This window comes from Massilia sp. 2TAF26, from assembly GCF_052115005.1.
Lineage (GTDB): Bacteria > Pseudomonadota > Gammaproteobacteria > Burkholderiales > Burkholderiaceae_D > Telluria.
Window position 1 is genome coordinate 1 of sequence record NZ_JBFRFV010000012.1, and the last position, 115343, is coordinate 115343.

A 115343-nucleotide genomic window follows, 5' to 3' on the forward strand; every position below is an offset into this window, starting at 1 on the left:
GTCCGGTGTTGCGGCGGTCCGGTGTTGCGGCGCGGCGGCCATCGGCGCCGGCCGCGGCGCCGGCCGCGGTAGCGCCGGTAGATCTGGCGTCGTCACCGGACTGCGCGCCCGGCGGCTGCGCGGCCTGCACCGCCTGCGCCACCTGGACCGGGGTCAGGGGCATCAGCGGCATCGCCATCGCGGCCAGCAGCGCGCCGTCCTGCGGCGGCTRCGCGGCGCCGGCGCCGTCGTCGGCGGCCTTGTCCGGCGTGGCGGCAGCGGCGTCGCCCGCCTGGGTCGTGGCGTCCGGGGCCGCGCCGTCGGCCGGGAGGCTGGCCTGGACCGTCAGTGCGGCGCCCTGCGACTGTTCGCCGAGCCAGGCCGCGAAGGGCTGGATGGCCGCGACCAGCTGGGCGGCGTCAGGCTGCGCAGCGTTGGGCTGCGCGGCAGTCGGCTGGGCGGCGCCCGTTGCGTCGGACGCGGCCTGGGCCGGCTGGGCCGGGCCGGCATTCCTGGCAGCGGCGCCGGCGGATTGGTTGACGGTATTCAGCATCATCATGGTCAAGCCTGGCTCGAGGCAGGTTCGGTTGCGTCGTGCATGGCGTAGGCCATCCAGCCATCCTTGTTGGCGCGCATGTCGTCCATGCGGTCCTTCAGGGTCCGGGCGGCGGCGGCGACGGCGTCGGCGGCGTGATCGTGGGCTTCGCGCAGGCGCTGCAGGGCCGCGCGTTCGGCGCCGCTCAGCGGACCTGCGGCGGCGAGCGCGTCGAGCTGCGGGGCCAGTGCGCGCGTCATCTGCGCCACCTGTTCCCAGGCGGCGCCGTCTGCCGCGCGGCGCAGCGACTCGGCGGTACGGAGGAGGGCGGCCGATTTATCCATTGCGCGCCTGCACGCCGGCCCAACCCTGGCGAATGGTGGTGAGGACCTTCACGACTTCGTCGACCATCTGCGGGTCCTGCTTGACCCCGGCGGCATGCAGGTGCTGGGTGCAGAAATCGTAGAGGTTCGCCAGGTTGGCGACGACCTGTCCACCGCCGTCGAAATCGAGGGAGCTGGAGAGACCGTTGATGATGTCGTTGCACTTGTTGATGCTGGCGGCGCGCTGTTCGTAGCGCTTGGCGACGATGTGGGCGCGGGCGCGGGCCAGCTCTTCGAGCAGGCCGTCGGTAAGCAGCAGCACCAGCTCGATCGGCGAGGCGCGCGAGGTCTGCGCCTCCAGGTTGACGGCGTGGTAGCTGCCGTAGGCTTCTTGATAAGACATCGGAATATCTCTTAGTTTGACTTAGCGTTGCCGAAGAGTGCGTCGAACATCGACACGTTGCTGTTCATCCTGGCCTGCAGGGTCTGCAAGTCGGTGAACTGTTTCAGGTAGCGGTCGTAAGCGGCGTTGTACTGGGCATCCAGGTCGGACTGGCGTTTGGTCAGCGAGGTTTGCAGCTTGGTGATCGAATCGTTGCGCTGGGTGATCTGGCCGGTGGTGCTGTTGCTCCACTGGTTCAGGTAGGTGTTCAGGGAGCCGGCGATGCCCGTCGGGCTGCCGATGCTGGCCGATCCGATCAGCTTGTCCAGGCTGGTCGGATCGAGCGCCAGCTGCTTGGTCAGGCGCGCCGTATCGAGGCTCAGGGTGCCGTCGCGTGCGGCGGTGATGCCGTACGAGGCCAGCGACGGGTTGCCGGTTGCGCGCAGCATGCTGACCAGCCTGCCTTGCAGGGCGCGGACACCGGCGTCGTGTGCGAATGCGCCGGGGCTGGCGCCGGACGACGGATCGCCCGGATCGACCAGGCCGTCGATGACGGACTTGAGCTTGTTGTAGGCGTCGACGAAAGCCTGCACATTCGATTGCGTGGCGCTGGCGCTGCTGCCCACGGTCAGGGTGAACGGGCTTTCGGCCGCTGTCTGGGCACGGGTCACGGTCAGCGACACCCCATCGATGTTCGTGAAGGTGTTCGAGGCCTGCGTGATCGGGGTGCCGGTGGTGGAACTGGTGGCGCCGTACAGGAGAATCGCATCCGTGGCTGCGGCGGTCACCGTGCGCTTGTTGAGCGCCAGGCTGCCGGCGAGCGTGGGGCCGGCGGCGCTCGGGTCGAGCCAGACATTGTTGGCTACGCCGGTGTTCGCCGAGGTCAGCACGAGTTGCGGCACGCCGGCAATCGTGACCACGCCAGCCGACACCCGGCCGGCGTTGGTCGGCTCGCTGTTGATCGCGGCGGCGATCTCGCGTGCGCTCAGGCTGCCGTCGCCATCGGTATCGGCGGCGGCGCTCAGCTGCACGGTGAATTGTCCGGTCTGCGTGGCCGATGGCGAAGGCGGGGTCGCCGCTGGCGTCGCTGGCGGCGCCAGCGTGAGCGTCAACTTGCCGCCGATTTCGCCGTTCTGAGGGACCTGGTAGGAGGCCTGTCCCGCGGTCGCCACCTGCTGGACGAACAGGTTGTAGGTACCCGCCGCGGCGGTCGACTTCGCGGTCGCGCTGCCGACCGTGGTGTTGGACAGGGTCGCGCTCTGGGCCAGCATCGACTTGCCGATGCCGGTCAGGGAGCCCAAGCTGGTCTGGAAGGCGGAGATCGCCGAGCCCAGTTTCGACAGCGCGGTCGAGGTGGCGCTGGCGGTCTTGGTCTGGCTGGTCAGCATTTCCTGCGCGCTCGCGGTCAGCTTCTGTGCCATCGCCTGCGCGGTGCTGGTCGGATCGTAGGTTGGGGCGTTAATACTGGACATGCTTGCTCCTTATTGATTTGCCAGCCACGACTGCGTGGCGATGTCGTCTTCCTGTTTGCGCTGGGCGCGGTCCTGCTCGCGCGCGAACGCGGCTTCGTGCTGGGCCAGCACCTTGCCGAGCAGCTCGCGCCTGGTCCAGGCCTGGGCCAGGTTGCGCTGCGAGACCGCCATGTTCGCGTCAATCAGGTGCAGGTCGGTGCGCTGGGTGTCGGCAAGCGCGAACACGGCCTGCTTGTAGTTGCCGCAATTGGCCGCCAGGGCCGGCGACAGCTTGGCCCCGGGCTGCGCCGACGGGCCGCTGCCGACCGCGAGGTCGGTCAGGCGCTCGACGGCGGCCTGGTAGCGCGCGCGCGTCGCTTCCTGCCTGGCCAGGTCGGCCTGCAGGCGTTCGACTTCGGTGCTGCGCAGGCGCACCAGGGTGCCGAGGCTCGTGATCGTGTCGCTTTTGTTCATCCGGTTGCTCATGCCATGATTGCCAACAGCTGGTCGACGCAGGGGCCGAAGGGCGCGTCTTCGCGCGTGCCCTGGCACAGAAAGGCTTCGATGTGCGGATGCAGCTTCACCGCGCGGTCGGTTTCCGGATCGGCACCCGGCTGGTAGGCGCCGAGCGGGATCAGGTCGCGCACCCGCGCATGCTTCGCCATCGCCGCCTTCAGCCTGCGTGCTGCCTGAGCATGGTCCGGCGTGACCACCTGGGCCATGCAGCGGCTGATCGACTGGGCGACGTCGATCGCCGGGTAGTGGCCGCGCTCGGCCAGCTCGCGGGTCAGCACGATGTGGCCGTCGAGGATGGCGCGCGCGCTGTCGACCACCGGGTCCTGCTGGTCGTCGCCTTCCGCCAGCACGGTGTAGATGGCGCTCATGCTGCCGTCCGGGTTCTCGCCGTTGCCGGCCGATTCGCACAGCTGTGGCAGATTCGAGAATACCGACGGCGGATAGCCGCGCGTCGCCGGCGGTTCGCCCAGCGACAGCGCCACTTCGCGCAGCGCCATCGCGTAGCGGGTCAGGGAATCGCACAGCAGCAGCACGTTCTGGCCGCGGTCGCGGAAGTGGGCCGCGATCGCGTGGCACAGTTCGGTCGCCATCACCCGCATCAGGGGGCTTTCGTCGGCCGGCGCCACCACCAGCACAGCTCGACGCAAACCCTCCACGCCGAGCGACTTCTCGACGAATTCGCGCACCTCGCGGTTACGTTCGCCGATCAAACCGACCACGATCACGTCGGCCACGGTCTGGCGCGTGATCAGGCCGAGCAGCACCGATTTGCCGACGCCGGAGCCGGCCATCAGGCCGACGCGCTGGCCCTTGCCGAGTGTGAGCATCGAATTGATCGCGCGCACGCCGACGTCCAGCGGCTCGTCTACCGGCGCCTTGCGCAAGGGATTGACCCTGGGCGGCGTGGTGGACAGGGTCTGGTCGCCGCCGAGGCGGCCCAGGCCGTCGATCGGCTCGCCCAGGCCGTTCACCATGCGGCCCATCCACGAAGGACCGATCTGGATGCTGGACGGGCCGCTGGCGGGCAGCACGCGGGCGCCGGTCACCAGGCCGTCGGCCTTCTTGAACGGCATCAGGTAAGTCACCTTGTCGCGAAAGCCGACCGCCTGCGCGTCCAGCCAGTCGCCGTCGACCAGTTCGACGCGGCAGCGCTGGCCGGTGTGCAGCTTCACGCCGACGCTCTCGAGCAGCAGGCCCTGCACCGCGACCAGGCGCCCGGTGGGCGTGGCCACCGGCACCGCGCCGATGTCGAGCGAACGCAGGGTCTGGGCCAGTGCGCTCACGCTTCCTCCGCCTCTTCGGCAGCCAGGCCTTCACGCACCTGCTCCATGCAGGCCGCGAGACGGCCCTGGCAGCCGGCGTCGACTTCGTGGTCGCCGGCCTTGACGCGGCATTCGCCCGGTTCCAGGCTCGGGTCGGCCAGCAGGTTCCATTTCTTGGCCCGCTTCGGATCCAGCTCCTGGATGCGCTTGAGCTCTTCGGGGTTGAGCAGCACCTCGACCTCGTCGCGGGTCGGCGGCATCGCCGCCAGCGCCTCGTCCACCAGCGCCAGCATCTGCACCGGCTGCAGCGCCAGTTCGGCGCGGATCACCTGGCGGGCGATCTTGCCGACCAGGTCCACCACTTCCTTGCGCTGGGCATTCTTGAATTCGGTATTGAGCTTCTTCAGGGCGCGCAGCATGGCGTCGACCGGCTCGGACATCGCTTCCAGCTCGGCGAGCGCCTGCTGGCGGCCTTCCTCGATGCCGCGCGCCAGGCCTTCGACGTGGCCGGCATCGAAGCCGTCGCTGCGGCCCTGCTCGACGCCGACGTCGTAGCCGTCCTGCTGGCCCTGGCGAAAGCCGTCGGCCATCGCGCCCTGCCAGTCCTGTTCCGCGGTGGCCGAGATTGATGCGGGCGAGGTGCTGCCGCTGGCGGCCAGGAATTGGGCCAGGGGCGGGAAGTGATAAGGCCGGAACTGCTTCATTCGGCGGTCGCCTCGGCGAACAGCTGGACTTCGATTTCACCGTTGTCGGCCAGGTCCTTCACGGCAGCCATGATCTCGCGGCGGGTCTGCTCGATGCGCGACATCGGCACCGGTCCGGAGCGGCGCATCAGGTCTTCGAAGCTCTGTGCCTGGCGCTTCGGCATCGCGCCCAGGATCGCATCGCGCAGGGCCGGCTCGGCGCCCTTGAGGGCGACGGCCCACTGCTCCAGCGGGATTTCGTCCAGCAGGCGCGTGATGGTCTGTTCGGTCTGTTTAGACAGGATGAAGAAGTCGTACATCGACATCTCGATCTGCGACACGACTTCCGGATCGTGGGCGCGCAACAGCTCGACCATGGTGGCGCGGTTGTTCGGCAGGCGGTTCAGGATATCGGCCGCCTGGCGTACGCCTTCCACGGTGGCGCTCTGGGTATCGAGCGCGGACAGGCAGCGCTGCACCAGCTCTTCCAGTTCGGCCAGCAGCTCGCGGTCGATCTCTTCCAGGCGCGCCAGGTTCAGCAGCACCAGTTCGCGGCCTTCTTCCGGCAGCGCGTCGATGATCTGGCCGGCCAGCGCGGGCGGCAGGAAGGCCAGGAAGACGGCCTGCATCTGCACGTGCTCGGCGGCGATGTAGTCGGCCAGCCACTTCGGCGAGGCGTACTGCAGGCGCGCCATCATCGGACGGATGGCGTCGCCGTAGATCGTATTGAGAACGCTGTTGGCGATCTCGCTGCCCAGCGCCAGGTCGAGCGAGCGCTTCAGGTAGTTGCGCGAGGCGCCGTGCAGGCCGCTCTGCTGGCGGTAGTCGTCGAAGAACTTCTGGATCGAGTTCTTCACGGCGTCGACCTTGATGCCGCTCATCCGGCTCATCACCTGGGTCAGCTCGATCAATTCCTCGCGCTCGAGGCAGCGCAGCACGGCGGCCGCCGGTTCCTCGCCGATCGACAGCAGCACGATCGCGGCCTGTTCGACCGGGGTCAGCGCCACTTCCTGCACGTCGTTATTGTTCAGATCCGCCATTTTTCTTCTGTACCCATTGTTTGACCACTTCCGCCACCCGCTCCGGCTCCTTGCCTGCCAGGACCCGCAGATGGTCGACCATCACGTCCACGGCCGAACCGGCCGGTGGCAAATCATAGTTTTCCAGCAGCGGCTGGACCGGCATCGCGTTGCCCAGAGAAGGCGTGCCCGCCGCCGGCAGCGCTGCCGCCGCGCTGCCCGCCAGTGCCGGCGCGCCCGGTGCGGCCAGTGCGCCGGCGGCGCCGTTCAGGGCCGCCGCACCGCCGCCCGGCAGCTGGGCCAGGGCGGGAGCTTGCGCCGCCTGCGGATTGCCGCGCCGGGTCAGCATGCGCATGAGCGGGCGCAGGATCGCGAACCAGGCGAACAGGGCGCCGACGATCCAGGCCGCCCAGCCGGTCATGTCGACCACATTGTCGCGCTGCTGGTACCACGGCTCGGCGGGAGCCGGGGCAGGGAAGCTCAGCGAGGACACCGCCAGCACGTCGCCGCGGTTGGCGTCGATGCCCAGGCCGCCGCGCAGGATCTTGTCGATGTTGGCGATCTCGTTCGCGCTCCAGCCGGTCTTCGGCGAGGCCGCCTTGGCGTTGTTCAGCACCACCGCCACCGACAGCTTCTTGAGGCGGCCGCGCGAGCGCTTGATCTGGGTGATCGCGCGGTCGTAGGCGTACTGGCGGGTGGTCGCATTCTTGCGTGCGCTGCCGTCGTCGCCCTTGGCGTTGGGATCGGCGGCGCCGTTGGCGGCCGCGTTCGGGTCGGACGGAGGCGCCGAGACCGGAGGACGGTTCGACAGCGTGCCCGGCACACCCAGCGCCACGCGGCTCTTCTCCAGTTCTTCGCGCATCGCTTCGCTGGTGACCTTCGGCGCTTCGCCGTACTTTTCCTGGGTTTCCTCGATCTTGTCGTTGTCGACGTCGGCGGTCACGCTGACCTTGAAGTTGTCGGCGCCGAGGACTGGTCCGAGCAGCTCGTTGACGTTGGCGCGCACTTCGTCCTGGAAGCGCTTGGCGGCGGTGTCGCCCTGGGCGGCGCCGTCGAAGCCGTCGGCCAGGTCGACGCGCGAGGACAGGTAGTTGCCGTTCTGGTCGACCAGCGAGACCCGATTCGGCGCCAGGCTGGCGACGCTGCCCGAGACCAGGTTGACGATCGCGGCGATCTGTTCGTTGGAGAGGGTGTGGCCAGGCTTGACCGCGACCACCACCGAAGCCGAGGATTTGTCGCCGTCGCTGGCGACGAAGGAGGTCGACTTGGCGATCGCCAGGTGCACGCGGGCCGAGGCGATCGCGTCGATCGTCAGGATCGACTGCGCCAGTTCGCCTTCCAGGCCGCGGCGGAAGCGCACGTCCTGCACGAATTGCGACACGCCCAGCGGGTCGCTCTTGTCCATCAGTTCCAGGCCGGCCGGCAGCTGCGCCGTCACGCCTTTCGCGGCCAGCAGCATGCGCACCTTGCCCAGCTGGTTGGAGGGCACCAGCACCTGGCCGCTGTCCGGGTGCACGCGGTAGGGCACGTGCTCCGCCTCGAGCACGCTCATCATGTCGGATGCGGCGACTTTTTCGCGCGCGCCGAAGAGCGGTTTGTAGTCGGCCTGGTCCTTCCACATATACAGGGTGACCGCGGCGGTGATGGCGATCGCCAGCACCAGCATCGGGGTCAGGTTCTTCGACAGCGCGGGCGGCAGCGCCGGCAGGCGTTTTCCGCCGATGGCGGACTTGAGAGCGGCAATCACAGTGAGCTTCTTCCTGATCAGACGGGGAGCTTGAGCAGTTCGTCGACGGCGCCCATGACCTTGTTACGCACTTGCATGAGCATCGAGAAGGACAGGTTGGCCTGCTGCGAGGACAGCATGGCGCCGACCAGGTCGTCGCTCTTGCCGCTGTCGACGGCGGCCATCTTGTCGCTCGCCGCGCGCTGCTCGCCGTCGACGCTGGCCAGCGCATCCTTCATGCTTTGCGCGAAGGAGAAGCCGCCGGTCGCGCTGTTCTGGGTCGGCTGCCCGATGTCGATCGACGGGGCCACGGCAAGGCGGCTGGCGTCATTGGTCAGGGCGGCGAGATCGGCGCGGATCAGACCAGCAAGTTCAGTTCCCATCGTGTTTCCTGCTCCCATGCGTAGATTTCGTGTGTGAAGGTTGGTAGCGAATTGACAGTGTTTCCTAGTGTCAATGTGTCGAAATTTCGATTGCGCTTTGGAAATTGTTAAATTTTTAGGTTCTTGAAGAAGCTTGGTTTCTGTCGCGGAACCAGGGGAAATATCAGCTTCGTCTATCGTCGCCCTGTATGAATTTCCTCAATTCAGCGCTGAACACCAGCATATTACCGTACGGCAATGACGAATTCAAAGAGGAATCTCAAGCGTTGCGACACAATTTAACAGGTATAATAGTTGCCTTGGGGAATGAAAAGAAAGCATTCCTGCTTATTTAAATGTTAATTTGAACATGCCGATCGCAAGCCCTGACCCTACCTCGCAGCACCAAGTGCTCGACCCCTGCCTGCTGGGGCGTCCGGTGCATCTGCTGCCCCAGTTTGCGGGACGTCTGCTGGATGACATCGACGCTGCAATGCAAGGTGCCGCGCGCCGTTACTGGGGTGGCTGGCGTCTCGACAGTGTCGTATTCGGACGCGTGCCGCAGGACACCGGACTGCGTTGGATGGCCGCAACGGGTGCCTTGGGCACGGTTTCGGTGGCATTTGAACGTGGTTTATTGCTGACACTGTTGGAGCGGCGCTACGGTGGCCGTAGCGCCGCCGCAATGCCGCGCGATCCCGGAACGGAACGCGTGACGGCGACCGAAGAGCGCCTCATCGTCGTGTTGACGCAACAGATGGTCGACCTGTTGTATGCACGCGTCGCTGTAAGCGCAGCAATGGAAGTGGCGCCGAGGCCGGTGCCGGCCGGCGCCGTGGCCGGATCGACCATGCCGGGCAAGAGCGCCTGGACGATCTGCGCCACGGTGCGCGATGCCAACGGTGCAACGAGCCGGTTCTGGATCGCCCCGGACCAGTCGCTGATGGCTGCGATCCTGGGCAGCCTGCGCCCGGATCACCCGCACGCCCATGCGGTGCGCGGACCGAGCGAACCGCTGTCGTCGAAGCTGCAGGTCAAGCTCGACGGCCGCCTGATCAGCAAGGAGATCACGCTGGGCGCGCTGTTCGACCTGAAAGTCGGGGACGTGATACCGGTCAACGTGGGCCGGGCCGACGTCCTGCTCGACGAAGCGTGCCTGTTTACGGCCGCCGTCGCTGAGCACAAGGGAAAGCTGTGTTTAACCTCTTTTGAAGATGCCGAGTAAATGGACATGAACCTGAATGAGCAAATCGCCGGCGGCGACATCATCATCGACGACCTGGAAGGCGGCGATGCCCCGGTCGCCGCAAGCAGTGGGGCGGCCAAGTCGGCCCGCCTGCCGCAGATGATGCGCCGCATCCCGGTGACCCTGACGCTGGAAGTGGGCTCGGCCCGCATCTCGCTGCAGGAGCTGATGGAGATCGGCCCGTCCTCCGTGCTGCCGCTCGACGCGCTGGCCGGCGAGCCGCTGGTCATCAAGGTCAACGGCGCCGCCATCGGCCGCGCCGAAGTGGTGGTCGCGGGCGAGCAGTACGGCTTGAAGGTGATCGATCTCGACGGCCTCAACCTGGACCTGATCGCACCATGAGCTTGAAGCTGGACGGCGCGAAGCCGCGTCGAGCTTTGCGCCGCTACGCGCCGGCCTTCGCCGGCGTTTCTCTTTTGCTGATCGCGGGCGCGGCATCGGCTGCGCCGCAGCATCCCGACCTCCTGCCCGGGATCATCCCCGGCACCGGCAGCGGCCTCACCGTGAAGTCGCAGATCCTGGTGCTGATGACCGTCCTCGGGCTGCTGCCCGTGATGGTCATGATGATGACCAGCTTCACGCGCTTCGTGATCGTGCTGTCGCTGCTGCGCCAGGCGCTGGGCCTGCAAACGGGCCTGCCGAACCGGATCATCACCGGCGTCGCGCTGATTCTCACGCTGCTGGTGATGCGCCCGGTCGGCGAGCAGGTCTGGAACGAAGCCTTCGTCCCCTACGACAAGGACAAGATCACGCTCGAGCAGGCGCTCAGGACCGCCGAGGTGCCGCTGTCGCGCTTCATGCTGGCCCAGACCAGCAAGGCCGCGCTGGCCCAGGTCGCGCACCTGGCCGGCGAGCCGCCCGAGATGGCGCCGATGCAGCGCGGCTTCACCGTCAAGCTGGCGGCCTTCGTGCTGTCCGAGCTGAAAAGCGCCTTCCAGATCGGCTGCATGCTGTTCATTCCCTTCCTGATCATCGACCTGGTGGTGTCGTCGGTGCTGATGGCGATGGGCATGATGATGCTGTCGCCGCTCGTGATCTCGCTGCCTTTCAAGCTGCTGCTGTTCGTGCTGGTCGACGGCTGGACCCTGACCGTGAACACCCTGGTCGGCAGCATCCACGGATACTGAGTAAATAAAGATATGACTCCCGATATCGCCGTCGACTTCGTGGCCGAGGCGCTGCGGCTGGTGATGCTGCTGGCGGCCGTGCTGGTGCTTCCCGGCCTGGTGACCGGCGTGATCGTCGCGCTGTTCCAGGCCGCCACCTCGATCAACGAGCAGACCCTGAGCTTTCTGCCGCGCCTGCTGGTGACCCTGATGGCGCTGATCCTGGCCGGGCACTGGATGACCGGCAAACTGATGGACTACTGCGTGGCCGTGTTCCAGCGCGCCGCCCAGCTGGTCGGATAGGCCGGCGCGCACGATGCTCGAAGTCGCCGGTTTCCTGCTGCCCCTGATCAGCGCGCTGTGGTGGCCGTTCGCACGCTGCATGGCGATGCTGGCGACCGCGCCGGTGCTGGGAGAGTCCTATGTGCCGCTGGCGGTGCGCGCGCTGCTGTCGGTGGTGCTGGCCTTCATGATGCTGCCGATGACGCAGGGCCGCGCGATGCCCGATCCGTTCTCGCTGGCGGGCGTGGTGGCGATGGTCGAGCAGGCCGTGATCGGCGGCGTGATCGGCCTGGCGCTGCAGCTGACGATGGCGGTGGTGTCGACGCTGGGCTTCCTGGTGTCGAGCCAGATCGGCTTTTCGATGGCGCAGATGAACGACCCGGTCAACGGCCAGCAGTCGGACGTGGTGTCGGGCCTGCTCGGGCTGGTGGCGATCCTGGTGTTCTTCGCGATCGACGGCCACCTGGTGCTGGTCGGCGTGCTGGGCCAGAGCTTCCGCGCCTGGCCCGTCGGCGGCGGCTATGCTCCGCTGCTGCTGCAGACAGTGGCCCTGAACGTGGGCTGGGTGTTCGCGGCCGCGATCCTGCTGGCGCTGCCGATCGTCTTTTCGACCCTCGTGGTGCAGATCGGTCTCGGCTTCCTGAACCGGGTGGCGCCGTCGCTGAACCTGTTCTCGCTGGGCTTTTCGCTGGTGACGCTGTTCGGCCTGATGATGCTGGCGCAGGTCGTGCGCTTCATCCCCGAGCATTACGTGCAGATGACTAACCAGGTGCTGGAGATGCTCCAGCAGCAGATGAGGGCGGCCCATGGCTGAAGGCAGCGGCGGCGACAAGACAGAAAAGGCGTCAGGCCAGAAACTGAGAAAGGCGCGCGAGCAGGGGCAGGTGGTCCGCTCTAAGGACCTGGCCACCGCGGTCGGCATCCTGGCCAGCCTGAAGCTGCTGGTGTTCCTGATGCCGGACTACCTCGAATCCTTCCGCGCGCTGTTCCGCATGGTGTTCGTGCCGCTCGGCGAAGCCGGGGCGATCGAGAACGCGCTGTCGATCGTGTTCGGCAATGCGGCCATCCTGCTGATCAAGATGCTGCTGCCGCTGTTCGGCGTGACCCTGGCGGTGCTGCTGTCGAGCCTCGTGCCTGGCGGCTGGAACTTCTCGACCGCCAGCCTGGCGCCGAATTTCAGCCGCTTCTCGCCGGTCGCGAACCTGGGCAACCTGGCCTCGGCCAAGCACTGGAGCACCTTCGGGATCTCGGTCGCCAAGGCGCTCGTGCTGGCGACCGTGCTGTGGTACGTGGCGCGCTCCGGCGCGGCATCCTGGCTCGACCTGCAGCGCCTGCCGCTGTCGGACGCCATCCTGCGCGGCGTGTCGCAGCTGTTCGACGCCCTGATGGCGCTGATCTCGGTGTTCCTGCTGTTCGCCCTGGTCGACGTGCCGCTGCAGTCCTTCCTGTTCGCGCGCAGCCAGCGCATGAGCAAGCAGGAAGTGAAGGAGGAATTCAAGAGCACCGAGGGCAAGCCCGAAGTGAAGGCGCGCATTCGCCAGATCCAGCAGCAGCTGGCGCGGCGCAACGTGAACAAGACCGTGCCGACCGCCGACGTGGTGATCGTCAACCCCGAACACTACGCGGTCGCGCTGAAGTACGACACTAGCCGCGCCGAGGCGCCTTTCGTGGTCGCCAAGGGCATCGACGAGATGGCCCTGTACATCAAGGCGGTGGCGGCGAAACACAGGATCGAGACGGTCGCGCTGCCGCCGCTGGCGCGCGCGATCTACAACACCAGCCAGGTCCAGCAGCAGATCCCGGCGCAGCTCTACCAGGCGGTATCGCAGGTGTTGAACTATGTGCTGCAACTGAACGCATTCCGTGACGGCCGGCGCCAGGCGCCCCCACGGTTCCCGAACGAAGTCGTCGTTCCCAGTCATTTGAGTGAGGTATCCGCAACATGAACATGATTAACGGCTTGATGGCCGAGCTGCGCCGCCAGAAGTTCGCCACCCCGGCGTTCCTGCTGGCGCTCCTGGCGATGATCATGCTGCCGCTGCCGCCGGTGCTGCTGGACGTGATGTTCACCTTCAACATCGTGCTGGCGCTGATCGTGATCCTGGTGTCCGTGTCGGCCAAGCGTCCGCTGGACTTCTCGGTGTTCCCGACCGTGATCCTCGGCACCACGCTGATGCGCCTGGCCCTGAACGTGGCCTCGACCCGCGTGGTGCTGCTGCGCGGCCACGAGGGCAACGCCGCGGCCGGCCATGTGATCGAGGCCTTCGGCAACGTCGTCATCGGCGGTAACTTCGTGGTCGGCATCGTGGTGTTCGTGATCCTCATGATCATCAACTTCATCGTCGTCACCAAGGGCGCGGAGCGGATCTCCGAGGTCTCGGCGCGCTTCACGCTGGATGCGCTGCCCGGCAAGCAGATGGCGATCGACGCCGACCTGAACGCGGGCCTGATCAACCAGGAACAGGCGCAGCAGCGCCGCAAGGACGTCGCCAACGAAGCCGACTTCTACGGCGCCATGGACGGCGCCTCGAAGTTCGTGCGCGGCGACGCCATCGCCTCGATCCTGATCCTACTGATCAACCTGATCGGCGGCGTCGCAATCGGCGCGCTGATGCACGGCCTGTCGATGGGCGATGCCTTCCGCCAGTACGCGCTGCTGACCATCGGCGACGGCCTGGTCGCGCAGATTCCGGCGCTGCTGCTGTCGGCGGCGGCGGCGATCCTGGTGACCCGCGTCAGCGATTCCGGCGACCTCGAAGAGCAGGTCGGCGGCCAGCTGCTGGCCCAGCCGAGCGTGCTGTTCTCGGCCGCCGGCGTGATGATCATCCTGGCCCTGGTGCCTGGCATGCCGTGGTTCTTCTTCATGATCTTCGCCGGCGTGCTGGCTTATGTGGGCTGGCGCCAGACCGGCCAGGTCAAGGCGCCGTCGCAGGACAGCGTGGCCGCCATTGAGGCCGCGCTGCGCGACGACCGCGTGCCCGACCTCGACTGGCAGCAGCTGCCGGTGGTGCAGCCGATCTCGGTGGCCGTCGGCTATAAGCTCGTGCACCTGGTCGACAAGGCGCAGGGCGAGGCCCTGACCAAGCGCATCAAGGGCGTGCGCCAGAGCCTGTCCGAGCAAATGGGCCTGCTGCTGCCCGCCATCGGCGTGCGCGACGACCTTACCCTGCGTCCGAACCAGTATGCGATTTCGCTGAACGGCACCGTGGTCGCGGAAGGGGAGGTGGTGGCCGAGGCGCTGATGGCGATCCCGTCGCCGACCGTGTACGGGCAGCTGGACGGCATCCCCGGCATCGAGCCGGCTTTCGGCATGGCCGTCACCTGGATCGACCCGGAGCAGAAGGCGCACGCGCTGGGCCAGGGCTACCAGGTGGTCGAGGTGGCAAGCGCGATCGCGACCCACGCCTCGAAGATCGCCAAGGATTACCTGTCGGAGCTGTTCCGCCACGAAGACGTGCCGGCGATGATGGACCGCCTGACGGCGCTGTCGCCCAAGCTCGCGTCGGCGCTGGACAAGGCGCTGACCCACACCCAACTGCTGCGCGTGTTCCGCGTGCTCCTCGCCGAGAGCGTCTCGCTGAAGGACATCGTGGTGATCGCCACCACGCTGCTGGACAGCTCGGAGTCGACCAAGGATCCGATCCTGCTGGCGGCCGAGGTGCGCTGCGCGCTGCGGCGCCAGATCGTGTCCGGCCTGTACGGCAAGAAGAGGGACATGCCGGCGTTTAACCTGTCCGGCGACCTGGAGAACATGCTGCTCGGTTCCCTGAACCAGGCGCGCCAGAACAATGGCGGCAAGATCGCACTCGACAATTATCCGATCGATCCGCAGCTGCTGTCCCAGCTGCAGCTGAACATGCCGGTCGCGCGCGAGCAGATGAAGCAGCAGCACACGCCGCCGCTCCTGCTGGTGCTGCCGCAGATCCGTCCGCTGCTGGCCCGTTATGCGCGCCTGTTCGCGCCGGGGCTGCACGTGCTGTCGTATAACGAGATTCCGGAGAACCGCGAGGTCTCCATTATTGGTTCGGTGGGCTGACCATCGTGGGCACGGAGTGCCCACGCAAACCTTTATTGAAGAACGGGAAGCATCAGCGCCAATTCCGCCATCGCACGAAACACCGGCAGGCTGAGCGCCGACGCCGCGTCCGTCGAAGGCAGGCGGATGTGGGCAGGCCCCATCGGCAGGCTGGCGCGGTACTTCCATCCCAGCACGCGCAATCCGGCGCGTGCCACCGCTTTCTCGAGTTTCGGCTCCAGCGCGCGCAGGCGCGCGAGCGAGGCTTCGTCCGGCGCGCACAACTCCAGGCGCACGCCGTCGGCCAGGGGTTCGGCCTGCACGGTCACCACGGTGCCATCAATCAGCACCAGTTCCAGGCGCAGGGCGGCGCGGGCACGGCGCCTTTTTTGCTGCTGTTGCGCTTCGTGTTCTTCCTGCACCACGCGCAGGTGCTGGTCCTGCGGGCTGCCCGCATGCACCGTGAAGCGCCAGGCGTCGAGAGGAGAGGTCTGGTCGCCCTGGCGCAGCACGCGCGGATCCTGGCCCGCCAGCAGCATCGCCGTCGGCAGCTGGCCGGGGCGCGCCTGCAGTTCGCGGTTCACGAGCTGGGTGCCATAGCTGCGCACCATGCTGCGCCATGAACTGGCGAGCGTCCCGGCCTCTTGAGTGGGCCAGCTCAGCTGGCGCGCCATCAATACCTGGTCCGGCCGCATCGCGGCGCCTTCCGCCATGCCGTCGCCGCCCGGTGCGGATTTCGCCTGCGCCTGTTGCGCGCCGGGCAGGGGCAGCGGCAGGAAATCCATCTCGGCCAGCAGCGCGGCCGGGGCGACGGCGGCGACCGCACCGACCGGCAGCGGCCCGGCGGCGGGTGCAGCGGGCAAGGCCGGCGCAAGGAGCGGGGGGAAGGACAGGGAGGCCATGATAAAGGCAGAGTAACAAGTAAAAAGGCCAACCGCAAGGCTGGCCTTTGGGGGCTCCCGGCTGGTCTAGCCCGGGAAGGCGGCCGATGCCGGCCCTGCGATTACTGCAGCAGGGACATGACCATCGACGACATGCTGTTGGTCTGCTTCAGCATGGCGGTCGAGGCTTGCAGCAGCATCTGGTTCGAGGTCATGTTCGAGCTTTCAGCTGCGAAGTCGACATCCATGATGCGGCCGGTTGCGGCTGCGGTGTTGGTCGAGACGTTCGACAGGTTGTTGTAGACGTGGTCCAGGCGGTTCGATGCGGCGCCCAGCTTCGAACGCAGGCCGCTGACGGCGTCGATCGCGTCCGACAGGGTCTTGATGCTGCCGTTGGCTGCCGTGCTCGAAGCGATTTCGGTGCCGACGGCGGTGACGGTCGAGCTGGCGGTCGAGCTGAAGGCGCCCGAGGTGCTGCTGATGTCGGTAGCCATGGTCGACAGGTCGGTCGAGAAGTCGGCGGTCATCTTCTCGGTTTTGTCCGAGCCGATCTGGAAGTCGATGGAGCTCTTCAGCTTGCCGGTCGAGGTGTTCAGCAGCTCGGTGCCGCCGAACTTGGTGTTCGACACGATGTTGCTCAGTTCCTTGCCCAGCGAGTCATACTCGGTCTGCATCGCGGTACGGTCGGTATCCGACGACGAACCATCGGCTGCCTGGGTTGCCAGGTCCTTCATGCGGACCAGGATGTTGTTCACTTCGCTCAGCGAACCTTCGGCGGTCTGCAGCATCGAGATCGAGTTCTGGGTGTTGCGCATTGCAACTGCCATGCCGCTGCTCTGGGCTTTCAGGCGGGTGGCGATCTGCAGGCCGGCTGCGTCGTCCATTGCCGAATTGATGCGGTAGCCGGTCGACAGGCGGGTCATCGAGGTCGACAGGCTGGTCTGGGTCTTGCTGATCGAGTTTTGTGCGGACAGCGAAGCGGCGTTGGTGTGAAGGCTCAGCATTTTCAAGCTCCTGAATATCGGTTTGGTCTGTTCGGAGCAGCCTTTCTGGCGCTCTCACAAGTACAAGACGACCGTTTCCACACATCCATTAAATTCCACGCGGAAATTTTTTTAAAAATTCTGCGGTCTCGCGTAAGCCCTTGATTTCATGGGTAGGGCGCGATTGCCTGACTATCCGCTCCTTGTTCAATCATCAAGAACGGCCCGGGCACGCCCTCGTGTCGGGAAAGCGCCACGATCCTACGCCGGTCGCAAGGCATCCAGCGATTATGTTGCCCTACGAAAACTCTTTCCTCTATATTCCACGCGGAAATTTTTTTAAAAATTTTGCGGTCGCGCGTAAGCCCTTGATTTCATGGCTAGGGCGCGATTGCCTGACTATCCGCTCCTTGTTCAATCATCAAGAACGGCCCGGGCACGCCCTCGTGTCGGGAAAGCGCCACGATCCTGCGCCAGTCGCAAGGCATCCAGCGATTATGTTGCCCTACGAAAACTCTTTCCTCTATAATCACGAAGACTTTCCTTCGCCGGCATACCGTTGCTCTCTCGCCGGGCGAACCCATCCTATCTATCGCGTTCCCCCACATGGCATATAGTAATAGTTCCGTTCCCGGCCATTCCGGCACCCAGGACCAGGCTCAGGCCAATCAGCTGTTCAACCACGGCCTGCAGCTCCACAGCCAGGGCCAGGTCAATGAAGCGATGCTGTCGTATGAACAGGCGCTCAAGCTCGCACCCCGGCATTTCCAGGCCTTGCACCATGTCGGCATCGGCGCTTTCCAGTTGGGCGACCCTGGCCTGGCGGAACATTTCATCCGCTACGCGCTGGCGGTCAACGCGAACGTGGCGGAAGCGCACGGCAACCTGGGCAATGCGCTGAAAGAACAGCAGCGCTTCGACGAGGCGCTGGACAGCTACGACGCGGCATTGGCGCTGCAGGCCGGCGATGCGGATACTTATTACAACCGCGGCATCGTTCTGCAGGGGCTGCGGCGGCAGGAAGAGGCGCTGGACAGCTACGACCGTGCGCTCGCGCTCAACGCCGACGACGCACAGGCCTGGAACAACCGTGCCGTGGCGCTCAAGGACCTGGGCCGCTTCGAGGCCGCCCTGGAGAGTGTCGGCCGCGCGCTGGCGCTGAACGCGCACAATGTCGAGGCCCACAATAATCGCGGCAACATCCTGAACGATAGCGGCGAGGCCGAAGCCGCGATGCAGGCCTATGACCTGGCGATCGAGCTGTTTCCCGGCTATGCGGACGCCTGGTATAACCGGGGCCGCGCACTGCAGGCGCTGGAGCGCACCAAGGAGGCCGTGGAAAGCTACAGCAAGGCGATCGCCCTGAACCCGCAGCTGGTGCAGGCCTACAATAACCGGGCGACGGTGCTGCGCAAGCTCAGGCGCCTCAAGGAGGCGCTGGCCGACTGCGAGCAGGCGATCGAGCTACAGCGCGGCTACGTCGAGGCCTATCGCACCCAGGGGCAGATCCTGCGCGACATGGGACGCCCGGACATGGCGGCCCTCAGCTACGAGGCGGTTACCGTCCTGGACAAGAGCGACGCCCTGGCGATGCAGCATCGCGCGCTGGCACTGAAGGATAGCGGGCAGTACGAAGCTGCGCTCGAAAGCGTCGGCCGCGCCATTGCCCTCGAGCCGGACAACGCCGACCTCTACCTGACGCGTGGCGTCATCCAGCGCGAAACCAGGGACCACGACGCGGCGATCGCCAGCTGCCACAAGGTGATCGAACTTTGGCCGCACCATCCGTCGGGCTATACCAACCTGGGCCGCGTAATGGAAGAGCTGGGGCGCAGTGAAGAAGCGATGGCCTGTTATGAGCAGGCGCTCGCGGCCGATCCCGCCTGCTCGCTGGCCCGCTTCAACCGTGGCCTGCTTCAGCTGCAGCAGGGTAACTACGCGGAAGGCTGGCGCAGCTACGAGTCGCGCTGGACGGCGCAAGAGCTTTCCCTGTCCAGGGACAGGCGCGAATACGAGCAGCCGCTCTGGACCGGCGTAGAGTCCCTGGCGGGCAAGACCATCCTGCTCTGGGGGGAGCAGGGCCTGGGCGACACGCTGCAGTTCTGCCGCTACGCAAGCATGGCCGCTCAGCGCGGCGCCACCGTCATCCTCGAAGTGAAGCCCGAACTGGTCAGCCTGACAAGCAGCCTCGATGGCGTGTCGCGCGTCATCGCCAAGGGCGATCCGGCCCCGGCCTTCGACCTCCATTGCCCGCTGATGAGTCTTCCGCTGGCGTTCGGCACCCTTGTCGAGACCATCCCGGCCGGCGTGCCTTACCTGGCCGCCGATCCCGCCAAGGTCGTGCACTGGGCCGGCACGCTGGGCGAGCAGACCCGTCCGCGTGTGGGCGTGGTCTGGAACGGCAATCCCAAGTACCAGAACGACGCCATCCGCAGCATCACGCTGGAGCAGTTCGCGCCGCTGTTCGGCGAGGAATGCGACTTCGTCGTGCTGCAAAAGGAGGTGCGGACGGCCGACAAGGCGGTGCTGGGCCTGCAGCCCAAGGTGCGCCAGTTCGCTGCGGCGATCCGGGATTTCAGCGACACGGCGGCGCTGTGCGAACTGATGGACGTGATCGTCACCGTCGATACCAGTGTGGCGCACCTGGCTGGCGCACTCGGCAAGCCCGTGCGGGTGCTGCTGCCCCGCCGTCCCGACTGGCGCTGGCTGCTCGAGCGGGAAGACAGCCCGTGGTATCCGAACGCGAAACTGTACCGCCAGCCCTCCGAGGGAAATTGGAGCGCGGTCATCGACAAGGTACGTGCGGACCTGCGCTCGCGACATGCGAACTGAATGACGAACGAATCGCTTTTTGACGGCTTGTTAACGAGAACCTTCGGCTCTGATGCGGCTTTCCAACGAAGCCTTGCATGTCGCCATCAATACGGTGGCGGCGGCTTGTTTGCTTGAGCGCATTCATGATATTGTCTGACGCCAACAAAGTAAAAAATGTCTCCTGGCCAAGTCTCAAACAGCGCCTCTTTTCTTTCCCTATCCTGATCGAAGTCTAAATGAGCTTTATCAATCAAATCATGGCGCTGCAAGAGATTGCGGTCACGCCTGACAATGCGGCCGCCATGATGACGGTATGTGCGAACCTCGAGCAGGAAAATCCCTACATTCCATCCGATTTCAAATGGATACTGGACTACAAGCGTTTCGAGATCGAGCGCTTGCGCGGCGCCGCGGGTCCGGCACTCGGCTACCTCAAGGCTGCCATTGCACTCGCCCCGTACCGCGAGAACCTGCAGCAGCTTTACAAGGGACTCGTCGCGAAGACGCCGGCGAAAGCGTCGCTGGCCTTGATCATCAGCTGCCGCCGCTATCAGGACAACGCGCTGCGCCTGGCCCAGCAGTTCGACGCGGCACAATTTCCGTACCTGATCGTGACCGGTTCGGATACCGCCCCGATCGAGCATCCGCGCGCAATCCAGGTCAACGCCCCCGACAATTATGAGAGCCTGCCTCGCAAGGTGACGGCAGCCTTGCACTGGGTGTATGAGAACGTCGATTCCCAGGTGGGTATCCTGAAGGTGGACGATGACCAGACCCTGGTCGATCCGGAAAGGCTCAAGGATGCGGTTTACCTGCTCAAGCAGGAGGACGTCTATGCCGGTTTCCCGGTGACCAGCCTGAGTCACGACCGTTGCTGGCACTGGAATAAATGCGAGGATCCGGTACTGAACCGGCGCGCATACGGCAAGCCCTTCCACCGTCCATGGGCACGTGGCGGCGCCTATTACCTCGGCAGCGGTCCGCTGGAAAAGTTTGTCATGGCTACCATTCGTTTCCCCGGCCTGCTGGAAGGCGAATATTACGAAGACAAACTGGTCGGCGACGTGATGGCACTCGAAGGCGTACCGCTTGGACAATTGGAGTCCGAGCGCGACTTCGGCCTGAGCCTGGACCATCAACATCGTTTCGTCGCCGCCTGAGCGGGCGGCACTGCCTATCACTAGGACATCATGAAAATACTGTTACTGAACGACGAGTTCTACACCACCGGCGCCAGCACGGCGATCCTGCGCCTGGCCGAACATCTCCGCGAACAACACGAGGTTTCCGTGATGCCGCGTATCGATGGGGAAGGCGACATCAAGACCAAGCTCAAGGCTCTGGACATTCCGATCGTCTCGAACGCTTCCGACGTCGACCTCGTCGTCGCCAACACCATGATGGGGGGTGAATTCGTGGCAAAGTTCGGCGCCCAATGCCCGATGATCTGGTGGATTCATGAGTCTGATATTGGCCGTCAATTTATCCTGAGGAACCCGGCGCTGGCCGAAGGTTTCCGCCAGGCTGCGGCAATCGTTTTCCAGACGACCTACCAGAAGATGGTGTACAGCAGCTTTACCTTCGATTCCCCTGCCGAGGTACACGTTCTGCCTTTCTGGAACGACGCCATCTACACGCAAGCGATCGAACCGGCACCCAAGGACAAACTTCGCATCGTGTCGATCGGAACAGTCGAGCCGCGCAAGCGCATGCAGGACACGATCAATGCGGTCGAGCTGCTCAGCGACAGCATGAAGCGCGAAATCGAATGTGTCTTCATCGGCAAATTCATTCATCTCCCGGAGAGGGAACAGGCAATCGTCAAGGCGCACCCGGAGCGTTACCACTTCCTGGGCGAGCAGCCGAATGAAATCGCGTTGCGATACCTGGCTTCCGCCGACTGCTTCGTATTGGCCAGCTCGAGCGAGTCGCAACCGTTGTCGATCTGGGAATCGTTCGAACTGGAAGTGCCAATCTGCGTCTCCGACCTGGATACCTATCGGCACATCGGCCTGAAACACGGCGTCAATGCGCTCGTGCACCCGGTCGGCAATACGGACATTCTCGCGGAAAACCTGAGAACGATCCTGAGTAATCAATCGGTACGCGCGAGCCTTCCGAAGGCGGCAAAGAGTCTGCTGCTCCGGACCCTGGCAAAAGACTGGCGCAGCGGTTTCGACGGCATCATCCGGGACGTCACCACGCGCCGGGAAATCAGCAAGCTGGGATATTGAACCGGCTCCGCCGCGCAAGGCCTTCTGCTGAAGCAGCCGGAGACCGGTGGTCGGTCTGGTGCAAATTTGGAGTAGCAGAACTTTGCAAGGTTCGCCGAATTCGCATGTTGAGGCTGGCGCCAACGCGTGAGGTTCTCAATGCCTGTGTACCGCCTTCCAGGCTGCGTATTCGGACGGTCGCAAACCATAGCGCGCCAGTACGCCCTCATGTAAGCGCTTGAGTTCTTCAACGATGAGCGCCTGCACGCTGGGCTGCTCATGCTCTGGGACATGGCGCGCCACGGATCGCTGGATGCTGGCGAGTGGCTCGTTTTCAGTGTGAATGACGATCTCGCGAATGGTCTGCTTGATCAGGTCACGCCAGGCCAGGCGCAGCGGATCGGGTTCGGTCAGATTCTGCTTCAGGGCGAGATATTCCTGTGTCGAGCGTTCATAGGCCCAGACGTACAGGTCACGCAGCAGCTCGACGCGCGTCAGCTCGTATACGCCGAGAGTGGCACGGCTGTAGGCTTGCTCGGGTACGTCCAGAAACGTGAGTGGGCACAGATTGGCGAGAAACAGCGGCAGATTCGCGGCCAGCCGCGAAGTGCGTTTATTGATGTCGGCAAATGGCTGCAAGTAAGGCAAATGCACCATCATGAAGAACGACTGCTCGAACGGATCACTGATCTGGTTTGCCTTGTTCAGCAGCGCGTCCAGGGCGTCCTCGAGCTGCTGGGACGTGAACAGGGGACGATAGACGTTTTTGCCGATGTCGACCGCATGCAGCCGGATTCTCCCTTCGTCCGCGGGGTTGGGCAGCAAGTTTTCCGCCAGGGCGCTGTGCAGGTTCATCAGCGTGTAGCGGTTGAACTCCGCCTCGCTGATGTTTTCGACAAGAAGTTCGATGGCCGTCTTGTGATTCAGAATCATCTGCGTTTCGATAGCGGCCTTGCCACGGGCCGCTTTCCCGTGCTCGATGAGTTCGCGCGTATCAAGGCGTGAATAGGTATTGCCTTCCAAATGGCTCGACGCCCACGACAGATCGATCAGCAAGCGATTCAGGATGGCCCGGCTGTAGGTGCCTGCAGGCGCCCCGACATCGGCGGTGATGCCCATTTTTCGTAGTTGGCGACGCAATGACTCGGACAGGTACCAAGTCTCGTTTGGGCGGTAGGCGTCCAGAAATTCGCGCTGGTAGCCCACTGGCTTGCGTGCTTCCACGGGCTGGTCGACATGGGCAAGAATGTCCTGGCTGTCCGCGGAGAGCGGGATAAAGCTGGGGAAAGCGTCCGTACCGGCATTTTTTACGCTCGTGTCAGTGCGGGTACCAACGCTGAAATAGCGGCGAGCTCGACCTTCACCTACCGCAGTGACTTGGCTCCGTGCGATCAGTTGTGCGATTGAGCGCTGAGCCGTACGCCGGGCAACATCGGGATGTTGACTAAGAAGTTCAGCCAGTGTCAGACCGGTGTCGGACATTCGGATACTGTTCAGCAAGTCAGCGGCGGTCGGCATGATTGATTGGCGCAGTCAAGAAATAGATGGCGCAATTGTGGCGCAGTTCTCTGAACTGCGCCAGCTTATATGCCAAATATGGCGCGGTTTAAGCTGGGTTTGTTTGACGCTACTGAAAGCTGAGTTCGCCAATAAGTGCTTTGGTATGGATATGAGGCTGGCGTTTTCTCTGCCCGAGCTTCGACCCCAAGCGTAGGCCCGACGCGCAGGCATGGTCTAGACGTGATCATTGTCGACTATCTCAGCTCGATACCGGGGAAGGCGACAAGCGAAACGAGCAGATTGGCTCGTACTCGCGTGGCGTGACGGCCCTGTCCAAGAAACTCCTATGATGGACAAAAGCCCAGCGACCGCGTGATATCCGACGGATGAGCAATATCCATTCGAAGGTCAAAACAAATGCTCATGCTCGAAATTCCTCGTTGTCTTTTGGGGAAGCGGCCTTACTGGTCCGCCAGGCAACGGCACGAAGTTCTCATCCATGCGCTGCCCAGGCGCTCTTGTAGTGCACATATGGCGATCCAAACCTACCCATACAGATCTATCGCCTTGGCGCCCGAGCCCATGGACCGGGCAATCCTTTCAAGACGACTCTTCGATTTCAGAAGGAGCAATTGGAGTTCTCGATCCACAAAGATTTTCTTTGATAAAGAGAATGAATAGTATGACTCATTGGCAACATCAGACGGAAAATTGCATGTTAGCGGTATGGCTGTGCGGACCCTTATTGGTCGGCGCGGATATCGTCACAACAAAACGATCATTGAGAACATATGGCCCTCTACGACGCTTTCGCTATAAACTATTGGGTTGCGCCAGACGCTGGACATATCGAATCAAAGAAAACATGAAATACCGCAAACGACTTCTAAGTACTGCGCCAATGATGGACTGGACCGACCGCCACTGCCGCGTGTTCCACCGTCAGATCACCCGCCACACCTGGATGTATACCGAGATGGTGACCACCGGTGCGCTGGTCTACGGCGACGTCGAGCGCCACCTGCGCTACGACGAGGTTGAGCACCCGATCGCCTTGCAACTCGGCGGCAGCGAGCCGGCCGACCTGGCGAAAAGCGCGAAGCTGGGCGAGCAATGGGGCTATGACGAGATCAACCTGAACTGCGGCTGCCCCTCGGAGCGCGTGCAGAAGGGGGCGTTCGGTGCCTGCCTGATGAACGAGCCGCAACTGGTGGCCGACTGCGTGAAGGCGATGCGCGACGCGGTCTCGATCGACGTCACCGTCAAGCACCGCATCGGCATCGACTACAACGAGGACTACGGCTTCGTGCGCGACTTCATCGGCACCATCGCCGATGCCGGTTGCCGCACGTTCATCGTCCACGCCCGCAATGCCGTGCTGAAAGGGCTGTCGCCGAAGGAAAATCGCGAGATTCCGCCGCTGCGCTACCACGTCGCCTACGAGCTCAAGAAAGAGTTCCCGGAGCTGGAGATCATCATCAACGGCGGCATCAAGACCAACGACGAGATCGAAAGCCACCTGCGGCACGTCGACGGCGTCATGATCGGGCGCGAGGCCTATCACAACCCTTGGCTGATGGCCGAGTGGGACGCCCGCTTCTACGGCGACGGGACGAGCGCGCCGGGCTCGCGCGAGCAGGTACTGGAAGCGATGATTCCGTATATCCGCGAGCAGCTCGAGCGCTACGGCCCGCTGGGCATGCGCCTGAACAGCATCACCCGCCACATGCTGGGCCTGATGGCCGGACTGCCGGGCGCGCGAGGCTTCCGCCAGCTGCTGTCCGATTCCCGCCGCCTGGCCGAAGGCAATCCGGAACTCCTGCTGGAAGCTGCCGGCCGCCTGCGCAAGGCAGCGTGAGAATTTAACATTCTATCAATACGGTCAAATCCTGGCCGTTTTTCCTGTTCACAATTCACCACACCGGCGCATGTAAATACGTGCGCCGCGTCTCTTTTCCTTGCTCAACAGCAAGAATAGACCCATAATTCGGGCTCTTCTCCCCGTACGGCCCTTGATATTGTTGTAGTAGCGAAACAGTATTGAGTAGAGTCATGTTTACTCGCTGCAACTGTCGAGTTTTGATTTATCCTGACGGAAATACACAAAAGTTCACGGAGAAGTTGAACTTTTAGTAATAAAAAGGGGCGCGCGGCGCAGAAGTTCCGGGCGGATCCAATCATCTGAAGAACAGGGAAGACAGTAAATGAATTTATCCAACATGAAGGTCGGCATGCGCCTGGCGCTGGGCTTCGCTCTCGTGCTCGTGCTGATGGTCATCCTGACCGTCGTCGGCATCGTTCGCACCGGACAGATCCAGAGCAGGCTCGATCACGTGATCGGCGTCAGCAACGTCGTCACCCGTCTTGTCGTCGACATGCGCAACAACGTCAGCGAACGCGTCACCTCGCTGCGTACCCTGACCCTGATGACCGATCCGGCCGACATGGAACCGGAACTCAAGCGCTTCAAGGAGCAGACCGCCAAGTACGATGCGCTGCAGCAGAAGCTGAGCGAGAAGTTCGCACTGGAGGCCTCGGCCGAAGAAAAGGCGCTGCTGGCCCAGGTCAAGGAAGCGGAAGGCGTCGCCATGCCGGCCATCGCCAAGGCATCGGAACTCTATCTGGCGAATAACGCCATGGACGCGACCCGCGTGATGGTCAAGGAAATCCGCCCGGCGCAGAAGAAATGGCTGGAAGCGCTGGACCAGCTGGCCGACCGCGAAGACAAGCAGAACGCCCAGACCCAGGCCGACGCCGGCGCCCAGTATGAAAGCGCGCGTAACTTCATGCTGCTGACCTTGCTGGCCGCCGTCGCGATCGGCGTGGCGGCTGCCTATGTGATCACCCGCGGCCTGCTGAAGCAGCTTGGCGGCGAACCGAGCTACACCTCGAAGATCGCCACCAGCATCGCCGAAGGCGACCTGTCGATCTCGATCGACACCAAGTCGTCGGACAAAGGCAGCCTGCTGAGCGAAATGAAACAGATGCGCAACAGCCTGGTCGACATCGTCAGCCAGGTCCGTCGCGGCACCCATACCATCACCACTGCCTCGCGTGAAATCGCCGCCGGCAACGTCGACCTGTCCTCGCGTACCGAACTGCAGGCCAGCTCGCTGGAGAAGACCGCCTCGGCCATGGAAGAGCTGACTTCGACCGTGAAGCAGAACGCCGACAACGCCCGTGAAGCCAACCAGCTGGCCGCCACCGCATCGGATGTGGCGCGCAAGGGCGGTGAAGTGGTGTCGCAAGTGGTCGGCACGATGGGTGAGATCAACAGCTCGGCCGGCAAGATTGCCGACATCATCGGCGTGATCGATGGCATCGCCTTCCAGACCAACATCCTGGCGCTGAACGCTGCGGTGGAAGCCGCCCGTGCCGGCGAACAGGGCCGCGGTTTCGCGGTCGTGGCATCCGAAGTGCGTAACCTGGCCCAGCGTTCGGCCGCTGCGGCAAAAGAGATCAAAACCCTGATCGGCGACTCCGTCGAGAAGATCGGTCGCGGTTCCAAGCTGGTCGGCCAGGCCGGCGTGACCATGGAAGAAGTGGTCGACAGCGTCAAGCGCGTGACCGACATCATGAGCGACATCGCCGCCGCCAGCGCCGAGCAGAGCGCCGGCATCGAGCAGGTCAACCTGTCGATCATCGAGATGGACGGCATGACCCAGCAGAACGCCGCCCTGGTCGAGGAGGCTGCCGCCGCCTTCCAGAGCCTGCAGGACCAGGCTGCCGAGCTGCAGCGCGTGGTCAGCATCTTCAAGCTGGCCGAAGGCGAAGAAGCCGCCGCCTTTGACGCAGCCGCACCGGTTTCGGCCTCGACCGCGGTGGCAACCCGCGCCGTGGTGGCCCGTCCGGCACGTCGGCCAGCCGCATCTCCTCAGCTGAAAAAGCCGGCTGCCGCCCGCAAGCCGGCCGCCAAGGCCGAGGAAGCGCAGGCGCCGGAAGCCGGCGGCGCATCGTCGACCTCGAAGAAGGTCGCAGCGGCTGCCGCCAGCGACGACTGGGAAGAATTCTGAGCCAGGACGGCTCGTCAAATCGGCCGGTGAACAAACCGGCCATTAAAAAAAACTTTGTTATTTAGGGGAAATAAAAATGTCCAACAAGAAATTTGCCGCAGTCCTGTTTGCCAGTATGTTCGTTACCGGTTTCGCCGCCGCCGCCGAAACCCCGGCCAGCTTCGATCCGTCGAAGTGCAAGGTCGAATACCCGAAAGCCTCGCTGATGAATGAAGAGCAGGGCGTGACCTCGATGTCCTTCCTGGTCAATGCCGACGGTTCGGTGGCAGATTCGAAGCTGGAAAAGTCGAGCGGCTTCAAAGGCCTGGACAAGGCAGCCCTGAAAGGCCTGTCGTCCTGCAAATTCAAGCCGGGCACCAAGGATGGCGCACCGGCCCAGACCTGGACCAAGGTCGACTACGCCTGGAAGCTGGACTGATCCGCTTCCCGTCCGTAGTGAGGAAACCGGCCCGCGCGGCCGGTTTGTCGTTTACTGCTTGCCCTTGTTACACATCTGTCGCTTCATGTTTCGGTTGTAAGCACTTGCATCAGAATCACTGTTTCGCGCTTCGGCTCGCTATAGTGGTCTCACACCAACCGAAAGGAGAAGCATCATGAAACGAATCCTCTGTGCCGCTGCCGCAGCCCTGATCAGCACCGCCGCTTTTGTCCCGGCGCAGGCCTTCGCGAAAGGTGACGTGGTGGTCGTCCGCACCGCACCGCCGGCGCCGCGCCACGAAGTCGTGCCGCATGCACGCCACGGCTACGAATGGGCGCCCGGCTACTGGAACTGGAACGGCCATCGCTACGTGTGGGCCAAGGGCCACTACGAGAAAGTCCGCAGGGGCTATACCTACCGCCGTCCGGAATGGCGCCAGGGCGACAACGGCTGGCAGTTGGAGCGTGGCGGCTGGCGCCGCGGCGACCGTGACGGCGACGGCGTCCCGAACCGCTTCGACGCCCGCCCGAACAATCCGAACCGTTCGTAATCCGTCATCGCTGAAGCAAAAAGCCAGTCCGAGCGACTGGCTTTTTGTTTTTGCGGGTGAGGGCGCGCAAGCCGGCGGCATGCGGGATGCCTAGCATGGAGAATCCAATGATGACAAAAGATTACCATGCGATGCATTTCCAGGAAGAACATCACCTTCGCTGCGCTGCTGCTCGGCTGCTGCCTGGCGCACGCTGCCCCGCTCGAGTGCCCCATCAGTCCGCCTGCCGACTGGAAGCTGCCGAAAGCCCGGCTGGACCGGGCACGGATCCTCGGCTACCTGCCCGCCACCCGCGCCGATGAAAGAGGTCTGGCGGAAGGCATGCCGGAGAAGGAATGGCAGATGGGCGGGATCCTGTTCCAGTCCTGGAACATGAGGACGGGTTCGCGCTCGATGATCTACCAGGTCGACTGCCTGTATGCGGGAACGCCGCGCGTCCTGCGCCTGAATGTCCGGAATGTGGGCCGCTGCATGGCCCGGCGGCGGGTGAGGGGCGATGCGCTGATGGCGGGGTCGATGGAGTTCCGGTGCTGGTGAGGAGCGCGGAAAAACAAAAAGCCCGGGTCTTGCGAACCGGACTTCTCATCGAATTCTTTGGGGTGGCTGATGGGACTCGAACCCACGACAACAGGAATCACAATCCTGGACTCTACCAACTGAGCTACAGCCACCACTGTCTTACTTACTGTCTCGTTGTTGCCGAGACAGAACGAGATTATAGCGGCACCTTCCCCATCTGGCAAATCTAAATGTGCCCGGCAGTGCCAGGCAGGTCGAAGCCGGTCTCTTCCACCTGCGGATCGATGCCGATCAGGCTGTTGAACGCCGCCGACAGGGCGGTCGCGCTGGCGCTCGTATAGGCTTGCAGGCGGGCCGGCGCAGTCGCATCGGGGGAGCGCAGCAGGCCGCCGGTTTCCAGCAGGCGTCCCAGCTGGCGGGCGACTGCTTCGCCGGTATCGATGATGGTCACGCCGCGCACGCCTTCTTCCTCGATCACCCGTTCGATCGACGCCTGTACCAGCGGGTAGTGGGTGCAGCCGAGCACCAGGGTGTCGGCGCCTTGCGCCAGCAGCGGTGCGATGTAACGCCGCAGCATGCCGGAGGTTTCCTGCGCATCGAGTTCGCCGAATTCGATCTGGTCGGCCAGGCCCTTGCAGGGCTGCAGCAGGAACTCGGCGCCGGTGGCTTGCGCGATCTCGTCGCGCAGCGTCAGGAACTTGGCGCCGGCCAGGGCCCGCTCGGTGGCCAGTACGCCGATCTTGCCGTTGCGGCTGGCCGCAGCCGCCGGTTTCAGGCCAGGCTCGACGCCGACGATCGGCATCTCCGGAAAGCGGGCGCGCAGCAGCTTCACGGCGGCGATGGTCGCCGTGTTGCAGGCCACCACCAGGGCCTTGGCGCCGTGGGCGGCAAGGAAGCGGGCGATGGCCAGCGAACGTTCGGCCACCACCTGTTCGGGCTTGTCGCCGTAGGGTGCGAAGCCGGAGTCGGCCACGTAGATCAGGTGTTCGTGGGGCAGCTGGGCGCGGATATGGCGCAGGATCGAGAGTCCACCGACGCCGGAATCGAAGATGCCGACCGGGGCGTCGCTGGGCAGGTAGGGCAGATTCATGCGGAGATGGTAGCACGCGGCGGGCCCACCATGCCTGGGGGGAGGCGGCGGCGCGCTTCGCTGCTATATTTTCTGCACCCGAATAATGGAGAAGCCATGCCTCGAGCAATCGGAAACGCCATCGCCGGCCTGGCGCTGGCCAGCATCGCGGCCGCGCCGGCCCACGCCGACCGGGTCGACGACTACATCCGCAAGCAGATGGCGCTGAATCATGTGCCGGGCGCCGCGGTCGCCATCGTCAGGGACGGCAAGATCGCCAAGCTGCAGACCTATGGTTTGGCGAACCTGGAATGGCAGCAGCGCGTGACGCCGGACACCGTGTTCCAGCTCGCCTCGTCCACCAAGCCCTTCACTGGCATGCTGTTGATGCGCCTGCAGGAGGCGGGCAAGCTGTCGCTGGATGCGAGCATCGCCCGCTACCTGCCGAACGCCCCCGAGGCCTGGAAAGCGGTCACGGTGCGCCACCTGGCGGACCACTCGTCGGGCATCCCCGATAACGTCAAGGTCAAGCCGGACGCCACGCTGGACGACTACGTCGCCGCGGCCGCCGCCATGCCGCTCACGCACGCGCCGGGCGCATCGAGCGAATACGGCATCGGCGGCTACACCGTGCTGGCGAAAGTGATCGAGGCGGCGGCCGGCATGCCCTATACGCAGGCGCTCAAGCGGTACGTGACGGGTCCGCTCGGGTTGCGCGCCGATTTCGAATACAGCAGCGGCGAGCCGGACATGCGCAGCACCGAGGTGGTGCCGAAGCGGGCCGGCGTCTACGGCTGGAGCGACGGCCGCCATAAGAACTCCAGTTTCCATTTCGGGCCGCTCAGCTACGATGCCGGCGGCCTGCTGGCCTCCGTCTCCGATCTTGCGAAGGTGGCGGTGGCGCTCGACAAGGGGACTTTCCTTCGCAGGGAGGCCATGCAGGCGATGTGGACGCCGGCGCAGCTCGGGAACGGCACGGTCAACGGCTTCGGCATCGGCTGGGTGGTCGGCGAATTCAATGGCCGCAAGACGGTCGGCCATTCCGGCGGTCCGGCGCTGTCGGACATCCTGCGCTTGCCGCAGGAGCGCGCGACCTTCATCGTGCTGACCAATGGCCAGAAGCTGTATCCCTACCTGGCAAAGGGCGTGTCGGAGCTGTTCTATCCGCCGCCGAAGCTGGCGATGCCGGAGGGGATCGCGGATGCCCGTCCGGCGCTGAGCGCGGCGCTGCGCCAGGTCCTCGTCGACGGCGCCGCCGGCAAGGTCGACGACAGCCGCTTCACCGAGGACGCGCGCAAGCAGTTCGTCCCGGCCTTCAGGGACTTCCTGGTGCCCTTCCTGCGCTCGATCCCGCCCGCGGAGGAAATCGTGCTGGTATCGGAAAAGGAGACGGACAAGGGCATCGACCGCGTCTACCGCGTCCGCCATGGCGCCAAGGCCCAGAGCTGGGGCTTCGATCTCGACAGGGACGGCAGGATCCGCGGCTTCGGCCCGAAATAGGGACGTAAAAAAACCGCCGCGGCAGGGCCGGGGCGGTTTTTCGGGATCGCGCGTGGATTACGCGACGCTGACCGGAATACCCTTCAGCGATTCGATCTTCGCAGCCCATTCCTTCGGGCCGGTCTGGTGCACCGAGGTACCGGTGGAGTCCACGGCCACGGTCACCGGCATGTCCTTCACTTCGAACTCGTAGATCGCTTCCATGCCCAGGTCTTCGAAGCCGACCACCTTGGCCGACTTGATCGCCTTCGACACCAGGTAGGCCGAACCGCCGACCGCCATCAGGTAGGCCGACTTGTGGTTCTTGATCGATTCGATCGCCGCCGGGCCGCGCTCGGCCTTGCCGATCATCGCGATCAGGCCGGTCTGCTCGAGCATCATGTCGGTGAACTTGTCCATGCGGGTCGCGGTGGTCGGGCCTGCCGGGCCGACCACTTCGTCGCGCACCGGATCGACCGGGCCGACGTAGTAGATCACGCGGTTGGTGAAGTCCACCGGCAGCTGCTCGCCCTTGGCCAGCATGTCCTGGATGCGCTTGTGGGCGGCATCGCGGCCGGTCAGCATCTTGCCGTTCAGGAGCAGGGTCTGGCCCGGCTGCCAGGACGCGACTTCTTCCTTGGTCAGGGTGTCCAGGTTCACGCTCTTCGACTTCTGGGTGTCCGGGGTCCAGTGCACTTCCGGCCAGGTCGACAGCGCCGGCGGTTCGATGTAGGACGGGCCCGAGCCGTCCAGCACGAAGTGGGCGTGGCGGGTGGCGGCGCAGTTCGGGATCATCGCCACCGGCTTCGATGCCGCGTGGGTCGGGTACATATTGATCTTCACGTCGAGCACGGTGGTCAGGCCGCCCAGGCCCTGGGCGCCGATGCCCAGCGCGTTGATCTTGTCGCACAGTTCGATACGCAGCTCTTCCAGCTTGTTCTGCGGGCCGCGCTGCTTCAGTTCGTACATGTCGATGTCTTCCATCAGCGACTCTTTCGCCATCAGCATCGCCTTCTCGGCCGAACCGCCGATACCGATGCCCAGCATGCCCGGCGGGCACCAGCCGGCGCCCATCAGCGGCACGGTCTTCAGCACCCAGTCGACCAGCGAGTCGGACGGGTTCAGCATCACGAACTTGGTCTTGTTCTCCGAGCCGCCGCCTTTCGCGGCGACCATGACGTCGACGGTATTACCGGGCACCAGTTCCATGTGCACCACGGCCGGGGTGTTGTCCTTGGTGTTCTTGCGCTCGAAGTGCGGGTCGGCGACGATCGAGGCGCGCAGCTTGTTGTCGGCGAAGTTGTACGCGTGGCGCACGCCTTCGTTGACGGCGTCGGTGATCGAGCCGCTGCCGAAGCCTTCGAAGCGCACGTTCATGCCGATCTTCAGGAACACGTTGACGATGCCGGTGTCCTGGCAGATCGGGCGCTTGCCTTCGGCGCACATGCGCGAGTTGGTCAGGATCTGGGCGATCGCATCCTTGGCGGCCGGGCTCTGCTCGGCTTCGTACGCGCGCGCCAGGTGCTGGATGTAGTCGGCAGGGTGGTAATAGCTGATGTACTGGAGTGCGGCGGCGACGGATTCGATCAGGTCGTCCTGTTTGATGACAGTCATTTCGTTCTCGTTCAGGGTTAGTGTTTGGTGGTGCTTGCGGTGTTGGTCATGATGCGGTCGGTGTAGGCGATCGCCATTGCCGACAGCAGGAAAGTGATGTGGATGGCAGTCTGCGCGATCAGGACCTTCTCGTGGTACGAGCCTGCATTGATGAAGGTCTTCAGCAGGTGGATCGAGGAGATGCCGATGATCGCCATCGCCAGCTTGGTCTTCAGTACCGACGCGTTCACGTGCGACAGCCATTCCGGCTGGTCCGGATGGCCCTCGAGATACATGCGCGACACGAAGGTCTCGTAGCCGCCGACGATCACCATGATCAAGAGGTTCGAGATCATCACCACGTCGATCAGGCCCAGCACCACCAGCATGATGGTGGTTTCGTTCAGCTTGTCCGGAAGCGGCGCGCCGGGTACGGCCACGGCCTGGAAGATGTGCTGCAGGGCGTCCTCGTTGCCCATCGCGGCGAACACCAGGTCCTTCAGTTCGACCCAGAAATGGAACACGTAGACGCACTGCGCCAGGATCAGGCCGAGATAGAGGGGAAGCTGCAGCCAGCGGCTGGCGAACATGAAACTGGCGAGGGCGGAACGCCTGCGCGCGTCGGAAGGAGATTGCAAATCGGGCATCTGCGTTGAAAGCCGGTGAGCGGCCATGGTCAAGACAGCTCAACATTCTACACCCGTAACGGATGGCTGGCTTGGCCTTCGATGTTCCGGAAAGGTTGGTAGAATAATCTTGGGATGCCGGAAGGCGTGCCGCGGAGCTGTTATGGCAAAGGCTGGTCTGTAAGGGCTCAGTAAGCGAGCACGCATATGGTATGTGGCAAAACTACTACTGTGGAGACTAGTATGGCTGAGAACGAGACCAATCAAGATCAGGAGCAGGGCGCATTGCACGAGCATCGCGTATTCAACCCGCCCGCCGATTTCGCCGCCAACGCAACCATCTCCGGAATGGATGCATACCGCAAGCTGTGCGACGAAGCCGCCAGCGACTACGAAGGCTTCTGGGCCCGCCTGGCCCGCGAGAACCTCGACTGGCAGAAGCCTTTCACCCAGACCCTCGACGAATCGAACGCGCCGTTCTACAAGTGGTTCGCGGACGGCCAGCTGAACGCGTCGTACAACTGCCTCGACCGCAACCTCACCAACGGCAACGCGGATAAAACCGCGATCATCTTCGAAGCCGACGACGGCCAGGTGACCCGCGCCACTTACCGCGAGCTGTACGAGCGCGTCTGCAAATTCGCCAACGGCCTGAAGGCCCGCGGCATCAAGAAGGGCGACCGCGTCATCATCTACATGTCGATGTCGATCGAAGGCGTGGCCGCGATGCAGGCCTGCGCCCGCATCGGCGCGACCCACTCGGTGGTGTTCGGCGGCTTCTCGGCGAAATCGCTGCAGGAACGCATCATCGACGCCGGCGCGGTGGCCATCATCACTGCCGACGAGCAGATGCGCGGCGGCAAGTCACTGCCGCTGAAAGCCATCGTCGACGAAGCGCTGGCGATGGGCGGCTGCGACACCATCAAGGACGTGATCGTCTACAAGCGTACCGGCGGCAACATCAACTTCCAGCAAGGCCGCGACCTGTGGCTGCACGATGTCGTCGACGGCCAGCCGGCCGAGTGCGAGCCGGAATGGGTCGATGCCGAACACCCGCTGTTCATCCTCTACACCTCCGGCTCGACCGGCACCCCGAAGGGCGTCCAGCACAGCACCGGCGGCTACCTGCTGTGGGCCGCGCTGACGATGAAGTGGACCTTCGACATCAAGCCGCAGGACGTCTACTGGTGCACCGCCGACATCGGCTGGGTCACCGGCCACACCTATATCTGCTACGGCCCGACCGCCGTCGGCGCCACCCAGGTCATCTTCGAAGGCGTGCCGACCTTCCCGCACGCCGGCCGCTTCTGGGAAACCGTCGCCAAGCACAAGGTCTCGATCTTCTACACCGCGCCGACCGCGATCCGTTCGCTGATCAAGATGTCGAACGCCGACGAGAAAGTGCATCCGAAGAGCTTCGACCTGTCCAGCCTGCGCCTGCTGGGCACCGTGGGCGAGCCGATCAATCCGGAAGCCTGGATGTGGTACTACAGGAACGTCGGCAACGAGCGCTGCCCGATCGTCGACACCTTCTGGCAGACCGAGACCGGCGGCCACATGATCACCCCGCTGCCGGGCGCGACCCCGATGGTGCCGGGCTCCTGCACGCTGCCGCTGCCGGGCATCATGGCCGCGATCGTGGACGAAGCCGGCGCCGACGTGCCGAATGGCCAGGGCGGCATCCTGGTCGTCAAGCGTCCGTGGCCGTCGATGATCCGCACCATCTGGAACAATCCCGACCGCTTCCGCAGCGCCTACTATCCGGACGAACTGGGCGGCAAATACTACCTGGCCGGCGACGGCGCGATCCGCAACAAGGACACCGGCTACTTCACCATCACCGGCCGCATCGACGACGTGCTGAACGTCTCGGGCCACCGCATGGGCACGATGGAGATCGAATCGGCGCTGGTGGCGCACCCGATGGTGGCGGAAGCCGCCGTGGTCGGCAAGCCGGACGAGACCACCGGCGAAGCCGTGTGCGCCTTCGTGGTGCTGAAACAGGCCCGCCCGACCGGCGACGAAGCCAAGGCCCTGGCGGCCGAGCTGCGCAACTGGGTCGGCAAGGAGATCGGCCCGATCGCCAAGCCGAAGGAAATCCGCTTCGGCGACAACCTGCCGAAGACGCGAAGCGGCAAGATCATGCGCCGCCTGCTGCGCGTGCTGGCCAAGGGCGAGAGCATCACCCAGGACGTGTCGACCCTGGAAAACCCGGCCATCCTGGAGCAGTTGAAGGAATCGGCTTAAGGATTTATAGTGGTCGACAGCAGAGTTGACGCCGCACCGTGAAAATGGTGCGGCGTTTTTTTATTCTTCCCCGGGCTGCTTGAACAGCGCATCGAGCTCGGACCGCTGGCTGCCAACCGCCGCGCGCCCGCGCTTGCCGGCGAACTCTTCCTCGATATTGTCGCGGTAAAAACTCCAGGCTACGCCCGAGGTCGAGAACCTTCTCCAGACCTCGCTGCCGACGCCGGAATAGTCGATGGCGCTGCCGTCGTCGAATTCGACGCGCAGGATGCGCTCTTTCGGGTCGTAGCCGATGGCGCGGAGTTTGCCGGCGTTGATTCTCTTCATTTCCATGATCGTCATTCCCAATTCCGTCGTGGCAAGCGTTACAGTTTTTCCAACTGCTGTTTAGCATACCCCGCTCCACTCCCCCCAGGCGCCAGTTCCAGATAGGTCTTGTACGCAGACCTGGCTCTCTCGAGCTGGCCAGCCCGCGCATACGCATCGCCCAGGTTCATATAGGCGATCGCGCGCGACGGATCCATCCTGATCGCATTCTCGAACCAGCGCGCCGCCTCCGCATACTTGTCCTGCTTGTAGAACACGAAGCCGAGATTGTTGGCCGCCAGCGCGAAATTCGGCCGCAGCTTCAAGGCTTCCGTGAATTGCGCTTCGGCTTGGGCGTACTGCTTTTCCTTGTACAGCTGCAGGCCGTGGTCGTTGGCGCGCTGGGCCTGCTGGCGGCCCGATACCGGCACCGCGGCAGGCGCGGTAATTGTCGCGGTGCCGCCCTGCAGGTCCTTCACGACCACTGTTGAAGAAGGCGCCGAGGCTTTGGCATCCAGCTTCGTGTTCAGCGCGATCGCGTCGTTCGACAGCTGGGCCGTGTGCGTATTCAGGAACTCGGTCTCTTCCGGCAGTTCGAACACGAAGTCGCCGCCCTCCGAACCCGGCAGGCTGCCGAAGGCCGGCGTCTGCCGCGACACGCTCGACACCGCCGGCGCCACATAGGCCGCCAGCTCGGTAGCCGTGATCAGGCCGTCGCCATTCAGGTCGGCCTTGCCGCCCAGCCCCTGCAGCAGGGTCCAGGTGAAGATGGAGTGGCCGTTCGGACCGCCGTCGGACACCAGCTGGTCGGTGCCGCCGGCGGTCAGCATCTGGCGGCCCAGGCGGCGTCCGTTCTCGCGCAGGAAGGACGCATTGGCGCCGCCGCGTGTCAGCCCAAGGCCGCTGTAGCAGGCATCCATCACGAACAGCTCGTGCTTGGCCGGAAGGCTCTCGGCGATGTTCTGGATTTCCGTCATCGGGATCGCATCGGTTGCCAGGTTATCCGGATCGGCATCATAGGGAACGATGTAGCCGAGGTCGCGGCCCGAGCTGAGCTTGCGCGTGGCGCCGTGGCCGGCAAAGAACACGAAGACGCGGTCGTTCGGCTGCAGCCCGCCCTCACTCTTGCCACGCTCGAGCAGATCGTGGAAGGCGCCGAGGATGCCGGCGCGCGTCGCCTGTTCGTTCTTCAGCGTGAGCACGCGTCCGGGGGCAAAGCCGAACTTCTGCACCAGCACCTGGCCGACGCCCTCGGCATCGCGCACCGCGTACTGCAGGCGCGGCCACTTCTTGTAGTCGTCGATGCCGACCAGGATCGCCCATGAATTCGCATAGCCGGTGGCGGCCGCGCGCGGCACGGGGGCGGGTGCCGCGTTGCCGCTGGCCGGAGCACCGGCCGCCTTGAACGTCTTGCCATCCCAGCCGGCGAACTGGTAGCCCTCGGCCGCGAGTTTCTCCAGCACCAGCGGCAGGGCCTTGACGGTGCGCTCATGGATGTCGTGGAAGAGGATGATGCCGCGGCCTTCCTTCTCGACCGAGCGCAGCACGCGGTCGGCGATCGAGGACGGCACCGGATCGGCCCAGTCGAGCGAATCGATATTCCACATCACCGATTTCAGGTGCGCATCTGCCAGCATGTGCATGCCTTCCTTGTTGCGCGCACCGTAGGGGAAGCGGAACAGGCTCGATCGCTGCGGGTCGACCGCCTTCAGCAGCGTATCGGTGCCGAGGATCTCGACCTTCAAGCCATCGCCGCTCTGCTTGGACAGCTGCGCATGCGTGAGGCTGTGATTCGCCAGCACATAACCCGCCGCCTTCAGCTTGCGGCTGACGTCCGCGCCGGCATTGAGGTGGGCCGCGCCGTTCGCATCCAGCGAACCGAGGTTGCGGCCGACGCTGAAGAACACGGCGGGCGCATCGTACTGCTTGAGGATGGCGGCGATCTCTTCGCTGTAGCGGCGATGGGGGCCGTCGTCGAAGGTCAGCACGACGGTTTTCTTCGGCAGCGCCTTGCCGAAGATCTCGTCTTCCTCCTTCTGCGGCTGTTGCGCCTGCGGCGGGCCGGGTTCCGCCGGTTCAGGCTTGGACGGGTAGGGCAGGACCACGCCGTAATCCTTGAGGATGCGGTCACGCTGGTACAGCGTCTTCAGGTAGGCGACGTAGCTGTCCCACTTCTCGCGCCTGAGGGCGATCGAGCGCGACTCGTAGCGCTCGAACACCGCGCTGATCTCTTTCTCGTAGTTGCGCTCGATCTCGGCCAGCGCGTCGAGGTCTTCCGAGATGCGCTTGTGCAGCTTGATGGCGGGCAGCGACGATTCCTTGGCGACGTAAGCCTGCAGCGACTGCATCAGCTCGCGGAAGGCGAGGCGGTCGGCGTCGTACAGACCCTGGTTCGACTCGACGTAATCGAGCAGGCTGCCGACGGCGTCGAAGCGGCGCGGATCGCCGGAGGCCAGCAGCCTGGCCAGCGCCTCGTCGAGCTTGGCCGTACGTTCCTGGTTCTCGTGGAAGAGCTGCTGGCCGACTGCGTGTGTCTGGGCCTTTGCCGCTCCCGGCAGGGCGTCCTCGTCGAGCGTCAGCACGATCATCTTGCGGTAGGCTTCCAGCACGCGGCCCAGGTCGGCCGAGATGGCGCTGACATTCATGGCCGGCCCAGCGGCTTGCGGCGCCGGCGTGCCGGCCTTGCGGGAAGCGAGCCAGGTGCCGGAGCCCGCTCCAGCGGCGGCGACGGCGAAGATGACGAGATAAAGGGCTTTGCGTTTCACGGCCAGGTGCTAGAAATTATAACTTGGCAACAATAGCACCACTCGCCCGATCTGGAACAGGAAAAAGCGCGAGCGCGGACTAGGCGCGGCGCTTGCGCAGCAGGGCCAGCGATCCCAGGCCCAGCAGCACGATGGCTGCGCTCGACGGCTCGGGCAGGTCGATCGGCAGGCCTGCCTGATCCGACGGGGATGGCGAGATTCCGCTATTCAGCAGGGTGAGGGAGTTATCGTCGATGAAGGAGTCCAGGTCGATGCCGAAGTGACGGGTGAAGAACATCGTGTAGTCCACCGACCAGGCCCACAGCGGCACGTCGAAGACGCCCTGGTACTGCTGCCACACGCCGTCGTGGGAATCGATGTTGGGCGTGGACACGGTCGAGATGACGCTGCCGTCCTTCCCGCGATAGGTCAGCGCGACGTGGGCGCTGTCGCTGGGGATGTCCTGGTCCAGGCCCTGTTCCCAGAACGACACTGCGACCTGGCGAGACTGCCCGAAGAACGGCAGCACCACGTTCTGCGTCAGCGTGCCCCACAGGCCACGGTTGCCACTGAACATATAGTTGCCGCTGTGCGGATCGATGCCCGGATCGAAGCTGCCGTCGTCGACGCGCGGATTGGAGACGCCCCCGACGGTCCAGCCGAGCAAGGTACCGGTTTCCGCGCCGCCATTCGTCAGCAGGGTGGCATGGCTGGACATGGAAACCATCAGGGAAGCGAGGGCGATAGCAAGCTTGAGGCGCATGGGAACTCCGATAAATAGTTGCGAAATAGCGATATGGGAAAACGCCGTCTGGCACGCATGACGCAAGCTGTCTGTCGGTATTCGATAGAAGAGGACGTTCTGGTCCTGGACCCGATAACGGTGTACGCGTGTCGACGACGGTTACCGGCAGGGATGGGGCCGATGAGATGGTGGAGCGGACATCCGGCTCGCTGGCGTGGAGAGGATGTGATACGGCTCTGCTCGGCAGTGTAGCACGGAGCAGAGCTTTGGAGACTTTACAGGCAGCTACGCATGTCCTGAATACAACAGATCAGGAAGAAGACAGCACAAAGGTATTCCCGTCAGGATCCCGGAACTTGGCAAACGAACCCCAGGGCTGCGAAGTAGGCGGCTCGATAAACTCGACACCCCGCGCGCTGAGCTGGCGATAAGTCGCCTCCACGTTATCGCAAGCAAAGGAACCATTGAAGAAAGTACCGATGCGATCTTCATGTCCATCCGGCGTGAACAGCACGACGCGGGTGCTCGAATGCGCCACGCGCAGCTCGATCCAGCGCTTGCCCGGACCCATCGGCTGGTCGGTGGAGATTTCGAAGCCGAGTTTTTCGGTGTAGAAGGCGAGGGCGCGGTCCTGGTCGGACACGGGGATGCCGACGAATTTGAGTTGGGTAATCATGGGGAGGCTTTCTGTTTTTGCTTGTAATGATCGGCATTATCGTGGCAGCATCATCGGCTGTGTGCTTTTAACTACTATAGTTTTTATGACTACCCGCCAGTCCTCGCTCGATGCCTACGTGTTCGACGTCCTCATGCCCGACCTGGTCGGCCACGACCGGCGCCCGGCCGCCTTCGTGGTCTACCTGTTCCTGCTGCACAGCGCCCAGGCGCTCGGCCGCGACCAGGTGCCGGCCAGCCTGCAGACGATTGCGGTGAAAACGGGGCTGTCGAAGTCGGCGGTACAGGTGGCCTTGCGGCACCTGAAGCGGCGCGGGTTGATCGCTGCGGAGGAGGCCGGTTCGCAGGTGAATCCGGTGCGGCAGGTGCTGCGGCCATGGCGCCGCCGGCTGGAGGCTGCGTGACGCCTGGATCGTCCCTCTTGTACTGCTGGGAATCCTTGCTATAATAGGCGGCTTCGCAGCCATGCGAAAACCCATCAGGAGAGATGGATGAGTGGTTTAAGTCGCACGCCTGGAAAGCGTGTATAGGTTCATAGCCTATCGGGGGTTCGAATCCCCCTCTCTCCGCCAAGAACACGTACTAAGCAGTTTCAGAAGGTCCACCGAGCCCGCGACTCTCATAGTGAGAACGCGGGTTTTTCGTTTGAAAGCGTTCGATAACGTTTCTAGACAGCCACAGCCTTTAGGGGCATGATTGGGGGCACCGTGCAACGCGGTCCGAAAGGATGCCCCCATGCCCAAGATTGTCACCCCTCTCACAGATACCCAGGTCAAGAACGCGAAGTCGAAGGAGAAGCCATACAAGCTGTTCGATGGAGGCGGGCTGTATCTTGAGGTAACAACCTCTGGCGGCAAGCTGTGGCGGATGAAGTATCGCAAGCTAGACGGCAAGGAAAACCGTCTTGCCTTCGGTGCCTATCCAGAGGTGACACTCAGCGATGCGCGAACCAAACGAGCAGAAGCACGTAAGCTGATAAGCGATGGTATCGACCCGAGCCAAGACAGGAAAGATAAAAACCTCTCAAACCGCCAAGCAGCAGCCAACACGTTCGAGAAATTGGCTCGCGAATGGCACACTAACAAGCTCGGAAGCTGGCGCGAATCAACTGCTCGTGACACGTTGCGCCGTCTGGAGTTAGACATTTTTCCCGAAATCGGAAGCTTCCCGATTGGCAGCATCACGCATCAGCAGATGATCGCAGCGCTACGCAAGATCGAGGCACGAGGCGCGCATGAGGTAGCGCATCGCGTTAAGGCTACGTGCGCTCGTGTGTTCACCTATGCGAATCAGCAAGGCATTGAAAACCGGAACCCTGCGGCAGATATGCGTGATGTGCTCAAGCCATCTAAAGCAGGTCATTTTGCCGCAATTACAGCAGACGAGCTACCGGCGTTTTTGGCTGCAATGGAGACGAACGATGCCCGTCTCTTCAAGCCGACAAGAATCGCGATTCGGCTTATGCTACTCATCTTTTTGCGGACTTCAGAATTGATCGAAACTCCGTGGGACGAGATCGACCTCGAAAAAGGAGAGTGGGTCGTGCCTTGGCACCGTATGAAACGGGGAAAGCTAACGATCAACCCCGATACATCAGACCATCATGTTTGCCTGTCTCGTCAAGCGCTTGAGTTGCTTCGAGAATTGCATTCATTGACTGGAGGGAGTGGATTCGTTTTCCCTAACCAACGTGACGCAAGAAAACCGATGAGCAACGGTGCAATTTTGATGGCGTTGAAAAGAATGGGTTATCAAAACAAGATGACAGGCCACGGATTTCGAGCGCTAGCGATGAGTACAATTAAAGAGCGGTTAGGCTATCGTCATGAGGTCGTGGATCGACAATTAGCCCATGCTCAAAAAGACAAGGTTGTAAGCGCTTACGATAGGGCTCAGTTTCTGATGGAGAGAAAAACGATGATGCAAGACTGGGCCGATTATATTGATGAAATAAGAAGGAGTGAGTAAATATGGAATTGAACGAATTCTTGCTTGAGAAGCTGTTCGAGGCGAGGCAATATATTGTTAATCAAGCGAAAAATGGCTCGATCAATGAAAAGGAATGGGCGGATTCTTGGCTTGAAGGGCACATTGACCCCCCTTCAATCCTCGATTTTCTTTTGCCTAATGATGATGGTGCTGGCTCCTATCAAGAGCGTATAAATAAAGTAGGTCAAGCATATCTCTCTGCTCCCGCTTGGGTTGCTTTTCTAACTTTGTATTCTGGATTTTTGCAGAGCTATAAAGAAGAGGGTTATGGTAAGGCACTTAATCAAGCCTTTTTTATTCAGTTTCAGCTTGGCAAGGCCGCTGGAAAACTTGAAGAGCAACGCAAATCAATTCAAGCTAGCGCAGACAAAAAAACACAACCAGCGAGAGATGCGGCATTTAATTATTATAAAAAATATTCTCTGGAAAATTTGAAAGCCCCCGCTGCTGCCGATATACTTTTGGAGCACGCGGGCACGGGACGTCAATATGATACGCTTTATGACTATGTGCTTTTTTATCGTAAGAGAATCAAGTTGATAAAGGCAGCCATGCCGAAATATCGAGAATCTTTGCTATCTACATTTGGTGCCGATAAGGACGAGACAGGTTCTATAGCAAAGATGGTTGAGGAAGAAGTTTTACGTTTCCAAACCGCAGAAATAAACTCCTTGCGTTTCCTTACACCGAAGCCCTCCAAGCGTGCAACACCCGCCATGCCCTCTAAGCCTTCCGAGTCCGTCAAGCCCTCGAAAAGCTAAAATGGAGTCTGCTGCACACGCCTATTTTCCGGTGCAGTGAAGTTCCATACTGTGCGCACTCCTTCATTCCGAGGGAGGCACACAGAAAGGAACTTTTAATGACTTCATCAACCATCCTCCGCTTGCCCGACGTTATCCAACGGACAGGCCTCTCCCGCTCCACCATCTATGCCCGCATCAAGTCGGGGCGCTTGATCCCGCCCATCAAACTCGGTCCAAGGGCTGTGGGCTGGCTCTCGTCAGACATCGATAAGTTCATCGACTCGCTTGTCACTACCTCGCGGGAGGTTAGCTGATGGCACACTTCACCTATCAACTAATCGTTCACCTTCTTCGGTTGAAGCCTCGCAATACGTACGAGTTCCGCACCCTGGGGGTTGCCAATCCTGCTCCGCGTATCCGTGAACTCATTGCTAAGGGCTACGTAATCCACAGGCGACGAATCGACATCGTTGAAGCAAATGGCGTTAAGCGAAAAAACGTAACTCTCTACTCTCTTTTGGCTGAGCCTTCTAGGAAGCGGAAGAGCAGCGCATCGGAGTAATCTAGAGGTCAGACGTCAGGGCTGTCAGGCGTGCTCTGTGCTGGCTTCATAAGCCCGCGTGCGCGCAGTGGCTACCCTTGACGGTCGGTTGAACAACGAAGCCCCTTTTAACGCGGCTGGCGGCCCCTAAATCGCCTTTTTCTAGATGGGTAAGGGATTGGGCACGTCGACGCGATGTAAGCGCTTTGTGCGGATTTTACGCACTCCGAAGCGGATTGATTTGTTTCTGTCTGTCGTGGACGACCGCCATGCCTATCTCATTTAAATGACATTAAGCATTTAAGCTCAAAATTGGCGAGTTAGAAACACTGTTTTGCGGGATAGGGGCGCTTTCTGCTTTTCATGATCGCTTTTCTGAGTGACGCCGCCAATGATTCGTACATCTCTGGACATTATCGGATGCACGGACCTCAGGGCGCAGAGAGCCTAAGGTGATTTGTTATTAAGTAGTATTGTATGGGTAAGGATAAGTAGTCTCTATCAGAGGGATAGATAACGAGAGGAGGGCAGGATTGAAGTATCAAACATTGATTACTGAATGCAATGAGGGCAACCATGCACCACAGCATACGCGTCAAGCGTGGACATGGATAGACGAATGCACGACTGAGTACAAGAGTCCTCGTCTATACCATCTTTGCTTCACTGGCGCAGAGTACCAAGCTCATARAAGTATGCTCAAAGATGTGGTACAACGACTGCGTCGTAAGCGCATCCGATGCAGTTGGAGAGCAGCGAGGGAGGTTGACGAGAGCAGGGGCGATCATCTTCACGTTTTCCTATGCTGTGAAGCATCACTGAATAATCCATGCCACATTCTAAATCGCAAGAATAAGGGATGGCTTGCGACGTACGGAAGAAAGCGGGGAATACATGCTTTCATTAACCCCCCGCTGGACCCCATGCATTCCGGTGAGAATTACGTGAGTCTTCCGTGTTCTAAGCAGGAGAAAATAGACGATGCGAAGCTATGGATTAGCTACATCTATAAAGAGCGCTCTAAGCCTTGCAGTGGCGAGGTCTATAGTTCTAGCAGACGTAAAAGCCTTAATCGGCGAGAATAGCCTCGTATGCCGTAAGCTACTTTCCTCCCGCTTGCTTAAGATTCGCCAACGACTTTTCAGTTTCACATGCTTCCATATGCCCGGTTCGGCACAAAGCAGCCTGACGCTCAATTTCGTCATTGATGTAGTCGATACTTGAACTTGAACTTGAACTGGCTTGACTCCTACCAATCGACTCAGAAATTCCGGCGATTATAGCCGTACCGAAAAATAGGATTATCGGAATGCCAATGATTAGCGAGACGTAGAAAAAAACCCCGTTTTTCTTGCTGGACGATCGCCCAAGACCACTTCCTCCGGATATCGGATTCCCACATTTTGGGCAAGCTGGAGCATGTGAACTGACTTCAGCGTGACATTCGTCGCAGTCGATTAACGCCATGTGACCCTCACTGAGGTTGATAAAAATTTAATTCTACTGGAAGAAACCCGTTTCTGTCATTGCTATCAAAAGGGCTTGCCCTAATGGTAGAGCTCATGCGGATTCGGAAATGCTATCAAATTCCTTGTTATCTCTAGATTCTAATGATAATATCTCTGCATCTAGAGTCCAATGATAAAAAGGAGGGGTGATGACTATTTGGGGATACGCGAGAACGTCAACGGTCGAGCAAGTTGCTGGCTTGGAGGATCAGGTAGCGAAGTTAAAAGAAGCTGGATGCACCGATCAGACGATCTACCGGGAGCAAGTAAGCTCGGTCAAAATGACTGATCGCACCGAGTTTGCGAAGGTGCTGGGTAAGCTTAAAAACGGTGATGTTCTCGTGTTCACGAGCTTGTCTAGGGTAGCGCGCTCAATGATCCATATGATGGAGATTGAGGCTCAGGTTGCGGCAGCAGGGGCGACTATTCGCATCTTGGACATGAACGTAGATACCGCAACACCCCAAGGCCGCTTGACGTTTGGATTGTTCTCTGCAATCAGTCAGTTTGAACGAGAAAACATGTTAGAGCGTCAGAAGGTAGGTATAGCAGTAGCAAAGGAAAAAGGGCTTTACAAAGGACGCGCTCCGAAGGCACGAGCGAAGACAGCTAAAGTGTTAGAGCTTGCGGCTAAAGGACTCTCGAAGCAAGAGATTGCTAATGCTGTAGATGTCGGGGTTGCATCGGTTTACCGAATCCTTGCCGACGCAAAGAAGGCCACTCAAAAAAGCATCTGAGCCCGTTGATATTTGGCTTAGCATTTGGGGGCAGTCGTTTAGCTCCCGCTGTGGGGGATTAGCAACGCGACCAATCGTCATCAAATACCCAGCAAAAAGCAAGAAATGCGATATTTATGGGCTATTTAGCTGATTTGCACGTGGGTAACTGCAATCCATCAATATTTTTTGGGGGCACTTTTGGGGGCATTGAGGCATATATCTTGGATAAATGTCTTTAAATTTCAATGACTTAAGTAGCTAATTATAGTTCCCCTCTCCGCCAAGAACATAGACACAGAGCGGCCTCCGGGCCGCTTTGTCGTTTCTACCCACAATTCGACCCCCAATCGAATTCGGTCGAGCTGGCCTACAGCTTTTCGATCTGCCGGTCGATCGCCTTGCGCGCCCGCTCATTGCGCTCACTGTAACGATCGTTCAGGTAGTCGGCGCGGCCGCGCAGTAGCAGAGTGAACTTGAACAGCTCCTCCATCACGTCGACCACGCGGTCGTAGTAGGCAGACGGGCGCATGCGGCCTGCCTCGTCGAATTCTTTGTAGGCCATCGGCACCGACGACTGGTTCGGGATCGTGAACATGCGCATCCAGCGGCCCAGCAGGCGCAGGGTGTTGACCACGTTGAAGGATTGCGAGCCGCCGCACACCTGCATCACCGCCAGCGTACGGCCCTGGCTTGGCCGGACGGCACCCTGTTCCAGCGGAATCCAGTCGATCTGGTTCTTCATCACGGCCGTGATCGCCCCGTGGCGTTCGGGGCTGCACCACACCTGGCCCTCGGACCACAGGCACAGCTCGCGCAGCTCGGCCACCTTCGGATGCGTCTCGGGCACGCTGCCGACCATCGGCAGCTCCATCGGGTCGAAGATCTTCACCTCGGCGCCGAAGTGCTCGAGGATGCGCGCCGCCTCCCAGGTCAGGAAGCGGCTGAAGGAGCGTTCGCGCAAGGAGCCGTAGAGCATCAGGATACGTGGCGGATGGTTCATGTCGCCGGCCGGTTCGAGCCTCCCGATCGTCGGCATGTCCAGCAGCTCGGGCTTGATGTTGGGGAGGTTTTGCAGTCGCTCAGCCATGCTTGACCTCCTGCGGTTGTCCGGCGTTGGCGAAGTCGCTTTGCGCCACCGTGCCGGCCACCGACGCCTCGCGGTGCGCCGCCGGATACAGCCAGCAGAACAGCGGCGTCGCGGCTGCGGCACCCAGCAGCTGCGCCACGATGAAGCCGAATGCGTCGGCGGGACGGATGCCGGCGAAGGTGTCGGTGGCGCTGCGCGCCAGGGTCACCGCCGGGTTGGCGAACGAGGTCGAGGAAGTGAACCAGTAGGCGGCCGTGATGTAGGCCGCGACGGCGAACGGCGTCACGCTGGGCCGGCTGCGCGAGCACCCGATGATGACGGCGATCAGGCCGAAGGTGGCGACGAATTCGCTCCACCATTGCGCGGCGCCGGTGCGCACGTGTTCGGACGCGACGAACAGGGGGACGTCGAACATCAGGTGCGCAGCAGCCACGCCGGCAAAGGCGCCGGCAAGCTGCGCGGCGATGTAGGGGATCACCTCGGAGGCCGGCATATTCTTCTGCCACGCTTCCGACAGCGTGACGACCGGGTTGAAGTGCGCGCCCGAGATCGTCCCGAACATCAGGACCAAGGCCAGCAGGCCGGCGCCGGTCGCTATCGCGTTGGCCAGCAGGGCGATGGCCACGTTGCCGCCGGCCAGCCGCTCGGCCATGATGCCCGAACCCACGACCACGGCCAGCAGGAGTGCCGTGCCGAGGCCCTCGGCAACGATTCGTCTGGAAAATGTCATTGTGCAAGTCCTCCGTTCACGTCAGTCCGCGACCGGCTGCAGGGTCCCGATGCGGTCCAGCTCCGCCTTCAGGCGCGCCTTGTCGTTCTTCAACTGGTCCAGTGGGAGAGCCAGGAAAGCTTCGATGCGGGCGCGCAGGATCGCGTAGGCGGTCTCGAAGGCGGCGTTGATTTCCGCCTCGGTGCCGACCACATGGCTCGGGTCTTCCACGCCCCAGTGGGTGCGCAGCACCGGGCCGAGATAGGCCGGGCAGGTTTCACCGGCGGCGCTGGCGCAGACAGTCACCACGATGTCCGGCGTCACAGGCAGGTCGTCCCAGGACTTGCTGTAATAGCCCTCGGTAGGGATCTCCTTGCTGGCCAGCAGTGCGAGCGCCTTCTCGTTCAGCTTGCCGGTAGGCTGGCTGCCGGCGCTGATGGCGTGCCAGCCAGCTGGCGCCAGATGGTTAAAGACGGCTTCGCTGATGAGCGAGCGGCAGGAGTTGCCGGTGCAGAGGAAAAGTACGTTCACAGTAGACCTTTGGTTAGCGGTAAGGAATCAGGCGCTTGCGCCGGCCGTGCTGGGTTCGCAGCTTGAACCGCTGGCCGGCGTGCAGGGATTGCCGCCACAGCAGTTCTCGGACAAGAAGCCCAGCAGCTGGTTCATCGTCTCGAAGTTCGCGGCGTAGTAGATGAAGCGTCCGTCGTGCTTCGGCGTCACCAGGTTCGCGTGGGCCAGCTCCTTCAGGTGGAACGAAAGCGAGGACGGCGCCACGTTCAGGGTTTCGGCGATCTTTGTCGCCGACAGGCCGGCAGGGCCAGCCTGCACGAGCAAGCGGTAAGTTGCCAGCCGCGATTCCTGGGCCAGGGCGGCGAGGGCGGCGAGAGCCGGTTTGGTTTCCATGAGGTCATCCATTATTTGATAATTCTAGTATAGTGGAATTAATCTCTCGGTAGCAAGCGACCGCTTGTGACAATACGACGCTTCCAAATGTATCGAAATAATTTGACAGGTTGATGAAAAGTTAATATTCTTCGTTCGTCGAATTACTAATAAGCATTATGTCGAGATGCATTGGTCGAGATGTGTCGCGCGTCTTCGGCGCCGATCTCTCCGGTGAACTTCTCAACGCGACGCGCCTTGTCGCACCCCTGGCGCAAGATATCGGTCTCGCCAATTCGAAACGGGATGCCGATGAATTTTGCTGACTGCCTGGGCCGTGGTTTGCCGGGGAATGCCCATGACGTTTGACAAGCACGTCCGGCTTGTCGTCGGAGCCGAACTGGGCGCGGTACTGCAGCGCGGATTCACGGAAGCGATCGACGCGACCGCAGTCCCGCCGCCACTGCTATACGTCCTCGCAAACGGCCAGGAAGTGCGCGACGCGGTCGAGGATGGTAGCTGGCCAGCACCCGACAGCCGCTTTTCCGGCGAGGCCGCGCTGGACGCCTATGCCTTGCCCTTGCTGCGCTGCTTCATCGACGAGCGGCGCAGCCGTGTATCGGATACGCCGGAATATCGTTTCGGGAATGCGCTCGCGCGCGACCTGCATCCTGTCGGCCATTACTTCGACCGCTATGTCGTGCGCTTGTTTGATGGCGCGGACGCGCCACTGGGCCGAAGCGGAGAGTGTCGGCCATATGCGCTCGGCCTGCGCACCGCCGAGCTTGACATCGCTCCGGCGAAGGGGGCGAAGAAGCGGAGGTTCGAAATCGGCCGTGTCATTTACGACCTCGACACCCAGCGTGCCATCATGGACGCGATTTTTACCGCGTTCGAAACCTACTACGTGCAGGCGAGCGGGCGCTTCGGACAAGGGAACGCCGAACAGGTGCTGGACTCATGCTGGGACGCGTTTCGCCAGGCCGTCGGCGCCGTGCTGCCGCGTTTCCGTTCGCCGCGCCTGGATGCCGAGCGGGAATGGATTGCGACTGCACGATGGCAGAGCCCGGCCCGGTTCCAGCTTGCCGGCGACCTGCTGGTGCCCGCGCTGTCATTGCGCGGCCGGTCCCCTGGCGCGCGTCGCTTGCCGGTCGAGCGCACGGTCGTGCACGATGCCTTGCCCCATGCGCTTGCCGCTGACAGCCTGCGCCAGTTCTACCGTTTTCACACGGTGCCGAGCCTCGTCGTGCGCCGGGTGGCCGAAGTGGAAGCCGCATCCGTTTCGGAGCACGCAGATGACGATGGACTGCGGTGAATCGGGAACGGTCTGGAAGGGATTGCCGGAATGACCGGTCGGTAGTGCCGCGCCGGATTGACGCTGCGAGATTCGCCGCCGCCCTGTCCAGAGACAGGGCTTGGCTGCCGTTAAGGTATTCTGAAGATGATCAGATGGCGGGAGAAGATGGACCGCAATAATTATTGCGCACGCTTTTTCTCTTCCTTCTTTACTTTCTTGTCCGCCTTCTTTTCTTTGGCCGTCTTTGCAGGCTCTTTTTTGGTGGATTTTTTTGCGTCCTGGCTTTTACTCATTTATATTCTCCAATTGAAATTCTGCACCGGTCACTGATTTTCACCCGGCGTCAATGAACCGAGTATCCGCGCAATGTGGGCAGCGGCTGCATGGCCACGGCGACATCGCCTTCTGGATCTTCCTCGGTTTTCCACTGAACCCAGCCGAGCACTTCTTCGATACTGGCAAGACCGCTATACAAGGCCGTACGGGCCTCGACAAGATTAGCCATTTGATGCCTCTCCTGAAGCGCCACGGCGGCAAGAGAAGGATCCAAAGCGCTGATACGCGCTTCCAGTTCTTCGAGATCGTCGGCGAGTGCCGAGTGCAGGGCATGCAAAGCCGCTACCGCATCATCTGTATCGTAGGGCTCTCTATCATTCATGGTAATTTCTGTTTTCAGCCTCATGGTTGTCGCGTCACGCGTCCACAAGATACAGCAATTGTGGAAATGCTGCCGCCGATTCGAGAATTGCACTCCGGATACCGAGTCGGATGGCGGATCGATAACAATTGCCTTTTTCATGCAAGACTGATTTGTGTGAAAGCCTTTTTTTTGTACAATAGCGCGAAATGATTAGGTGAAAAGCCGAAGCCCCTGTATATTGGACCTCGCACTACATCAAGTCGTCGTTATTGTTGGTCTTTCTCTCCCGTCTCGCCTTCTGGCGGTCCTGTTTGATTTCCTCCGCTACACCCTCTTGGTCGAATGTGCGTTTCGGGCGATTTGCCCATGCATCTTAAAGGACTAAAAATGACTACTCAAACCGGCACCGTAAAATGGTTCAACGACTCCAAAGGCTTCGGCTTCATCACGCCTGATGCAGGCGGCGGCGATCTGTTTGCCCATTTCCAGGATATCCAATCGGAAGGTTTCAAGAGCCTTGCCGAAAACCAGCGCGTCTCGTTCGTGCGCTCGACCGGCCCGAAAGGCGAAAAAGCCGGTAATATCCGCGCCATCTAAGCGGCCAGCCCTGGCGACGCGTGCGACGCGGATAGCGTTGCCGTGCCCGGCGGGCCCGGATTTCAGCTGACTCCGGCCACCCAGCGACTGGGCCTGGATCGGCAGGAAAAAACGGATTTACGTTCATCGTAAATCCGTTTTTTTATGGGCGCGCCTCGAGCGCTTCACATCGCAGTTTGCTAGCGGCGACTAAACAAGTCCGCTAAACAGGTCCATCGATAGACTTGCCTAGAAGCGACTGCTAGCATGCCACATCGACAACCATCGAGGTGCCTCGGCATGGAATTGAGCGCAAGTCCCCAGGAACAGCAGACCAGCAACGCGACCCGCGACGTGGTCGTCGGCATGCTCTTTGTCGGCCTCCTGTTCTTCATCCTCGGTTTCGTCACCTGGCTGAACGGTTCGCTGATTCCCTTCCTGAAGGTGGTCTGCAAGCTGACCAACTTCCAGGCCCTGCTGGTCACCTTCGCCTTCTACATCGCCTACACCGTGATGGCGCTGCCGTCGGCCGCGGTACTCAAGCGCACCGGCTACAAGAAGGGGATGACCCTCGGCCTGGGCATCATGGGCATCGGCGCCTTGCTCTTCATTCCCGCCGCGCAGAGCCGGCACTACGAGCTGTTCCTGGCCGGGCTGTTCACGCTGGCGACCGGCATGACCCTGATGCAGACCGCCATCAATCCCTACATCGTCTGTCTCGGGCCGCGCGAGAGCGCCGCCATGCGGATCAGCATCATGGGCCTTTTCAACAAGGGCGCCGGCATCGTCGTGCCGCTCATCTTCACCAGCCTGATGCTGAAGAATATCGATACCGCGTCCGAGGCCGTGCTGGCGCAGCGGCTGGTCTTCCCCTATGCCTGCATGGCGGCGGCGCTGTTCGTGATCATGGCCTTCATCCATTTTTCGAAGCTGCGCGAGATTCCGCCCGAGGCCGACGGTGCCGATGCCCGGGTCGACGCCACCTCGGTCCTGCAGTTCCCGCAGCTGGTGCTGGGCGCGGTGGCGCTGTTCGCTTATGTGGGCGTGGAGGTGATCGCCGGGGACACCATCGGCCTGTATGGCCACGAGCTGAAGGTCGCCAATTTCGGTGTGCTGACGTCCTACACCATGGTGTGCATGGTGATCGGTTACCTGGTCGGCGTGGTGGCGATCCCGCGCTTCATGTCGCAGCAGCGGGCGCTGGTGCTGTCGGGCCTCGTCGGCGTCCTGCTGACGGTCGGCGTGACCACCGGTTCGACCACGGACACCGCGCTGTCGCAGGCGCTGCTCGGCTGGAGCGGTGCGCCGCTGGTGCCGGACAGCGTGATGTTCCTGGCGCTGCTCGGCCTGGCCAATGCCATGGTGTGGCCTGCGATCTGGCCGCTGGCCCTGCAGGGACTCGGGCGGCATACCGCCAGCGGCTCGGCGGTGCTGGTGATGGCGATCGCCGGCGGGGCGCTGCTGCCGCTGCTCTACGGCCATCTGGCGGACATCGTCACCCCGCGCAGCGCCTACTGGCTGCTGCTGCCTTGCTATGCGCTGATCCTCTGGTATGCCGCGAGCGGCCACAAGATCCGCCGCTGGCGCTGAACTGGAGAGAGGCTTGATGATTCGAGGAGCGGCCGGCGCGACGCTGGCATTGATGACGGCGCTGCTCGCGCCGCTGACGCCGGCCATCGCGGAAGCCCCGGCCGGACAGGAAGCGCCGGCCGCCCTGGGCGGCGTCGCCAGCGCCACGAAATTGCAGCTGCGTTGGGAACTGCAGCGCAACCTGTTCAGCGCCGAGGCTCCGCACGGACGCTCGCAGGCGCGCCTGATTCTCACCAACCACGACAATCGGCCCTTGCCGCCGCAGGGCTGGTCGCTGTACTTCAACTGCCTGGACCGCATGATGCCCGGGCCCTTGCCGGGCAATCTGGTGCTCGAACAGGTCGCCGGCAGCCTGTTCCGCATCCTGCCGGGGCCGGGCTTCCAGGGCATGGCCGCTGGCCAGACGCTGGACATCGTCTATACCTATCCGGGCCTGGTGATCAAGCTGGCCAAGGCGCCGACCGGTCCCTATCTGGTCTACGACGCCGCTCCCGAGCTGGGCGTCGCCATCGCCGACTACGCGCTGCTGCCGGTGACGCGGCCGGAACAGCTGGACCGCGGGACCAGCGGCGCCAAGCCGGTGGTGACGCCGGCCGACACCTATCGCCGCAACGCGCGGGCCGACCTGCTGCCGCCCGCCGAGGTGCCGCCGGTGCTGCCGACGCCCCTGCAGATGCAGGCGGGCGAGGGCAGGCTGCTGCTCGACGCGCAGCCGAAGGTGGAGGCGCCGGCCGCATTGAAGAACGAAGCGGCGCTGGCACGCTCGCTGTTTCCGCAGGCCCTGCCCGCAGGCGGTGCGAAGCTTCAGCTCGGCATCGGCAAGGTGGAGGGCCAGGATTCTCCCGAAGCCTATCGCTTGACGATCGACGCCAGGAGCGGCATCGCCATCGTCGGCAACAGCGCCGCCGGCGTCGCCTACGGCCTGCAGACCCTGCGCGACCTGCTGCCGCTGCCCGGTTCGAAAGAACCGGTGCTGAACGAAGTGAGCATCGTCGATGCCCCGCGCTTCGGCTATCGCGGCTTCCAGCTGGACGTCGCCCGCAACTTCCACGGCAAGCAGACGGTCTTCAAGTGGCTCGACCTGATGGCGCGCTACAAGCTGAACAAGTTCCACTTCCACCTGACCGACGACGAAGGCTGGCGTCTGGAGATTGCCGGCCTGCCGGAACTGACGGCGATCGGTGCGGTACGGGGCCACAGTGCCACGCCCGGCGTGCGCCTGCAGCCGGCCTATGGTTCCGGTCCCGATCCGAAGGACCCGAGCGGCAGCGGCTACTTCAGCCGCGCCGACTACATCGAGATCCTGCGCCATGCGAAGGCCCGCCACATCGAGGTGATCCCGGAAATCGAGATGCCCGGCCACGCGCGCGCCGCCGTGCAGGCGATGGCGGCGCGCTACCACCGCCTGAAGGCGGCCGGCGGCAAGGACGCCGCGAAGTACCTGCTGAACGATTTCGACGACCGCTCGAAGTACAGTTCGGCGCAGTACTTCACCGACAACGTCATCGATCCCGGCCTCGATTCGACCTTCGCCTTCATCGACCACGTGGTCGCGCAGATCGTGGCGCTGCACCGCGAGGCCGGTGTCCCGCTGCGCACCATCCACATGGGCGGCGACGAACTGGCGAACGGCGCATGGGAGCGCTCGCCCGCCAGTCTCGCGCGCATGCGCAAGGAGAAGCTGGCGTCGACGGCCGACCTGTGGGATTACTTCTACGACCGCGTCGACGGCATCATGCGCCGGCACGGCTTGAGCACGTCGGGCTGGGAAGAGCTGGCGGCGCGCAAGACGCTGCTCGCCGGCCGCAGCAAGCTGATCCCGAATCCGCGCTTCACCACGCGCGGCTTCACCGCCTGGGTATGGAACAACTCGCGCGGTGCCGAGGACTTCGCCAACCGCCTCGCCAACGGCGGCTACGACATCGTGCTGGCGCCGGTCGGCGCCATGTACCTGGACATGGCGGCCAACCCGAATCCGGAGGAGCCGGGCGTCAACTGGAACGACTACGTCGAGCTGGACACCGTCTACGACTTCGTCCCCTTCGACATGCTGAGGAATGCACCCGAGTCGGCGCGCGTCGGCAAGGACGGGCTGACCGACTACGGCAAGCGCCACGTGCGCGGACTCGAGGCGACGTTGTTCACCGAGACCGTGCGCGATGCCAGCCGCATCGACTACCTCGTCATGCCGCGCCTGCTGGCGGTGGCGGAACGGGCCTGGGCGCCCGATCCGGCCTGGGCTGGCGAGCAGGATGCGGCGAAGGCGGCCGCGCTGCATCGCCGCGCCTGGTCCGGCTTCGTGAATGCGCTGGGCCAGCGCGTGCTGCCGCGCCTCGACCTCGAACAGACCGGCGTGGCCTACCGCATCGCGCCGCCCGGCCTGATGGTGGAGGGCGGGCAGGTGCTGGTGAATCATGCGCTGCCCGGGATCACGCTGCGTTATACGACTGACGGCAGCGATCCGACGTCCGCCAGCCGGCCTGTCACGGGACCGATCACGGAGCGCGGCACGATCAAGGCGGCGGCCTTCGACCGTAACGGCAGGCGAGGGCTGGTGGCGAGCGTCGAGCGCCGCTAGTGCCGGCCGCTTTCAGCGCGGCCGCATGCGCCGCTGCCCCTGGCGCCGCCGCTCGTCGCGCGGCGCCGGCTGCATCGCATAGGACGGCATGGCGCCGTTGCCGTCGATACCGAACTCGATCACGCGGCGCAGCGAGCGCAGCGTGACCGGCTTGGCCAGCACCGCGATGCGGCCTGCATGGTAGTGGGGCACATGGCTTTCGTCGTCGAGCAGCAGGACCACCGGCGCGCGCGGCGCCAGCCGGGTGATCTCGCCGATGAAGGAACGGCGGTCGTCCGCGTTGGAGGTGGTGTAGGTCAGGATCAGGTCGAAGCGCACCGTCTGGGCCGTGTTCAGGGCCGCGCGCGGACTGTCCGTGGTCGCGACGATATAGCCGAGCGATTTCAGCAGCGTGGCAATCTCGCCGCAAGCCAGCGGGTCATGTTCTACGAGCAGTGCGCATTTCATCGTCTATCCTCCTGATAGGTGGATGACGACGCCTCACGCTAGTTCAAGCGCAAAGTTGTAACAATTTTTCTCATCCATTCCTGAGGGGCGTGCCGCGGCGGCGGCGCGCCAGCCAAGCGGCCAGGCCGCCGATCGCCAGGCTGGCCAGCCCGGCCGGTTCCGGCAAGGCCTGGGTTTGCGGCTGCACGACTACCTGGGCGGCCTTGCGCAGGACGCCGCGCTCGCCCGCGCAGGAGGGATAGGCTTCGCCGCAGCCGTCCGGCTGGTCGCTGTGCGCCCACAGCATGGTGAACACGCCGTCGTCGCCCTGCATGGTGAAATCCGAGAAGCCGTCGTTGGCCATGATGCTGCCTTTCATCCGGCCGTCCGCAAGGAATTGCAGCGTCATCGACAAGCGCTGCAGGCCGGGCAGGGTTTCATCGCGATAGCGGTAGTCGATGCGGTTCCAGTGCTGCTGGCCGTCGTCGCCGGCATACCAGTAGTGCAGCGCCAGCAGGCTGTCCTGCTGTTCTTCGCAGATCTCCGCCATGCATTGGTTCTCGACGTTCAGCGAGAGTGTGCCCTGGGCGACGGCGGTGTCGGTGAATTCGAGTTCGAGATGCAGGCCGGCCGGCGTCGCATCCGTGTGTGCCACCTGCTGCCAGGTGTAGAGGACATTCGCCGAAGCGGCTTGGGTGACGAGGGCGGTGGCGGCCAGGCAGAGAATCTTGCGGAACATATGTGTCTCCAGAAATGATTCCATTTAACAAGCAAGGATTGCGCCTGCGCATCCACGTCCTTGATTTGAAAAAGAATTTAACAATGCAGGGTGCATACCCGTCACAAATATGTAAAACGGGTCGACAGTGCGCTACCGTACATATAGCCATGCAGCATTTCGCGCCGTATTTTCGGCATTTCGTCGCATCGGCCTGTCGGCTGTACGTACTGGACGGCATGATGCGGGCTCGATCAACAGCTCATCGCTAACAACAAAAACCATGTCACGCCAGAACACCCAACACCTCGTCCGCCTGCTCCTCGCATCGCCCGTCATCTTCGGCATGTTCAGCGCCTACGCCGCAGGCCAGGCCACCACGGCCAAGCCTGCGGACAAAGCGGCCCCGGTGCAGCAGGTCGAGGTCAAGGGCCAGGCCGCCGCCTACGACGCCCGCCGCGACGATACCGCCACCAAGATCGTCGTCAACCAGGAAGAGATCCTGCGCCACGGCGACACCACCCTCGGCGAAGTGCTGAAGCGCTTGCCTGGAATTACCGTGGGCGGCGTGCAGGGCCGCGGCGGCGACGTCCGCATGCGCGGCCTGGGCAACGGCTACACGCAGATCCTGCTGAACGGCGAGCCGGCGCCGCCGGGCTTCTCGCTGGACCAGGTGTCGCCGGAGATGGTCGAGCGCATCGAGATCATGCGCGCCGCCACCGCCGAGTACAGCACCCAGGCGATCGCCGGCGGCATCAACATCGTCCTCAAGCGCCAGGTCCAGACCGCGCAGCGCGAACTCAAGACCGGCGTGCAGGCGGAGAACGGCGCCTATGGCGCGGTCTCGACCTTCCAGCTGTCGGACAAGAGCGGCAAGATGTCGTATGCGATGAGCGGCAACGTGCTGTACGGCCGCCAGGACCGTCCTTCGCACATCGTCACCGAAGGCTATGACGCCGCGGGGCGCGAAGTCCTGCACCGCGTCGCCTGGGACGGCAACCGCGGCCGCCTGCTGGCGATCGGCCTGTCGCCGCGGATCAACTGGAACCTCGGCGCCGGCGAAGTGATCACCTCGCAGAACTTCATCAACATCGCCCGTTCGCGCGGCGATGCGCCCGAGACCGTGGTGACTTCGCTGGGCGCGCCGCCGCGCTACGTGGCCACCGCCACCGATGCCGAGAACAAGATGGAAATGCTGCGCAGCGACCTGTCGTGGACCAGGCGCCTGCTTGACGGTGCCAGGATCGACGCCAAGTTCGGCGTCAACTACGCGCACCGCGACAGCGGCGTGGGACAGCTGCAGTACTACCCGAACGATGTGCTGGCGCTCGACCGCGACATCGACAGCGACTTCACCGACAAGGGCTGGAGCAGCACCGGCAAGTATTCGCGTCCGGTCGGACAGGGCCATGCGATCGCGGTCGGCTGGGACGGCGCCTACAGCCTGCGCAACGAAACCCGCCTGCAACACGAGACCACCACGGTCGGCGCGCCGATCGTCAACCGCGACGAGAGCTTCGACGCCACCGTGCGCCGGCTGGCCTTGTTCGCCCAGGACGAGTGGAACGTGACCCAGCAATGGTCGGTGTACTTCGGCCTGCGCTGGGAAGGCATCCAGATCAAGAGCGAAGGCAACAGCTACGCCGCGATCGACAACCGTTCGAGCGTCTTCAGCCCGCTGTTCCAGACCCTGTACAAGATCTCGGGCTCGAAGAACGACCAGATCCGCGCCGGCATCACGCGCACCTACAAGGCGCCCAACGTTGCCAGCCTGGTGCCGCGCCGCGGCATCGCCTCGAACAACAGCCCGACCACGCCGGACACGATGGGCAACCCGCAGCTCAAGCCGGAACTGGCCTGGGGCCTGGACCTGGCCTACGAACACTACCTGCCGGGCGGCGGACTGCTCTCGGCCAGCACCTATGTGCGCCACATCGACGACATCACCCACTCGCGCGTGTTCTTCATCGACGGCCTGTGGGTGTCGATGCCGGTCAACGACGGCGCCGCCAACACCCGCGGCATCGAACTCGAAGCCAAGCTGCCGCTGCGCCAGATGTTCCCGGGCTGGCCGGCGCTGGACCTGCGCGCCAACGTCACGCGCAGCTGGTCCAGCCTGTCGATGGTGCCGGGTCCGAACAACCGCCTGGATCAGCAGACGCCCCTCTCCGGCACCTTCGGCTTCGACTATAAATTCGACGGCCTGCCGGCCACCTTCGGCGGCAGCCTGAGCTTCCAGAACGGCGGCCCGGTGCGCATCTCGCAGAACCAGTACGCCTATGCCGGCGTGAAGCGCTCGCTGGACCTGTACGGCGTGTGGAAGTTCACGCCCAAGACCCAGGTGCGGATGTCGCTGGCGAATACCCTGCGCCAGGATAACGTCGGCGCCGCCACCTATGTGAGCGCGGACGGCAGCCGCCTGACCGATACGACGATCACGCCGACGATGCTGCAGGTGCGGGCGATGCTCGAGACGAAGTTCTGAACTGGCGGCGGTAGGCCGCCGGGGAGGTCTGCAGCGCGCTCCGGAAATGCTGGCGCAGCGAGAGGGCGGAACCGAAACCCGCGCGCTGCGCCACCAGCTCGACCGGAGCATCGCTGCCCTCCAGCAGGCTGCGCGCGTGGGCCAGGCGCTGCTCAAGCAGCCACTGCTTGAAGGACATGCCGGTGGCCTGGCGGAAGTGGCGCGTGAAGTTACGCCGGCTCATGGCGGCGCGCCCGGCCAGCGCGTCGAGGTCGTGCTGGGCGTCCAGGTGGCGGCTGACCCAGTCGAGTACCCGCGACAACCTGCCGTCGCTGGGCGACACCGGCAGCGGCCGTTCGATGAACTGGGCCTGGCCGCCCTGGCGGTGCGGCGCCACCACCAGCCGGCGCGCCACCGCATTCGCCGCCTCGGCCCCGCACAGGCGGCGCAGCAGGTGCAGGCAGCAGTCGATCCCGGCCGCCACCCCGGCCGAGCTCAGGACCTCGTCCTCGTCGACGTACAGCACTTCCGGATCCACCTTCACCTTCGGATAAAGGCGCGCCAGCGCGTCCGCGGCGGCCCAGTGCGTGGCCGCGGTGCGCCCATCCAGCAGGCCCGCCTCGGCCACCGGGAAGGCGCCCAGGCAGAGCGCCACCACGCAGGCGCCGCGCGCGTGCGCCCGGCGCAGCGCGTCCAGCAAGGCCGGCGGCGCGGGCCGGCAGTCGTCGTGCCAGGCAGGCATGACGACGATGTCGGCTTCGTCCAGCCCATCGAGTCCGTGGCTGGGCCGGATGCCGAAGCCGGCGCTGGTGTCCAGGGTGTCTCCGTCCAGTCCGCAGACGCGCAGCGAGAACGCCGCCTGCGCCCCCAGGCTGCTGCCGAACACCAGGCAGGGAACAGACAGGTGGAAGGGCGTCATGCCGTCGAAGGCGATGACGGCGACCTGGATGGGTTTGGATGTTGTCATGGCCCGATTCTATTGGATATCGGCTTGTGGGCCACTGTCAGGCTTGATAGCTGGCCAGCACAATGCTCCGACATTCACTTACTTCAGGAGCCGACATGCAAGTCCAACAGATCCGCAACGCCACCCTCGTCATCGAATACGCCGGCAAGCGCCTGCTGGTCGATCCCCTGCTCGCGGCACAGGGCGCCTACCCGGGTTTCGCGGGTACCGCCAACAGCCACCTCGCCAATCCCCTGGTGGGCCTGCCGGTTCCGCTGAGCGAACTGCTGGACGTCGACGCCGTCGTCGTCACCCACCTGCACGCCGACCACTGGGACGATGCGGCGCGCCGCCTGGTCCCGCGCGGCCTGCCCATCTTCGCCCAGAACCTGCGTGACGCCGCGCTGCTCCGCGCCGACGGTTTCGAGGACGTGCGCGTGTTCGGTGACGGCGCCGTATTCGGCGATATCGTCCTGCACAGGACCGGCGGCCAGCACGGCAGCGACCAGGTGATGGCCGCGATCGGCGAACGCATGGGGGAGGTGAGCGGGGTGGTGTTCAGCCATCCGGATGAACCGACCCTTTACCTGGCCGGCGACACGGTCTGGAACCGCCACGTCGAGGACAGCCTGGCCGCCCACCGTCCGGACGTCGTGGTGCTGAACTGCGGCGACGCCCAGGTGCCGGGCCTCGGCGCCATCATCATGGACCAGCACGACCTGGCGAAGGTGGCGCAGGCCGCGCCGCAAGCCACCATCGTCGCCAGCCACCTGGAAGCGGTGAACCACTGCGTACTGTCGCGCGCGGCGCTGCGCGATTTCCTCGACGCCCAGGGCCTGCGCGCGCGCGTGCTGGTGCCCGAGGATGGCGAGGTGTGCGCCTTCAGTGCGGCGGCGTGAAGTTGTACTCCCAGGCCCAGGGCATGTCGTTCTCGCCCAGCACGCGCCGCGCCAGCTCGGGGTAGATGCGCTCGGCGCGCACGTCGTTCGACAGCATCACCACGCAGCGGCGCCTGGCGTCCAGGCAGATCACCATGTTCGCGGTGATCTCGTTGTGGCCGCCCTTGAACCAGCCGGCCCCGCCGCTGCGGTCCCGGAAGCTGACCACGCCGAGGCCGGCCGCCAGCTGCTGCGGCCAGCTGGCCGTTCCTTCCTCCAGCGTCGGGAACTGGTGCCTCGACACGATAGGCAGCCAGCCCTTCACCATGGCCGCGCGCGATGCCGGGCTCAGGCCGTCGCCGCGCACGATGCCTGCCCACAGCTTCGCCTGGTCCTCGATGGTGGTGTCCATCGAGCCGGCTGCGCGCACCCGGCTGCGCTCGTCGTGCGCTTCCATCTTGCCGTTCTCGTCGTAGCCGTCGGCCAGGTTGGCGGCAAAGTCGGGGCGCCACTTCATGCTGGTATTGCGCATGCCGAAGCGGTCGAACACGCGGCGCTGCATTTCCGCGCCGGTGTCCAGCTTCAGGCCCTGTTCGACGATCAGCTGCAGGATGGTCAGGCCTTCGCCGGAATAGGAATAGCGGCTGCCCGGCTCGAAGTGGAAGCGCAGCTTCTTGTCCGGCTCCAGCCAGCGGAAGTTGGCGAAGCCGGCCGAGTGGGTCAGCAGGATGCGCGGCGTGAGCTTGCGCCAGCGCTCGTCCCGGGCGAGGTCGGCATAGTCGTCGGGTTCCCGGTAGTCGGGCAGGGGCTTGGGCAGCAGGCGCTCGAGCGGGGCGTCGAGGTCGAGCTTTCCTTCGTCGACCAGCTGCAGCAGCATGTAGGCGAAGGCGGCCTTGGTCAGCGAGGCGCCGTACATGATGGTGTTGGTCTGCAGCGGGAGTCCTTTTTCGGCATTGCGCCAGCCCCAGCTGCGCACACTCCGTATCTGGCCATCGTCGATGACGGCCAGGGCCAGGCCCTGCAGCTTTTCGCGCTGCATCAGCTGGGTGATTTCAGGATCGGCGGGCGACTGCGCGGGCGGCGTGGCCGCGCAGGAAGACAGCAGGCATGCGAATAGCGGTATGAACCATTTCATCGGCATCTCCGGTTGGGCTCGCAGATGCAGATGATGCCATAGGCGCATGAATCCACTCCGTCATACCCGCGAAAGCGCGAATGCCGGCGCTCAGGGCTTACGCTGCACCGGCGACATCGGCGTACTACGCAAACCCTTGCATTATGTTGTGTAGTGCCCACGCCGCCGCGACACCTGCACAGGCCATTCCAAGGGCATCGGCCAAGGCGTACGGACCTCCCCGCAAGCTCGCTGTCACTCTTGAATCCAAGAAAAATATTGAATTCTCTCAAATACTTTCGTTATACAATTCATCTCATATGTTGAAATCGAACTAATGATTTCCGTATGGCAATGGCTGTAAAGATGCTGCACAGCCAGATTTTGATGGACTAGAATCGCTCATCCCGACCACCGGCCTCGACCCAGCCGGTTCTTTTCTTCGCCGCGCGGCGGCAAGGACGTTTCATGCTCAGTCAACAAGAACTCGCAGAACAGGAGCGCGTCAAGGCATTGCACGCGCTGGCAGTGCTCGACACGCCGCAGGAAGACCGCTTCGACCGCTTCACCCGCATCGCCGCCGCCGCTTTCGATGTGCCGACCGCGCTGGTTTCGCTGGTCGACACCAATCGCCAATGGTTCAAGTCGCGCGTCGGTTTCGACGTACGCGAGACGCCGCGCTCGGTGGCCTTCTGCAGCCACACCATCGCCCTCGACGACCTGCTGGTAGTGCCCGACACCCGCCTCGACGAACGCTTCCGCGACCATCCGCTGGTGCTGGGTTCGCCCTTCATCCGCTTCTACGCGGGCCAGCCGGTGCACAGCGTCGACGGCCAGCCGCTCGGCACCCTGTGCCTGATCGACCAGGAGCCGCGCGAGTTCAGTGACGCCGACAAACGCATGCTGCGCGACCTGGCCCAGATGGTGCAGGATGAACTGAACCGCGGCGCGCTGGTGGCCACGCGCGACGCCGCCCAGTTGGCGTTGCGCGAGCTGAACGTGCAGCTTGAACGCCGCGTCGAAGACCGCACCCGCGAACTGCACGCCAAGAACAGGCTGCTGGAGCAGGAAGGCCGGCAGCGCATGCTGACCCAGCAGGCCCTGCTGCAGAAGCAGGTTTTGCTCGACGCCGTGCTCGAGTCGGTGGACGTCGGCGTGGTGGCCTGCGGCGCCGACGGTACGCTGACCCTGTTCAACCGCGCCGCGCGCGACCTGCACGGCATGGATGTCGCCGACGTCGTGGCGCGGGACTGGGCCCGGCACTATAACCTGTTTGCGGAAGACGGCCACACGCCGCTGGAAGAAGCGAACATCCCGCTGGCGCGCGCCCTGCGCGGCGAGAACGTCAAGGACGCACCGATGGTGATCGCGTGCGAACAGGGCGGTTTGCACCGCGTGCTGGCCAGCGGCCGCGCGCTCAAGGGCCCGAATGGCGAGGCATTGGGCGCGGTGGTCGCAATGAAGGACGTCACCGAACTGGCCGAGTCGCGCTCGCGCGTGATCGAAAGCGAAGAGCGCCTCCGCACCATCGCCGACAACGTGCCGGCCCTGATCGCCTACATCGACACCGGACTGCGCTACTGCTTCGCCAACCAGCGCTACCAGGAATGGTTCGGGGTGAAGAGCGCCGAGATGCTCGGCAGGACCGTGCTCGAGGCGATGGGCGAAACCTTTTATGCGCCGCGCCGCGCGGCCCTCGAGCGCTGCCTGCAGGGCCATGCCTCGGCCCTCGAGATCGAAGAGGAGCGCCGCGGGCGCCGCCGCGTGATCAGCTCGACTTACCTGCCGCATGTGCGCGACGGCGTGGTGCAGGGCATCTACGTGCTGTCGACCGACGCGACTTCCGCGCGCGAATACGAACGCCAGCTGCACGCGCTGGCGCACTCCGACCACCTGACCGGCCTGCCGAACCGCCGCAGCTACGAGGAAAGGCTGGCGCAGGCGATCGCGCGCTCGCGCCGCAGCACGATGCCGATGGCCCTGGTCTACCTCGACGTCGACCATTTCAAGCAGATCAACGACAGCTTCGGCCACGCCGGCGGCGACGCCGTGCTGCGCGAGTTCGCCAGGCGCCTGTCCGCCACCGTGCGCAGCACAGACACCGTGGCGCGCCTGGCCGGCGACGAGTTCGTGGTCGTGCTCGAGCAGGTCGGTTCGGCGCGCGAGTGCGCACGCATCGCCGACAAGCTGCTGGAAGCGGTGCGCGCCGACTTCCTGGTCGACGGCCAGCCGCGCCGGATCACGACCAGCATCGGCATCGCCTGGTCCGCGCATCCGGAGCAGGCCGCGCTGGCGCACACCGCCGACGAAGCCTTGTACCAGTCCAAACGGGCAGGGCGCGACACGGCTTCGGTGCTGGTCGCCGCCGGCCACTGAGCGGACCGCCCGGCGCCGTTCCGCGCCTTCCCTCCATTCCTTGAGGCAAGACACGCCACCGGCGCAAGCGGTGGCGCGCATGCCTGTTCGCCCAGCCAAGGGCCGACGATGACGATCGTGTAAATGCATCGTTTATCGCCCCTGCCTGTCTTTTTAGAAAATTTTTATACCCCGCCGCCTACACTGCATTGCATCGCAACATCGCAAGGAGTGCAGGCATCATGATCGTCACCGTCGCCCACTGCGCGCCGCCGCTTGCCGGCGGACTCGTGGCAGAGAATCTTGCCCTGCTGAGGGCACGCAGCGGCCGCAAGGTCCTGCTGCTGGATGCCACCACCGCCCAGACCTGCCGTCACTGGGGCGAGGAGCGCAAACGCCGCCACATCGCCCCGATGCTCGACGTCCACGCCGTAGGCGGTTCCGGCTTGCCCGATGAGCTGGAACGCCTGTATCCACGTTTTTCGGAAGTCGTGATCGACACCGACTGCCGCGATGGCCACGAGTGCCGCTCCGCGCTGATCATGGCCGACGTCGCCGTGGTGCCGCTGGCGCCCGAGCAGGCGGATGTCGGCCTCCATTACGGCCCGATCGCCCGCCTCAACAGCGCACGCATGTTCAATCCCGGACTGCGGGTCCTGTTCGTCATCGCCGGCAGCGAGCACGATCCGGCGCCGCGCGAACTGCGCGCCCTGCGCGCCTATGCGTCACAGGTGATGTCGGCCGGGATGGCCTGCACCATCCTCCACCTGCCGGCGCTGATGTGGACCCTCGGCGCGCCCGGCCGTTGCGCCAGCGATATCGAAAGCAGCACCGGCGCCGCCGAGATGGCGGCGCTGTACGGGGAGGTCTACCAGTCCGGCCCCGCGGTCCCGGCATCACGCCGGACCCCCTCGCCCGGCCCCACCCATGCTCCGGACGAACTTTTACAAAAATAAGGAACCAAAACAGACCATGAGCAAAACCGTCTTCATCCTGGCCATCCTCGCCTCGCTGTCGGCACCGCTGTACGCCCAGGAGGCCCAGCCTGAGCATGCCTTTACCTATAACGCGGCGCTGGCCTCCGATTACCGCTACCGCGGCATCTCGCAGACCCGCCTGCAGCCGGCCCTGCAGGGCGGCGCCGACTACACGCACAATCCGAGCGGCCTGTATGCGGGCACCTGGCTGTCCACCATCAAATGGACCAGGGACGCCGGCGGCAGCGGCGATGTCGAGTGGGACCTGTATGCCGGCAAGCGTGGCCAACTGGGCGCCGACGTCAGCTATGACGTGGGCGTGCTCGGCTACGTCTACCCGTCGAACGGGCTGAAGAACGTGCCGGGCTTCGCCGATGCCGACACCGCCGAGATCTACGGCCAGCTCGGGTACGGACCGGCCTATGCCAAGTACTCGCTGTCACTGACCAACCTGTTCGGCTACGTCGACAGCCGCCACAGCGGCTACCTGGATTTGGGCGCCAATCTTGACCTCGGCCATAGCCTGACGCTCAACCTGCACGCCGGCCGCCAGGACGTGCGCCATCACAATGCGGCCGGCTACACCGACTACAAGCTCGGCGTCACCAGGAATTTCGGCACCGCCGCCCTGGCGGTTGCCTTCGTCGGCACGAACGCCGGCGAGAGCGCCTACGCGTCGCCGGCCAACGGCAAGTTCCTTGGCAAGAAGGCGCTGGTCGTCAGCGTCAGCAAGATTTTTTGATCAACCCTGCATTCCGAGGTGCACATGGACATTGTATTCATCGGCGCGATCGCCTTGTTTGCTGCCCTGACCTGGGGCATGGCTGGCGCTTGCTCTCGACTGGGAGAGCGCAAATGACCCTCTTTTACCTGATCGGCGCGCTCGCGTCGGGCGGCCTGCTGGTGTACCTCCTGTATGCCATGTTCAATGCGGAGGACCTGTGATGGACATTCATTCACTGGCGCTGCTGGCCTCGTTCCTGCTGATCCTGCTGGGCATGTCCTGGCCGCTCGGGATCCTGCTGGCGCGCGTGGCCGAGGGCGGACGCGTGCGCGGCTTCGGCTGGCTGCACCGCATCGAGGCGGCCCTGTACCGCGCCGCCGGCATCGCGCCGGAGCAAGGCATGGGCTGGAAGTCCTATGCCGTCGCGCTGCTGGTGTTCAATGCCGTTGGTGCGCTTGCCGTCTATGTCCTGCAGCGCGTGCAGGCCTGGCTGCCGCTGAATCCCCAGGGGCTCGGCAACCTCAGCCCGGACTCGGCCTTCAACACCGCGGTCAGCTTCGTCTCCAACACCAACTGGCAGGGCTACGGCGGCGAGCAGACCATGAGCTACCTGACGCAGATGCTGGCGCTGACCTGCCAGAACTTCTTCTCGGCCGCCACCGGCATCGCCGTGGTGTTTGCCCTGATCCGCGGCTTTTCCGCGAAGTCCGCCAGATCGATCGGCAACTTCTGGGTCGACCTGACCCGCAGCACCCTGTACGTGCTGCTGCCCCTGTCGCTGGTGTTCTCCGTGTTCCTGATGGGCCAGGGCGTGATCCAGACCTTCTCCGGCTACCAGTCGGTAGCGCTGCTCGAGCCGGTCAGCTATTCCCAGCCGAGAACCGGCGCCGATGGCCAGCCCCTGAAGGACGCGCAGGGCCAGCCGCTGATGGAGAGCCTGACCGCCGCCACACAGACCATCGCGATGGGCCCGGTGGCATCCCAGGAAGCAATCAAGATGCTGGGCACGAACGGCGGCGGCTTCTTCAACGCCAACTCGGCCCACCCCTACGAGAACCCGACCCCGCTGGCCAACCTGTTCGAGATGGTGTCGATCTTCCTGATCCCGGCCGGCCTGTGTTTCGCCTTCGGCCGCCTGGTCGGCGACCGCCGCCAGGGCTGGGCGATCCTGGGCGCCATGACCTTCCTGTTCGTGCTCATGACGGCCTGCGTGATGCTGGCCGAGCACCAGGCGCATCCGGCCCTGCAGGCCCTGGGCATCGACCAGCAGGCGAGCAGCCTGCAGTCGGGCGGCAATATGGAGGGCAAGGAAACCCGCTTCGGCATCGATGCCTCCGCGCTGTTCGCCGCCATCACCACGGCCGCTTCCTGCGGCGCGGTGAACACGATGCACGACTCGTTCACGCCGCTGGGCGGCGCGGTGCCGCTGATGCTGATGCAGTTTGGCGAGGTGGTGTTCGGCGGCGTCGGTTCCGGCCTGTACGGCATGCTGGTGTTCGCCATCATGGCGGTGTTCATCGCCGGCCTGATGATCGGCCGTACGCCGGAATACCTGGGCAAGAAGATCCAGGCCTACGAGATGAAGATGACCTCGATCGCCATCCTGGTCACGCCGGTGCTGGTGCTGGCCGGTACGGCGATCGCCGTGATGACGGCCGACGGCAGGGCGGGTGTCGCCAATCCGGGCGCGCACGGCTTCTCGGAGATCCTGTACGCCTTCAGCTCGGCCGCCAACAACAACGGCAGCGCCTTCGCCGGCTTGTCCGCCAACACGCCCTTCTACAACTGGATGCTGGCGATCGCGATGTGGTTCGGCCGTTTCGGCGTAATCGTACCGGTGCTGGCGATCGCCGGCTCGCTCGCGGCCAAGCAGCGCCTGCAGACCACGGCCGGCACCATGCCTACCCATGGTCCGATGTTCATCGGCCTGCTGGTCGGCGTGGTGGTGCTGGTCGGCGTATTGAACTATGTGCCGGCGCTCGCTCTCGGGCCGGTCGTCGAGCACCTGCAGCTGTTCGCACAATAATCAGGAGCATCCCATGACTCAACTTCCTTCGTCTGCCGCGGATTTGCCGGCCGGCGCAGCGTCCGGCGGCAAGCGCCTGGACATGTTCGATACCAGCCTGGCCGTCCCCGCGCTGGTCGACGCTTTCAAGAAACTGGACCCCCGCACCCAGCTGCGCAGCCCCGTCATGTTCGTGGTCTACGTCGGCAGCATCATCACCACGCTGCTGTACGTGCAGGCGCTGTTCGGTACCGGCGAGGCGCCGGGCGGCTTCATCCTCGCCTGTGCCGTGTGGCTGTGGTTCACGGTATTGTTCGCGAACTTCGCCGAAGCGCTGGCCGAGGGCCGCAGCAAGGCCCAGGCGGCCTCGCTGCGCGGCCTCAAGCAGAGCGTGGTGGCCAAGAAGCTGGCCACCCCCAGGCACGGCACCACCTGGCTGCCATGCCCGGCCACCGACCTGCGCAAGGGTAACCATGTGCTGATCGAAGCCGGCGACGTGGTGCCGATCGACGGCGAGGTCGTCGAAGGTGTCGCCTCGGTCGACGAGAGCGCGATCACCGGCGAATCGGCGCCGGTGATCCGCGAGTCGGGCGGCGATTTCTCGGCCGTCACCGGCGGCACCCGCGTGCTGTCCGACTGGCTGGTCGTGAAGGTCAGCGCCAATCCGGGCGAGACCTTCCTCGACCGTATGATCTCGATGGTGGAGGGCGCCAAGCGCAAGAAGACGCCCAACGAAATCGCCCTGACCATCCTGCTGGTGGCGCTGACCATCGTATTCCTGGTGGTGACGGTGACCCTGCTGCCTTTCTCGCTGTACTCGGTCGAGGCGGCGAAGGCCACGGGCGTGAACGGCTCGCCGGTCACGATCACGGTCCTGATCGCGCTGCTGGTATGCCTGATCCCGACCACCATCGGCGGCCTGCTGTCGGCGATCGGCGTGGCCGGCATGAGCCGCATGATGCGCGCCAATGTGATCGCCACCTCCGGCCGCGCGGTGGAGGCCGCCGGCGACGTCGACGTGCTCCTGCTCGACAAGACCGGCACCATCACGCTGGGCAACCGCCAGGCCGCCGCCTTCCTGCCGGCGCCCGGCGTGTCCGGACGCGAACTGGCCGACGTCGCGCAACTGGCCTCGCTGGCCGACGAAACCCCGGAAGGGCGCAGCATCGTGGTGCTGGCCAAGCAGAAGTTCAACATCCGCGAACGCGAGCTGGAGAGCCTGCACGCGGTGTTCCTGCCGTTTTCCGCGAACACCCGCATGAGCGGCGTCGATTGCGGCGAGCGCAGGATCCGCAAGGGCGCGTTCGACGCCGTGCGGCGCCACGTCGAGTCGCTCGGCATGGCATTCCCGCCCGAGGTGACGCGCACGGTCGAAGACGCCGCGCGCCGCGGCAGTACCCCGCTGGTGGTGGCCGACGGCGGCCGCGTGATGGGCGTGGTCGAGCTGAAGGACATCGTCAAGGGCGGCATCAGGGAGCGCTTCGCCGAGCTGCGCCGCATGGGCATCAAGACGGTGATGATCACCGGCGACAACAAGCTGACCGCCGCTGCCATCGCCGCCGAGGCCGGGGTCGACGATTTCCTGGCCGAGGCCACGCCGGAGGACAAGCTCAAGCTGATTCGCCGCTACCAGGATGAAGGCCGCATGGTGGCGATGACCGGCGACGGCACCAACGACGCCCCGGCGCTCGCCCAGGCCGACGTGGCGGTGGCGATGAACTCGGGAACCCAGGCCGCGAAGGAAGCGGGCAACATGGTCGACCTCGACTCGAACCCGACCAAGCTGCTGGAAATCGTCGAGATCGGCAAGCAGATGCTGATGACCCGCGGCTCGCTGACCACCTTCTCGATCGCCAACGACGTCGCCAAGTATTTCGCCATCATTCCGGCGGCCTTCGTCGGCACCTACCCGCAGCTGAAGGCGCTCGACGTCATGCACCTGGCCAGCCCGGCCTCGGCGATCATGTCGGCGCTGATCTTCAACGCGCTGATCATCGTGTTCCTGATTCCGCTGGCCCTGCGTGGCGTCCGCTACCGGGCAATCGGCGCCACCGCGCTGCTGCGCCGGAACCTGCTGGTCTACGGTATCGGCGGTATCATCCTGCCATTCATCGGCATCAAATTGATCGACGTGCTGCTGGCGTCGCTCGATCTCGTCTGAACAAGGAAATCACCATGGCATCCATCATTCGTCCCGCGCTGGTGCTGTTCGGCGCACTGAGCATCCTGTGCGGCCTTTTGTACCCGGCGGCCGTGGCCGGCATCGGCGGGCTTGCCTTCGCCCACCAGGCCGGCGGCAGCCTGGTCGAGGTGGACGGCCGGGCGGTCGGCTCCACGCTGATCGGCCAGCCGTTTTCGCAACCCGGCTATTTCTGGGGCAGGCCTTCGGCAACCGCACCGATGGCCGGCAACGCCGCCGCTTCGGGCGGCTCCAACCTGGGTCCGACCAACCCTGCGCTGCTCGATGCCGTCAAGGCGCGTGTCGAGGCCTTGCGCAAAGCCGATCCGGCCAACCGCGCGCCGATCCCGGTCGACCTGGTCACCGCCTCGGCCAGCGGTCTCGATCCGGAAATCAGCATCGCGGCCGCGGAGTACCAGGCTGCGCGCGTCGCCGCGGCGCGCAAGCTGCCGGAGCCGCAGGTCCGCGCGCTGATCGCCGCGCACCGCAAGCAGCCGGCGCTGGGTTTCCTCGGCGAGCCGCGCGTGAATGTGCTGGCGCTGAACCTTGCGCTGGACGGCAAGGCGGTGCATCCGCAATGAGGCAAGGCGCATGAGCTTCCCCGGCGAAGGCCCGAGGCGCGATCCGGACGCCTTGCTGGCCCAGGTGCAGGAACACGAGCGCCGTGCCGCGCGCGGCCGGCTGCGTATCTATTTCGGGGCCTCGGCCGGCGTCGGCAAGACCTATGCGATGCTGTCCGCCGCGCGCGAGCTTGCCGCCGGCCGCAAGGTGCTGGTCGGTATCGCCGAGACCCACGGCCGTGCGGAAACCTCGGCCCTGCTGGAAGGCCTGGACGTCCTGCCGCGCAAGCGCATCGACTACCGCGGCAAGGCGCTCACCGAGTTCGACATCGACGCCGCGCTCGAACGGCGTCCGGACCTGGTCCTGGTCGACGAGCTGGCGCATTCGAACGTCGCCGGCTCGCGCCACCCGAAGCGTTGGCAGGACGTCGAGGAACTGATCGAGGCCGGCATCGACGTGTTCACGACCGTCAACGTCCAGCACCTGGAGAGCCTGAACGAAGTGGTGGGCGGGATCACCGGAGTGCGGGTGGCGGAGACGGTGCCTGACAGGGTGTTCGACGACGCCGACGAAGTGGTGCTGGTGGACTTGCCGGCGGACGAGCTGCTGACCCGGCTCAAGCTCGGCAAGGTTTATCAGGCACAGCAGGCCGAACGCGCCGGCCGGAACTTCTTCCGCAAGGGGAACCTGATCGCGCTGCGCGAACTGGCGCTGCGCCGCACTGCCGAGCGCATCGGCGACGACGTGCGCGCCTACCGGGTCGAGAAATCGATCGATACCGTGTGGCGCACCGGCAGCGCGCTGCTGGCCTGCGTCGGGCCGGGACCACAGGCCGACGGCGTGGTCAGGAGCGCAGCGCGCCTGGCGGCCCAGCTGGGCGCGGAGTGGCATGCGGTCTACGTCGAGACGCCGGCGCTGCAGCGCCTCGACCCGCCGCGCCGCGAGCGGATCCTGGGCGCGCTCGAGCTGGCGCGCGAACTCGGCGCAGCCACCGCTGTCCTGTCGGGCGACAGCGTCGAGGCGGCCGTGGTCGACTATGCGCGCAGCCACAACCTGTCGCGGATCGCGCTCGGTCGCAGCGATGCGCGGTGGCGCTGGCAGGCGCCGGCCGGTTTGCGCATCGGGCGGCTGGCGCCGGACGTCGAACTGGTCGAGGTGGCGGTGGCGCACGACCGCCCGGCCGATGGTGCGCCGCGGCCTGGCGGCGGCCCGGCGGGCCGGATACCGCTGCGCCAGGTCTTGCCGGCGCACGGCATTGCCGTCGCCGCCAGCGTGGTCATGGCGCTGGCCGCCACGCCGGCGATCGCCTACCTCGACCTGGCCAACATCGCCATGCTGTTCCTGCTGGTCGTACTGCTGGTGGCGGTGCGCTTCGGCCGCGGCCCGTCGGTCACCGCTACCTGCGTCGGCGTGGCCTGTTTCGACTTCTTTTTCGTGCCGCCGCGCTTCACGCTGGCGATCTCGGATTTCCAGTACCTGGTGACCTTCGGCGTGATGCTGGCAGTCGGCACCATCACCGGGCACCTGACGGCGGGGCTGCGCTTCCAGGCGCGGGTCGCGGCCCGTCGCGAGAGCCGCACGCATGCCCTGTACGAATTCGCGCGCGCGCTGTCCGGGGTGCTGCAGACGGAGCAGATCCAGGAGGCCACGCGCGACGCCGTCAAGCGCACTTTCGGGGCGCGCACGGCGCTGCTGCTGCCGGATGCCGACGGCCGGCTGCAGCTCCCCGGAGCAGGGGAAGCCGACGGCGAGCCGGCCATCGCCGCGCTCGATCCCGGCGTGGCCCAATGGGCCTTCGATCACGGCGCCGCCGCCGGCATGGGCACCGACACCCTGCCGGGCAGTCCGCTCTTCTATATGCCGCTGGTGGCGCCGATGCGCACGCGGGGCGTGCTGGCGATCGAGGCCGCGGCGCCGCACTGGCTGCAGGCCCCTGAACAGCGCCAGCAGCTGGACACCTTCGCCGCCCTGGCCGCGATCGCACTCGAGCGGGTGCACTACATCGAGGTGGCGCAGGAGGCGCTCGTCAGGATCGAGTCGGAACGCCTGCGCAATTCCCTGCTGGCGGCCCTGTCGCACGACCTGCGCACGCCGCTCACCTCGCTGATGGCGCAGGCCGAGTCCCTGGCGCGCTCCATGCCGCCGCTGGCGCCGGCGCAGCGAAGCATGGCGGACACCTTGCGCGAGGAAACCGTGCGCATGAGCACCATGGTGACGAACCTGCTCGACATGGCCCGCATCGAGAGCGGCGAGGTGAAGCTGCGCCTTCACTGGCAGGCCATCGAAGAGACGATCGGCAGTGCGCTGCGCGCCAGCCGGGCGGCGCTGGGCGGCCGTAGCGTGGAGACACGGGTGCCGGCCGACCTGCCGCTGGTGCGCTACGACGCCGTGCTGATCGAGCGAGTGCTGTCCAATCTCCTGGAAAATGCGGGAAAATACACGCCTGCCGGCAGCACGGTGGGGGTGTCCGCCCGGCGTCACGGCATATGGCTCGAGGTTGCCGTGTCCGACGACGGCCCCGGCCTGCCGCCGGGCCAGGAGGAAGCGGTGTTCGACAAATTCGTGCGTGGCGAGCGCGAGTCCGCCAAGCCCGGCGTCGGCCTCGGACTGGCGATCTGCCGCGCCATCGTGGAGGCGCACGGCGGCACGATCCGCGCGGCCAACCGGCCGGAGGGCGGCGCCGTCTTCGTCTTCACGCTGCCGCTGGGGACGCCGCCGGACATGCGGTTGCCGGATGAAGACATGGAGATCGAGGAAGAGGATGAGTGATTTCATCGGCGTGGCACTGCTCGTGGAAGACGAGCCGCACATTCGCCGCTTCGTGCGCGGCGCGCTGGAACAGGAAGGCTGGCAGGTGCACGAGGCGGCGACCCTGCAGCGCGGCCTGGTCGAGGCGGGAACGCGCAAGCCCGACCTCGTGATCCTCGACCTCGGCCTGCCGGACGGCGACGGCGTCGACTTCATCGGCGACCTGCGCGCCTGGTCGGCGGTGCCGGTCATCGTGCTGTCGGCACGAGTCGACGAGGAAGAGAAAATCCGCGCCCTCGACCGCGGCGCCGACGACTACCTCACCAAGCCCTTCGGCGTCGGCGAGCTGCTGGCGCGGGTGCGCGCCTCGCGGCGGCGCCAGCGCGGCCTGGCGACCGGCGGCGACGGCAAGGTGAGTTTCGGCGACGTCGAGGTGGACGTCCAGAACCGCAGCGTGACCAAGGCCGGCAAGGCGGTGCGCCTGACGCCGACCGAGCACCGGCTGCTGGCGGTGCTGGTCGCCAATCCCGGCAAGGTGATGACCACGCCGCAACTGCTGCGCGCGGTCTGGGGGCCGAACCAGGCCGACAATGCGCACTATTTGCGCATCTACATGGGCCACCTGCGCCACAAGCTGGAAGACAATCCTGCGCAACCCCGTTACATGGTGACGGAGACCGGTGTCGGCTACCGCTTCCAGCTTCCTTGATGTTGTTTCGGGGCAACTAAACGCCGGCAATATGGTATTTTCTGGACTAGCCGTGCGTTCAGCATCTATCCTCCAGCGATAGCTTCCCCGTCCCGATGCCGATGCCGCCGAGTTCCACGCCCCGCCTCCGACACCTGAACCAGATACGCCGCCCGATCGTCGGGCGTTCGATCGCCCTGCTGGCGGCGTTCTGCGTGCTGCTGCCGGTGATCTGCGGCTGGAGCCTGTGGACGGCGCGCGAGGCCCAGCTGGAAGAGACCTCGGCCAGCACCGCGAACATGGCGCTTGCGCTGGCGGCCCAGGCCGAGACCTCGTTCAAGGTGGCCGATGCGGTGCTGGCCGAAACCGTCGAGCGTGTCGAGCAGGACGGCGTGGAGGGCGCGGCGGGAGAGCGCCTGCAACGGCGCTTCCAGCACATCGCCGCCCATTCCGCCGAAGTGCATGGCCTGTTCGTGTATGGCCCCGACGACAGCTGGCAAGTGACGACGCAGGCGAAGCCGCCGCAGGCCAACAACGCCGACCGCGAGTACTTCCGCTATCACCAGGCCGACCCCGACCGCCGCAGCCACGTGGGCAAGCCGGTGCGCAGCCGTTCCACCGGCGTGATGGTGATCCCGGTGTCGCGCCGCATCGACCGTCCCGACGGCAGCTTCGGCGGCGTCGCGCTGGTGACGCTGGACCTCGGCTTCTTCGGCCGCTTCTACGACCGCTTCGACGTCGGCCGCCAGGGCACCATCCTGCTCGCCCTCGACGACGGCACCCTGATCTACCGGCGGCCGTTCTCGGAAGACCTGGTCGGCACCAGCATCGCCGGCGGGCCGGTCTTCCAGATGATGAAGAGCGCCGGGCCGGTCGGCACCGCGATGCTGCGGGCCAGGATGGACGGCATCGAGCGCCTCTACAGCTACCGCCACCTGGACGGCTATCCGCTGGTGGTGGCCAGCGCCGAGTCGAGGGACGAGATCCTTGCCGAATGGCGGGCGGGCGCGGTCAAGATGAGCTGTGTGGTGGCGTTCGCGATCGTCCTGCTGGCCTGGGGCGGGCGGCGCATGATCCACCAGATCCGCATCCGCGAGAGTCTCGAGGAAACCTTGCGGGCGCTGGCCGAAAGCGACGGCCTGACCGGGCTGGCCAACCGCCGCCTGTTCGAAGACACCCTGGCGCGCGAGCTGGCGCGGGCGCGCCGCGGCGGCAGCGGATTCGCGCTGATCCTGACCGATGTGGACTGGTTCAAGAAGTACAACGACCGCTACGGCCATGTGGCCGGCGACGACTGCCTGCGCAAGGTGGCCACGGCGATCGCGGCCGGCGCGCGCCGGCCGGGCGACCTGGCGGCGCGCTACGGCGGCGAGGAATTCGCCGTGATCCTGCCTGCTACCAGCCTGGATGGCGCGGTGAAGGTGGCCGAAACGATCCGCGCCGCGGTGGCGGAACTGAAGCTGGAGCATGCCGACAGCCCCTACGGCCAGGTCAGCCTGAGCCTGGGCGTGGTGGCCGGCCTGGCCGGCGCCTGGCCGGACGGCGCCTGGGTCGAGGCCGCGGACCGCCTGCTGTACGAAGCCAAGGAAGGCGGGCGCAATCGCATCGCGGCGCGGCTTGCAATTGCATAGCGCGCGATCTAACATCCATCCCATGGAATCGAAGACGACCCCCTTGCTGGACAACCAGCTGTGCTTTGCGCTGTACTCGACCGGGCTGGCGATGAACAAGGTCTACCGCAAGCTGCTGCGCAAGCTGGACCTGACCTATCCGCAATACCTGGTGATGCTGGTGCTGTGGGAGCGCGACGGGGTGACCGTGTCCGACATCGGCGCGCGGCTCTTCCTCGACTCGGCGACCCTGACGCCGCTGCTCAAGCGCCTGGAGACGGCCGGCCTGGTGGCGCGGGCGCGCTCGAACCTCGACGAGCGCCAGGTGGTGGTCAGCCTGACCGACGCCGGCCGCGCGATGGCGCGCGACGCTGCGGCGATCCAGGAACAGGTGCTGTGCGCGGCGGCCTGCCCGCCGGACGACCTGGCGGCGCTCAAGCGCCAGCTCGAGCAGCTGCGCGGCAAGCTGGCAGCAGACAGCTAGCCGGCGTCAATCAGTGTCCGGCTGGCTGCAACCGGGATAGGCCTGCTGGGGCATGGTGCGCTGGGCCAGCAGCAGGGCCTGGAAATCGCTGGCACGCATCGGCTTGCCGATCAGGTAGCCCTGCAGCACGTCGCATTCGGTCGAGCGGATCGCGCAGGCCTGCGCCTCGGTTTCGATCCCTTCGCAGATCACGGACAGCTTGAGCGACTTGGCGAAGGCGATCACGCCGTTGACGATGTCCAGGCAGCGCCGGTCTTCCTCGATCTCCTGCACGAAGGAGCGGTCGATCTTGATCGCGGTGATCGGGAACTGGCGCAGGTAGGAGAGGTTCGAGTAGCCGGTGCCGAAATCGTCGAGCGCGATCCTGAAGCCTTCCTGCTGCAGCGAACGCAGCACGGACGCCGCCTTCTCGATGTCCTGGGTCAGCATGCTCTCCGTGACTTCCAGCTTGATGCAGCCGGTGTCCAGCCCGTAGTGCGCCACCAGGTTCTTCAGCAGCACCGGCAGGTTCTCGTCGGTGAGCTGGCGGGTCGACACGTTCACCGCCATCTGCAGCTGGAAGCCGAGCAGCTCCCATTCGCGCGCCTGGCGGCAGGCTTCCTCGCAGACCCAGGCCCCGACCGCGTTGATCGCCGGCGAATCCTCGAGCATCGACAGGAAGGCGCCCGGCGCGATCACGCCCAGGCGCGGATGCTCCCAGCGCAGCAGGGCCTCGGCCCCCACCACGGCGCCGTTGGCGGCGCTGATCTGCGGCTGGTAGAACAGCACGAACTGGCGCCGCTCGAGGGCCGAAAACACTTCCTGGCGCAGCTGCAGGCGCTCCTTGATGAGCTGCGCCGACTTGGGCGAGAACAGGCAGGCGGTATGGCGGCCGTTGTCCTTGGCGGCATACATCGCGGCATCCGCATTGTTCAGCAGTTCGTCGGCGCTGACCTCGCCGGGCTTGCCCAGCGCGATCCCGATGCTGGCGCCGACCGTGACCTTCAGGGGGCCGATCGCGATCGGTTCGGCCATGTGCTGCAGCACCGTGGCCGCCAGCGCCTTCGCCGCTTCCGGATTTGCATCGGTGAGCACGAACACGAATTCGTCGCCGCTGATGCGCGCCACCGTGGTATCGGCATTGCCGAATGCCGCCAGGCGGCGCCCGATCTCCTGCAGCGCCAGGTCGCCGGACTGGTGGCCGTGGGCGTCGTTGACTTCCTTGAAGTGGTCGAGGTCGACGAACAGCACCCCGATCATGTCGTCGCGCGCCAGCGCCTCGTCGAGCGCGCGCAGGCAGCTGAAGCGGTTGTGCAGGCCGGTCAGGCTGTCGTGGGTCGCCATGTGGACCAGGCGCGCTTCGGCTTCCTTGCGCTCGGTGATGTTCGCAAAGAACACCGTCAGGCCATCCTTCGACGGATAGGCGCGCGCCTCCAGCCACATCTGCAGCGGCGCATAATAGCTTTCGCAGCTGGCCGCTTCCTGCCGCTCGAGCGCGCGATGGTAGGTCTGATAGAAGGGGCCGCCGACGGCTTCCGGGAACTCGTCCCAGATCACCTTGCCGATCAAATGGTCGGCGCTGCGCCGCATCCAGGCCGCTCCCTTGCTGTTGATGAAGGTGAAGCGCCACTCGCGGTCGAGCGAGAAGCAGCCGTCGGAAATGCTCTCCAGCAGGGTGCTGAGGTGCTCGCGCGCATTCGCCACCTCGGCCTGGGCCTGGATCGCGACGCTCACGTCTTCCAGGAAGGCGACGAAATTGGTGACCGCGCCGGCGGCATCGCATACCGGGAACAGGTGCATGCGGCTCCAGAACACGCTGCCGTCCTTGCGGTAGTTACGCAAGGTGCAGGTGTGGCTGCGGCCGGTGGCGAGGGCCTCGCGCAGGCCGGCGAGTGCGGGCTGGTCACGGTCGCTGCCCTGCAGGAAACGGCAGTTACGGCCGATCACCTCGGCCAGCGTGTAGCCGGAGATCGCCTCGAAGGCCGGATTCACCCAGGCGATCGGATCATCGGGCTGCTTTGCATCGCAGATGACGATGGCGGTGCTGCTCGCCTGGATCAGGCCCTTGAAGAAATCCGCAGGCTTGTCTTCGAGATTGACGAGGGTGAGCCGATTGTATTCCCACGAATGTAATGACATGGTCGCCTGTTGGAACGCTGGACGGCTCCAGTGTAATCGCGGTAGTCGATACGCGGAGCACGCCAAGCGGCCCCGGCTTTATCGCAGCGGCGCCATCCCGAGGGCCGTCATTTTCTCGCCGAGGGCCAGGCGGTCGGCATCAATCTGGCCGCCGTTCGTGCGGCTCGACAAGGCGGCTTTCGTTTTCCGGCCGAGGAAGTAGGCGATGCGTTCCGCGTTCGCGCCGGAGGGGTGGGGAATGCCATGCAGGATGCGCGCTTCGTCGAGCATGCCGCGGCGCGCCAGCCACGACAGCGCCTGGCTCACCTTGGGCCCGAGCGGCACGAAGACGGCGCCGGACAGCTGCGCCGCTTCCTGGCCGAAATACGCCAGCAGCTGTTCCTGCAGCAGGGGCGTGGTCACCATGTTCGGATTGGCGCCGTTATAGTTCTTGCCATCGACGAAGATGGGCTGGCGCAGCGCCCCGGTCACGTGCATGAGGTGGGCGTCGGCGCCGAACAGCGTGGCGCAGCTGGCGATCCCGAGCCAGCGCTGCAGGCCGATATGGTCGAGCAGGGCCACCAGGTTGGGACGGATCGCACCGCTGAAGGCGCCCGTGTACTTGGCCGCGCGCAGCAGGTCGGGCAGGGGCAGGCCGTCGCGCAAGCCCTGCTGCGCGGCGCGCACCGCATTCTTCCATTGCACGAAGCCGGGCGAGATCCCGACCACCACCACGCGCGCGGCGGGATTGACGTAGTCGAAGGGAATGTAATGCGCTTCGACGCGGCCGGCGCGGCCGAGCAAATAGGCATCCGGAATCTGTGCGGGATTCGCGATCGCGGCGAGGTCGGTGGCGGCGATCAGGTCCGCGTAGTCAGCAAACTGGGCAGGCATGGCCGTATTGTGCCACGGTGCGCCGGCCGAGCGGGGCGCCGTGCTAGCATCGGGCCGACCTGCCGCCGCGGCGGCGATACCTCATACCTATACAGGACCGAACGTGAACGTGCAAACCGACTCCACCCCAGGCATCACCCAGGCGCCGTTCGGCAAGCTGCCCGACGGCGCGCCGGTCACCCGCTACACCCTCGTCAACCGCCACGGCATGACGGTGAAGATCCTCGATTTCGGCGGCATCATCACGAATATCCTCGTGCCCGACCGCGAGGGCCGCTTCGCCGACGTCGCCCTCGGCTTCGACGAGCTGTCGCCCTACCTTGGCGAGAGCCCGTATTTCGGTGCCCTGATCGGCCGCTACGGCAACCGCATCGCAAAGGGCCGTTTCACGCTCGACGGCCACAGCTACCAGCTTGCGACCAATAACGGCAGCAACCACCTCCACGGCGGCGACCGCGGCTTCGACAAGGTCCTGTGGCAGGCCGCCGTCGAAGGCAATGAACTACGGCTGCGCTACCGCAGCGGGGACGGCGAGGAGGGCTATCCGGGCAATCTGGACGCCCAGGTCGTCTACAGCCTCACCGACGACAACGAGATCGTCGTGCGGTTTTCGGCGGTCACCGACAAGCCGACGCCCGTCAACCTGACCCAGCACAGCTATTTCAACCTGGCCGGCGTCGAGGGCTGCGGCGACATCCTCGGCCATGAACTCCTCATCGATGCCGACGGCTTCGTGCCGATCGACGCCGAATCGATCCCGCTGGGCCAGGTGCGCCCGGTGGCCGGCACCCCCTTCGACTTCCGCCAGCCGCGCAGCATCGGCAGCCGGATCGGCGAGGACGACCGGCAGCTCGCCAACGGCCAGGGCTACGACCATTGCTTCGTGCTGAACAGGGAGGCCGGCAGCCGCCTGCTGACGCGCGCGGTGCGCGTGCGCGATCCCGGTTCGGGGCGGGTGCTGGAACTGCTGACCCAGGAGCCGGGCGTGCAGTTCTACAGCGGGAACTTCCTCGACGGCAGCCTGTCGGGCAAGGGCTGCGCCTATCCCCACCGCGGCGGCTTCGCCATCGAGCCCGAGCACTTCCCGGACTCGCCGAACCAGCCTGCTTTCCCGAACACGATCCTGCGCCCGGGCGATATGTATGCGACCGAGTCGCGCTTCAGGTTTTCGGTGGAGGCATAAGCAACGGTGTTGTTCCGATAACTCATTTTTGTAAATATCTTCCCACAAACTTCACTTTTCTATCGACTTTCGTTAGTTTCTCGCCATAAACTTTGTCGCTTTGCGTCATATTTGTGCGTGGACTTGTAATCAACAAGGTTTCGGAGAGAAGAATGAAAGTTACGGATTGGAAGATCGGGACCCGTCTCGGGATGGGTTTCGGGGTCATCTGCCTGGCGCTGGTGTTCATCGTCGGACAGGGTGTGATCGGCCTCGGCAGTGTGAACACCGGTACCCATACGATCGTCAGCAAGCGCATGCCGCGCCTGGACCTGAGCAGCCGTCTGTCGGGCGAAGTCGACGACATCGCGATAGCGCTGCGCAACATCATGCTGAACGACGACAAGGCCGACCGCGCCACCCAGCTCGATGAAGTGAAGGCCTCGCGCAAGGATGCCGAGACCATTCTGGCCGAACTCGACAAGACTCTGGAAAGCGCCCAGGGACGTGCCCTGCTGGGCCAGCAGCAGGAGCTGAACGCCAGGTATGTGAAGAGCCAGGATGAACTGATCCGCATGGTCGAGGCGAACGACATGGACAGCGCCAAGGCCTACCTCGCGAAGGAGATGCGCCCGATCCTGGTCGAGTACAAGAAGGTGATCGCCGAGCAGATCCGGCAGCAGAAGGAACTCGCCGACGCCGATGCCGCCGCCGCCGCCGACACCTATGCCCGCACCCGTAGCCTGATGCTGGGGGTGGGCCTGCTGATCCTGGGCGCCGCCGCCGCGCTGGCGCTGTGGACCACGGCCTCGATCGTGCGCCCGATCCGCCGCGCACTGGCGGTGGCCGACGCCGTCGCCGCCGGCGACCTGACCACCAGGGTCGAGGTCACCAGCAAGTGCGAGGTCGGCCAGCTGCTGGCATCGCTGAAGACCATGAACGACAACCTGGTGAAGACCGTCGCCACGGTGCGCACCGGCACCGAGGCGATCGGCTCGGCGTCCAGCGAAGTCGCGGCCGGCAACCAGGACCTGTCGAGCCGCACCGAGCAGCAGGCCAGTTCGCTGGAAGAGACGGCGTCCTCGATGGAAGAGCTGACCTCGACCGTGAAGCAGAACGCCGACAATGCGCGCCAGGCGAATACCCTGGCCGAAGCCGCATCCGGCGTCGCCGCGCGCGGCGGCCAGGTGATCCACCAGGTGGTCGCCACCATGGAACAGATCCACGACGCTTCCGGCAAGATCACGGACATCATCAGCGTGATCGACGGCATCGCCTTCCAGACCAATATCCTCGCGCTGAACGCGGCCGTGGAAGCGGCGCGCGCCGGCGAGCAGGGCCGCGGCTTCGCGGTCGTCGCCGGCGAAGTGCGCAACCTGGCCCAGCGCTCGGCCGCCGCGGCCAAGGAAATCAAGACCCTGATCGACGATTCCAGCGACAAGGTCGATACCGGCAGCCGCCTGGTGAAGGAAGCCGGCAGCACCATGAACGACATCGTCGACAGCGTGGGCCGCGTCACCGACATCCTCAACGAGATCACCTCGGCCAGCCAGGAGCAGAGCGCCGGCATCGAGCAGATCAACGAAGCCATCACCCAGATGGACACCGTGACCCAGCAGAACGCCGCGCTGGTCGAAGAGGCGGCCGCCGCCTCGCAAGCCATGCAGGACCAGGCCACGCGCCTGGCGCAGGCGGTGGCGGTGTTCAAGCTCGAGCACGGCGCCGCGCCGGCCATGGCCGCCGCCCCGGCTGCGCCGCGTTCCACCCTGCCGGCAGTAAGGGCGGCGGCCGCCAAGCCGGCGGCCAGGCCGGCCCGCACCGCGCGTCCGGCGCCGGCCGAGGCGGTGGAGAGTGATTGGGAAGAGTTCTAAGAACGTCGTCCCCGCGAAGGCGGGGATCCAAGTTCTGCTTGATCTGCCGAAACGCGAGCAAACTTGGGTCCCCGCCTGCGCGGGGACGACAGTCTCAACTCGCAGCCGCTGATTATGTTATGGTATCCGACGCGCCCCCAAGGGCGCGTTCGGCAACCGTCTTTACAAGGATCAGCATGACCGGCTTCGTCATCACCCCTCCCGACACCCCCGCGCTTGCCATCGCAGGCTCCGACCAGACTTTCCCGCTGCGCCGCGTGTTCTGCGTCGGCCGCAACTACGCCTCCCACGCGCGAGAAATGGGTTCCGACCCGGACCGCGAACCGCCGTTCTTCTTCACCAAGCCGGCCGACGCCGTGGTGCCGGCCAGCGGCACGCTGCCTTACCCGCCAGCCACGAAGGAGCTGCACCATGAGGTCGAACTGGTGGTGGCCCTGAAGGAGGGCGGTGCGAACATCGCACCGGAACAGGCGCTCGGCATGGTGTGGGGCTATGCGGTCGGCCTCGACCTGACCCGGCGCGACCTGCAGGCCGTCGCCAAGAAGGACGGACGGCCCTGGGACATGTCGAAAGGCTTCGACGCCTCGGCGCCCTGCAGCCCGCTGCAGCCGGTCTCCTGTACCGACCACCCGCAGGCCGGCCGCATCTGGCTCGAGGTGAACGGCCAGCTGAAGCAGGAGGGCAACCTGAACGAGATGATCTGGCCGGTGGCCGACGTGATCGCCTACCTGTCGCGCTTCGTGACGCTGGCGCCGGGCGACCTGATCTTCACCGGCACCCCGGCCGGGGTCGATGCCCTGAACCCGGGCGACCACGTGCGCGGCGGCGTGGACGGCGTCGCCACTTTCGAACTCGCCATCGGCGGCCAATGACGGGCCTTCACCGCCCCGGGCTGCTGCAGATCGGCGGCTTCCCGCCGGAGGTACAGTCGCAGATCGACGCCGAATTCGAGCGGCTGGGCGCCGCGGACATCGAACGCGATCCCGCGCGCGCCGGCGATATCCGCGCCATCGTCACCCGCAGCAACCTGGAGGTGCCGGCCAGCCTGGTCGAGCGCCTGCCGAAGCTGGAGATCATCGCCACCAACGGCGTCGGCTACGACTTGATCCCGCTCGAGCTGGCGGCGCGGCGCGGCATCGTGGTGTCGAATACCCCGGACGTGCTGAACGCCGCCGTGGCCGAGCTGTGCATCGGCGCGCTGCTGTCGCTGCTGCGCCAGCTGCCCCAGGCCGACCGCTATGTGCGCGACGGCCGCTGGCTTGAGGCCAACTTCCCCCTGAGTACCAGCCTCGCCGGCAAGCACGTCGGCATCATCGGCCTGGGCCGCATCGGCAAGGAGATCGCGCGCCGGCTCGAACTGTTCGGCGTGGCCCTGGCCTACCATGGCCGCAGCGACCAGGGCCTGGACTGGCGCTTCGAAGCCGACCTGGCGGCGCTGGCGCGCGACGTCGACATCCTGATCGTGGCGGCGCCGGGCGGACGCGAGACCGCGCGCATGATCGATGCGCGCGTGCTGGACGCACTCGGGCCGCGCGGCTGGCTGGTGAACGTGGCGCGCGGTTCGCTGGTGGACGAGGAAGCGCTGCTGGCGGCGCTGGAGCAGAAGCGCATCGCCGGCGCCGCGCTCGACGTGTTCGACGGCGAGCCGGACATCGACAAGCGTTTCCTCGGGCTGGAGAACGTGCTGCTGTTGCCGCACATCGGCAGCGCCACGCAGGAAACGCGGGCGGCGATGGCGCAGCTGATGCTGGATAATTTGCGGAGTTGGTTCAGGAGTGGGCGGGCGTTGACGCCGGTGACTGCCTGAACCTTGGCGCATGAACGTCAGCGCATGAACGTCGTCCCCGCGAAGGCGGGGACCCAAGTTTTGCGTGCGTTTCGACCGCGCCTGCAAACCTCGGTTCCGCCTGCGCGGGAACGACGGTTCTAAAGCCGACTCAATTCGCCATATTCTTGGCCACGATCGCATCCGTAGCCGCCTGCGCCTGCTGCAGCGGCTGGTTCAGCACATTGGTCGTATAAGTCGGGCTCGGGGCCGCCACGGCGCCCAGCGCGCCGCCGTCCTGCTTGCTGATGTCGACGTCGACGGTGGCGGACAGGCCCACGCGCAGCGGATGCTGGGCCAGCTCCTTCGGATCCAGCGAGATCCGCACCGGCACCCGTTGCACCACCTTGATCCAGTTGCCGGTTGCGTTCTGCGCCGGCAGCAGCGAGAAGGCGCTGCCGGTGCCGGCGGCCAGGCCCACCACCTTGCCGTGATAGACCACCTTGCTGCCGTAGATGTCGGCCTCGATCGTGGCCGGCTGGCCGACGCGGATGTCGCGCAGTTCCGATTCCTTGAAGTTGGCGTCGATCCACAGCTGGTCCAGCGGCACGATGGACAGCAGCGGCGCGCCCGGGGCGATGCGGCTGCCCACCTGCACGCTGCGCTTGGCCACGTAGCCGCTCACCGGCGCGACGATGGCGTTGCGGCGCGCCGCCAGCCAGGCCGACAGGTAATCGGCTTTCGCCGCCAGCACGGTCGGGTGCTCGGCCGGGGACACGCCCGCCACCGCCACCCGCGCCGCCGCCACCTGCTTCAGCGCCACGTCCAGCGCGGCCTTCGCATCCTGCACGGCGCGGCGCGCGTGCGCCACGTCTTCGCCGGAGACGACATTATCAAGCGCCAGCGGCAAGCGCCGCGCCAGGTCGTCCTGGGCCGCCTTCAGGGTCACGCGGCGCTGTTCGACCACCGCGTTCAGCTGATCGACGTTGGAATAGCGCTCGCGCTGCTGGCGCACGGCGGTGCCCAGGCGCGCCTCGGCCTGGGCCAGGTTCACTTCGGCGTCGGAGGGGTCGAGGCGCACGATCTCTTCGCCGGCTTTCACCAGCTGGGTCTCGTCGGCGCGGATCTCGACCACGCTGCCGGTCACCTGCGATGAGACGTTGACCAGGTTGCCGCCCACGTAGGCATTGTCGGTCTCGACGCGCTTGGAGGAGACCAGGGTGTAATACGCGCCGTAGGCGAGGCCGGCGGCGAGGAAGGCGACGGTGATGCCGGCCAGGACTGCGCGGCGCTTGCCCTTGTTCGTGATTTGATTGTTCTCGGTGCTCATGGTCTTGGGTTCTGGATTATTTGGTGTTGTTCGATGCGGCAGCCGTCGCTGCGGCAGCCGTCGATGCGGTGGCCGTCGTTGCGGCAGCCGAGGCGGGCGCGCGATAACCGCCGCCGAGCGCCTTGACCAGCGCCACCTGGGTCTGCAGGCGGGCGTCGAGCAGCTGCAGGTCGGTGTCCTGCTGGCGCAGCAGGGTCATCTTCGCCTGCAGCACGCCGGCGCGTTCCAGCAGGCCGCGCTGCATGCGCGCCTCGGCGCTGTCGAGCAGCTTGCGGCTGGATTCCACGGTCTGCCGGTGGGCCTGCGCTTCCTGGTCGAGACCCTGCAGGGTTGCGCCTTCCTGGGCCACTTCGCGCACCGCGGCCAGCACGGCTTCGTTGTACTCGGCCACCAGTTCCTCGCGGCTGCCGCGGGCCACGCCCAGCTGGGCCTTCAGGCGGCCGCTGTCGAACAGCGGCAGGTCGAGGGTGGCGCCGAGCAGCGGCGTGCGGCTGGGCCAGCGCAGCAGCTTGCCGAGCGAGACCGCGTCGAGGCCGAGCGCGCCCACCAGGTTGATGTCGGGACGGAAGGCGGCTTCGCTGGCGGCCACGCGGCCGAGCTGGGCCTCCACCCGCCAGCGCGCGGCCTGCAGGTCGGGACGGCGCGCCAGCAGCTCCATGCCGAGTTCGCGCGGCAGGGTATTCGCGCCGGGCGCCGGCTTGAAGCGGGCCAGCTTGGCGAGGGCTTGCGTATCGCCGCCGATCAGGGCGCGCAGCACCTCGCGCTCGCGCACCGCCTGGGTGGCGAAGCGGGCCGACTGTTCTTCCATCGTGCCGAGGTCGAGTTCGGCGCTGCGCAGCATGTCGGCGCTGGCCAGGCCGTGGGCGATGCGGGCCTTGCGGCCGGCCACCAGCTCGCGCTGCACCGCCGCGAGAAGCTTCACGTTGTCCTGGCGTGCCCACAGCATCTGCAGGCGGAAGTAGCTCTGGACGACGCTTGCGGCGATCGCCTGCGCGGCCTGGGCGGCTTCGGCCTTGCGCGCATTTTCTTCGCCCAGCGCGCTAGCGACCAGGGAGCGGTGCTTGCCCCACCAGTCGACGTCATAGGAGGCGCGCAGCTGCACGTTGGCGTCGTTGAAGTAGTTGCCGCCGATCGGCGGCGGGAAGAAGCCGTTCGAGGAATAGCGCTGGCGGTTCAGGCCAGTCGACAGGCCCACCTGGGCGCCTTCGTCGGCACGTTCGGCCGTCACGATGGCCTGGGCGCTGGCGACGCGCGCCTGCACTACGGCCAGGCTCGGGTTGTCGTGCAGTGCCTGCTGGACCAGGGCGTTCAGCTGCGGGTCGCCGTAGGTCAGCCACCATTGCTCGGCCGGCCAGGCGTCCTGCGGCAGGGTGATGCCGGGCGCGTGCTGGGCCTTTGCCGCCAGGTCGATCGGTGCGGCGCGCTTGCTGTCGGCCGGCACGCTGATGCAGCCGGCCAGCAGCGCCAGCACGGCGCCGGCGGCGAGGCTGTTTTTCAGGATGAATGAGGTGTGTCGCACTTGTTCTAGCTTTCCAAATTAATCGAGGTGCACGTCGACCGGGGCCGGGGCTGAAGCAGCTTTCGGCGGACGGATCAGGATCAGCAGCGGAATCACGGCCGCGGTGAGCAGCATCATCAGCCAGTAGTCGTCGACGTAGGCGATCATCGAGGCCTGGCGCGTGATCTCGTTGTTGATCATGGCGGCGCCGAGCTGGCTGCCCATGTTGTAGATGCTGGACGGGTCGTTCAGTGCCGGATTGGCATTCGTGATCTGGGTCGTCAGCGAGGCGTGGGCGATCTGGGTGTTACGCACCAGCAGGGCCTGCACCATGGCGATGCCGATCGAGGAACCGATGTTGCGGACCAGGCTGTACAGCGCCGTACCCTCCGCACGCATCTGCGGCGACAGGGTGGCGAAGGTGGCGGCCGACAGCGGCACGAACACCAGGCCCAGGCCCACGCCCTGGATCACGCCGGGCCACACGATGTCGGACTGCGACAGCACCAGCGTGTACTGGGTCATCTGCCACAGCGAGAACGCGGTGATGGCGAAGCCGGCGCCCAGCAGCAGGCGGAAGTCGACCTTGCCGGTGAGCCGTCCCACCACCAGCATCGCCGCCATCGTGCCCAGGCCGGACGGCGCCGTCACCAGGCCGGCCAGCGCCGCCGGGTAGCCCATCAGGCCCTGCAGCATGGTCGGCATCAGCGCGCGGGTCGCGAACAGCACCATGCCGACGATGAAGATCAGCAGCAGGCCGGTGACGTAGTTGCTGTTCTTGAGCAGGCGGAAGTCGACGAAGGACTGGCCGGCCGGACGCGTCAGGGTGTGGCCGATGAAGTAGGCGCCGGCCAGCAGCAGCATGACCAGCTCGACCCAGGTCTCCAGCGACTGGAACCAGTCGTTCTGTTCGCCGCGGTCGAGCAGCATCTGCAGCGCGCCGATCGCGATCGACAGAGTGACGAAGCCGAACATGTCGAAGCGCACCCGGCGCGCGGCGGTGGTGGCGTGGATGTAGCGCCAGATGCCGTAGAAGGCCACCGCGCCGATCGGCAGGTTGATGAAGAAGACCCAGCGCCAGCTGTAGCTGTCGGTCAGCCAGCCGCCCAGGGTCGGGCCGAGGATGGGGCCGATCATCACGCCCATGCCCCATACCGCCATCGCCGAGCCGTGCTTTTCTTTCGGATTGATGTCGAGCAGGACCGACTGCGACAGGGGCACCAGGGCCGCGCCGAACACGCCCTGCAGCATGCGCGAGACGACGATCTCGGTCAGGTTCATCGATAGCCCGCACAGGGCCGAGGCGATGGTGAAGCCGGCCACCGAGACCAGGAACACCTTCTTCAGGCCGAAGCGGTCGACCAGCCAGCCGTTCAGCGGGGTGGCGATGGCGGCGGCCACGATGAAGGAGGTCAGCACCCAGGTGATCTGGTCCTGGGAGGCCGACAGCGCGCCCTGCATGTGGGGCAGGGCGACGTTGGCGATGGTGCCGTCGAGCGCCTGGATGATGGTCGCCAGCATGATCGAGATCGTGATCATGGTGCGGTTGATCGGCGGATTCCCGGAGGCCGGCGCCGCGTTCGCCGTGGCTGCGCTCACAGCTGTTCCTCGATGCGCGCGCGCAGCAGTTCCAGCAGCTCGGTGGCGGCCTCGAGCCGGGCCGGGTCGATGTCGCCCAGCAGGGCCAGGCGCACGGCATTGGCCTGCTCCTTCACCTGCTTGTACAAGGTGGTGCCGGCATCGGTCAGGTGGACCAGCTTGACGCGGCGGTCGGTGGGCGAGGGCGCGCGCGTGACCAGGCCTTCGCGCTCGAGGCGGTCGAGCATCGACACCATCGACGGGCCTTCGACGCCGACCAGGTCGGCCAGCGCGCGCTGCGACATCGGCTCGCCCGACTTGGCGATCATGGCGATGGTCATCCAGCCGGCCTGGCCGATGCCCAGGTGCTTCAGTTGCTTGTCGATCAGGAGGCGCCAGCCGCGCGCCGTGTTGTGCACGGCGGCGGAGAAGCGCTCTCCGATCGGAGATTCAGGTAGATCGCTCATCGTTAGAATTCGAATCGATAGGAATCTATCGAGTTTAGTTTATGCAAGTTGAGTTGTAAAGAGCGTGTCGTGTCAGAATGGACATAACGATGAGTGAGGAGGGAAGATGCCGCAAGCCGCATTGCTGACCGTCCACGGCATGGGAGAGACGCCGCGCGATTACGCCGAAAAGCTGTTCCAGGCCGTGGCTGCACGGCTGGGACCCTTGTCCGGCCAGGTCGATTTCCGCTCGATCTACTACCAGGACATCCTCAAGCCCAACCAGGAAACCGTGTGGGCCAGGGTCAGCGACACCACCCGCCTGCACTATGCCGACCTGCGCCGCTTCCTGCTGTTCGGCTTCGGCGACGCCGCCGGGCTGGAGAACCGCAAGGAGATCGACGGCTCGGTGTATGAACTGGCGCAGGCGGCGATCGCGCGCCAGCTGCTGGGCGTGGCCAGGCAGGACCCGTCGGCGCGGGTGGTGTTCCTGGCGCAGTCGCTGGGCTGCCAGGTGCTGTCCAGCTATATCTACGATGCGCAGAAGGCGCTGGCGGGCGGCCAGGTCCTGGCCGGGGTGTGGAAGGACGTCGACGCCTGGGCCATGCGCGCGCTGGGGGCGCGCCTGAGCGACAGCGACCGGCACTTCATGGCCGGCGCCACCTGCAGCGCCTTCGTCACCACCGGCTGCAACATCCCGATCTTCTGCGCGGCCCACAAGCAGATGGACATCAAGCCGATCGCGCTGCCGACGCCCGGCTTCGAGTGGATCAACTTCTATGACCCCGACGACGCGCTGGGCTGGCCGCTGCAGCCGCTCTCGCCGGGCTACGCCGAACTGGTCGACGACCGCGCGATCAATGCGGGGCAGGGCGTGGTGACCTGGATCCTGAAGAGCTGGAACCCGCTGTCGCACACGGTCTACTGGAGCGACGCCCAGGTGCTCGACGCGCTGACCCAGCGCCTGCGCCTGGAAGTCACCTGAGCGAACTGTATTCCCGCGCCGCGCCGGCTTCTGTGCGCGCCACGCCGGATGCCGTCAGGCTACCATCGGGCACATGAGAGAATCGATTGCAGAACACGCCGCGCGGGCGGAGCCGGCCGGCTTCCAGCTGCGGCCCATCGTGCGCCACCGCGGCGCCAGCCATGGCGCGGCGCATGACAATGTGGCCGAGGAGATGCCGCTGGCCCTGGTGGTGAACGGCATTTCGCAGGTGGTCATGATGGTCACCCCGCGCGACCTCGAGGCCTTCGCGGCCGGCTTCGCGCTGACCGAGGGGCTGGTCGACAGCCGTGCGCAGATCTACGACATCGAACTGCGCCTGCATGCGCGCGCGGCCGAGGTCGAGCTGACCGTGGCCCAGGAAGCCTTCCAGCGCCTGAAGGGACGGCGCCGCGCGCTGGCCGGACGTACAGGCTGCGGGGTGTGCGGCATCGAAAGCCTGGAACTGCTCGACCTGGCGCCGGAAAAGATGGCGCCGGCGGCGCTGCCGGCGGACCCCGGCGCGGCCATCGCGCGCGCCGCCGCCGAACTGCCGCGCCACCAGACCCTGATGCGGGAGACCGGCGGCGTGCATGCGGCGGCCTGGTGCGGGCTGGACGGCGCCATCGCCGCCGTGTTCGAGGACGTCGGCCGCCACAATGCGCTCGACAAGCTGGTCGGCCACCTGGCCCTGGCGCGCGCCGACCTGCGTGGCGGCTTCGTCTTCATGTCCAGCCGCGCCAGCTACGAGCTCGCACGCAAGACCGCGCGCATGGGCATCCCGATGCTGGCGACGATCTCCGCGCCCAGTTCGCTGGCGATCGACATTGCGGCCCAGGCCGGCCTGAAGCTGGCCAGCTTCTGCCGCCGCGACGGCTTCGTCGAATACACCTGATTGCCCTTCGGCGGGTCCGTTAGAACATGGTCTCCAGCGTGGCGCGCAAGGTCGCCGAACCCGGATAGACCGTGCGACTGCGCTGGGTGTCCTGGCCGGCCACCGTATAGCTGCTGGCAGTGATGCTGTCCTGGCCGAGCAGGTTGGATGCGGCGATGCGCAACTGGCGCTTGGGATCGAATTTCCACAGGGCGTACAGGTCGAGGTTGCGGCGCACGCTCTCGTAGGTCAGCTGATTGTTCGAAACCCGCACTTCGCCGCCGGTCTTGAAGGCGAAGCTGCCGCCGGCCGAGAACGCGCCACGCTTGTAGTCGGCGCCCAGCGTGCTCGAAAACGGCGTCTGGCCCATCAGGCGGTTGTTCGGACCCGGCACGTTGTCGACGCTGGACCAGTTGCGCGACACGCTGGCGCGCAGGTCGAGCGCGGTGGTGGTTTCGAACAGCGCCTTCAGCGGGAACTTGGCTTCCAATTCGATGCTCCTCGCCCGCGCGCTGCCGGTGTTGACCGGACGCGTGACCCAGCGGGTACCGTCGAACACGGTCTGGAGGCGCGTGTTGTTGTCGATGTTGCGCGCCGAGACCGCGGCCGACAGCAGCGCACCCTCGGCCCAGTAGTGTTCGTAGGCGGCGTCGATGCCGAGCGCCAGTTCCGGTTTCAGGTCCGGGTTGCCGGTGTCGTCGGGCTGGGTCTGGTCGTTGTTGACCGAAGTGAAGCGGTGCGGGATCATGGCTTGCAAGTTCGGTGCCTTGTAGGTGCGGGTTAGCGCGAAGCGCAGCTGGTCGCCGTTGGACCCGGGCAGCTTGTACAAGGTCTGGAACAGCGGGCTCCAGACGCTCGATCGCTTATGCACCGTCGCGAAGGTGTTGCCGGCGATGCGGGTCTGGATGCCTTCCCAGCGCGCGCCCAGGTACACCGACCAGCGCGGCGTGACGTTCCACTCGTCCTGGGCGTACAGCGCCAGGCGCGTGAGGTCGGCGATGTAGAACTCGTCGCCGCCCGGCAGAGGCACGGTCGGCCGCACCGAATCGCGATCGCGCCGCGCATCGTTCTCGTGCTGCACCCCGCCATCCCAGCCGAAGGCCAGCGCATGGCCTTCCCAGCTCGCGCTGGTGAACTTGCCCATCGTGTTGACCTCGCGGAAGGTCGCGTTCGACTGGACCAGTTCATGCAGATCCGGATCCGCGGCGCGATAGGTCGCGTTCGCCCCCGCGCCGACGGTCGCGCTCAGCTTCGCATCGAGCTTGGCGCCGGAATCGAATTTGTGCACCCAGTTGCCCTCCTCGCGCAGCATCTTGTAGTCGTTGCTCATGGTCTGCCGGAGGTCGGGATAAAAGGGCGGGCTACCCAGCAGGGCGGCGATCTGCGTACGGTTGTCGTTTTCGAAGCGGCCGACGTTCACCAGCGTTTGCGAGGTCACGGTGTCGCCGTTGTCCAGGGTCCAGATCAGGCGCGGGCTCAGGTTGTAGCTCGAGAAGCGTCCCGATTCGAACTGGCGGCCCTGGCGCAGGCCAAGCAGCTTGCCCGCCGCGTCGTCGAATTCCTGGTCGCTCAGCACGGTGCGGTCCAGATGCTGGTGGGCGTAGTTGGCGGTGATCGACCAGGCCAGTTTGCCGGCCTTGTCGGACATCTGCAGGTTGGCGTTCGGGCCGAGCGTCCAGTTGGCGCGCTCGAAGCCCAGCTTCAGCTGGCGCTGGCCGGCCTTCACGGTTTTCTTCAGCACGATGTTGATGGTGCCGGCGATACCCTGGGTCGAGAACTCGGCGCTCGCGGCGCGCAGCACCTCGATGCGTTCGATCAAGTCGGGCGCCAGGGAGTCCAGCGTGAAGCCGTTTGGCGCGCGTTCGCCGTTGATCAGGATCTGCGTATAGCCCTTGCCCAGGCCGCGCATCTGCACTTCGCTGCCGCGCCCACCACTACCGCTGATCGTGATGCCGGGCACGCGCTTGAGCACGTCGAGGATGCTGGTGTCGCCGTAGCGGACGATCTCGTCATGGTTGATGACGATCCTGGCGGCGGTATCGTCGCGGCGTGGGTCGTAGGCGTCGAACGCGCCGCGTACCTCGACCTGCTGCACGGTGCTGCCCTGCGCTTGCTTGCCGTCGCCGTCGCTCGCGGCTTGCCGGGCATGCGCGGATGCCGCAGCCAGCGCCACGGAAAGTGCCGCCGCCAGTTTTTTCATCTGCATATGAAAGAGGGGTGTTGTATAGTAATTAATGTGCTAAACAATAGCACTATAAATTACTAGCAACAAGAACTTTCGTTGACTACCCTTATGCGCAGGCGCTGAGCAGCACCGGAATCGATTTCGAGGTCGGCGTGCCGGCGCCGGTCGCCACGCTGTCGAGCGGCACCAGCGCATTGGTCTCGGGGTAGTAGGCGCCCAGGCAGCCGCGCGGGATGTCGTATTCGACCAGCATGAAGCGCTCGGCGCGGCGTTCGACGCCGTCATCCCATACGCTGGTGATGTCGACCCACTGGCCGTTCTGCAAGCCGAGCATCTTCAGGTCGAGCCGGTTGGCAAACAAGACCCGGCGCATGCCGAACACGCCGCGGTAGCGGTCGTCCATGCCGTAGATCGTGGTGTTGTACTGGTCGTGCGAGCGGGTCGTCATCAGCACCAGAAGGCGCTCGCCGTGGCGCGCGCGCGCGCGGTGGATCGGCGTGTCCTTGTCGATTTCCTGCACCACGAACTGCGCCTTGCCGCTGGCCGTGACCCATTCGCGCTCGCGCGAGGCGACCTTCAAATGGAAGCCGCCGGGCACCGCCACCCGCGCGTTGTACTCCTGGAAGCCGGCGATCGAGCGCTCGATGGCATCGCGGATGCGCGCGTAGTCGGCCACATGCCAGTTCCAGTCGACCTTGGTGCTGCCCAGGGTCGCCGCGGCCATGCCGGCGACGATCGCCGGTTCGGACAGCAGGTTGGGCGAGGCCGGCTTGTTCATGCCGTAGGAGATGTGCACCATGCTCATCGAATCCTCGACCGTCACGCCTTGCGCGACGCCCTGCTGCAGGTCGATCTCGGTGCGTCCCAGGGTCGGCAGGATCAGGGCGTCCTGGCCGTGCACCAGGTGGCTGCGATTCAGCTTGGTGGTCACGTGCACCGTCAGCGCGCAGGATCGCAGGGCCTGGAAGGTGAGCGGGGTGTCCGGGGTGGCGATGGCGAAGTTGCCGCCCAGGCCGATGAAGACCTTGACCCGGCCGTCCAGCATCGCCTTGATGGTCTCGACCACGTCGTAGCCGTGGTGGCGCGGCGGCTCGAAGTCGAAGGCCTTGCCGAGGCGGTCGAGGAAGGCCTGGGAGGGCTGCTCCTCGATGCCGACGGTGCGGTCGCCCTGCACGTTGGAGTGGCCGCGCACCGGGCACAGGCCGGCGCCGGGACGGCCGATATTTCCGCGCATCATCATGAGGTTGGACAGCAGCTGCACCGCCGCCAGCGAATTCTTGTGCTGGGTAAGGCCCATGCCCCAGGTCGCGATCACGCGCTTGCCCTTGACGTAGACCTGGGCCAGCTCCTCCAGCCGCGCGCGCGCGACCCCGGACTCCGTCAGGATGTCGTCCCAGCTCTCGGCCCGCAGGTCGGCGGCGAAGGCCTCGAAGCCGGTGGTGTGGCGGGCGATGAAGCCGGCGTCGATGACGCGCGCCAGGCCGGCTTCGAGGGCGGCGTCGTCCAGTTCGATCACGCGCTTGGCGACGCCCTTGATCAGGGCCAGGTCGCCGGCCAGCTTCGGCTGCACGAACAGGGTGCCGATCCTGGTGCTGGAATTGGTCAGCATCTCGAGCGGGGCCTGCGGGTCGGTGAAGCGTTCCAGGCCGCGTTCCTTGAGCGGGTTGATCGAGACGATGGTGGCGCCGCGCTTGGCGCAGGCGCGCAGCTCGCCCAGCATGCGCGGGTGGTTGGTGGCCGGGTTCTGGCCGAAGATCAGCAGGGTGTCGGCTTGTTCGAAGTCTTCCAGGGTGACGGTGCCCTTGCCGATGCCCACCGTGCCGGGCAGGCCGCGGCTGGTCGGCTCGTGGCACATGTTCGAGCAGTCGGGAAAGTTGTTGGTGCCGTACAGGCGCACGAACAGCTGGAACAGGAAGGCCGCCTCGTTGCTGGCGCGGCCGGAGGTGTAGAAGGCGGCCTGGTTCGGGTCGGGCAGGGCCTGCAAGTGGCGCCCGACCAGGGCGAAGGCGTCCGCCCAGGCGATCGGCACGTATTTGTCGCTGGCGCCGTCGTAGACCAACGGGTCCGTCAGGCGGCCGTGCTGCTCCAGTTCATAGTCCGATTGCCGCATCAGTTCGGCCACGGTGTGGCGCGCGAAGAAATCCGGACCGACGCGCTTGCTGGTCGCTTCAGCGGCGACCGCCTTCACGCCGTTCTCGCAGAATTCGAAGGTCGATGCATGCGCGCGGTCCGGCCAGGCGCAGCCCGGACAGTCGAAGCCGTCCGGCTGGTTCTGCCTGAACAGCGTCTTGTAATTGCTGCCGCTGACCTTTTCCCTGAACAGGTTGATCGCCACCTGCTTGACCGCACCCCAGCCGGCGGCGGCATGGGTGTAGGGCGCGACGAAACCTTCGTTGTTTTGTTTTCCCACGATTACTCCTGTACTCCTGTATCTGGCGACACGGCCGGCGCGACGTGGTGCCGGTCCGAGTCGAGTCGACAGAGTACGCCCGCTTACCCGACGGCAGCGTGCACACAATCCTCCTGTTGACAGGAGCACAGTACGGAACATGGAACGGCAGCCTCCGGCAGCGCCGCAGCCCTTCGGCTATACTGCCGGCGTGCCCACACTGTATGAAACCCTCGCCGCGGAAATCGAGAGCCAGATCGCCAGCGGCGTCCTGCTCGAAGGCGAAAAAATCCCCTCGATACGCCAGACCAGCCAGCATCACAACCTGAGCATCACCACGGTGCTGCGGGCCTACGTGCTGCTCGAAAGCCGCGGCATCGTCGAGAGCCGGCCGCAATCCGGCTATTTCGTGCGCCCGCGCGTCAAGCCGGCGGCGCCGCCGTCGCACGTCCCTGCGCCGCTGATGCTGTCGTCCGAGGTCGACGTCAGCCGGCTGGTGCTCAAGACCCTGCGCTCGATCCACACCGGCGGCGCGGTGCCGCTCGGATCGCCGTATGCGGATCCGTCCAGCTACCCGTGGAAGCGCCTCAGCCAGTACGCCAATGCGATCGCGCGCCGCCACCAGGAGTGGAGCGTGATGAACGACCTGCCGCCGGGGCATCCGCAGCTGATCCGGCAGATCGCCCGCCGCCACCTCGAGAACGGCCTCGCGGTCGATCCGGGCGAGATCATCGTCACGGTCGGGGCGACCGAGGCGATCAACCTGTGCCTGCAGGCGGTGGCGCGGCCGGGCGACACCATCGCGGTCGAGTCGCCGACCTACTACGCCATGCTGCATGCGATCGAGCGGCTCGGGATGCGCGCCGTGGAGGTGGTGACGGATCGGAAGGAGGGCATCGATCTCGAGGCGCTGGCCGAAGTCATCGCCAGCCAGAAGATCGCCGCCTGCATGGTGATGCCGAACTTCCAGAATCCGCTCGGTTTCCAGATGAGCGACGAGCGCAAGCGCGCGCTGGTCGAGCTGCTGGGGACGCACGGGATCCCGGTCATCGAGAACGACGTCTACCACGAGCTGTATTACGGCGACAGCCATCCGACCTCGCTGAAGTCCTTCGACACCAGGGGGCTGGTGCTGCATTGCGCCTCGTTCTCGAAGAGCCTGACGGCGGCCTACCGGATCGGCTGGTGCCTGCCGGGCCGCTACACGGCCGAGGTGGAAAAGCTGAAGTTCCTGAATACCCTGGCGACCTCCTCGCTGCCGCAACTGGCGATCGCCGAATACCTGCAGAACGACGGCTATGACGCCCACCTGCGCAAGATGCGCAAGGCCTTCGCGCAGCAGGCGCGGATCATGTCCGCGGCCGTGCTGCGCTTCTTCCCGGAAGGAACGCGGGTGAGCGAGCCGAAGGGCGGCTATGTGCTGTGGGTGGAGCTGCCCGGCGGGGTCGATGCGATGACGCTGTATGCGCGCGCGCTCGAAGAGGGGATCACGGTCGGCCCCGGGAATATGTTCTCGGCGCGCGGCAGCTTCGATCATTTCATCCGGCTGAACTACAGCTACCCGTGGAGCGCCCGCGTCGAAGCCGCGGTGAAGCGGCTCGGCCGCCTGGTGGCCGAACTGGCCGGGGACGCTTCCTAGCGTTCGCGCAGCGGCGCCGGAGTCGGCGAGCTGGTCAATCGTCGTGTCGAACATGGTAGAGCTTTCGGATACCGCAAAAGACCGCTAGTGTCGGCGCAGCCGTAACCTGCTCTGCGGTACAGAACTGCTCACATGAAAAGGATACAGTCGCCCGAGCGCTGTGTCCGTCCTGTCCCGATGCATCTGTATTCCTTGCCCCCGGGCTGGCCGCAGTATGCTGCGGCGATGGACATGAGCAATGAACAAATGAACGAGGGCGAGGCGGCCTTGGCCGGCCTGCTCGAACAGCTGTGGCGGATGGCGCAGGAGGCGCCGTCCAGGTCCTGTTCGCTGGCGCGGGCCAGCAAGCGCACGCGGCGCCCGATGAGCGTCCTGACGCGGCAACTGAGCCTGCTGTCCGAGGCCGGCTGGGTGCAGGTGGCGGCGCACGAGGAGGGCGGCGGCAGCGTGACGCTGACGGCGGCCGGGCGCGAGCTGTGCGCCGGCTGGTTCGGCGCCTGAGAGCTCTTATCCTCCGACCAGCGACATGCGGACTACCGGATAGCGTCCCGCACCGCCGTGCCTCCGCAGCGCGCCGCGCTGTTCCGAATAGCGGTCGGCGCGCGTGCTCCAGCTGGCGCGGATCGTCTGCGCCAGCTGGCCGGTCCGGCCGGCACGCAGCCAAGGACGCAAGTCGACCGAACGCGCCGCGAACAGGCACAGGAACAGCTTGCCGTCGGCGCTGACGCGGGCGCGGGTGCAGTCGCCGCAAAACGGCTTCGATACGCTGGCGATGAATCCGACCTCGCCGCCGCCGTCGGCGTAGCGAAAGCCGTTGGCGGTATCGCTGGCATGTCCCGGCTGCGGGACCAGCGCGAACTCGCTGCCGATCAGCGCGCGCATCTCCGCCGCGGTCACCACCTGGTCGAGCCGCCAGCCTTCGGCGCCGCCGACGTCCATGTATTCGATGAAGCGCAGATTGACGCCGCTGTGGCGGAAATGGCGCGCCAGCGGCAGGACCTGGTGCGCGTTGCGGGTCCTGCTGATCACCGCGTTCACCTTCACCGGCGCCAGTCCGGCGGCCTGCGCGGCCTCGATCCCGTCGAGCACCCGGGCGACCGGGAAGTCGACGTCGTTCATGGCGCGGAACACGGCATCGTCGAGCGCGTCGAGGCTGACGGTCACGCGGCCCAGGCCCGCATCCCTGAGCGCGCGCGCCTGCGCCGCGAGCAGGGCACCATTGGTCGTCATCGCGATCTCGACCGGCTTGCCGGCCGGTGTCTCCAGTCGCGCCAGCGCTTCGACGAGGCGCGGCAGGTCCTTGCGCAGCAGCGGCTCGCCGCCGGTGATCCGGATCTTTTCCACTCCCAGGCCGACGAAGGTCCTGGCAAGCGTCGTCATCTCGTCGAAGGACAGGCGCTCTGCCGCGCGCAGGAAAGGGTAGTCGCGCGTGAAGACTTCCTTGGGCATGCAGTAGGTACAGCGGAAGTTGCACTGGTCGATGACGGATAGCCGCAAGTCCTTGAGGGGGCGCATCAAGGTGTCGGTGAGGCCCGTCGCGGGCAGGAATGGATTCATGCGGCGAGGATAGCAGCGCTTGCGCGCACCGCGTGCATACAGTCGGGCCTGGGCGCAGGCAGTACAGTTCCGCTGGCGTCAGCCCGGCTGCAGGGTGAACACGGCGCGCACCTCGCCGGCCGGCATGCCGCGCGCATTCAGGATCGCCGGCGCGCGCCAGGGTTCGAGCAGTTCGCGGCGCTGCGCGTCCAGCAGGCCGAGCTGCTCGAGCGCGCTGAAGGTGGACGGATGCAGGGCGCGCACGGCGCCGTCCGCGACCTTGATCGCGATGCCGATGCCGGCCGAGCGCACGCCGATCGCCTGCACCGCGTCGGCGCCGATCTTCGCCACCCAGTCGCCGCGGCCGGCCGTCATCCAGGCGAGGTCGGTGCGCGCCTCGCCGGACACCAGGTCGGGCCGCTTGGTCATCGCATCGAACAGGTCGCCCAGCACGCTGCCCAGGCGCGCATCGCGGCCGCCTTGCGCCAGGCGCGCATACAGGTGGGCCAGGCGCGCCAGCGGCATCGCATAGTTGGGCGCCGAGCAGCCGTCGATCCCGGTCGGCAGGTTTTCCTCGTTCATCTGCACGGCCTCGGCCAGTGTGGTGCGGATCGCCTGCTGCAGCGGGTGGCCGGGGCCGACATAGCCGGCGGTCGGTACGTCGTGCAGGCGGCACCAGGCCAGGAAGCCGCTGTGCTTGCCCGAGCAGTTGTGGTGGACCGTGCGCCAGCGCCGCCCGGCCGGCGGCGGCAGGCCGACCGCGTCGTAGTATAGCGGGGTGGCGCAGCCGCATTCGAGGTGGGTCTCGTCGAGGCCGATCTTGCCGAGGATGGACTGGACGCCCGCCAGGTGCTTTTCCTCGCCCGAGTGGCTGGCGCACAGCAGGGCCAGTTCGTCGAGCGTGAGGCCAAGGCGCGCCGGGCCGTCGGCCAGCATGAAGGGCAGGGCCTGGAAGGGCTTCAGCGCCGACCGCGTGAAGACCATGGCGTCGGGATCGCCGCTGGAGTACAGCAGGCGGCCGGCGGCGTCGACCACGGCGATCGAACCGAAATGGATGTTCTCGACCGGGTAGCCGGTCTCCGGATAGCCACGGCTGGTGGCGACGAGGGGGACTGGATGCATGGGTGTCGTCCTGATGATCGATTCCGAAACTCTAGCGGATATTCGCACCGGGGCGCGCAGGACGCGAAAACCCATGCATCTGCGGCAATCCTGCTCAGTTCTTGTGCTTGCTGAAGCGGTGTCCCTGGTCGAATGCCGAGCCCAGCGAGAGGATCAGGCCCGAAGCGGCCAGGATCAGGACGACGCCCCCGGTGGCATGGCCGGGCGAGCTGGCGACCATGGACAGCGCCCACAATGGCGCGAGTCCGCCGGCGATCGCGGTGCCGATTTCCCGCGCCGCGCCCATGCCGGTGGAGCGGCTCTGCACCGAGAACTGGCGGCTGAGGAAGGAGCCTTGCGGCGCGAACATCATCGGCGCCAGGATGCCGGTGCCGACGATCAGGGCGGCGTAGATCAGCGAATTCTGGCCGCTGGCCAGCAGCGCCATGAAGGGATAGGCGAACAGTGCCGACAGCAGGCCGCCGACGATCAGCACCTTCTTGCTGCTGTACTTGTCGCACAGCCAGCCGAAGGTCGGCACGGCGACGATGGCAACCAGGCTCGCGAGCGTCACCGACAGCGAGGTCACGTTCGCGGAGACACCCTTGAACTGGGTCAGATAGGCCAGTGAGAAGGTCTTGAAGATGTAGCTCAGGGCGTTGTAGCCGATCGCGACCAGGAAGACGACCAGCAGGCCGGCGCGGTTGGTGCCGAACAGTTCCTTGAACGGCTTTTTCTCGGCGCCGCCGGCTGCAGCCCGGTCAAATTCCGGCGTTTCCGGCAGGCGCTTGCGGACCCAGATGCCGACCATCACCAGCACGGAGCTGAGCAGGAAGGGGATGCGCCAGCCGCCGCTCTGCAGGAATTTGTCGCCGCCGAGGGTCAGCAGGTAGACCGTGAAGGACGACAGCAGGAGGCCGAGGTTCAGGCCGAGCGCCGGCCAGGAGCCCTGGCGGCCGCGCCTGTCGTCGCTGGCATGCTCGTACGAGGTCACGGAGGCGCCGGCAAACTCGGCGCCGGCGCCCAGGCCCTGCAGGATACGGATGACGACCAGCAGCAACGGGGCCCAGAAGCCGATCGTTGCGTAGGAAGGAATCAGGCCGATGGCGGTCGTGCAGACACCCATCAGGAAGAAGGTCACGTAAAGCAGCTTCTTGCGGCCGAAGCGGTCGCCGAAGTAGCCGAACAACACGCCGCCGAGCGGGCGCGCCACGAAGCCGATGGCGAAGGTGGAAAATGCCATCATCGACGCGGTCGACGGATTCGACGCATCGAAGAACACCTTGCTGAAGACGATCGATGCCATCGTCGCGTACAAATAAAAGTCGTACCACTCGAGCATCGAGCCGACGATGGTCGCGGTTGCCACCCGCTTCAGGCGGCTGGCCGCCTGTTCTGGCGTTTCCCAATCGGGTTTGCGCATCTCCATAATGTCTCCTTGGATCCTGGTTGTTATGTGTTATCTGGTATCTGTTGAATAGAATCGCTGGCGGGCCGCGATTCAGCGGCCGGGAATCACTTCGCGCACGATGTACTCGGCAATCGCCATCGACGAGGTGGCGCCCGGCGACGGTGCGTTGCGGATGTGCGTGATATTTCCCTGGCGGCGGATGACGAAATCGTCCACCAGGGAGCCATCGCCCTGCATGGCCTGGGCCCGGATGCCGCGCACGGCCGGGGTCACGCCGACCTCGGACAGGCTCGGTACATACTTGGCGGCTTCGCGCACGAACACCGATTCGCTGAGGACCGTCTTCAGTTCGCGCAGCGTGGCGGGCACATTACGCGATGCAAATTTCCAGAAGCCGGCATAGGTGAGGAAGTCGGCGATATCGCGCGCGCTGAAACGCTTGCCGTCGTAATTTTCCCGGCCGAGCGAGATGAAGGCGTTCGGGCCGATGGTCATCTGGCCGTCGATGCGCTTCGTGAAATGCACACCGAGGAAGGGGAAGCGCGGGTCGGGGACCGGATAGATCAGACCTTTGACGTGCGACTTGAAGGCCTCGTCGATGACGTAGTACTGGCCGAAGAAAGGCACGATTTTCGGGGTCGCCTCGTCTCCGGAGCGCTGGGCCAGGCGGTCCGACTGGAGGCCGGAGCAGGCGATTGCGAAGTCGAAATGCCCGGGATGCACTTCACCGCTCTCGAGTTCGACATGGATCTGGCCGCCGCGTTCGATCAGGCGGGATACCGGTGCATTCAGGCGGATGCTGCCGCCTTTTTCCTCGATCTCCTGGGCGATGCGGCGGGCGATCTGCCCGTAACTGACGATGGCGGTATGCGGCGAATGCAGGGCGCGGATGCCGATGCAGTTCGGCTCGATCTCGCGCAGCTCTTCCGGGCCGACCATGCGCACGCCGGGCACCTTGTTGTTCAGCGATTTCTTGTAGATGGCATCGAGGCGCGGCAGTTCTTCCTCGTTGAGGGCGACGACCACTTTGCCGCACTCGTCGTAGGGGATGGCATGTTCGAGGCAGTAGTTCCTGACCAGTTCGACGCCGCGGCGGCACAGGCGCGCCTTGAGGCCGCCGGGTTCGTAGTACAGGCCGGCGTGCACCACGCCGGAGTTATGGCTCGACTGGTGCTGCGCAACCGCCGTCTCTTTTTCGAATACCGTGACCGAGGCGTCCGGATCGTCCAGCAACAATTGCCGGGCCACCGACAGTCCATTGATACCGCCGCCAATGACGGCATAGCGCTTCTTGCTCATACACACCTTTCGAGAATGACACTCGCATGTTAGCGGCATGAATATCGATGAAAAGCGAAAAATTTCAGATAAACTTGTTTCCTTTTGTCGAACAAATGCTGGCAATGACGTTCAAACAACTCGAGGCTTTCTATTGGGCGGCAAGCTGCGCGAATTTCGCCATCGCGGCCGAGCGCCTGCACCTGTCGGTCTCTTCGCTGTCCAAGCGTATTGCCGAGCTCGAAGAGTCGCTCGGCGTGAGCCTGTTCGATCGCAGCGGCCATCGCGCGGTCATGACGGAGGCTGGGCAAGGCCTGTTGCCGCGGGCGCTGGACTTGCTCGATGCCGCCGCCGGCATCCGCAATACCTTCGCGCCGGGCGCAGGCCTGGTCGGCCGCTGCGCCTTCGGTGTCGGTGAGCTCAGCGCCCTGACCTGGCTGCCCCGTTTCATCGCGCAGGCAAGGGCGCAGTACCCGAAGCTGGTGCTGGAACCTTATGTCGACGTTGGCGCAGTGCTCGAGGCGAAGGTGGATAACGGCGAGCTCGACTTCGCCATCATCGCCGGCCGCTCGTCGCGCCAGACCATGCTGTCGCAGCCGATCGCGCAGGCGCAGTTCGTATGGACGGCAACACCGGCGGCGGCGGCGCAGTATGGGAGCGTGCCCGGGATGATCCGGGCCAGGCAGCCGATCATTGCCTTGCCGCCCGGCGCCGGGACCACGCGCCTGATCGACGACTGGCTGCTGGCGCACGGGATCGCGGCGGTTGAACGGATCAGCTGCAACAACTGGGGTGCGATTGCCGGGATGCTGATCGCATCGGTCGGCGTGGGCATTCTGCCCGAGGCATGGGCGCGCAAGCTGGTAGGCGAGGGCCTCGTGTGCATCCTGAGCGACGAGCACGTGCCGAGGCCGCTCACCTATTCCTTCCAGTGGCGGCGCGGCGATTCGCGCCCCCTGGTCGACCAGATGCTGGCGCGGGCGAGGAGTGCGGTGGACTTTTCCGCCGACGCGCGCCTGCCTTTGCTGGTCTGATTTCTATACATATTGCCAACGCTTTGGCGCCGGTTTTCGGCATTTCATCCCGCGTTTTCGACGCTTCGGCGGATACCGGCTGACGCTTGTCGAGGGCCTGAATACACTTCCATCACTCGCCGCACATTTTGGGATGCGGCGATATGAAAAACGGTGGACCCGTAGCGCGATCATAAATTGTTTTGATGAGGCGCCTTCGGTCCGTGATTTATATCGAATAGTGAATGGGAGCAATCATGCGCATCAAACAAGTCCTGGCCTTCATCGGCGCCGCCGCAGTCTCGACCCTGGCCCTGGCCGAACCCGCACCGGTGGCCGTCAGCGCCGACGGCAGCACCGTGACCGTGTACGGCAATACCAGCCAGCTGATCCACCTGACGCCGGGCCAGGCCGCGGACGCCACCGGCTCCTTCAAGCTGAAGGATGGCCGCATGCTGCGCCTGACCAGCCGCGACAGCAAGATGTTCATGGAAGTCGACGGCAAGCGCGAACAACTGCTCCCCCTGTCGCGCACCGAGTTCGTGGCGAAAAACAGCGGCGCACGGGTGGAGATCGACGAAGAGGCTTTCCCGGACAACGTGCAGCTGACCCAGTTCCGCCGCTGATACCTTGTACGGACACATCAAGCGGCCGGCCTGGCCGATGGGACCGGGCCGGCGATTCATTCCTCAGAAGGGATCCCCGAAGCGTCCCGCCTGGTAATCCAGGATCGCCTGGTTGATCTCTTCGCGGGTGTTCATCACGAAGGGGCCGTGTGCGACGACCGGCTCGCCGATCGGTTCGGCGTGCCCGAGCAGCAGCAGGCAGTCCTTTTCCGCGATGATTTCCAGTTCGTCGCCGACGGTGTCGAATTGGGCCAGGTGGAAGGGGCCGACGGTGTCCGGCGCAATGCTGATGACGCCGCGCACCACGTACAGGAAGACGCTGCGGTCCAGCAGATTGTCGAGGTAGAGGCGGCCGCCCGCCTGCATCTCCACGGTGCTCATGAAGACCCCGGTCAGGGATTCGACCGGGCCCTTGACGCCCTGGAATTCGCCCGACACCAGATGCACGCGCACCCGCCCGGTGTCGGTTTCCACCACCGGGATCTGGTCGCGCTGCAGGCCGACGTAGCGCGGCGCCGTCATCTTCAAGCCAGGGGGCAGGTTCACCCACAGCTGCAAAATCTCGAGCGGGCCGCCGTTCTGCATGAATTCGCGCGGCGAGATCTCGGCGTGCACGATGCCGCGTCCCGCCGTCATCCATTGCACGCCGCCGGGGCCGATCACGCTTTCGTGGCCGGCGCTGTCGCGGTGGGCCAGCATGCCGTCGAGGATGAAGGTGACGGTCTCGAAGCCGCGGTGCGGATGCGGGCCGAAGGGCAGGCCGCCGTTGTGCGGCGGGTAGACCTGGGGACCGTGGTGGTTGAGGAACAGGAAGGGATCGACCTGGTCGATGTGCGGGCCCGGCACCGGGCGCTGGGTGATCAGGTCGCCGATATCGTCGCGCATGGCCGGGTGCAGCCGCTGGATGGTCTTGTAGCTCATGCCTGTCCTTTTTGCTGTTGTTCGTTTCCCCATACGATAACCGATTCCGCGCTGCCGGCGGCGCGCGCCGGCCCGCTGAGGCCGTGCTAGACTCCTTGCGCTTTTGCAACAAGGAGACAAGCTTCAATGAAAACAAGAAAGACCCTGGCCTGCCTGCTGCTGGCCTTCGCCGCCGGCACCGCCGCCGCCGTCAATGCCGTACCCGCGACACCCGCCGCGCCCGCCGTACCGGGCGAGGCCGCGGTCAAGGCCGCCAAGCACGCCGTCACCGCCTACCGCGACGACGTCGTCGACACCCTCGCCAAACTGGTCAGCTACAACACGGTGGCCGACAAGGACCTGCCCGTCGAGCGCAACCCCCAGCACATCGGCTTCAAGAATTTCCTGAAGGCGGAGGCGGCGCGCCTCGGCCTCGATTTCGCCGACTACGGCCACGTGGTCGTGATCGGACTGGGCGCGCCCGACGCCGCCGAGCGCGTGGGCATGATCGCGCACGGCGACGTGCAGCCGGTCGACCCGTCGAAGTGGAAGAAGTCGCCCTTCGAACTGGACCGCACCAGCGAACCGGGCAAGCTGCTGGCGCGCGGCGCCGAGGACGACAAGGGCCCGATCGCCACCGCCCTGTATGCGATGAAGTCGCTGAAGGACCTGCAGCTGCCGCTGTCCAGGCGCATCGAGCTCTACGTCTACATGGCCGAGGAATCGGACTGGGAGCCGCTGGCCGCTTTCGTGAAGACCCATCCGCTGCCGCAGGTGAACATCACCCTGGACGCCGAGTACCCGGCGGTGACGGCGGAAAAGGGCTACGGCACGGTCGCCGTCACCTTCCCGAAGGGCGCGCAGCCGGCGCAGGATTCGCCTGTCGTTGCGCAGTTCGGCGGCGGCTTCTTCGGCAGCCAGATCCCCGAGGACGCGCAGGCGACCATCGCCAACGCCAGCCCGGCGCTCGAAACCCAGATCAGGCAGCGCGCCGCGAAGCAGACCGGCATGCGCTACACCTTCGAACGCAAGGGCGGCGAGCTGGAGATCGCGGCCAAGGGCGTGTCGGCGCATTCGTCCAAACCCGAGGATGGCCTGAACGCGATCAGCATGCTGGCCGACGCGCTGGCCGTGCAGGCCTGGCCCGACACGCCTGCCGGCGCCCTGGTCAACTTCCTCAACGAGATGGTCGGCACCGGCTACTACGGCGAGAAGTTCGGCAACATCGCCTACCGCGACGGCTTCATGGGGCCGATGACCTTCGCCCCGACCGTGATCCGCCAGAAGGGGGACGGTCCCGAGCTGTCGATCAACATCCGCCGCCCGCAGGGCAAGACCGCGCAGCAGCTCTCCAACGAGATCAACGCCGCGCTGGCGCAATGGCAGGGCGCGCACGGCGCGATGCAGCTGGCCGATGTGAAGGTGCAGATCGGCGAGCCCTGGATCCAGCAGGACGCGCCGCAGCTGCCGGTGCTGATGAAGGTGTTCTCGTACTTTACGGGCGTGAAGGATCCGAAGCCGGTCGCGGTCGGCGGCGGCACCAACTCGCGCCTGTTCCCGCGCGCCGTCAGCTTCGGCCCGGCGATGCCGCGCACGGTCTACACCGGCCATTCGGAGCACGAGTTCATCACCCTCAAGCAACTCTTGCTGAACCTCGAGATGTACACGGCCGTACTGGCCGAACTCGCGCAGTAAGAATTCACCATCGCGGTCCCGCGGCGATGCGTCCGGGACCGCTTCCGACCCCCGCCGCCCGCTTCGATCCCGCGTTTTGACATGTAGGCGGAAGCCTCGCCAAAATCTGCGAAATTTTCTAATCGTTCTGTAGGTCTAAGCCTACAAGAGGTCCCGCTTCATAGGGGAAAACTGCCCTCGTTCCACGCTCTCCCTAGGAGAGTGGGCGCCCGAGCCTGTGCTTGCCGGAAGCCTTCCGCATGAGCTTGTTGATGGCCGGAAAACCCTGCACTGACACTTGGAAAATGTGTCGAAAACGCCATGATAGGATCGGTCACTGACCCGACATGACCGCCATCATCGCCATGCACATCCAAGAACTCGTAAAGCCAGACGGACGCCCACTCACCCTCTACAGTAACAAGCCGATCCCGGCCGGCCTGGTTGCGCCGAGCCCATTTCCCGACCCGCAACATGCGAATCCGCACCTGCGCTGGCATCCGCTGCGCGGCGAGTGGGTCACCTATGCGGCGTTCCGGCAAAACAGGACTTACCAGCCGCCGCCGCAGTACAATCCGCTGGCCCCGACCAGCGACCCCCAGCACCCGACCGAGATGCCGGCCGGCGATTACGAGATCGCGGTGTTCGACAACCGCTTCCCGTCGCTGGCGCTGGATTCCCACGATCCGCCGGTGCTGACGGTGCCGACCGCGCCGGCCAACGGCCATTGCGAAGTGGTGGTGTTCACCCAGGATCCGCAGGCCGCGCTGGGCCGGCTGCCGCTGTCGCGCATCGAGCTGCTGCTGCAGGTGTGGGGCGACCGCACCACCCGCATCGGCGGCCGCCAGCACATCCAGTACGTGCTGCCGTTCGAGAACCGCGGCGCGGAGGTCGGCGTGACCCTGCACCATCCGCACGGCCAGATCTACTGCTATCCCTTCGTGCCCTCGGTGCCGGCGCGCCAGCTGGCCCAGGAACGCGAGTACTACCTGCAGCACGGCTCCAGCCTGCTGTGCGACATGGCGCGCGACGAAGCCGCCGACGGCAAGCGCGTGCTGTTCCAGGACGAGCATGCGATCGCCTTCGTGCCGGCCTGCGCCCGCTATCCCTACGAGGTGTGGGTGATGCCGACCGCCCCCTGCAAGGACTTCGCCGCGCTCACCCCGCCGCAGCGCGCGAGCCTGGCGCGCGCCTTGAAGACGGTGCTGCTCAAGTTCGACAATCTGTGGGACCGGCCTTTCCCCTACCTGATGGCGTGGTACCAGGCGCCCACCGACGGCGCCGAGCATCCGGAAACCCAGCTGCACTGCCAGTTCTATCCGCCGTACCGCACCCGCGACCGCCTGAAGTACCTGGCCGGCACCGAGCTGGCGGCCGGCATGTTCGCGATGGACGTGCTGCCCGAAACCACGGCCTACGAGCTGCAGCAGGTCGAAGTGAACCTGGAGGATGGCGCATGAGCGTGAGCGCCGATCCGCTGGCGGTGCGCGGCGCGGAAGCCGCCGCCAAGCTGGCCCTGCTGCGCGAAGCGCTGGCCCAGGCGGGCGCCGGTGCAATCCGCCTGCGCGGCGCCGGCTGGTTCGCCTGGGCGACGGCGGGCGGCGCGCCGTTCGCGCCGGAAGGCTGCGAGGCCTGCGTGGCCGAACTGCTGGTCACGCCCGAGGAAGCCTGCGTGCTCACCGACGAGGTCGAGGCCGAGCGCCTGCGCCAGGAAGAGATTCCGGCCGGCTTCACCTTCCACATCGCGCCCTGGACCGAGCCCGAGCTGCACGAGACCTATGCGCTGGGCGCGGCCGCCGGTCGCGCCGTGCTGTCCGACCGTCCGCACAACGGCGAACTGGCGCTGCCCGCCAGCCTGAAGCTGCGCCGCATGGTGCTGGGCGTGGAGGAAAGTGAACGCTACCGCCGGCTGGGCCGCGAAACGGCCGAGGCGATCGGCGAAGCGCTGCGCGCTGCGCGCCCTGACTGGACCGAATACCGGCTGGCGGGAGAGGGCGCGCGCGCCCTGCTGCGGCGCGGGATCGAGCCGGCGCTGGTGCTGGCCGCCGGCGAACGCCGGATGGGGCAGTGGCGCCGGCCCACGCCTTCGCATGAAACCCTCGGCGCGCGCGCTACGCTGTCCTGCTGCGCGCGCAGGCACGGCCTGATCGCCAGGTTGTCCCGTTCGGCCAGCTTCGGGCCGGCGCCTGGCGTCCAGCAGGAGCTGCTGCGCCTGGAGGCGACCGGACTGGACGCGGTACGCCCCGGGCAGTCGCTGGCGGCGGTGTATCACGCCTTCGACGCCGCCTATCGCCACGCCAACCGGCCGGATGCGATCCGCGAACGGCGCCTGGGCGGCATCGCCGGCTACCAGGCCTGCGAACTCGCCGTCAGCCCCAGCACCGCGACCGGACTGGAGACCGGCATGGCCTTCGCATTCAACCCCGGCTTCGAGGGCATGGTGATCGAGGACAGTTTCCTGCTCGGCGCGAACGGACTGGAAAACCTGACGCTCGACCCGCAGTGGCCGGCGGCGAACATCGGCGGCCGTGTGCGGCCGCTTTGGCTGGAGTTGACATGACAAGTGCAGAAACCTTCTTCGGCGGCGCCCCGGAGGCGTGCGCATCGGCTCCCGGCCGGGTCAACCTGCTGGGCGAACACACGGACTACAACGACGGCTTCATGCTGCCGGTCGCCACGCCCCAGCGCACCTCGGTGGCGCTGGCGCACAGCCAGGACGACCAGCACCACCTGTATTCCGGCACCCTGGACGGCAACGTGACCTTCGCGGCGAAGGGCGGCAGCGCGCCGCAGGGCTTCGGCAGCTATATCGAAGGCTGCATCCGCCTGGTCGAGGCCACCGGGGTCGAGATCCCGCCGCTGCGCGTGTTCGTCACCACCGAGCTGCCGGTCGGTTCCGGCCTGTCGTCCTCGGCGGCGCTCGAAGTCGCGACCCTGCGCGCGTTGCGCCAGCTGCTCGGCTTCCCGCTCGACGACGTCAAGCTGGCCCAGATCGCCCAGCGCGCCGAGATCGACTATGCCCACGTCAACTGCGGCATCATGGACCAGATGGCGTCCAGCCTGTGCGACGAGCGCAGCATGTTGTTCATCGACGCCCGCACGCTGGAGCACCGGCTGGTCCAGATGCCGGCCGGGAGCGAGCTGATCGTCATCGATTCCGGCGTGCCGCGCACCCTGGCCGCCAGCAAGTACAACGAGCGCCGCTCCGAATGCGAGGAAGCCTCGCGCAAGCTGGGTGTCAAGGCCCTGCGCGACGTCACCGACCCGCAGCTCGTCGAGCAGCTGCCCGAGCCGCTGCGCCGCCGCGCGCGCCACGTGGTACTGGAAGACCTGCGCGTGCTGGAAGCTGCAAAGGGCGTATCGGCCGAGCGTTTCGGCGAACTGATGAACGCCTCGCACGACAGCCTGCGCGACGACTACGAAGTCTCGATCCGCGAACTGGACCTGCTGGTGGATGCCCTGCGCGCCGCGCCGGGCGTGCTCGGCGCACGCCTGACCGGGGCCGGCTTCGGCGGCGCCTGCGTGGCGCTGTGCCGCGCCGGCCAGGCGCAAGAGGCGGCACGAACCGCACTCTCCAACTACAACAAAGAGGGACGCAAGGGACGCATCCTGATCCCGGTTCCCGCCCAAGGAAAGGAAAACAATGAGCCAGTTTGAGTACCCCCGCCCCCAGCTGGTACGCGACAATTGGATCAACCTGAACGGCAAGTGGCGCTTCCGTTTCGACGACGAGGTGAGCTGCAGGATGCCGGACGGCGTGACCGGCTGGACCCATGAGATCAACGTGCCCTTCGCGCCGGAAACCGAAATGTCGGGCATCCAGGACACCGGCTTCCACCGCTTCTGCTGGTACGAGCGCGACTTCGAGCTGAAACCATCCGAGCAGCGCACGATCCTGCACTTCGGCGCGGTGGACTACTTCGCCCGGGTCTGGGTCAACGGCCAACTGGTGGCCGAGCACGAGGGAGGCCACACGCCGTTCTCGGCCGACATCACGCAGGCGCTGAAGGCGGACGGCAGGCAGGTCGTGACCGTGTTCGTCGAGGACGATCCGGCCGAGCTGGCCAAGCCGCGCGGCAAGCAGGACTGGCTGCTGGAGCCGCACTCGATCTGGTATCCGCGCACCACCGGCATCTGGCAGACCGTGTGGGTCGAGCAGGTCTCGCGCACCTTCATCAGGAGCCTGCGCTGGACCCCGATCTTCGAGACCTTCGAGATCGGCTGCGAGGTATTCGCCGGCGGCGACATCCAGGAGAACATGTTCGTCGAGGTCAAGATCTGGCATGGCGATATCCTGATGGCGGACGATCACTACAAGCTGCTGCAGGGCGAGGCGAACCGCAAGATCGCGCTGTCCGACCCCGGCATCGACGATTCGCGGAACGAGTTGCTGTGGAGCCCCGAGCGGCCGACCCTGCTGGACGCCGAGGTGATCCTGCGCTGCGGCGACCAGGTGGTCGACCACATCAAGTCGTATACCGCCTTGCGCGCCTTCCACATCAACCGCGACCGCCTGCTGCTGAATGGCCGTCCCTACCCGCTGCGCCTGGTGCTGGACCAGGGCTACTGGACCGAGTCCTTCTTGACCGCACCAAGCGACGAGCACCTCAAGCGCGACGTCGAACTGGCCAAGCTGATGGGCTTCAACGGCGTGCGCAAGCACCAGAAGATCGAGGATCCGCGCTACCTGTACTGGGCCGACAAGCTGGGCCTGCTGGTATGGGAAGAGATGCCCTCGGCTTACCGCTTCAGTCCGCATGCGATCAAGCGCATCGTCAAGGAATGGACCGAGGCCATCGAACGCGACTACAGCCACCCCTGCATCATCGTGTGGGTGCCGTTCAACGAATCCTGGGGCGTGCCGAACCTGACGCTGACCCAGGCGCACCGCAACGCGGTCGAGGCGCTGTACCACCTGACGCGCACCCTCGACGCGACCCGCCCGGTGATCGGCAACGACGGCTGGGAAGCCTCGGCCACCGACATCCTGGGCATCCACGACTACGACAGCGATCCGGAAAAGATCAAGGCACGCTACGAGGTCAGCGACCCCGTGCGCACGCTGTTCGATCAGCGCCGTCCCGGCGGACGCATCCTGACGCTGGACGGCTTCCCGCATCGCGGCCAGCCCATCGTGCTGACCGAATTCGGCGGCATCGCCTTCGATCCGAACGCGACCCCCGAGGACGGCACCTGGGGCTATACCCGTGCCCATACGGCCGAGAGTTATCACTCGCTGTACCAACGCCTGCTGAAAGTGGTCAACGAGACCTTCATGTTCAGCGGCTTCTGCTACACCCAGTTCGCCGACACCTTCCAGGAAGCCAACGGCCTGCTCAACGCCGACCGTACCCCCAAGCTGCCTTTCGAGGTGATCAGCGCCGCAACCCGCAACGTCCCGCTGCACCCGCAAGACCCTGAGAAGGAGGGTAAAGGACAAGGCGGCGCCTGACGTGCTTTACACAGTTACAGGGGCCTCGAAAACCGTCGCGAGCGGCCGCAGAGGGCGAAGGCATGCATGAGCGAGAAGCGCAGCCGTACTTACGGTACGGCGAGCATCGCAGGCCGCCTCTGCAACGCGCAGCAGATTTGCGAGGCTCCCACCAAAGGAGCCATCATGACTACGATCGTCGTTTTCAGCCACCTGCGCTGGGATTTCGTATTCCAGCGGCCGCAGCACCTGCTGTCGCGCCTGGCGCAGCATTATCCGATCCTGTTCGTCGAGGAACCGGAATACGATGACGGCGCCCCGTTCATGCAGCGGTCGAATCCCGCGCCGAACGTGACCGTGTGCCGCGCGCACACCCCGATCCATGCCATCGGCTTCCATGACGACCAGCTGCGCCTGCTCCAGCCCCTGGTGGCGCAGCTGGCACCACCAGGGGAGCAGGTCATCGCCTGGTTCTATACGCCGATGGCCTTGCCCCTGCTGCAGTCGCTCCAGCCCGCGCTGGTCCTCTACGACTGCATGGACGAGCTGGCCTCGTTCAAGAATCCGCCGAAGCAGCTGCTGCAGCGCGAGAGCGCGCTGCTGAACATCGCCGACCTGGTGTTCGCCGGCGGCCCCAGCCTGTACGAGGCGAAGAAGCACCGCCACCCGAACGTGCACTGCTTTCCCAGCAGCGTCGATGTGGTGCATTTCCAGCAGGCCCTCGACCGCAGCCGCAGCCATCCGCAGCAGCGCGAGATCCCGCATCCGCGCCTCGGCTTCTACGGCGTGCTGGACGAGCGTTTCGACCCGGAGCTGGTCGGCGAACTCGCCGACGCCCATCCGGAATGGCAGCTCGTGCTGGCCGGCCCGGTGGTCAAGATCGACGAGCAACGTCTGCCGCGCCGCGCCAACATCCACTACCTGGGCCAGCAGCCGTATGCCGCCTTGCCCGACCTGCTGGCCGGCTGGGACGTCTGCCTGATGCCCTTCGCCATCAATGAGGCGACCAAGTTCATCAGCCCGACCAAGGTGCTCGAATACATGGCGGCCCAGCTGCCGATCGTGAGCACGCCGATCGCCGACGTCGCCAACCCCTATGGCCACGTGGTCGCGATCGCCAGCGGCGCGCGCGAATTCGTCGCCGCCTGCGAAGCGGCCCTTGCCCAGACGCCGGCCCAGCGCGAACACATGGTCGAGGCGATGAAAACCGTGGTGGCTGCCACTTCCTGGGACAGCACGGCCAGGCACATGCACGAGCTGCTCGATTCCACGCCGGTGCGCGGCGAACGCGGGGCCATGCAGCGCACCGCCTCGCACGATGCCGGCCAGCCCGCGCCGCAGGCGGGCAGCGCCGCGCCGAACGTCAATCCGCTGCGCAGCCAGGGTCCGCGCCATGTCGGCACCGTCATCATCGGCGGCGGCCCGACCGGGCTGTCGGCCGCCTACCACCTGGGCGCGGAAGCGCTGCTGCTGGACCGCAACGAGACCGTCGGCGGCTGGTGCCGCTCGATCGAAGACAAGGGCTTCACCTTCGATCACGCCGGCCACATCATGTTCTCGAACGACCCCTATGTGCTGAAGATGTACGAAGTGCTGCTGGGCGATAACGTGCACTGGCAGAACCGCGAAGCCTGGATCTACAGCAAGGGCGTGTACACCCGCTATCCCTTCCAGGGCGCGCTGTACGGCCTGCCGCCGAAGGTCATCACCGAGTGCGTGATGGGAGCCATCGAGGCCCGCTACACCGCCAACGACGCCCAGCTCGACGACGAGGCCCGGGCCATCGACGACTGCTGCGCCGACGGCACCGCCGACGTCTGCAACACCGACCGTTCGGTGCGGGGCAAGGTGAACAACTTCGAGCAGTTCATCTACAAGGTCTGGGGCAAGGGAATCGCGAAGCACTTCGCGATTCCCTACAACCGCAAGCTCTGGACCGTGCCGCTGGCCGAGATGGAGACGTCCTGGCTGGGCGGCCGCGTACCGCTGCCGAACCTGGAAGAGATCGTGCAGGGTGCGCTCGAGCCTTCGCCCAAGCCGGTCGGGCCGAACGCGCGCTTCGGTTATCCGCTCGAGGGCGGCTTCCAGGCGCTGATGAACGGCTTCCTGCCGCATATCAAGGGCAAGATCGAGCTGGGCGCCGAAGTCGTGCAGGTGCTGCCGCGCGAACACATCGTGGCACTGGCCGACGGCCGCCGCTTCCGCTATGACGACCTGATCTCGACCATGCCGCTGCCGGAGCTGATCAAGGCGATCGGCGACGAGGCGCCGGAAGAGGTGAGGAATGCCGCCCGTGGCCTGCGCCATGTGTCGATCCGCTGCGTCAACATCGGCTTAGGAATTGACAATAAGCGCGTCGTCACCGACAAGCACTGGATCTACTACCCTGAAGACACGATCTTTCACCGCATCTTCGTGCAGGGGAACGCTGCGCCCGCATGCAATCCGCCGGGCGGCTTCGGCTTCACCTGCGAGATCTCGTATTCGCCGACCAAGCCGCTGCCGCTCGACGGCGAGGAACTGATCGCCCGCGCGATCGAGGATTGCCGCCGGGTCGGCATGATCCGCGAAGGCGACCGTATCCTCGTCAGCAACCAGGTCGACATGCCCTACGCCTATGTGCTCTACGACCACCAGCGTGCGCTCAATGTCGAGACCTGCAAGGCCTGGCTGAAGCAGTTCGACATCACCCTGGTTGGCCGCTACAGCGAGTGGGAGTACTACAACTCCGATCACGCCCTGCTGGCCGGCAAGCGGGGCGCCGAAATCGTCCTCGACAAGCGCGCCCGCACCCAGAAAGCCAGCGCGGAGTAGGCGATGGGCCCCTTCGCCCGGGCCGGCTTGCCCCTGCTGCTCTTGCCTGATGCGTGAGAACAGCGGGACTTTCGTCGGGCTGGGTATGCTGCCCCGGCTGCTGGCACAGCGGGGCCATCTGGTGGAGCGCGTTTATTGAGCGCCGCTCGTCCGGCCTGGCGCGGCTGTTCAGTGCTTGATCATGCCGTCGGACAGGTTGACCCGGTCTCCGCTGCGGAAATCCGGCGTGGTTTCCTGGGTGATCACCTGGGTGCTGCCATCGTCCATGCGCAGGGTCACGCGGTAGACGCGCTCGGACGAGGAACTGCCGGTGGTGCCGCTGCTGCCGCTGCCGCCCACTGCCGCCGCGCCGACCGAACCCGCGCCCGCCATGCCGCTGGCCGTGCGCGGCACGACTTCGACCGCCATCACGGTGGCGTTCGGGCTCGAGCTCGCCGCCGTGGACGAACCCGCCGCCGAGGCGCCCATGGAACCCTGGCCGGTGGTGGCGCTCGCGGTGCCGCCGCCACCCTCATAGCCGCTGCTGGAGGTGCCGCTGCCCGAGGTGCCCGAGCTGCCCGAGCTGCCGGTGCCGGACATGCCGCCGCTGCCGCCGCTGCTGGTGGAGCTGCCGCTTTCCATGCTGCCCTTGTCGCCCTGCATGGATTTACACGCGGACAGCCCGAAAGCCAGCGTCAGCAAGCCTGCCAGGAGTACGCTCTGGTGTTTTAGCTTCATGATCAACTCCTTCTGATGGGATGGATAGGTCAGGTAGGTGCGTGATGATATCGTGTGCCACTCGAATAAGAGGCGCGTTTGGGAGCGACGTTCCAGCTGACTCGGGTTGGGCATGAGCCACGTCAAGGACGTCG

At 65.2% G+C, this 115343-nt stretch carries 98 protein-coding genes, 2 tRNA genes and 1 pseudogene; 57 read left to right on the top strand and 44 right to left on the bottom strand.

The window, feature by feature from the left end:
* From AB4Z32_RS14120 to AB4Z32_RS14165, 10 genes and pseudogenes are all read right to left on the bottom strand, one after another.
* Positions 1-538, bottom strand: a pseudogene (locus AB4Z32_RS14120) (hypothetical protein); the annotation flags it as partial.
* Positions 539-540: 2 nt separating this feature from the next.
* The gene (locus AB4Z32_RS14125; protein ID WP_442122485.1) at positions 541-858 is read right to left on the bottom strand and encodes a hypothetical protein; all 318 of its coding nucleotides are present in this window, start codon (positions 856-858) and stop codon (positions 541-543) included.
* Positions 851-1240: a flagellar export chaperone FliS gene (gene fliS / locus AB4Z32_RS14130; protein WP_442122486.1), complete on the bottom strand. Its 390-nt coding sequence runs from the start codon at positions 1238-1240 to the stop codon at positions 851-853. The genes AB4Z32_RS14125 and fliS overlap by 8 nt, the downstream gene beginning before the upstream one ends.
* A gap of 11 nt (positions 1241-1251) precedes the next feature.
* On the bottom strand, positions 1252-2691 hold the full coding sequence (fliD, locus tag AB4Z32_RS14135) for a flagellar filament capping protein FliD (RefSeq protein ID WP_442122487.1): 1440 nt from the start codon (positions 2689-2691) through the stop codon (positions 1252-1254).
* A 9-nt stretch (positions 2692-2700) separates the two neighbouring features.
* Positions 2701-3144 carry a flagellar export protein FliJ gene (locus AB4Z32_RS14140; protein WP_442122488.1) on the bottom strand — a complete coding sequence of 148 codons (444 nt, stop codon included), beginning with the start codon at positions 3142-3144 and terminating at the stop codon, positions 2701-2703.
* Between the two features lie 8 nt (positions 3145-3152).
* Positions 3153-4469, bottom strand: a complete 1317-nt coding sequence (fliI, locus tag AB4Z32_RS14145) for a flagellar protein export ATPase FliI (RefSeq protein ID WP_442122489.1) — start codon at positions 4467-4469, stop codon at positions 3153-3155.
* The gene (fliH, locus tag AB4Z32_RS14150) at positions 4466-5152 is read right to left on the bottom strand and encodes a flagellar assembly protein FliH (protein WP_442122490.1); all 687 of its coding nucleotides are present in this window, start codon (positions 5150-5152) and stop codon (positions 4466-4468) included. The genes fliI and fliH overlap by 4 nt, the downstream gene beginning before the upstream one ends.
* Positions 5149-6171 (bottom strand): FliG C-terminal domain-containing protein, encoded by a 1023-nt coding sequence (locus AB4Z32_RS14155; protein ID WP_442122491.1) that lies wholly within the window; start codon positions 6169-6171, stop codon positions 5149-5151. The genes fliH and AB4Z32_RS14155 overlap by 4 nt, the downstream gene beginning before the upstream one ends.
* Positions 6152-7897 (bottom strand): flagellar basal-body MS-ring/collar protein FliF, encoded by a 1746-nt coding sequence (fliF, locus tag AB4Z32_RS14160; protein ID WP_442122492.1) that lies wholly within the window; start codon positions 7895-7897, stop codon positions 6152-6154. The genes AB4Z32_RS14155 and fliF overlap by 20 nt, the downstream gene beginning before the upstream one ends.
* A gap of 17 nt (positions 7898-7914) precedes the next feature.
* Positions 7915-8259, bottom strand: coding sequence for a flagellar hook-basal body complex protein FliE (locus AB4Z32_RS14165; protein WP_442122493.1), 345 nt, complete (start codon positions 8257-8259; stop codon positions 7915-7917).
* 349 nt (positions 8260-8608) lie between these two features.
* Between AB4Z32_RS14165 and AB4Z32_RS14170 the strand changes: the two genes are divergently transcribed.
* The 7 genes from AB4Z32_RS14170 to AB4Z32_RS14200 are packed head-to-tail and all read left to right on the top strand — an operon-like array spanning position 8609 to position 14908.
* The gene (locus AB4Z32_RS14170; protein ID WP_442122494.1) at positions 8609-9463 is read left to right on the top strand and encodes a FliM/FliN family flagellar motor switch protein; all 855 of its coding nucleotides are present in this window, start codon (positions 8609-8611) and stop codon (positions 9461-9463) included.
* On the top strand, positions 9464-9826 hold the full coding sequence (locus AB4Z32_RS14175) for a FliM/FliN family flagellar motor switch protein (protein ID WP_442122495.1): 363 nt from the start codon (positions 9464-9466) through the stop codon (positions 9824-9826).
* Positions 9823-10611: a flagellar type III secretion system pore protein FliP gene (fliP, locus tag AB4Z32_RS14180; protein ID WP_442122496.1), complete on the top strand. Its 789-nt coding sequence runs from the start codon at positions 9823-9825 to the stop codon at positions 10609-10611. Before AB4Z32_RS14175 ends, fliP begins: the two co-directional genes overlap by 4 nt.
* 12 nt (positions 10612-10623) lie before the next feature.
* Positions 10624-10893 (top strand): flagellar biosynthesis protein FliQ, encoded by a 270-nt coding sequence (gene fliQ, locus AB4Z32_RS14185; protein WP_442122497.1) that lies wholly within the window; start codon positions 10624-10626, stop codon positions 10891-10893.
* Positions 10894-10906: 13 nt separating this feature from the next.
* Positions 10907-11686 carry a flagellar biosynthetic protein FliR gene (gene fliR, locus AB4Z32_RS14190; protein WP_442122498.1) on the top strand — a complete coding sequence of 260 codons (780 nt, stop codon included), beginning with the start codon at positions 10907-10909 and terminating at the stop codon, positions 11684-11686.
* The gene (locus AB4Z32_RS14195) at positions 11679-12818 is read left to right on the top strand and encodes an EscU/YscU/HrcU family type III secretion system export apparatus switch protein (RefSeq protein WP_442122499.1); all 1140 of its coding nucleotides are present in this window, start codon (positions 11679-11681) and stop codon (positions 12816-12818) included. The genes fliR and AB4Z32_RS14195 overlap by 8 nt, the downstream gene beginning before the upstream one ends.
* Positions 12815-14908 carry a flagellar biosynthesis protein FlhA gene (locus tag AB4Z32_RS14200; protein ID WP_442122500.1) on the top strand — a complete coding sequence of 698 codons (2094 nt, stop codon included), beginning with the start codon at positions 12815-12817 and terminating at the stop codon, positions 14906-14908. Before AB4Z32_RS14195 ends, AB4Z32_RS14200 begins: the two co-directional genes overlap by 4 nt.
* A gap of 32 nt (positions 14909-14940) precedes the next feature.
* Here the strand turns inward: AB4Z32_RS14200 and AB4Z32_RS14205 are convergent, their stop codons facing one another.
* Together AB4Z32_RS14205 and AB4Z32_RS14210 are read right to left on the bottom strand one after the other, a co-directional pair.
* Entirely contained in the window at positions 14941-15789 is an 849-nt protein-coding gene (locus tag AB4Z32_RS14205) for a hypothetical protein (protein WP_442122501.1), read from the bottom strand.
* 101 nt (positions 15790-15890) lie between these two features.
* The gene (locus tag AB4Z32_RS14210) at positions 15891-16772 is read right to left on the bottom strand and encodes a flagellin N-terminal helical domain-containing protein (RefSeq protein WP_442122502.1); all 882 of its coding nucleotides are present in this window, start codon (positions 16770-16772) and stop codon (positions 15891-15893) included.
* A gap of 585 nt (positions 16773-17357) precedes the next feature.
* On the opposite strand from AB4Z32_RS14210, the gene AB4Z32_RS14215 reads away from it, so the two are divergent.
* The 3 genes from AB4Z32_RS14215 to AB4Z32_RS14225 all read left to right on the top strand — a co-directional run bounded on the left by AB4Z32_RS14215 (position 17358) and on the right by AB4Z32_RS14225 (position 21799).
* Positions 17358-19583, top strand: coding sequence for a tetratricopeptide repeat protein (locus tag AB4Z32_RS14215; protein WP_442122503.1), 2226 nt, complete (start codon positions 17358-17360; stop codon positions 19581-19583).
* Positions 19584-19801: 218 nt separating this feature from the next.
* The gene (locus AB4Z32_RS14220) at positions 19802-20725 is read left to right on the top strand and encodes a hypothetical protein (RefSeq protein WP_442122504.1); all 924 of its coding nucleotides are present in this window, start codon (positions 19802-19804) and stop codon (positions 20723-20725) included.
* 30 nt (positions 20726-20755) lie between these two features.
* Positions 20756-21799, top strand: coding sequence for a glycosyltransferase family 4 protein (locus AB4Z32_RS14225; protein WP_442122505.1), 1044 nt, complete (start codon positions 20756-20758; stop codon positions 21797-21799).
* A 135-nt stretch (positions 21800-21934) separates the two neighbouring features.
* Here AB4Z32_RS14225 and AB4Z32_RS14230 read toward each other — a convergent pair whose 3' ends face one another.
* Complete coding sequence (locus AB4Z32_RS14230) at positions 21935-23296, bottom strand: Fic family protein (RefSeq protein ID WP_442122506.1); 1362 nt, start codon at positions 23294-23296, stop codon at positions 21935-21937.
* Positions 23297-24143: 847 nt separating this feature from the next.
* Between AB4Z32_RS14230 and dusA the strand changes: the two genes are divergently transcribed.
* From dusA to AB4Z32_RS14255, 5 genes are all read left to right on the top strand, one after another.
* Positions 24144-25136, top strand: coding sequence for a tRNA dihydrouridine(20/20a) synthase DusA (gene dusA / locus AB4Z32_RS14235; RefSeq protein WP_442122507.1), 993 nt, complete (start codon positions 24144-24146; stop codon positions 25134-25136).
* A gap of 346 nt (positions 25137-25482) precedes the next feature.
* Positions 25483-27291 carry a methyl-accepting chemotaxis protein gene (locus AB4Z32_RS14240; protein ID WP_442122508.1) on the top strand — a complete coding sequence of 603 codons (1809 nt, stop codon included), beginning with the start codon at positions 25483-25485 and terminating at the stop codon, positions 27289-27291.
* A gap of 76 nt (positions 27292-27367) precedes the next feature.
* The gene (locus tag AB4Z32_RS14245) at positions 27368-27709 is read left to right on the top strand and encodes an energy transducer TonB (RefSeq protein ID WP_442122509.1); all 342 of its coding nucleotides are present in this window, start codon (positions 27368-27370) and stop codon (positions 27707-27709) included.
* Positions 27710-27884: 175 nt separating this feature from the next.
* Entirely contained in the window at positions 27885-28259 is a 375-nt protein-coding gene (locus AB4Z32_RS14250; protein ID WP_442122510.1) for a YXWGXW repeat-containing protein, read from the top strand.
* Between the two features lie 126 nt (positions 28260-28385).
* Positions 28386-28796 (top strand): hypothetical protein, encoded by a 411-nt coding sequence (locus AB4Z32_RS14255; RefSeq protein ID WP_442122511.1) that lies wholly within the window; start codon positions 28386-28388, stop codon positions 28794-28796.
* Positions 28797-28854: 58 nt separating this feature from the next.
* On the opposite strand, the gene AB4Z32_RS14260 is transcribed toward AB4Z32_RS14255, so the two are convergent.
* Positions 28855-28930, bottom strand: a tRNA-His gene (locus AB4Z32_RS14260).
* Between the two features lie 74 nt (positions 28931-29004).
* On the bottom strand, positions 29005-29868 hold the full coding sequence (murI, locus tag AB4Z32_RS14265; RefSeq protein ID WP_442122512.1) for a glutamate racemase: 864 nt from the start codon (positions 29866-29868) through the stop codon (positions 29005-29007).
* A 96-nt stretch (positions 29869-29964) separates the two neighbouring features.
* Between murI and AB4Z32_RS14270 the strand changes: the two genes are divergently transcribed.
* Positions 29965-31347 (top strand): serine hydrolase domain-containing protein, encoded by a 1383-nt coding sequence (locus AB4Z32_RS14270; protein ID WP_442122513.1) that lies wholly within the window; start codon positions 29965-29967, stop codon positions 31345-31347.
* A gap of 57 nt (positions 31348-31404) precedes the next feature.
* Here the strand turns inward: AB4Z32_RS14270 and AB4Z32_RS14275 are convergent, their stop codons facing one another.
* Together AB4Z32_RS14275 and AB4Z32_RS14280 are read right to left on the bottom strand one after the other, a co-directional pair.
* On the bottom strand, positions 31405-32940 hold the full coding sequence (locus AB4Z32_RS14275) for a fumarate hydratase (RefSeq protein ID WP_442122514.1): 1536 nt from the start codon (positions 32938-32940) through the stop codon (positions 31405-31407).
* A gap of 17 nt (positions 32941-32957) precedes the next feature.
* Positions 32958-33509 carry a YqhA family protein gene (locus AB4Z32_RS14280; protein WP_442122617.1) on the bottom strand — a complete coding sequence of 184 codons (552 nt, stop codon included), beginning with the start codon at positions 33507-33509 and terminating at the stop codon, positions 32958-32960.
* Positions 33510-33788: 279 nt separating this feature from the next.
* Between AB4Z32_RS14280 and acs the strand changes: the two genes are divergently transcribed.
* The gene (gene acs, locus AB4Z32_RS14285; protein ID WP_442122515.1) at positions 33789-35792 is read left to right on the top strand and encodes an acetate--CoA ligase; all 2004 of its coding nucleotides are present in this window, start codon (positions 33789-33791) and stop codon (positions 35790-35792) included.
* A 60-nt stretch (positions 35793-35852) separates the two neighbouring features.
* On the opposite strand, the gene AB4Z32_RS14290 is transcribed toward acs, so the two are convergent.
* The 4 genes from AB4Z32_RS14290 to AB4Z32_RS14305 all read right to left on the bottom strand — a co-directional run bounded on the left by AB4Z32_RS14290 (position 35853) and on the right by AB4Z32_RS14305 (position 40263).
* Complete coding sequence (locus tag AB4Z32_RS14290) at positions 35853-36134, bottom strand: KTSC domain-containing protein (protein ID WP_442122516.1); 282 nt, start codon at positions 36132-36134, stop codon at positions 35853-35855.
* 23 nt (positions 36135-36157) lie between these two features.
* On the bottom strand, positions 36158-38863 hold the full coding sequence (locus tag AB4Z32_RS14295) for a polysaccharide deacetylase family protein (RefSeq protein ID WP_442122517.1): 2706 nt from the start codon (positions 38861-38863) through the stop codon (positions 36158-36160).
* Positions 38864-38942: 79 nt separating this feature from the next.
* Positions 38943-39605 (bottom strand): PEP-CTERM sorting domain-containing protein, encoded by a 663-nt coding sequence (locus AB4Z32_RS14300; RefSeq protein ID WP_442122518.1) that lies wholly within the window; start codon positions 39603-39605, stop codon positions 38943-38945.
* A 292-nt stretch (positions 39606-39897) separates the two neighbouring features.
* Positions 39898-40263, bottom strand: coding sequence for a VOC family protein (locus tag AB4Z32_RS14305; RefSeq protein ID WP_442122519.1), 366 nt, complete (start codon positions 40261-40263; stop codon positions 39898-39900).
* Between the two features lie 85 nt (positions 40264-40348).
* On the opposite strand from AB4Z32_RS14305, the gene AB4Z32_RS14310 reads away from it, so the two are divergent.
* The 7 genes from AB4Z32_RS14310 (at position 40349) to AB4Z32_RS14340 (ending at position 45780) form a co-directional block, all read left to right on the top strand.
* Positions 40349-40666, top strand: coding sequence for a helix-turn-helix domain-containing protein (locus AB4Z32_RS14310; RefSeq protein WP_442122520.1), 318 nt, complete (start codon positions 40349-40351; stop codon positions 40664-40666).
* 77 nt (positions 40667-40743) lie between these two features.
* Positions 40744-40834, top strand: a tRNA-Ser gene (locus AB4Z32_RS14315).
* 163 nt (positions 40835-40997) lie between these two features.
* Positions 40998-42230 carry a tyrosine-type recombinase/integrase gene (locus AB4Z32_RS14320; protein WP_442122521.1) on the top strand — a complete coding sequence of 411 codons (1233 nt, stop codon included), beginning with the start codon at positions 40998-41000 and terminating at the stop codon, positions 42228-42230.
* A gap of 2 nt (positions 42231-42232) precedes the next feature.
* Positions 42233-43012, top strand: coding sequence for a hypothetical protein (locus tag AB4Z32_RS14325; protein WP_442122522.1), 780 nt, complete (start codon positions 42233-42235; stop codon positions 43010-43012).
* A 98-nt stretch (positions 43013-43110) separates the two neighbouring features.
* Positions 43111-43308 (top strand): helix-turn-helix transcriptional regulator, encoded by a 198-nt coding sequence (locus tag AB4Z32_RS14330; protein ID WP_442122523.1) that lies wholly within the window; start codon positions 43111-43113, stop codon positions 43306-43308.
* Complete coding sequence (locus AB4Z32_RS14335; protein ID WP_442122524.1) at positions 43308-43556, top strand: helix-turn-helix domain-containing protein; 249 nt, start codon at positions 43308-43310, stop codon at positions 43554-43556. Before AB4Z32_RS14330 ends, AB4Z32_RS14335 begins: the two co-directional genes overlap by 1 nt.
* 1636 nt (positions 43557-45192) lie before the next feature.
* Complete coding sequence (locus AB4Z32_RS14340; protein WP_442122525.1) at positions 45193-45780, top strand: recombinase family protein; 588 nt, start codon at positions 45193-45195, stop codon at positions 45778-45780.
* Positions 45781-46129: 349 nt separating this feature from the next.
* On the opposite strand, the gene arsH is transcribed toward AB4Z32_RS14340, so the two are convergent.
* The 4 genes from arsH to AB4Z32_RS14360 are packed head-to-tail and all read right to left on the bottom strand — an operon-like array spanning position 46130 to position 48461.
* A complete protein-coding gene (gene arsH, locus AB4Z32_RS14345; RefSeq protein ID WP_442122526.1) occupies positions 46130-46849 on the bottom strand; it encodes an arsenical resistance protein ArsH in 720 nt (239 codons plus the stop codon).
* Positions 46842-47579, bottom strand: coding sequence for an aquaporin (locus AB4Z32_RS14350; protein ID WP_442122527.1), 738 nt, complete (start codon positions 47577-47579; stop codon positions 46842-46844). The genes arsH and AB4Z32_RS14350 overlap by 8 nt, the downstream gene beginning before the upstream one ends.
* Positions 47580-47600: 21 nt before the next feature.
* A complete protein-coding gene (locus AB4Z32_RS14355; RefSeq protein WP_442122528.1) occupies positions 47601-48089 on the bottom strand; it encodes an arsenate reductase ArsC in 489 nt (162 codons plus the stop codon).
* Positions 48090-48116: 27 nt separating this feature from the next.
* Positions 48117-48461, bottom strand: a complete 345-nt coding sequence (locus AB4Z32_RS14360; RefSeq protein ID WP_442122529.1) for an ArsR/SmtB family transcription factor — start codon at positions 48459-48461, stop codon at positions 48117-48119.
* Between the two features lie 337 nt (positions 48462-48798).
* Here AB4Z32_RS14360 and AB4Z32_RS14365 point away from each other — a divergent pair, with 337 nt between their 5' ends.
* The gene (locus tag AB4Z32_RS14365) at positions 48799-49755 is read left to right on the top strand and encodes a hypothetical protein (protein WP_442122530.1); all 957 of its coding nucleotides are present in this window, start codon (positions 48799-48801) and stop codon (positions 49753-49755) included.
* 325 nt (positions 49756-50080) lie between these two features.
* On the opposite strand, the gene AB4Z32_RS14370 is transcribed toward AB4Z32_RS14365, so the two are convergent.
* Positions 50081-50536 carry a hypothetical protein gene (locus AB4Z32_RS14370; RefSeq protein WP_442122531.1) on the bottom strand — a complete coding sequence of 152 codons (456 nt, stop codon included), beginning with the start codon at positions 50534-50536 and terminating at the stop codon, positions 50081-50083.
* A 228-nt stretch (positions 50537-50764) separates the two neighbouring features.
* Between AB4Z32_RS14370 and AB4Z32_RS14375 the strand changes: the two genes are divergently transcribed.
* The 3 genes from AB4Z32_RS14375 to AB4Z32_RS14385 all read left to right on the top strand — a co-directional run bounded on the left by AB4Z32_RS14375 (position 50765) and on the right by AB4Z32_RS14385 (position 55121).
* Positions 50765-50974 (top strand): cold-shock protein, encoded by a 210-nt coding sequence (locus AB4Z32_RS14375; RefSeq protein ID WP_056136492.1) that lies wholly within the window; start codon positions 50765-50767, stop codon positions 50972-50974.
* Between the two features lie 279 nt (positions 50975-51253).
* A complete protein-coding gene (locus AB4Z32_RS14380) occupies positions 51254-52543 on the top strand; it encodes a sugar MFS transporter (protein ID WP_442122532.1) in 1290 nt (429 codons plus the stop codon).
* 16 nt (positions 52544-52559) lie between these two features.
* On the top strand, positions 52560-55121 hold the full coding sequence (locus tag AB4Z32_RS14385; RefSeq protein WP_442122618.1) for a family 20 glycosylhydrolase: 2562 nt from the start codon (positions 52560-52562) through the stop codon (positions 55119-55121).
* Positions 55122-55133: 12 nt separating this feature from the next.
* Here the strand turns inward: AB4Z32_RS14385 and AB4Z32_RS14390 are convergent, their stop codons facing one another.
* Positions 55134-55568, bottom strand: coding sequence for a hypothetical protein (locus tag AB4Z32_RS14390; protein WP_442122533.1), 435 nt, complete (start codon positions 55566-55568; stop codon positions 55134-55136).
* Between the two features lie 70 nt (positions 55569-55638).
* Positions 55639-56286 (bottom strand): PEP-CTERM sorting domain-containing protein, encoded by a 648-nt coding sequence (locus AB4Z32_RS14395; protein WP_442122534.1) that lies wholly within the window; start codon positions 56284-56286, stop codon positions 55639-55641.
* Positions 56287-56548: 262 nt separating this feature from the next.
* Here AB4Z32_RS14395 and AB4Z32_RS14400 point away from each other — a divergent pair, with 262 nt between their 5' ends.
* On the top strand, positions 56549-58750 hold the full coding sequence (locus AB4Z32_RS14400; protein WP_442122535.1) for a TonB-dependent receptor plug domain-containing protein: 2202 nt from the start codon (positions 56549-56551) through the stop codon (positions 58748-58750).
* Here the strand turns inward: AB4Z32_RS14400 and AB4Z32_RS14405 are convergent.
* Positions 58701-59678, bottom strand: coding sequence for a GlxA family transcriptional regulator (locus tag AB4Z32_RS14405; RefSeq protein ID WP_442122619.1), 978 nt, complete (start codon positions 59676-59678; stop codon positions 58701-58703). The genes AB4Z32_RS14400 and AB4Z32_RS14405 overlap by 50 nt on opposite strands.
* A gap of 113 nt (positions 59679-59791) precedes the next feature.
* On the opposite strand from AB4Z32_RS14405, the gene AB4Z32_RS14410 reads away from it, so the two are divergent.
* A complete protein-coding gene (locus AB4Z32_RS14410; protein ID WP_442122536.1) occupies positions 59792-60574 on the top strand; it encodes an MBL fold metallo-hydrolase in 783 nt (260 codons plus the stop codon).
* Here the strand turns inward: AB4Z32_RS14410 and AB4Z32_RS14415 are convergent.
* Positions 60558-61688 carry a serine hydrolase domain-containing protein gene (locus tag AB4Z32_RS14415; RefSeq protein WP_442122537.1) on the bottom strand — a complete coding sequence of 377 codons (1131 nt, stop codon included), beginning with the start codon at positions 61686-61688 and terminating at the stop codon, positions 60558-60560. The two genes, AB4Z32_RS14410 and AB4Z32_RS14415, sit on opposite strands and share 17 nt — an antisense overlap.
* Before the next feature lie 447 nt (positions 61689-62135).
* Between AB4Z32_RS14415 and AB4Z32_RS14420 the strand changes: the two genes are divergently transcribed.
* The 11 genes from AB4Z32_RS14420 to AB4Z32_RS14470 all read left to right on the top strand — a co-directional run bounded on the left by AB4Z32_RS14420 (position 62136) and on the right by AB4Z32_RS14470 (position 75998).
* Positions 62136-64043, top strand: coding sequence for a diguanylate cyclase domain-containing protein (locus AB4Z32_RS14420; RefSeq protein WP_442122538.1), 1908 nt, complete (start codon positions 62136-62138; stop codon positions 64041-64043).
* 221 nt (positions 64044-64264) lie between these two features.
* Positions 64265-64978 (top strand): hypothetical protein, encoded by a 714-nt coding sequence (locus AB4Z32_RS14425; protein ID WP_442122539.1) that lies wholly within the window; start codon positions 64265-64267, stop codon positions 64976-64978.
* A 16-nt stretch (positions 64979-64994) separates the two neighbouring features.
* A complete protein-coding gene (locus tag AB4Z32_RS14430; protein WP_442122540.1) occupies positions 64995-65741 on the top strand; it encodes a TorF family putative porin in 747 nt (248 codons plus the stop codon).
* 113 nt (positions 65742-65854) lie between these two features.
* The gene (locus AB4Z32_RS14435; RefSeq protein WP_442122541.1) at positions 65855-65944 is read left to right on the top strand and encodes a potassium-transporting ATPase subunit F; all 90 of its coding nucleotides are present in this window, start codon (positions 65855-65857) and stop codon (positions 65942-65944) included.
* Positions 65944-67749, top strand: coding sequence for a potassium-transporting ATPase subunit KdpA (gene kdpA, locus AB4Z32_RS14440; protein WP_442122542.1), 1806 nt, complete (start codon positions 65944-65946; stop codon positions 67747-67749). Before AB4Z32_RS14435 ends, kdpA begins: the two co-directional genes overlap by 1 nt.
* An 82-nt stretch (positions 67750-67831) precedes the next feature.
* Positions 67832-69889: a potassium-transporting ATPase subunit KdpB gene (gene kdpB / locus AB4Z32_RS14445; protein WP_442122620.1), complete on the top strand. Its 2058-nt coding sequence runs from the start codon at positions 67832-67834 to the stop codon at positions 69887-69889.
* A 14-nt stretch (positions 69890-69903) separates the two neighbouring features.
* Positions 69904-70488, top strand: a complete 585-nt coding sequence (kdpC, locus tag AB4Z32_RS14450) for a potassium-transporting ATPase subunit KdpC (RefSeq protein ID WP_442122543.1) — start codon at positions 69904-69906, stop codon at positions 70486-70488.
* Positions 70489-70498: 10 nt separating this feature from the next.
* A complete protein-coding gene (locus tag AB4Z32_RS14455; protein ID WP_442122544.1) occupies positions 70499-73237 on the top strand; it encodes a DUF4118 domain-containing protein in 2739 nt (912 codons plus the stop codon).
* Positions 73230-73925 carry a two-component system response regulator KdpE gene (kdpE, locus tag AB4Z32_RS14460; RefSeq protein ID WP_442122545.1) on the top strand — a complete coding sequence of 232 codons (696 nt, stop codon included), beginning with the start codon at positions 73230-73232 and terminating at the stop codon, positions 73923-73925. The genes AB4Z32_RS14455 and kdpE overlap by 8 nt, the downstream gene beginning before the upstream one ends.
* Positions 73926-74026: 101 nt before the next feature.
* Positions 74027-75535, top strand: a complete 1509-nt coding sequence (locus tag AB4Z32_RS14465) for a sensor domain-containing diguanylate cyclase (protein ID WP_442122546.1) — start codon at positions 74027-74029, stop codon at positions 75533-75535.
* A gap of 22 nt (positions 75536-75557) precedes the next feature.
* A complete protein-coding gene (locus AB4Z32_RS14470) occupies positions 75558-75998 on the top strand; it encodes a MarR family winged helix-turn-helix transcriptional regulator (RefSeq protein ID WP_442122547.1) in 441 nt (146 codons plus the stop codon).
* 6 nt (positions 75999-76004) lie between these two features.
* Here AB4Z32_RS14470 and AB4Z32_RS14475 read toward each other — a convergent pair whose 3' ends face one another.
* Positions 76005-78116 (bottom strand): putative bifunctional diguanylate cyclase/phosphodiesterase, encoded by a 2112-nt coding sequence (locus AB4Z32_RS14475; RefSeq protein WP_442122548.1) that lies wholly within the window; start codon positions 78114-78116, stop codon positions 76005-76007.
* Positions 78117-78194: 78 nt separating this feature from the next.
* Entirely contained in the window at positions 78195-78989 is a 795-nt protein-coding gene (locus AB4Z32_RS14480; RefSeq protein ID WP_442122549.1) for a hypothetical protein, read from the bottom strand.
* 103 nt (positions 78990-79092) lie between these two features.
* Between AB4Z32_RS14480 and AB4Z32_RS14485 the strand changes: the two genes are divergently transcribed.
* The 4 genes from AB4Z32_RS14485 to AB4Z32_RS14500 all read left to right on the top strand — a co-directional run bounded on the left by AB4Z32_RS14485 (position 79093) and on the right by AB4Z32_RS14500 (position 83829).
* Positions 79093-80172 (top strand): aldose epimerase family protein, encoded by a 1080-nt coding sequence (locus tag AB4Z32_RS14485; protein WP_442122550.1) that lies wholly within the window; start codon positions 79093-79095, stop codon positions 80170-80172.
* 152 nt (positions 80173-80324) lie between these two features.
* Positions 80325-82022, top strand: coding sequence for a methyl-accepting chemotaxis protein (locus AB4Z32_RS14490; RefSeq protein WP_442122551.1), 1698 nt, complete (start codon positions 80325-80327; stop codon positions 82020-82022).
* A 176-nt stretch (positions 82023-82198) separates the two neighbouring features.
* Positions 82199-82894 carry a fumarylacetoacetate hydrolase family protein gene (locus AB4Z32_RS14495; RefSeq protein ID WP_442122552.1) on the top strand — a complete coding sequence of 232 codons (696 nt, stop codon included), beginning with the start codon at positions 82199-82201 and terminating at the stop codon, positions 82892-82894.
* Positions 82891-83829: a 2-hydroxyacid dehydrogenase gene (locus AB4Z32_RS14500; RefSeq protein ID WP_442122553.1), complete on the top strand. Its 939-nt coding sequence runs from the start codon at positions 82891-82893 to the stop codon at positions 83827-83829. Before AB4Z32_RS14495 ends, AB4Z32_RS14500 begins: the two co-directional genes overlap by 4 nt.
* Before the next feature lie 130 nt (positions 83830-83959).
* Here AB4Z32_RS14500 and AB4Z32_RS14505 read toward each other — a convergent pair whose 3' ends face one another.
* The 4 genes from AB4Z32_RS14505 to AB4Z32_RS14520 are packed head-to-tail and all read right to left on the bottom strand — an operon-like array spanning position 83960 to position 88660.
* On the bottom strand, positions 83960-85117 hold the full coding sequence (locus AB4Z32_RS14505; protein ID WP_442122554.1) for an HlyD family secretion protein: 1158 nt from the start codon (positions 85115-85117) through the stop codon (positions 83960-83962).
* A 16-nt stretch (positions 85118-85133) separates the two neighbouring features.
* The gene (locus tag AB4Z32_RS14510) at positions 85134-86636 is read right to left on the bottom strand and encodes an efflux transporter outer membrane subunit (RefSeq protein WP_442122555.1); all 1503 of its coding nucleotides are present in this window, start codon (positions 86634-86636) and stop codon (positions 85134-85136) included.
* An 18-nt stretch (positions 86637-86654) separates the two neighbouring features.
* A complete protein-coding gene (locus AB4Z32_RS14515; RefSeq protein WP_442122621.1) occupies positions 86655-88154 on the bottom strand; it encodes an MDR family MFS transporter in 1500 nt (499 codons plus the stop codon).
* 56 nt (positions 88155-88210) lie between these two features.
* Positions 88211-88660 (bottom strand): MarR family winged helix-turn-helix transcriptional regulator, encoded by a 450-nt coding sequence (locus AB4Z32_RS14520; RefSeq protein ID WP_442122556.1) that lies wholly within the window; start codon positions 88658-88660, stop codon positions 88211-88213.
* Positions 88661-88766: 106 nt separating this feature from the next.
* On the opposite strand from AB4Z32_RS14520, the gene AB4Z32_RS14525 reads away from it, so the two are divergent.
* Together AB4Z32_RS14525 and fdhD are read left to right on the top strand one after the other, a co-directional pair.
* Positions 88767-89624, top strand: coding sequence for a hypothetical protein (locus tag AB4Z32_RS14525; RefSeq protein WP_442122557.1), 858 nt, complete (start codon positions 88767-88769; stop codon positions 89622-89624).
* Positions 89625-89697: 73 nt separating this feature from the next.
* Complete coding sequence (fdhD, locus tag AB4Z32_RS14530) at positions 89698-90516, top strand: formate dehydrogenase accessory sulfurtransferase FdhD (RefSeq protein WP_442122558.1); 819 nt, start codon at positions 89698-89700, stop codon at positions 90514-90516.
* 19 nt (positions 90517-90535) lie between these two features.
* Here the strand turns inward: fdhD and AB4Z32_RS14535 are convergent, their stop codons facing one another.
* A complete protein-coding gene (locus tag AB4Z32_RS14535) occupies positions 90536-92695 on the bottom strand; it encodes a TonB-dependent receptor plug domain-containing protein (RefSeq protein WP_442122559.1) in 2160 nt (719 codons plus the stop codon).
* 91 nt (positions 92696-92786) lie between these two features.
* Positions 92787-95090, bottom strand: a complete 2304-nt coding sequence (locus AB4Z32_RS14540) for an FdhF/YdeP family oxidoreductase (RefSeq protein ID WP_442122560.1) — start codon at positions 95088-95090, stop codon at positions 92787-92789.
* A gap of 139 nt (positions 95091-95229) precedes the next feature.
* Here AB4Z32_RS14540 and AB4Z32_RS14545 point away from each other — a divergent pair, with 139 nt between their 5' ends.
* Together AB4Z32_RS14545 and AB4Z32_RS14550 are read left to right on the top strand one after the other, a co-directional pair.
* Positions 95230-96708: an aminotransferase-like domain-containing protein gene (locus tag AB4Z32_RS14545; protein ID WP_442122561.1), complete on the top strand. Its 1479-nt coding sequence runs from the start codon at positions 95230-95232 to the stop codon at positions 96706-96708.
* Positions 96709-96939: 231 nt separating this feature from the next.
* Positions 96940-97209 carry an ArsR family transcriptional regulator gene (locus AB4Z32_RS14550; protein WP_442122562.1) on the top strand — a complete coding sequence of 90 codons (270 nt, stop codon included), beginning with the start codon at positions 96940-96942 and terminating at the stop codon, positions 97207-97209.
* Between the two features lie 6 nt (positions 97210-97215).
* Here AB4Z32_RS14550 and moaA read toward each other — a convergent pair whose 3' ends face one another.
* The 4 genes from moaA to lhgO form a co-directional block, all read right to left on the bottom strand.
* On the bottom strand, positions 97216-98265 hold the full coding sequence (gene moaA, locus AB4Z32_RS14555; RefSeq protein WP_442122563.1) for a GTP 3',8-cyclase MoaA: 1050 nt from the start codon (positions 98263-98265) through the stop codon (positions 97216-97218).
* Positions 98266-98343: 78 nt separating this feature from the next.
* A complete protein-coding gene (locus tag AB4Z32_RS14560) occupies positions 98344-99366 on the bottom strand; it encodes an asparaginase (RefSeq protein ID WP_442122564.1) in 1023 nt (340 codons plus the stop codon).
* A gap of 94 nt (positions 99367-99460) precedes the next feature.
* Positions 99461-100768 carry an MFS transporter gene (locus tag AB4Z32_RS14565; RefSeq protein ID WP_442122565.1) on the bottom strand — a complete coding sequence of 436 codons (1308 nt, stop codon included), beginning with the start codon at positions 100766-100768 and terminating at the stop codon, positions 99461-99463.
* A 78-nt stretch (positions 100769-100846) separates the two neighbouring features.
* Positions 100847-102055 (bottom strand): L-2-hydroxyglutarate oxidase, encoded by a 1209-nt coding sequence (gene lhgO, locus AB4Z32_RS14570; RefSeq protein WP_442122566.1) that lies wholly within the window; start codon positions 102053-102055, stop codon positions 100847-100849.
* 95 nt (positions 102056-102150) lie between these two features.
* Between lhgO and AB4Z32_RS14575 the strand changes: the two genes are divergently transcribed.
* Positions 102151-103068, top strand: coding sequence for a LysR family transcriptional regulator (locus tag AB4Z32_RS14575; protein ID WP_442122622.1), 918 nt, complete (start codon positions 102151-102153; stop codon positions 103066-103068).
* Positions 103069-103304: 236 nt separating this feature from the next.
* Positions 103305-103673, top strand: a complete 369-nt coding sequence (locus AB4Z32_RS14580; protein WP_442122567.1) for a hypothetical protein — start codon at positions 103305-103307, stop codon at positions 103671-103673.
* Positions 103674-103736: 63 nt separating this feature from the next.
* Here AB4Z32_RS14580 and AB4Z32_RS14585 read toward each other — a convergent pair whose 3' ends face one another.
* On the bottom strand, positions 103737-104594 hold the full coding sequence (locus AB4Z32_RS14585) for a pirin family protein (RefSeq protein ID WP_442122568.1): 858 nt from the start codon (positions 104592-104594) through the stop codon (positions 103737-103739).
* A gap of 126 nt (positions 104595-104720) precedes the next feature.
* On the opposite strand from AB4Z32_RS14585, the gene AB4Z32_RS14590 reads away from it, so the two are divergent.
* The 6 genes from AB4Z32_RS14590 (at position 104721) to AB4Z32_RS14615 (ending at position 114492) form a co-directional block, all read left to right on the top strand.
* Complete coding sequence (locus tag AB4Z32_RS14590; protein WP_442122569.1) at positions 104721-106268, top strand: dipeptidase; 1548 nt, start codon at positions 104721-104723, stop codon at positions 106266-106268.
* A 326-nt stretch (positions 106269-106594) separates the two neighbouring features.
* A complete protein-coding gene (galT, locus tag AB4Z32_RS14595; RefSeq protein WP_442122570.1) occupies positions 106595-107707 on the top strand; it encodes a galactose-1-phosphate uridylyltransferase in 1113 nt (370 codons plus the stop codon).
* On the top strand, positions 107704-108807 hold the full coding sequence (locus AB4Z32_RS14600) for a M24 family metallopeptidase (protein ID WP_442122571.1): 1104 nt from the start codon (positions 107704-107706) through the stop codon (positions 108805-108807). Before galT ends, AB4Z32_RS14600 begins: the two co-directional genes overlap by 4 nt.
* Complete coding sequence (gene galK, locus AB4Z32_RS14605) at positions 108804-109904, top strand: galactokinase (protein ID WP_442122572.1); 1101 nt, start codon at positions 108804-108806, stop codon at positions 109902-109904. The genes AB4Z32_RS14600 and galK overlap by 4 nt, the downstream gene beginning before the upstream one ends.
* Positions 109891-111699: a glycoside hydrolase family 2 protein gene (locus tag AB4Z32_RS14610; protein WP_442122573.1), complete on the top strand. Its 1809-nt coding sequence runs from the start codon at positions 109891-109893 to the stop codon at positions 111697-111699. Before galK ends, AB4Z32_RS14610 begins: the two co-directional genes overlap by 14 nt.
* Before the next feature lie 165 nt (positions 111700-111864).
* Entirely contained in the window at positions 111865-114492 is a 2628-nt protein-coding gene (locus tag AB4Z32_RS14615) for an NAD(P)-binding protein (protein WP_442122574.1), read from the top strand.
* Between the two features lie 168 nt (positions 114493-114660).
* Here the strand turns inward: AB4Z32_RS14615 and AB4Z32_RS14620 are convergent, their stop codons facing one another.
* The gene (locus AB4Z32_RS14620) at positions 114661-115209 is read right to left on the bottom strand and encodes a hypothetical protein (RefSeq protein ID WP_442122575.1); all 549 of its coding nucleotides are present in this window, start codon (positions 115207-115209) and stop codon (positions 114661-114663) included.
* Between the last annotated feature and the right edge of the window lie 134 nt (positions 115210-115343).

Coding starts and splice junctions, on each gene's coding strand:
- AB4Z32_RS14550 (WP_442122562.1), top strand. CDS start 96,940: ATGAGCAATGAACAAATGAACGAGGGCGAGGCGGCCTTGGCCGGCCTG.
- AB4Z32_RS14615 (WP_442122574.1), top strand. CDS start 111,865: ATGACTACGATCGTCGTTTTCAGCCACCTGCGCTGGGATTTCGTATTC.
- AB4Z32_RS14620 (WP_442122575.1), bottom strand. CDS start 115,209: ATGAAGCTAAAACACCAGAGCGTACTCCTGGCAGGCTTGCTGACGCTG.
- AB4Z32_RS14200 (WP_442122500.1), top strand. CDS start 12,815: ATGAACATGATTAACGGCTTGATGGCCGAGCTGCGCCGCCAGAAGTTC.
- lhgO (WP_442122566.1), bottom strand. CDS start 102,055: ATGAGCAAGAAGCGCTATGCCGTCATTGGCGGCGGTATCAATGGACTG.
- AB4Z32_RS14300 (WP_442122518.1), bottom strand. CDS start 39,605: ATGCGCCTCAAGCTTGCTATCGCCCTCGCTTCCCTGATGGTTTCCATG.
- fliD (WP_442122487.1), bottom strand. CDS start 2,691: ATGTCCAGTATTAACGCCCCAACCTACGATCCGACCAGCACCGCGCAG.
- AB4Z32_RS14250 (WP_442122510.1), top strand. CDS start 27,885: ATGAAACGAATCCTCTGTGCCGCTGCCGCAGCCCTGATCAGCACCGCC.
- AB4Z32_RS14575 (WP_442122622.1), top strand. CDS start 102,151: ATGCTGGCAATGACGTTCAAACAACTCGAGGCTTTCTATTGGGCGGCA.
- AB4Z32_RS14195 (WP_442122499.1), top strand. CDS start 11,679: ATGGCTGAAGGCAGCGGCGGCGACAAGACAGAAAAGGCGTCAGGCCAG.
- AB4Z32_RS14525 (WP_442122557.1), top strand. CDS start 88,767: ATGCCGCAAGCCGCATTGCTGACCGTCCACGGCATGGGAGAGACGCCG.
- fliS (WP_442122486.1), bottom strand. CDS start 1,240: ATGTCTTATCAAGAAGCCTACGGCAGCTACCACGCCGTCAACCTGGAG.
- kdpA (WP_442122542.1), top strand. CDS start 65,944: ATGGACATTCATTCACTGGCGCTGCTGGCCTCGTTCCTGCTGATCCTG.
- AB4Z32_RS14375 (WP_056136492.1), top strand. CDS start 50,765: ATGACTACTCAAACCGGCACCGTAAAATGGTTCAACGACTCCAAAGGC.
- AB4Z32_RS14270 (WP_442122513.1), top strand. CDS start 29,965: ATGCCTCGAGCAATCGGAAACGCCATCGCCGGCCTGGCGCTGGCCAGC.
- AB4Z32_RS14580 (WP_442122567.1), top strand. CDS start 103,305: ATGCGCATCAAACAAGTCCTGGCCTTCATCGGCGCCGCCGCAGTCTCG.
- AB4Z32_RS14210 (WP_442122502.1), bottom strand. CDS start 16,772: ATGCTGAGCCTTCACACCAACGCCGCTTCGCTGTCCGCACAAAACTCG.
- fliQ (WP_442122497.1), top strand. CDS start 10,624: ATGACTCCCGATATCGCCGTCGACTTCGTGGCCGAGGCGCTGCGGCTG.
- fliR (WP_442122498.1), top strand. CDS start 10,907: ATGCTCGAAGTCGCCGGTTTCCTGCTGCCCCTGATCAGCGCGCTGTGG.
- AB4Z32_RS14155 (WP_442122491.1), bottom strand. CDS start 6,171: ATGGCGGATCTGAACAATAACGACGTGCAGGAAGTGGCGCTGACCCCG.
- galT (WP_442122570.1), top strand. CDS start 106,595: ATGACCGCCATCATCGCCATGCACATCCAAGAACTCGTAAAGCCAGAC.
- AB4Z32_RS14125 (WP_442122485.1), bottom strand. CDS start 858: ATGGATAAATCGGCCGCCCTCCTCCGTACCGCCGAGTCGCTGCGCCGC.
- AB4Z32_RS14365 (WP_442122530.1), top strand. CDS start 48,799: ATGACGTTTGACAAGCACGTCCGGCTTGTCGTCGGAGCCGAACTGGGC.
- AB4Z32_RS14380 (WP_442122532.1), top strand. CDS start 51,254: ATGGAATTGAGCGCAAGTCCCCAGGAACAGCAGACCAGCAACGCGACC.
- dusA (WP_442122507.1), top strand. CDS start 24,144: ATGAAATACCGCAAACGACTTCTAAGTACTGCGCCAATGATGGACTGG.
- AB4Z32_RS14590 (WP_442122569.1), top strand. CDS start 104,721: ATGAAAACAAGAAAGACCCTGGCCTGCCTGCTGCTGGCCTTCGCCGCC.
- AB4Z32_RS14275 (WP_442122514.1), bottom strand. CDS start 32,940: ATGACTGTCATCAAACAGGACGACCTGATCGAATCCGTCGCCGCCGCA.
- moaA (WP_442122563.1), bottom strand. CDS start 98,265: ATGAATCCATTCCTGCCCGCGACGGGCCTCACCGACACCTTGATGCGC.
- AB4Z32_RS14495 (WP_442122552.1), top strand. CDS start 82,199: ATGACCGGCTTCGTCATCACCCCTCCCGACACCCCCGCGCTTGCCATC.
- AB4Z32_RS14455 (WP_442122544.1), top strand. CDS start 70,499: ATGAGCTTCCCCGGCGAAGGCCCGAGGCGCGATCCGGACGCCTTGCTG.
- AB4Z32_RS14165 (WP_442122493.1), bottom strand. CDS start 8,259: ATGGGAACTGAACTTGCTGGTCTGATCCGCGCCGATCTCGCCGCCCTG.
- arsH (WP_442122526.1), bottom strand. CDS start 46,849: ATGGCTGAGCGACTGCAAAACCTCCCCAACATCAAGCCCGAGCTGCTG.
- kdpB (WP_442122620.1), top strand. CDS start 67,832: ATGTTCGATACCAGCCTGGCCGTCCCCGCGCTGGTCGACGCTTTCAAG.
- AB4Z32_RS14415 (WP_442122537.1), bottom strand. CDS start 61,688: ATGAAATGGTTCATACCGCTATTCGCATGCCTGCTGTCTTCCTGCGCG.
- AB4Z32_RS14280 (WP_442122617.1), bottom strand. CDS start 33,509: ATGTTCGCCAGCCGCTGGCTGCAGCTTCCCCTCTATCTCGGCCTGATC.
- AB4Z32_RS14395 (WP_442122534.1), bottom strand. CDS start 56,286: ATGTTCCGCAAGATTCTCTGCCTGGCCGCCACCGCCCTCGTCACCCAA.
- AB4Z32_RS14325 (WP_442122522.1), top strand. CDS start 42,233: ATGGAATTGAACGAATTCTTGCTTGAGAAGCTGTTCGAGGCGAGGCAA.
- AB4Z32_RS14465 (WP_442122546.1), top strand. CDS start 74,027: ATGCCGCCGAGTTCCACGCCCCGCCTCCGACACCTGAACCAGATACGC.
- AB4Z32_RS14430 (WP_442122540.1), top strand. CDS start 64,995: ATGAGCAAAACCGTCTTCATCCTGGCCATCCTCGCCTCGCTGTCGGCA.
- AB4Z32_RS14360 (WP_442122529.1), bottom strand. CDS start 48,461: ATGGAAACCAAACCGGCTCTCGCCGCCCTCGCCGCCCTGGCCCAGGAA.
- AB4Z32_RS14610 (WP_442122573.1), top strand. CDS start 109,891: ATGAGCCAGTTTGAGTACCCCCGCCCCCAGCTGGTACGCGACAATTGG.
- AB4Z32_RS14565 (WP_442122565.1), bottom strand. CDS start 100,768: ATGCGCAAACCCGATTGGGAAACGCCAGAACAGGCGGCCAGCCGCCTG.
- AB4Z32_RS14425 (WP_442122539.1), top strand. CDS start 64,265: ATGATCGTCACCGTCGCCCACTGCGCGCCGCCGCTTGCCGGCGGACTC.
- AB4Z32_RS14310 (WP_442122520.1), top strand. CDS start 40,349: ATGACTACCCGCCAGTCCTCGCTCGATGCCTACGTGTTCGACGTCCTC.
- AB4Z32_RS14390 (WP_442122533.1), bottom strand. CDS start 55,568: ATGAAATGCGCACTGCTCGTAGAACATGACCCGCTGGCTTGCGGCGAG.
- AB4Z32_RS14175 (WP_442122495.1), top strand. CDS start 9,464: ATGGACATGAACCTGAATGAGCAAATCGCCGGCGGCGACATCATCATC.
- murI (WP_442122512.1), bottom strand. CDS start 29,868: ATGAATCTGCCCTACCTGCCCAGCGACGCCCCGGTCGGCATCTTCGAT.
- AB4Z32_RS14350 (WP_442122527.1), bottom strand. CDS start 47,579: ATGACATTTTCCAGACGAATCGTTGCCGAGGGCCTCGGCACGGCACTC.
- fdhD (WP_442122558.1), top strand. CDS start 89,698: ATGAGAGAATCGATTGCAGAACACGCCGCGCGGGCGGAGCCGGCCGGC.
- AB4Z32_RS14400 (WP_442122535.1), top strand. CDS start 56,549: ATGTCACGCCAGAACACCCAACACCTCGTCCGCCTGCTCCTCGCATCG.
- AB4Z32_RS14520 (WP_442122556.1), bottom strand. CDS start 88,660: ATGAGCGATCTACCTGAATCTCCGATCGGAGAGCGCTTCTCCGCCGCC.
- AB4Z32_RS14560 (WP_442122564.1), bottom strand. CDS start 99,366: ATGCATCCAGTCCCCCTCGTCGCCACCAGCCGTGGCTATCCGGAGACC.
- AB4Z32_RS14305 (WP_442122519.1), bottom strand. CDS start 40,263: ATGATTACCCAACTCAAATTCGTCGGCATCCCCGTGTCCGACCAGGAC.
- AB4Z32_RS14505 (WP_442122554.1), bottom strand. CDS start 85,117: ATGAGCACCGAGAACAATCAAATCACGAACAAGGGCAAGCGCCGCGCA.
- AB4Z32_RS14410 (WP_442122536.1), top strand. CDS start 59,792: ATGCAAGTCCAACAGATCCGCAACGCCACCCTCGTCATCGAATACGCC.
- AB4Z32_RS14475 (WP_442122548.1), bottom strand. CDS start 78,116: ATGTCATTACATTCGTGGGAATACAATCGGCTCACCCTCGTCAATCTC.
- AB4Z32_RS14140 (WP_442122488.1), bottom strand. CDS start 3,144: ATGAACAAAAGCGACACGATCACGAGCCTCGGCACCCTGGTGCGCCTG.
- AB4Z32_RS14225 (WP_442122505.1), top strand. CDS start 20,756: ATGAAAATACTGTTACTGAACGACGAGTTCTACACCACCGGCGCCAGC.
- AB4Z32_RS14535 (WP_442122559.1), bottom strand. CDS start 92,695: ATGAAAAAACTGGCGGCGGCACTTTCCGTGGCGCTGGCTGCGGCATCC.
- acs (WP_442122515.1), top strand. CDS start 33,789: ATGGCTGAGAACGAGACCAATCAAGATCAGGAGCAGGGCGCATTGCAC.
- AB4Z32_RS14255 (WP_442122511.1), top strand. CDS start 28,386: ATGCGATGCATTTCCAGGAAGAACATCACCTTCGCTGCGCTGCTGCTC.
- AB4Z32_RS14545 (WP_442122561.1), top strand. CDS start 95,230: ATGGAACGGCAGCCTCCGGCAGCGCCGCAGCCCTTCGGCTATACTGCC.
- AB4Z32_RS14370 (WP_442122531.1), bottom strand. CDS start 50,536: ATGAAAAAGGCAATTGTTATCGATCCGCCATCCGACTCGGTATCCGGA.
- AB4Z32_RS14385 (WP_442122618.1), top strand. CDS start 52,560: ATGATTCGAGGAGCGGCCGGCGCGACGCTGGCATTGATGACGGCGCTG.
- AB4Z32_RS14215 (WP_442122503.1), top strand. CDS start 17,358: ATGGCATATAGTAATAGTTCCGTTCCCGGCCATTCCGGCACCCAGGAC.
- AB4Z32_RS14245 (WP_442122509.1), top strand. CDS start 27,368: ATGTCCAACAAGAAATTTGCCGCAGTCCTGTTTGCCAGTATGTTCGTT.
- AB4Z32_RS14515 (WP_442122621.1), bottom strand. CDS start 88,154: ATGATCACGATCTCGATCATGCTGGCGACCATCATCCAGGCGCTCGAC.
- galK (WP_442122572.1), top strand. CDS start 108,804: ATGACAAGTGCAGAAACCTTCTTCGGCGGCGCCCCGGAGGCGTGCGCA.
- kdpE (WP_442122545.1), top strand. CDS start 73,230: ATGAGTGATTTCATCGGCGTGGCACTGCTCGTGGAAGACGAGCCGCAC.
- AB4Z32_RS14170 (WP_442122494.1), top strand. CDS start 8,609: ATGCCGATCGCAAGCCCTGACCCTACCTCGCAGCACCAAGTGCTCGAC.
- AB4Z32_RS14335 (WP_442122524.1), top strand. CDS start 43,308: ATGGCACACTTCACCTATCAACTAATCGTTCACCTTCTTCGGTTGAAG.
- AB4Z32_RS14205 (WP_442122501.1), bottom strand. CDS start 15,789: ATGGCCTCCCTGTCCTTCCCCCCGCTCCTTGCGCCGGCCTTGCCCGCT.
- AB4Z32_RS14230 (WP_442122506.1), bottom strand. CDS start 23,296: ATGCCGACCGCCGCTGACTTGCTGAACAGTATCCGAATGTCCGACACC.
- AB4Z32_RS14600 (WP_442122571.1), top strand. CDS start 107,704: ATGAGCGTGAGCGCCGATCCGCTGGCGGTGCGCGGCGCGGAAGCCGCC.
- AB4Z32_RS14330 (WP_442122523.1), top strand. CDS start 43,111: ATGACTTCATCAACCATCCTCCGCTTGCCCGACGTTATCCAACGGACA.
- AB4Z32_RS14420 (WP_442122538.1), top strand. CDS start 62,136: ATGCTCAGTCAACAAGAACTCGCAGAACAGGAGCGCGTCAAGGCATTG.
- kdpC (WP_442122543.1), top strand. CDS start 69,904: ATGGCATCCATCATTCGTCCCGCGCTGGTGCTGTTCGGCGCACTGAGC.
- AB4Z32_RS14490 (WP_442122551.1), top strand. CDS start 80,325: ATGAAAGTTACGGATTGGAAGATCGGGACCCGTCTCGGGATGGGTTTC.
- AB4Z32_RS14585 (WP_442122568.1), bottom strand. CDS start 104,594: ATGAGCTACAAGACCATCCAGCGGCTGCACCCGGCCATGCGCGACGAT.
- AB4Z32_RS14480 (WP_442122549.1), bottom strand. CDS start 78,989: ATGCCTGCCCAGTTTGCTGACTACGCGGACCTGATCGCCGCCACCGAC.
- AB4Z32_RS14320 (WP_442122521.1), top strand. CDS start 40,998: ATGCCCAAGATTGTCACCCCTCTCACAGATACCCAGGTCAAGAACGCG.
- fliH (WP_442122490.1), bottom strand. CDS start 5,152: ATGAAGCAGTTCCGGCCTTATCACTTCCCGCCCCTGGCCCAATTCCTG.
- AB4Z32_RS14500 (WP_442122553.1), top strand. CDS start 82,891: ATGACGGGCCTTCACCGCCCCGGGCTGCTGCAGATCGGCGGCTTCCCG.
- AB4Z32_RS14340 (WP_442122525.1), top strand. CDS start 45,193: ATGACTATTTGGGGATACGCGAGAACGTCAACGGTCGAGCAAGTTGCT.
- AB4Z32_RS14470 (WP_442122547.1), top strand. CDS start 75,558: ATGGAATCGAAGACGACCCCCTTGCTGGACAACCAGCTGTGCTTTGCG.
- AB4Z32_RS14240 (WP_442122508.1), top strand. CDS start 25,483: ATGAATTTATCCAACATGAAGGTCGGCATGCGCCTGGCGCTGGGCTTC.
- AB4Z32_RS14220 (WP_442122504.1), top strand. CDS start 19,802: ATGAGCTTTATCAATCAAATCATGGCGCTGCAAGAGATTGCGGTCACG.
- AB4Z32_RS14290 (WP_442122516.1), bottom strand. CDS start 36,134: ATGACGATCATGGAAATGAAGAGAATCAACGCCGGCAAACTCCGCGCC.
- AB4Z32_RS14435 (WP_442122541.1), top strand. CDS start 65,855: ATGACCCTCTTTTACCTGATCGGCGCGCTCGCGTCGGGCGGCCTGCTG.
- fliP (WP_442122496.1), top strand. CDS start 9,823: ATGAGCTTGAAGCTGGACGGCGCGAAGCCGCGTCGAGCTTTGCGCCGC.